This is a genomic window from Atlantibacter subterraneus (assembly GCF_007570865.1).
Classification (GTDB): domain Bacteria; phylum Pseudomonadota; class Gammaproteobacteria; order Enterobacterales; family Enterobacteriaceae; genus Atlantibacter; species Atlantibacter subterraneus.
Window position 1 is genome coordinate 115,344 of the sequence record NZ_VLPS01000005.1, and the last position, 115,343, is coordinate 230,686.

General features: G+C 55.4%; 103 protein-coding genes and 1 riboswitch (1 of these 104 only partly in view). Of the genes, 54 read left to right on the forward strand and 49 right to left on the reverse strand.

Annotated elements, in window-relative coordinates; all coding sequences use genetic code 11:
• Window positions 1-100: 100 nt before the first annotated feature.
• The 5 genes from FND52_RS10380 to FND52_RS10400 are packed head-to-tail and all read left to right on the forward strand — an operon-like array spanning window position 101 to window position 3,185.
• A complete protein-coding gene (locus FND52_RS10380; protein ID WP_144130726.1) occupies window positions 101-538 on the forward strand; it encodes a PPC domain-containing DNA-binding protein in 438 nt (145 codons plus the stop codon).
• Between the two features lie 19 nt (window positions 539-557).
• Entirely contained in the window at window positions 558-1,136 is a 579-nt protein-coding gene (locus FND52_RS10385) for an ECF transporter S component (RefSeq protein ID WP_125293241.1), read from the forward strand.
• Window positions 1,136-1,843, forward strand: coding sequence for an energy-coupling factor transporter transmembrane component T (locus FND52_RS10390; RefSeq protein ID WP_125293240.1), 708 nt, complete (start codon window positions 1,136-1,138; stop codon window positions 1,841-1,843). The genes FND52_RS10385 and FND52_RS10390 overlap by 1 nt, the downstream gene beginning before the upstream one ends.
• Entirely contained in the window at window positions 1,831-2,508 is a 678-nt protein-coding gene (locus FND52_RS10395; RefSeq protein ID WP_144130727.1) for an ABC transporter ATP-binding protein, read from the forward strand. The genes FND52_RS10390 and FND52_RS10395 overlap by 13 nt, the downstream gene beginning before the upstream one ends.
• Window positions 2,502-3,185 carry an energy-coupling factor ABC transporter ATP-binding protein gene (locus tag FND52_RS10400; protein ID WP_144130728.1) on the forward strand — a complete coding sequence of 228 codons (684 nt, stop codon included), beginning with the start codon at window positions 2,502-2,504 and terminating at the stop codon, window positions 3,183-3,185. Before FND52_RS10395 ends, FND52_RS10400 begins: the two co-directional genes overlap by 7 nt.
• A 43-nt stretch (window positions 3,186-3,228) precedes the next feature.
• On the opposite strand, the gene tkt is transcribed toward FND52_RS10400, so the two are convergent.
• Window positions 3,229-5,220: a transketolase gene (tkt, locus tag FND52_RS10405; protein ID WP_144130729.1), complete on the reverse strand. Its 1,992-nt coding sequence runs from the start codon at window positions 5,218-5,220 to the stop codon at window positions 3,229-3,231.
• A gap of 288 nt (window positions 5,221-5,508) precedes the next feature.
• Between tkt and loiP the strand changes: the two genes are divergently transcribed.
• Window positions 5,509-6,267: a metalloprotease LoiP gene (gene loiP, locus FND52_RS10410; protein ID WP_125293236.1), complete on the forward strand. Its 759-nt coding sequence runs from the start codon at window positions 5,509-5,511 to the stop codon at window positions 6,265-6,267.
• A 49-nt stretch (window positions 6,268-6,316) separates the two neighbouring features.
• Here the strand turns inward: loiP and speB are convergent, their stop codons facing one another.
• From speB to FND52_RS22095, 4 genes are all read right to left on the reverse strand, one after another.
• Window positions 6,317-7,237, reverse strand: a complete 921-nt coding sequence (gene speB, locus FND52_RS10415; protein WP_144130730.1) for an agmatinase — start codon at window positions 7,235-7,237, stop codon at window positions 6,317-6,319.
• Window positions 7,238-7,411: 174 nt separating this feature from the next.
• Window positions 7,412-9,388, reverse strand: a complete 1,977-nt coding sequence (gene speA / locus FND52_RS10420; RefSeq protein ID WP_144130731.1) for a biosynthetic arginine decarboxylase — start codon at window positions 9,386-9,388, stop codon at window positions 7,412-7,414.
• Window positions 9,381-9,695 carry an acid stress response protein YqgB gene (gene yqgB / locus FND52_RS22090; RefSeq protein WP_376739505.1) on the reverse strand — a complete coding sequence of 105 codons (315 nt, stop codon included), beginning with the start codon at window positions 9,693-9,695 and terminating at the stop codon, window positions 9,381-9,383. Before yqgB ends, speA begins: the two co-directional genes overlap by 8 nt.
• Complete coding sequence (locus FND52_RS22095) at window positions 9,650-9,784, reverse strand: hypothetical protein (protein WP_419901054.1); 135 nt, start codon at window positions 9,782-9,784, stop codon at window positions 9,650-9,652. The genes yqgB and FND52_RS22095 overlap by 46 nt, the downstream gene beginning before the upstream one ends.
• A gap of 495 nt (window positions 9,785-10,279) precedes the next feature.
• Here FND52_RS22095 and metK point away from each other — a divergent pair, with 495 nt between their 5' ends.
• From metK to ruvX, 8 genes are all read left to right on the forward strand, one after another.
• Window positions 10,280-11,434, forward strand: a complete 1,155-nt coding sequence (gene metK, locus FND52_RS10430; RefSeq protein ID WP_125293231.1) for a methionine adenosyltransferase — start codon at window positions 10,280-10,282, stop codon at window positions 11,432-11,434.
• Window positions 11,435-11,778: 344 nt separating this feature from the next.
• A complete protein-coding gene (locus tag FND52_RS10435; RefSeq protein WP_376739506.1) occupies window positions 11,779-13,164 on the forward strand; it encodes a sugar porter family MFS transporter in 1,386 nt (461 codons plus the stop codon).
• A 73-nt stretch (window positions 13,165-13,237) separates the two neighbouring features.
• Window positions 13,238-13,747: a SprT family zinc-dependent metalloprotease gene (locus FND52_RS10440; RefSeq protein WP_125293229.1), complete on the forward strand. Its 510-nt coding sequence runs from the start codon at window positions 13,238-13,240 to the stop codon at window positions 13,745-13,747.
• Between the two features lie 96 nt (window positions 13,748-13,843).
• A complete protein-coding gene (gene endA, locus FND52_RS10445; RefSeq protein WP_125293228.1) occupies window positions 13,844-14,551 on the forward strand; it encodes a deoxyribonuclease I in 708 nt (235 codons plus the stop codon).
• A 74-nt stretch (window positions 14,552-14,625) separates the two neighbouring features.
• On the forward strand, window positions 14,626-15,357 hold the full coding sequence (rsmE, locus tag FND52_RS10450) for a 16S rRNA (uracil(1498)-N(3))-methyltransferase (RefSeq protein WP_144130733.1): 732 nt from the start codon (window positions 14,626-14,628) through the stop codon (window positions 15,355-15,357).
• A gap of 55 nt (window positions 15,358-15,412) precedes the next feature.
• The gene (gene gshB / locus FND52_RS10455; RefSeq protein WP_144130734.1) at window positions 15,413-16,360 is read left to right on the forward strand and encodes a glutathione synthase; all 948 of its coding nucleotides are present in this window, start codon (window positions 15,413-15,415) and stop codon (window positions 16,358-16,360) included.
• A gap of 136 nt (window positions 16,361-16,496) precedes the next feature.
• Window positions 16,497-17,060: a YqgE/AlgH family protein gene (locus FND52_RS10460; RefSeq protein WP_125293225.1), complete on the forward strand. Its 564-nt coding sequence runs from the start codon at window positions 16,497-16,499 to the stop codon at window positions 17,058-17,060.
• On the forward strand, window positions 17,060-17,476 hold the full coding sequence (gene ruvX / locus FND52_RS10465; protein ID WP_125293224.1) for a Holliday junction resolvase RuvX: 417 nt from the start codon (window positions 17,060-17,062) through the stop codon (window positions 17,474-17,476). Before FND52_RS10460 ends, ruvX begins: the two co-directional genes overlap by 1 nt.
• Before the next feature lie 10 nt (window positions 17,477-17,486).
• Here the strand turns inward: ruvX and FND52_RS10470 are convergent, their stop codons facing one another.
• Window positions 17,487-18,464 carry a type IV pilus twitching motility protein PilT gene (locus FND52_RS10470; protein ID WP_144130735.1) on the reverse strand — a complete coding sequence of 326 codons (978 nt, stop codon included), beginning with the start codon at window positions 18,462-18,464 and terminating at the stop codon, window positions 17,487-17,489.
• A gap of 17 nt (window positions 18,465-18,481) precedes the next feature.
• Between FND52_RS10470 and FND52_RS10475 the strand changes: the two genes are divergently transcribed.
• The 5 genes from FND52_RS10475 to hemW are packed head-to-tail and all read left to right on the forward strand — an operon-like array spanning window position 18,482 to window position 21,799.
• A complete protein-coding gene (locus FND52_RS10475; protein WP_144130736.1) occupies window positions 18,482-19,195 on the forward strand; it encodes a YggS family pyridoxal phosphate-dependent enzyme in 714 nt (237 codons plus the stop codon).
• A gap of 15 nt (window positions 19,196-19,210) precedes the next feature.
• The gene (locus tag FND52_RS10480) at window positions 19,211-19,777 is read left to right on the forward strand and encodes a YggT family protein (RefSeq protein WP_125293221.1); all 567 of its coding nucleotides are present in this window, start codon (window positions 19,211-19,213) and stop codon (window positions 19,775-19,777) included.
• Window positions 19,774-20,061, forward strand: coding sequence for a DUF167 family protein YggU (gene yggU / locus FND52_RS10485; protein WP_125293220.1), 288 nt, complete (start codon window positions 19,774-19,776; stop codon window positions 20,059-20,061). Before FND52_RS10480 ends, yggU begins: the two co-directional genes overlap by 4 nt.
• A 15-nt stretch (window positions 20,062-20,076) precedes the next feature.
• Window positions 20,077-20,670 (forward strand): XTP/dITP diphosphatase, encoded by a 594-nt coding sequence (locus FND52_RS10490; protein WP_144130737.1) that lies wholly within the window; start codon window positions 20,077-20,079, stop codon window positions 20,668-20,670.
• Window positions 20,663-21,799 carry a radical SAM family heme chaperone HemW gene (gene hemW / locus FND52_RS10495; protein WP_144130738.1) on the forward strand — a complete coding sequence of 379 codons (1,137 nt, stop codon included), beginning with the start codon at window positions 20,663-20,665 and terminating at the stop codon, window positions 21,797-21,799. Before FND52_RS10490 ends, hemW begins: the two co-directional genes overlap by 8 nt.
• Window positions 21,800-21,870: 71 nt before the next feature.
• Here hemW and secA read toward each other — a convergent pair whose 3' ends face one another.
• The 22 genes from secA to leuO all read right to left on the reverse strand — a co-directional run bounded on the left by secA (window position 21,871) and on the right by leuO (window position 48,539).
• Window positions 21,871-24,576 (reverse strand): preprotein translocase subunit SecA, encoded by a 2,706-nt coding sequence (secA, locus tag FND52_RS10500; protein ID WP_125293217.1) that lies wholly within the window; start codon window positions 24,574-24,576, stop codon window positions 21,871-21,873.
• Window positions 24,577-24,635: 59 nt separating this feature from the next.
• Window positions 24,636-25,139, reverse strand: a complete 504-nt coding sequence (gene secM, locus FND52_RS10505; RefSeq protein WP_208737503.1) for a secA translation cis-regulator SecM — start codon at window positions 25,137-25,139, stop codon at window positions 24,636-24,638.
• A gap of 245 nt (window positions 25,140-25,384) precedes the next feature.
• Window positions 25,385-26,302, reverse strand: coding sequence for a UDP-3-O-acyl-N-acetylglucosamine deacetylase (lpxC, locus tag FND52_RS10510; protein ID WP_144130739.1), 918 nt, complete (start codon window positions 26,300-26,302; stop codon window positions 25,385-25,387).
• A 101-nt stretch (window positions 26,303-26,403) separates the two neighbouring features.
• Complete coding sequence (gene ftsZ / locus FND52_RS10515; protein WP_002434383.1) at window positions 26,404-27,555, reverse strand: cell division protein FtsZ; 1,152 nt, start codon at window positions 27,553-27,555, stop codon at window positions 26,404-26,406.
• A 60-nt stretch (window positions 27,556-27,615) separates the two neighbouring features.
• Window positions 27,616-28,872 (reverse strand): cell division protein FtsA, encoded by a 1,257-nt coding sequence (ftsA, locus tag FND52_RS10520; protein WP_002434382.1) that lies wholly within the window; start codon window positions 28,870-28,872, stop codon window positions 27,616-27,618.
• Entirely contained in the window at window positions 28,869-29,699 is an 831-nt protein-coding gene (gene ftsQ, locus FND52_RS10525; protein ID WP_125293214.1) for a cell division protein FtsQ, read from the reverse strand. Before ftsQ ends, ftsA begins: the two co-directional genes overlap by 4 nt.
• A gap of 1 nt (window position 29,700) precedes the next feature.
• Window positions 29,701-30,621, reverse strand: a complete 921-nt coding sequence (locus FND52_RS10530; protein ID WP_144130740.1) for a D-alanine--D-alanine ligase — start codon at window positions 30,619-30,621, stop codon at window positions 29,701-29,703.
• Window positions 30,614-32,089 carry a UDP-N-acetylmuramate--L-alanine ligase gene (gene murC / locus FND52_RS10535; RefSeq protein ID WP_144130741.1) on the reverse strand — a complete coding sequence of 492 codons (1,476 nt, stop codon included), beginning with the start codon at window positions 32,087-32,089 and terminating at the stop codon, window positions 30,614-30,616. Before murC ends, FND52_RS10530 begins: the two co-directional genes overlap by 8 nt.
• Before the next feature lie 71 nt (window positions 32,090-32,160).
• On the reverse strand, window positions 32,161-33,228 hold the full coding sequence (murG, locus tag FND52_RS10540) for an undecaprenyldiphospho-muramoylpentapeptide beta-N-acetylglucosaminyltransferase (protein WP_144130742.1): 1,068 nt from the start codon (window positions 33,226-33,228) through the stop codon (window positions 32,161-32,163).
• Window positions 33,225-34,469, reverse strand: a complete 1,245-nt coding sequence (gene ftsW / locus FND52_RS10545) for a cell division protein FtsW (RefSeq protein WP_144130743.1) — start codon at window positions 34,467-34,469, stop codon at window positions 33,225-33,227. Before ftsW ends, murG begins: the two co-directional genes overlap by 4 nt.
• The gene (murD, locus tag FND52_RS10550; protein ID WP_144130744.1) at window positions 34,469-35,785 is read right to left on the reverse strand and encodes a UDP-N-acetylmuramoyl-L-alanine--D-glutamate ligase; all 1,317 of its coding nucleotides are present in this window, start codon (window positions 35,783-35,785) and stop codon (window positions 34,469-34,471) included. Before murD ends, ftsW begins: the two co-directional genes overlap by 1 nt.
• Before the next feature lie 2 nt (window positions 35,786-35,787).
• Entirely contained in the window at window positions 35,788-36,870 is a 1,083-nt protein-coding gene (mraY, locus tag FND52_RS10555) for a phospho-N-acetylmuramoyl-pentapeptide-transferase (protein WP_125293208.1), read from the reverse strand.
• A complete protein-coding gene (gene murF, locus FND52_RS10560; protein WP_144130745.1) occupies window positions 36,864-38,222 on the reverse strand; it encodes a UDP-N-acetylmuramoyl-tripeptide--D-alanyl-D-alanine ligase in 1,359 nt (452 codons plus the stop codon). The genes mraY and murF overlap by 7 nt, the downstream gene beginning before the upstream one ends.
• Window positions 38,219-39,706 (reverse strand): UDP-N-acetylmuramoyl-L-alanyl-D-glutamate--2,6-diaminopimelate ligase, encoded by a 1,488-nt coding sequence (gene murE / locus FND52_RS10565; RefSeq protein WP_144130746.1) that lies wholly within the window; start codon window positions 39,704-39,706, stop codon window positions 38,219-38,221. The genes murF and murE overlap by 4 nt, the downstream gene beginning before the upstream one ends.
• Window positions 39,693-41,459, reverse strand: a complete 1,767-nt coding sequence (locus tag FND52_RS10570; protein ID WP_125293205.1) for a peptidoglycan glycosyltransferase FtsI — start codon at window positions 41,457-41,459, stop codon at window positions 39,693-39,695. Before FND52_RS10570 ends, murE begins: the two co-directional genes overlap by 14 nt.
• A gap of 15 nt (window positions 41,460-41,474) precedes the next feature.
• Entirely contained in the window at window positions 41,475-41,840 is a 366-nt protein-coding gene (gene ftsL, locus FND52_RS10575; RefSeq protein ID WP_125293204.1) for a cell division protein FtsL, read from the reverse strand.
• Entirely contained in the window at window positions 41,837-42,778 is a 942-nt protein-coding gene (gene rsmH / locus FND52_RS10580) for a 16S rRNA (cytosine(1402)-N(4))-methyltransferase RsmH (protein ID WP_125293203.1), read from the reverse strand. Before rsmH ends, ftsL begins: the two co-directional genes overlap by 4 nt.
• Before the next feature lie 3 nt (window positions 42,779-42,781).
• Entirely contained in the window at window positions 42,782-43,240 is a 459-nt protein-coding gene (gene mraZ, locus FND52_RS10585) for a division/cell wall cluster transcriptional repressor MraZ (protein WP_125293202.1), read from the reverse strand.
• Window positions 43,241-43,799: 559 nt separating this feature from the next.
• Window positions 43,800-44,804 carry a catabolite repressor/activator gene (cra, locus tag FND52_RS10590; protein ID WP_125293201.1) on the reverse strand — a complete coding sequence of 335 codons (1,005 nt, stop codon included), beginning with the start codon at window positions 44,802-44,804 and terminating at the stop codon, window positions 43,800-43,802.
• Between the two features lie 176 nt (window positions 44,805-44,980).
• Window positions 44,981-45,472, reverse strand: coding sequence for an acetolactate synthase small subunit (gene ilvN, locus FND52_RS10595; protein ID WP_125293200.1), 492 nt, complete (start codon window positions 45,470-45,472; stop codon window positions 44,981-44,983).
• Window positions 45,473-45,474: 2 nt separating this feature from the next.
• Window positions 45,475-47,199: an acetolactate synthase 3 large subunit gene (gene ilvI, locus FND52_RS10600; RefSeq protein WP_144131004.1), complete on the reverse strand. Its 1,725-nt coding sequence runs from the start codon at window positions 47,197-47,199 to the stop codon at window positions 45,475-45,477.
• Between the two features lie 395 nt (window positions 47,200-47,594).
• Window positions 47,595-48,539, reverse strand: a complete 945-nt coding sequence (leuO, locus tag FND52_RS10605; protein WP_125293198.1) for a transcriptional regulator LeuO — start codon at window positions 48,537-48,539, stop codon at window positions 47,595-47,597.
• 611 nt (window positions 48,540-49,150) lie between these two features.
• Here leuO and leuL point away from each other — a divergent pair.
• From leuL to leuD, 5 genes are all read left to right on the forward strand, one after another.
• Window positions 49,151-49,234 (forward strand): leu operon leader peptide, encoded by an 84-nt coding sequence (gene leuL, locus FND52_RS22100; RefSeq protein ID WP_121497546.1) that lies wholly within the window; start codon window positions 49,151-49,153, stop codon window positions 49,232-49,234.
• A gap of 95 nt (window positions 49,235-49,329) precedes the next feature.
• Window positions 49,330-50,901 (forward strand): 2-isopropylmalate synthase, encoded by a 1,572-nt coding sequence (gene leuA / locus FND52_RS10615; RefSeq protein ID WP_144130747.1) that lies wholly within the window; start codon window positions 49,330-49,332, stop codon window positions 50,899-50,901.
• On the forward strand, window positions 50,901-51,992 hold the full coding sequence (gene leuB / locus FND52_RS10620; protein ID WP_144130748.1) for a 3-isopropylmalate dehydrogenase: 1,092 nt from the start codon (window positions 50,901-50,903) through the stop codon (window positions 51,990-51,992). Before leuA ends, leuB begins: the two co-directional genes overlap by 1 nt.
• 2 nt (window positions 51,993-51,994) lie before the next feature.
• Window positions 51,995-53,395: a 3-isopropylmalate dehydratase large subunit gene (leuC, locus tag FND52_RS10625; protein ID WP_144130749.1), complete on the forward strand. Its 1,401-nt coding sequence runs from the start codon at window positions 51,995-51,997 to the stop codon at window positions 53,393-53,395.
• An 11-nt stretch (window positions 53,396-53,406) separates the two neighbouring features.
• Complete coding sequence (leuD, locus tag FND52_RS10630; RefSeq protein WP_125293194.1) at window positions 53,407-54,012, forward strand: 3-isopropylmalate dehydratase small subunit; 606 nt, start codon at window positions 53,407-53,409, stop codon at window positions 54,010-54,012.
• Window positions 54,013-54,045: 33 nt separating this feature from the next.
• Here leuD and FND52_RS10635 read toward each other — a convergent pair whose 3' ends face one another.
• Window positions 54,046-55,224, reverse strand: a complete 1,179-nt coding sequence (locus FND52_RS10635; protein WP_125293193.1) for a sugar efflux transporter — start codon at window positions 55,222-55,224, stop codon at window positions 54,046-54,048.
• 299 nt (window positions 55,225-55,523) lie between these two features.
• Here FND52_RS10635 and sgrR point away from each other — a divergent pair, with 299 nt between their 5' ends.
• From sgrR to thiQ, 4 genes are all read left to right on the forward strand, one after another.
• Complete coding sequence (gene sgrR / locus FND52_RS10640) at window positions 55,524-57,185, forward strand: HTH-type transcriptional regulator SgrR (protein WP_125293192.1); 1,662 nt, start codon at window positions 55,524-55,526, stop codon at window positions 57,183-57,185.
• A gap of 35 nt (window positions 57,186-57,220) precedes the next feature.
• A riboswitch (TPP riboswitch) is annotated at window positions 57,221-57,320 on the forward strand.
• A gap of 32 nt (window positions 57,321-57,352) precedes the next feature.
• Window positions 57,353-58,336: a thiamine ABC transporter substrate binding subunit gene (thiB, locus tag FND52_RS10645; protein ID WP_144130750.1), complete on the forward strand. Its 984-nt coding sequence runs from the start codon at window positions 57,353-57,355 to the stop codon at window positions 58,334-58,336.
• The gene (gene thiP, locus FND52_RS10650; protein WP_144130751.1) at window positions 58,312-59,922 is read left to right on the forward strand and encodes a thiamine/thiamine pyrophosphate ABC transporter permease ThiP; all 1,611 of its coding nucleotides are present in this window, start codon (window positions 58,312-58,314) and stop codon (window positions 59,920-59,922) included. The genes thiB and thiP overlap by 25 nt, the downstream gene beginning before the upstream one ends.
• The gene (thiQ, locus tag FND52_RS10655; protein ID WP_144130752.1) at window positions 59,906-60,604 is read left to right on the forward strand and encodes a thiamine ABC transporter ATP-binding protein ThiQ; all 699 of its coding nucleotides are present in this window, start codon (window positions 59,906-59,908) and stop codon (window positions 60,602-60,604) included. The genes thiP and thiQ overlap by 17 nt, the downstream gene beginning before the upstream one ends.
• On the opposite strand, the gene FND52_RS10660 is transcribed toward thiQ, so the two are convergent.
• A complete protein-coding gene (locus FND52_RS10660) occupies window positions 60,601-61,374 on the reverse strand; it encodes a DedA family protein (protein WP_125293188.1) in 774 nt (257 codons plus the stop codon). The two genes, thiQ and FND52_RS10660, sit on opposite strands and share 4 nt — an antisense overlap.
• 123 nt (window positions 61,375-61,497) lie before the next feature.
• Entirely contained in the window at window positions 61,498-62,349 is an 852-nt protein-coding gene (araC, locus tag FND52_RS10665; RefSeq protein WP_125293187.1) for an arabinose operon transcriptional regulator AraC, read from the reverse strand.
• Window positions 62,350-62,688: 339 nt separating this feature from the next.
• Here araC and araB point away from each other — a divergent pair, with 339 nt between their 5' ends.
• The 6 genes from araB (at window position 62,689) to rluA (ending at window position 72,806) form a co-directional block, all read left to right on the forward strand.
• Entirely contained in the window at window positions 62,689-64,395 is a 1,707-nt protein-coding gene (gene araB / locus FND52_RS10670; RefSeq protein ID WP_144130753.1) for a ribulokinase, read from the forward strand.
• Window positions 64,396-64,405: 10 nt separating this feature from the next.
• Window positions 64,406-65,908, forward strand: a complete 1,503-nt coding sequence (gene araA / locus FND52_RS10675) for an L-arabinose isomerase (protein ID WP_144130754.1) — start codon at window positions 64,406-64,408, stop codon at window positions 65,906-65,908.
• Between the two features lie 59 nt (window positions 65,909-65,967).
• Entirely contained in the window at window positions 65,968-66,663 is a 696-nt protein-coding gene (araD, locus tag FND52_RS10680) for an L-ribulose-5-phosphate 4-epimerase (protein WP_125293184.1), read from the forward strand.
• An 82-nt stretch (window positions 66,664-66,745) separates the two neighbouring features.
• On the forward strand, window positions 66,746-69,103 hold the full coding sequence (gene polB, locus FND52_RS10685; RefSeq protein WP_144130755.1) for a DNA polymerase II: 2,358 nt from the start codon (window positions 66,746-66,748) through the stop codon (window positions 69,101-69,103).
• 130 nt (window positions 69,104-69,233) lie between these two features.
• Window positions 69,234-72,140, forward strand: a complete 2,907-nt coding sequence (gene rapA / locus FND52_RS10690) for an RNA polymerase-associated protein RapA (RefSeq protein WP_125293270.1) — start codon at window positions 69,234-69,236, stop codon at window positions 72,138-72,140.
• A gap of 12 nt (window positions 72,141-72,152) precedes the next feature.
• Window positions 72,153-72,806: a bifunctional tRNA pseudouridine(32) synthase/23S rRNA pseudouridine(746) synthase RluA gene (rluA, locus tag FND52_RS10695; protein WP_125293182.1), complete on the forward strand. Its 654-nt coding sequence runs from the start codon at window positions 72,153-72,155 to the stop codon at window positions 72,804-72,806.
• A gap of 39 nt (window positions 72,807-72,845) precedes the next feature.
• On the opposite strand, the gene djlA is transcribed toward rluA, so the two are convergent.
• On the reverse strand, window positions 72,846-73,661 hold the full coding sequence (djlA, locus tag FND52_RS10700; RefSeq protein WP_125293181.1) for a co-chaperone DjlA: 816 nt from the start codon (window positions 73,659-73,661) through the stop codon (window positions 72,846-72,848).
• 362 nt (window positions 73,662-74,023) lie between these two features.
• On the opposite strand from djlA, the gene lptD reads away from it, so the two are divergent.
• The 6 genes from lptD to apaH are packed head-to-tail and all read left to right on the forward strand — an operon-like array spanning window position 74,024 to window position 80,805.
• Entirely contained in the window at window positions 74,024-76,417 is a 2,394-nt protein-coding gene (gene lptD / locus FND52_RS10705) for an LPS assembly protein LptD (protein ID WP_144130756.1), read from the forward strand.
• A gap of 48 nt (window positions 76,418-76,465) precedes the next feature.
• The gene (gene surA / locus FND52_RS10710; RefSeq protein ID WP_125293179.1) at window positions 76,466-77,752 is read left to right on the forward strand and encodes a peptidylprolyl isomerase SurA; all 1,287 of its coding nucleotides are present in this window, start codon (window positions 76,466-76,468) and stop codon (window positions 77,750-77,752) included.
• Window positions 77,752-78,747: a 4-hydroxythreonine-4-phosphate dehydrogenase PdxA gene (gene pdxA, locus FND52_RS10715; RefSeq protein ID WP_144130757.1), complete on the forward strand. Its 996-nt coding sequence runs from the start codon at window positions 77,752-77,754 to the stop codon at window positions 78,745-78,747. The genes surA and pdxA overlap by 1 nt, the downstream gene beginning before the upstream one ends.
• Window positions 78,744-79,565 (forward strand): 16S rRNA (adenine(1518)-N(6)/adenine(1519)-N(6))-dimethyltransferase RsmA, encoded by an 822-nt coding sequence (gene rsmA / locus FND52_RS10720; RefSeq protein WP_144130758.1) that lies wholly within the window; start codon window positions 78,744-78,746, stop codon window positions 79,563-79,565. Before pdxA ends, rsmA begins: the two co-directional genes overlap by 4 nt.
• Before the next feature lie 3 nt (window positions 79,566-79,568).
• Window positions 79,569-79,946 carry a Co2+/Mg2+ efflux protein ApaG gene (gene apaG / locus FND52_RS10725; RefSeq protein WP_125293176.1) on the forward strand — a complete coding sequence of 126 codons (378 nt, stop codon included), beginning with the start codon at window positions 79,569-79,571 and terminating at the stop codon, window positions 79,944-79,946.
• A 4-nt stretch (window positions 79,947-79,950) separates the two neighbouring features.
• Entirely contained in the window at window positions 79,951-80,805 is an 855-nt protein-coding gene (gene apaH, locus FND52_RS10730; RefSeq protein WP_144130759.1) for a bis(5'-nucleosyl)-tetraphosphatase (symmetrical) ApaH, read from the forward strand.
• Window positions 80,806-80,848: 43 nt separating this feature from the next.
• Here the strand turns inward: apaH and folA are convergent, their stop codons facing one another.
• On the reverse strand, window positions 80,849-81,328 hold the full coding sequence (folA, locus tag FND52_RS10735) for a type 3 dihydrofolate reductase (RefSeq protein ID WP_144130760.1): 480 nt from the start codon (window positions 81,326-81,328) through the stop codon (window positions 80,849-80,851).
• Between the two features lie 268 nt (window positions 81,329-81,596).
• Here folA and FND52_RS10740 point away from each other — a divergent pair, with 268 nt between their 5' ends.
• Window positions 81,597-82,211 (forward strand): LysE family transporter, encoded by a 615-nt coding sequence (locus tag FND52_RS10740; protein ID WP_144130761.1) that lies wholly within the window; start codon window positions 81,597-81,599, stop codon window positions 82,209-82,211.
• Between the two features lie 288 nt (window positions 82,212-82,499).
• Complete coding sequence (locus FND52_RS10745) at window positions 82,500-83,012, forward strand: hypothetical protein (RefSeq protein ID WP_144130762.1); 513 nt, start codon at window positions 82,500-82,502, stop codon at window positions 83,010-83,012.
• Window positions 83,013-83,276: 264 nt separating this feature from the next.
• On the opposite strand, the gene kefC is transcribed toward FND52_RS10745, so the two are convergent.
• The 7 genes from kefC to FND52_RS10780 form a co-directional block, all read right to left on the reverse strand.
• Window positions 83,277-85,139, reverse strand: a complete 1,863-nt coding sequence (kefC, locus tag FND52_RS10750) for a glutathione-regulated potassium-efflux system protein KefC (protein WP_144130763.1) — start codon at window positions 85,137-85,139, stop codon at window positions 83,277-83,279.
• Window positions 85,132-85,662, reverse strand: a complete 531-nt coding sequence (kefF, locus tag FND52_RS10755; protein ID WP_144130764.1) for a glutathione-regulated potassium-efflux system oxidoreductase KefF — start codon at window positions 85,660-85,662, stop codon at window positions 85,132-85,134. The genes kefC and kefF overlap by 8 nt, the downstream gene beginning before the upstream one ends.
• 82 nt (window positions 85,663-85,744) lie before the next feature.
• Complete coding sequence (locus tag FND52_RS10760; RefSeq protein WP_144130765.1) at window positions 85,745-87,073, reverse strand: MFS transporter; 1,329 nt, start codon at window positions 87,071-87,073, stop codon at window positions 85,745-85,747.
• Between the two features lie 42 nt (window positions 87,074-87,115).
• Window positions 87,116-87,403 carry a ferredoxin-like protein FixX gene (gene fixX, locus FND52_RS10765; protein ID WP_144130766.1) on the reverse strand — a complete coding sequence of 96 codons (288 nt, stop codon included), beginning with the start codon at window positions 87,401-87,403 and terminating at the stop codon, window positions 87,116-87,118.
• Window positions 87,400-88,686, reverse strand: coding sequence for an FAD-dependent oxidoreductase FixC (gene fixC / locus FND52_RS10770; protein WP_125293168.1), 1,287 nt, complete (start codon window positions 88,684-88,686; stop codon window positions 87,400-87,402). The genes fixX and fixC overlap by 4 nt, the downstream gene beginning before the upstream one ends.
• A gap of 56 nt (window positions 88,687-88,742) precedes the next feature.
• Window positions 88,743-89,684, reverse strand: a complete 942-nt coding sequence (locus tag FND52_RS10775; protein WP_144130767.1) for an FAD-binding protein — start codon at window positions 89,682-89,684, stop codon at window positions 88,743-88,745.
• A gap of 11 nt (window positions 89,685-89,695) precedes the next feature.
• Window positions 89,696-90,469 (reverse strand): electron transfer flavoprotein FixA, encoded by a 774-nt coding sequence (locus FND52_RS10780; protein ID WP_144131006.1) that lies wholly within the window; start codon window positions 90,467-90,469, stop codon window positions 89,696-89,698.
• A 441-nt stretch (window positions 90,470-90,910) separates the two neighbouring features.
• Here FND52_RS10780 and caiT point away from each other — a divergent pair, with 441 nt between their 5' ends.
• The 6 genes from caiT to caiE all read left to right on the forward strand — a co-directional run bounded on the left by caiT (window position 90,911) and on the right by caiE (window position 97,994).
• Entirely contained in the window at window positions 90,911-92,425 is a 1,515-nt protein-coding gene (caiT, locus tag FND52_RS10785) for an L-carnitine/gamma-butyrobetaine antiporter (protein ID WP_125293165.1), read from the forward strand.
• A gap of 40 nt (window positions 92,426-92,465) precedes the next feature.
• Entirely contained in the window at window positions 92,466-93,608 is a 1,143-nt protein-coding gene (gene caiA, locus FND52_RS10790; RefSeq protein WP_144130768.1) for a crotonobetainyl-CoA dehydrogenase, read from the forward strand.
• A gap of 72 nt (window positions 93,609-93,680) precedes the next feature.
• Window positions 93,681-94,901 (forward strand): L-carnitine CoA-transferase, encoded by a 1,221-nt coding sequence (gene caiB / locus FND52_RS10795; protein WP_416359012.1) that lies wholly within the window; start codon window positions 93,681-93,683, stop codon window positions 94,899-94,901.
• Between the two features lie 66 nt (window positions 94,902-94,967).
• Window positions 94,968-96,524 carry a crotonobetaine/carnitine-CoA ligase gene (gene caiC / locus FND52_RS10800; protein ID WP_144130769.1) on the forward strand — a complete coding sequence of 519 codons (1,557 nt, stop codon included), beginning with the start codon at window positions 94,968-94,970 and terminating at the stop codon, window positions 96,522-96,524.
• A 71-nt stretch (window positions 96,525-96,595) separates the two neighbouring features.
• Window positions 96,596-97,381 carry a crotonobetainyl-CoA hydratase gene (gene caiD / locus FND52_RS10805; RefSeq protein ID WP_144130770.1) on the forward strand — a complete coding sequence of 262 codons (786 nt, stop codon included), beginning with the start codon at window positions 96,596-96,598 and terminating at the stop codon, window positions 97,379-97,381.
• Window positions 97,382-97,403: 22 nt separating this feature from the next.
• The gene (gene caiE / locus FND52_RS10810) at window positions 97,404-97,994 is read left to right on the forward strand and encodes a carnitine operon protein CaiE (RefSeq protein ID WP_144130771.1); all 591 of its coding nucleotides are present in this window, start codon (window positions 97,404-97,406) and stop codon (window positions 97,992-97,994) included.
• 44 nt (window positions 97,995-98,038) lie between these two features.
• Here caiE and caiF read toward each other — a convergent pair whose 3' ends face one another.
• From caiF to ycgZ, 6 genes are all read right to left on the reverse strand, one after another.
• On the reverse strand, window positions 98,039-98,434 hold the full coding sequence (gene caiF, locus FND52_RS10815; RefSeq protein ID WP_144130772.1) for a carnitine metabolism transcriptional regulator CaiF: 396 nt from the start codon (window positions 98,432-98,434) through the stop codon (window positions 98,039-98,041).
• 236 nt (window positions 98,435-98,670) lie between these two features.
• A complete protein-coding gene (locus FND52_RS10820; protein WP_125293159.1) occupies window positions 98,671-98,904 on the reverse strand; it encodes a YgdI/YgdR family lipoprotein in 234 nt (77 codons plus the stop codon).
• Between the two features lie 112 nt (window positions 98,905-99,016).
• A complete protein-coding gene (locus FND52_RS10825; protein WP_125293158.1) occupies window positions 99,017-99,508 on the reverse strand; it encodes a toxin-antitoxin system YwqK family antitoxin in 492 nt (163 codons plus the stop codon).
• A gap of 189 nt (window positions 99,509-99,697) precedes the next feature.
• Window positions 99,698-99,964: a biofilm development regulator YmgB/AriR family protein gene (locus FND52_RS10830; RefSeq protein ID WP_125293157.1), complete on the reverse strand. Its 267-nt coding sequence runs from the start codon at window positions 99,962-99,964 to the stop codon at window positions 99,698-99,700.
• Window positions 99,965-100,012: 48 nt separating this feature from the next.
• Window positions 100,013-100,330 carry a hypothetical protein gene (locus tag FND52_RS10835; protein ID WP_125293156.1) on the reverse strand — a complete coding sequence of 106 codons (318 nt, stop codon included), beginning with the start codon at window positions 100,328-100,330 and terminating at the stop codon, window positions 100,013-100,015.
• A gap of 164 nt (window positions 100,331-100,494) precedes the next feature.
• The gene (gene ycgZ / locus FND52_RS10840) at window positions 100,495-100,740 is read right to left on the reverse strand and encodes a regulatory protein YcgZ (RefSeq protein ID WP_125293155.1); all 246 of its coding nucleotides are present in this window, start codon (window positions 100,738-100,740) and stop codon (window positions 100,495-100,497) included.
• Window positions 100,741-101,183: 443 nt separating this feature from the next.
• Between ycgZ and FND52_RS10845 the strand changes: the two genes are divergently transcribed.
• Both FND52_RS10845 and FND52_RS10850 read left to right on the forward strand, forming a co-directional pair.
• Window positions 101,184-102,395, forward strand: a complete 1,212-nt coding sequence (locus FND52_RS10845) for a diguanylate phosphodiesterase (RefSeq protein WP_144130773.1) — start codon at window positions 101,184-101,186, stop codon at window positions 102,393-102,395.
• Window positions 102,396-102,620: 225 nt separating this feature from the next.
• Window positions 102,621-103,352 carry a MerR family transcriptional regulator gene (locus tag FND52_RS10850; RefSeq protein WP_125293268.1) on the forward strand — a complete coding sequence of 244 codons (732 nt, stop codon included), beginning with the start codon at window positions 102,621-102,623 and terminating at the stop codon, window positions 103,350-103,352.
• Between the two features lie 53 nt (window positions 103,353-103,405).
• Here FND52_RS10850 and carB read toward each other — a convergent pair whose 3' ends face one another.
• From carB to dapB, 3 genes are all read right to left on the reverse strand, one after another.
• Complete coding sequence (carB, locus tag FND52_RS10855; protein ID WP_125293153.1) at window positions 103,406-106,630, reverse strand: carbamoyl-phosphate synthase large subunit; 3,225 nt, start codon at window positions 106,628-106,630, stop codon at window positions 103,406-103,408.
• Window positions 106,631-106,646: 16 nt separating this feature from the next.
• Window positions 106,647-107,795, reverse strand: coding sequence for a glutamine-hydrolyzing carbamoyl-phosphate synthase small subunit (gene carA / locus FND52_RS10860; protein ID WP_125293152.1), 1,149 nt, complete (start codon window positions 107,793-107,795; stop codon window positions 106,647-106,649).
• 467 nt (window positions 107,796-108,262) lie between these two features.
• Window positions 108,263-109,084, reverse strand: coding sequence for a 4-hydroxy-tetrahydrodipicolinate reductase (gene dapB / locus FND52_RS10865; protein WP_125293151.1), 822 nt, complete (start codon window positions 109,082-109,084; stop codon window positions 108,263-108,265).
• A 581-nt stretch (window positions 109,085-109,665) separates the two neighbouring features.
• Here dapB and bcsO point away from each other — a divergent pair.
• The 4 genes in view from bcsO to bcsB are tightly spaced (at most 18 nt apart) and all read left to right on the forward strand, a layout consistent with a single transcriptional unit that may run on beyond the window.
• Window positions 109,666-110,214, forward strand: a complete 549-nt coding sequence (gene bcsO, locus FND52_RS10870; protein ID WP_144130774.1) for a cellulose biosynthesis protein BcsO — start codon at window positions 109,666-109,668, stop codon at window positions 110,212-110,214.
• Window positions 110,205-111,008, forward strand: a complete 804-nt coding sequence (bcsQ, locus tag FND52_RS10875; RefSeq protein ID WP_125293149.1) for a cellulose biosynthesis protein BcsQ — start codon at window positions 110,205-110,207, stop codon at window positions 111,006-111,008. The genes bcsO and bcsQ overlap by 10 nt, the downstream gene beginning before the upstream one ends.
• A gap of 18 nt (window positions 111,009-111,026) precedes the next feature.
• Complete coding sequence (bcsA, locus tag FND52_RS10880; RefSeq protein WP_144130775.1) at window positions 111,027-113,141, forward strand: UDP-forming cellulose synthase catalytic subunit; 2,115 nt, start codon at window positions 111,027-111,029, stop codon at window positions 113,139-113,141.
• Window positions 113,138-115,343, forward strand: partial view of a cellulose biosynthesis cyclic di-GMP-binding regulatory protein BcsB gene (bcsB, locus tag FND52_RS10885; protein ID WP_280114069.1) — the 5' portion only. The gene runs 221 nt beyond the window's last position; the window shows 2,206 of its 2,427 coding nt (coding positions 1-2,206); it begins with the start codon at window positions 113,138-113,140; the stop codon falls past the right edge of the window. Before bcsA ends, bcsB begins: the two co-directional genes overlap by 4 nt.

Genomic DNA, 115,343 nt, shown 5'->3' on the forward strand with positions numbered 1-115,343 from the left:
TATTTGCACTGCATCCCGTTTCCTGATTTATATCAGCAATTCGTTTCTTGCGTCCCTATATTATCAGCCTCACGTCCGAGTCTCGGAGTAACCCTAACCCATGTCAAAAACAACTCTTTCATCTTTACCCGCCTCCGGGGCGCGTTTTTACGCGTTACGCCTGCTGCCCGGCGACGAGGTGCTAAGCCAGTTACGCACCTTTATCCAACAACACCAACTCTCCGCCGCCTGGATTGCTGGCTGCACCGGCAGCATGACCGATGTTGCGCTGCGCTATGCGGGCCGCGACGAAACCACGCTGCTGCGCGGCACCTGGGAGGTTATCTCGCTTAGCGGGACGCTGGAACTCACCGGCGAGCATTTACATCTCTCCATTTCCGATCCACAGGGTGCCATGCTCGGCGGCCATATGATGCCCGGCTGCACGGTTCGCACCACGCTGGAAATCATTATTGGCGAGCTAACGGCACTTACCTTTAGCCGCCAGCCCTGCGAAGTCTCCGGTTACGAAGAACTGGTCGTTAATCCCCGTTACTAATCTGACAAGAGGTCATTTTATGGCTCAGCGCCAATTTTCCAGCCAGACTCTGGCTCTTATCGTTATCGCTATCGCGATTAACATGATCGGCGGGCAATTAATCAGCATGCTGAAGCTGCCTATTTTCCTCGACTCCATCGGCACCCTGATCAGCGCCGTGCTGCTTGGGCCGTTAATCGGCATGCTGACCGGGCTTATCACAAACCTGATTTGGGGACTGCTCACCGACCCGATTGCCGCCGCCTTCGCGCCAGTCGCGATGGTGATTGGCCTGGTGGCCGGCTGGCTGGCGAAAGCAGGCTGGTTCCGCACCTTGCCAAAAGTGATCGTCAGCGGCGTGATCATTACCCTCGCCGTAACCGTGGTGGCGGTGCCGCTGCGTACCGCGCTGTTTGCAGGCGTGACCGGCAGCGGCGCTGACCTGTTCGTCGCCTGGATGCACTCTATGGGGCAGAATCTGGTCGAATCCGTTGCAGTCACGGTACTGGGCGCAAACCTGGTGGATAAAATCCTGACGGCGGTGATTGTCTGGATCCTGCTGCGCCAGCTTCCTCTGCGCACCACCCGCCACTTCCCCACCATGTCGGCTGTGCGGTAATGCACCCGTTTACTTCGTTAACGCTGTGGGCGTGGGCGGCTTGCGCCACGCTGCTGCTTCCCCCTGGCCTGATTCTGGCGATTTACAGCGCCACGGCGTTTCTGTTACTCCTGCTGTTCAGGGCGACCCGCCCCAGAGCGCGTTATGTCGCCTGGCTGATGTTTTCGCTGGGTGCGGGTTTGTGGCTGGTACATGGCGGCTGGCTTACCGAGTGGATCAGCGGCCAGCCGCGCGATCCGCAGCGCTGGGCGCACGCGATAACGCTGTGGCTGCGCATTCTGGCGATTGTCTCTACGTCGCAGCTGTGGATGGGTTTTGTTCCGGCGCGCCAGTTTACCCGCGCCCTGTTCGCCAGCCGTCTGCCGCCGGGTATTGCCTACGTGTTTGCCGGGCCGCTGCTGGTGGTGGAACAACTTAAGCGCCAGCTCACCAGCATTAACGAGGCGCAACGCGCGCGCGGCGTGCCGCTGGATGGCCGCTGGCACCAGCGCCTGCGCGCTATCCCCGCGCTGATCGTGCCGTTGACCCACAATGCATTAAACGATTTGGCGGTCCGCGGCGCGGCGCTGGACATGCGCGGTTTCCGTCTGCACTCGCGGCGCACCACGCTTTGGGCACCTGCGGATAGCGCCCTGCAACGCGTTGCGCGCTACGGACTGATTGCGTTGATGTTTGCGCAAACGGGGGCCTGGCTATGGTTACGCTAGACGATTTTTGCTATCGCCCGCGCCACGCCACGCAACGCTCGGGCAGGCTCAATTTCCATTATTCCCTGCCGGGAATGGTGGCGATATTCGGCGGCAACGGCAGCGGCAAAAGCACCCTTGCGCAGCTGCTGGCCGGGTGGTATCCCGATTTTCTGCCTGGAGAAATCAGCGGCAAAGGCCAGTTGCTCGGCCAGCCGATCGGTCTGAACTCGCTCGTCGAGCAGTCGCAGACCATTCAACTGGTGCAACAGGCTCCTGCCCTGCAACTTTCCGGCTGTACCTTTAGCGTGGAAGAGGAAGTGGCGTTCGGCCCGGAAAACCTTTGTCTGAGCGAACACGCGATCCTGCAACGCGTCGATGAGGCATTAACGCTTACCGATTGCCAGGGATTGCGCCATCGGCACCCGGCGACGCTGTCCGGGGGTGAATCCCAGCGGGTGGTGATCGCCAGCGCGCTGGCGATGCAGCCTCGCGTGTTACTGCTTGATGAAGCATTCAGCCGCTTAACGCCGCAGGCAACCCGGCGGCTGTTGACGGTGCTTGCAGCATGGGCGCAGCAACGCCAGGCGCTGATTGTGCTGTTTGAACGCAACCCCCAGCCGGTTATCGACTACTGCCAGGCGGCATGGCAACTGAAGGCAGGAGAGCTCACGCCGCTATGTTGAAGATAAACCAGATTGATTTTTCGTGGCCGAAAGCAGCGCAGCCCTGTCTTAACGCGCTGTCGCTAGCGGTTTCTCCCCAGGAAAGCGTGGCGCTGATTGGCGATAACGGCGCGGGGAAATCCACCCTGTTGCGACTGATGGCGGGATTACTGCAACCGACCCGGGGCGAGATCCAGATACAAAACCAACCGCTGGCGAAACTGAAAGCGCAGCAGCGCGCCAGGCTTATCGGCGTGCTGTTTCAGGAAGCGGAACATCAGATCCTGCACAGCGAAGTGTATGCCGAAGTGGCGTTCGGCTTGCGGTTGCAAAAACGGCCTGAAGCCGAGATCCGCCAGCGTACCGACGCGGCCCTGGCGCTGTGCGGGCTGGAAGAGGTGGCGCAGGCGCATCCGCTGGATCTGCACGTTGCGCAACGCCGGATGGTGGCGGTCGCCAGCCTGGAAGCGATGGCACCGCCGTTGATTCTGCTGGATGAACCGAGCCGGGATTTCGACGCGCACTGGCTGGCTTTGTTCGAGCGCTGGCTGGCAGGCTGCAAACAGCGCGGCGATACCATCATCGCCATCAGCCATGATTACGATTTTACCCGCCGCCACTTTCCGCGCGTAATACAGCTCAGCGAGGGGCGCATCAGCAAGGACGGCAGTCCGGAACAGCTGTTGGTTAACGCATAAAAAAAAGGGCCGCATCAGCGGCCCTCACTTTTACTGTGGCGAATTACAGAATCGCTTTCGCCTGTTTCACCACGTTTTCTACGGTGAAGCCGAACTCTTCAAACAGCTGCTCTGCCGGTGCAGACTCACCGAAGGTGGTCATACCGACAACCGCGCCGTTCAGGCCGACGTATTTGTACCAGTAGTCAGCGATACCCGCTTCTACCGCTACGCGTGCAGCAACCGCTTTCGGCAGCACGGATTCACGGTATGCCGCATCCTGCTTCTCAAACGCATCGGTAGACGGCATGGAAACCACGCGCGCTTTGATGCCTTCTGCTGACAGTTGATCCCACGCCGCCACAGCCAGTTCAACTTCGGAACCGGTGGCAATCAGGATCAGCTGCGGCTGGCCGTCGCAATCTTTCAGCACGTAACCGCCGCGAGCGATATCCGCCAGCTGCTGCTCGGTACGCTCTTGCTGTGCCAGGTTCTGACGGGAGAGGATCAGCGCGGTCGGGCCGTCCTGACGCTCAACGCCGTATTTCCACGCTACCGCGGATTCCACCTGGTCACACGGACGCCATGTGGACATGTTCGGGGTGACGCGCAGGGAAGCGGTCTGCTCTACCGGCTGGTGGGTCGGGCCGTCTTCGCCCAGACCGATGGAGTCGTGGGTGTAAACCATCACCTGACGCTGTTTCATCAGCGCAGCCATACGCACCGCGTTACGGGCGTATTCCACAAACATCAGGAAGGTGGAAGTGTACGGCAGGAAGCCGCCGTGCAGGGCGATACCGTTAGCGATAGCGGTCATACCGAATTCGCGCACGCCGTAGTGAATGTAGTTGCCTGCTGCGTCTTCGTTAATCGCTTTCGAGCCGGACCAGATCGTCAGGTTAGACGGGGCCAGGTCAGCGGAGCCGCCGAGGAATTCCGGCAACAGCGGGCCAAAGGCTTCGATGGCGTTCTGGGATGCTTTACGGCTGGCGATTTTCGCCGGGTTAGCCTGCAGCTTAGCGATGAATTCGTTGGCTTTCGCGTCGAAGTCAGCCGGCATTTCGCCTTTCATACGACGGGTAAACTCAGCAGCCTGCTCCGGGAAGGCTTTCGCGTAGGCAGCGAATTTCTCATTCCAGGCGGATTCTTTGGCTGCGCCTGCTTCTTTCGCATCCCACTGCGCATAGATCTCAGACGGGATTTCAAAGGCAGCGTGTTTCCAGCCCAACGCTTCGCGGGTCAGCGCCACTTCTGCGTCGCCCAGCGGCGCGCCGTGGGAGTCGTGCGTACCGGCTTTGTTCGGAGAACCGAAGCCGATAACGGTTTTGCACATCAGCAGGGACGGCTTGTCGGTCACGGCACGGGCTTCTTCCACGGCGCGCTTGATTGCGTCCGCGTCATGGCCGTCCACGCCGCGTACCACGTGCCAGCCGTAGGCTTCAAAGCGTTTGGCGGTATCGTCGGTAAACCAGCCTTCCACGTGACCGTCGATGGAGATACCGTTGTCGTCATAGAACGCTACCAGCTTGCCGAGCTTCAGGGTACCGGCCAGGGAGCACACCTCGTGGGAGATGCCTTCCATCATGCAGCCATCGCCCATAAACGCCCAGGTGAAGTGGTCGACAATGTCGTGACCCGGGCGGTTGAACTGCGCCGCCAGCGTTTTTTCGGCGATAGCCATGCCCACGGCGTTAGCGATGCCCTGGCCCAGCGGACCGGTGGTGGTTTCCACGCCAGCGGTGTAGCCCACTTCCGGGTGGCCCGGGGTTTTCGAGTGCAGCTGGCGGAAGTTTTTCAGCTCGTCAATCGGCAGGTCATAGCCGGTGAGGTGCAGCAGGCTGTAAATCAGCATTGAGCCGTGGCCGTTGGACAGCACAAAGCGGTCGCGGTCAGCCCAGGCCGGGTTGTTGGGGTTATGGTTCAGGAAATCACGCCACAGGACTTCGGCAATGTCAGCCATGCCCATCGGGGCGCCCGGGTGACCGGATTTGGCTTTCTGTACTGCGTCCATGCTTAGCGCACGAATAGCATTGGCAAGCTCTTTACGAGAGGACATTTTGACTCCAGATCGGATAGTTAAAGGACAAAGCGTGTTAACGACTTGACGATGGCTCGTTATGGGCTACGCCCGGAAAAATTGAACCACAATGTAACCCAAGCCGCTTTCCATGTACATGCTATGTACATGGAGCATCCTTTTGCCGCTTAAGAAATCTCTGGATCCTTCTCGCAGCTTGCGCAAGCTTCTCGCCCAGACCCTCAGCACTTCTTTATACTGAGTGTTACCGGCACGTTAATGTGCTAAACAAAAACTGATTACGACACTTTTAGCGGAAGCCTACACATGAAGATGCGCGCGATATTGCCAGGCCTGGTTGCCGTTGCTCTGCTGAGCGGTTGCCAGAATATGGACTCCAACGGCTTGCTCACCTCCGGCGCCGAGGCGTTTCAGGCGTATACCTTAAGCGATGCGCAGGTCAAAACGCTCAGCGATGAAGCCTGTAAAGAGATGGACAGCAAGGCGACGATTGCGCCAGCGGGAAGCCAGTACGCTCAGCGTCTGAATACCATTGCCTCCGCGCTGGGCGATAACATCAACGGCCAGCCGGTAAACTATAAGGTTTACATGGCGAAAGACGTCAACGCCTTCGCCATGGCGAACGGCTGTATCCGCGTTTACAGCGGATTGATGGACATGATGAACGACAACGAAGTCGAAGCGGTCATCGGCCATGAAATGGGCCACGTGGCGCTGGGGCACGTCAAAAAAGGGATGCAGGTGGCGCTGGGTACTAACGCCGCGCGCGTTGCCGCTGCTTCTGCGGGCGGCGTGATCGGCAGCCTGTCGCAGTCGCAGCTTGGCGATTTGGGCGAGAAACTGGTGAACGCACAGTTCTCCCAGCGCCAGGAATCGGAAGCGGATGACTATTCTTACGATCTGCTGCGCAAACGCGGGATCAACCCTATCGGGCTGGCAACCAGTTTCGAGAAGCTCCAGACGCTGGAAGCGGGCCGCCAAAGCTCGATGTTTGACGACCACCCGGCTTCCGCCGAACGCGCCCAGCATATTCGCGATCGCATGAAAGCGGATGGGATTAAGTAATAAAAAAGCGCCGAGAGGCGCTTTTTTTATCGCAGGCAAACCCGCCAGATTACTCGCCTTTCTTGGCAGCCTGAATATACAGCATCTCCAGCGCTAAGGTTGCCGCTGCCAGCGCGGTGATTTCAGACTGGTCGTAAGCCGGAGCCACTTCTACTACGTCCATACCCACGATGTTCAGATCCTTCAGGCCGCGCACCAGCTTGATGGCGCGATCGGAAGTCAGACCGCCGATCACCGGGGTGCCGGTGCCCGGTGCGAATGCCGGATCCAGGCAGTCGATGTCGAAGGTCAGGTAAACCGGCAGATCGCCAACGATCTGCTTAACCTGGGCGATGATATCGTCCACGCCGCGATCGTTCACCTGGCAGGCGTCCAGTACGGTGAAGCCGTTATCTTTATCGAATTCGGTGCGGATGCCGATTTGCACCGAATGGTTTGGATCGATCAGGCCTTCGTTTGGCGCGGTGTAGAACATGGTGCCGTGGTCGAACTCGCAGCCGTTAGCATAGGTATCGGTGTGCGCATCAAAGTGTACCAGCGCCATTTTGCCGAAGTGCTTCGCATGAGCGCGTAGCAGCGGCAGAGTCACGAAGTGGTCGCCACCGAAAGAGAGCATACGTTTACCGGCAGCCAGCAGTTTCTCCGCATGGGCCTGCAGTTTTTCGCTCATTTCACGGGCATCGCCGAAGGCGTAAACCAGATCGCCGCAGTCCACCACGTTCAGGCGCTCGCGCATGTCGAAGTTCCACGGAAAGCGGTTGTGTTCCCAGGCGAGGTTAGTGGAGACCTGGCGGATCGCCGCCGGACCGTGACGGCCACCGGCGCGGCCAGAGGTCGCCATATCGAAAGGTACGCCGGTGATCACCCAGTCAGCGTCGCTGTCGTAGGGCTGGAAATTCATTGGTAAACGCAAAAAACCAAAGGCGTTGGATACCAGAGAGTTATCGTATTGATGGCCTAAGGTGCTCATTGATATGACCTCTTTCGTAAAGTCGATGTAAAAAAAATCCCCTCCGCGTCGTTAAGCCCGACGAGGAAGGGATTGATTAGAGTCAGTTTGCTGGCGCGAATTATCGCCGTGTTTGATGCCGGGTTCAAGCGTCTGCATGCCCATCAGTATAGCCAGGCAGACGCAGCCGGGTAGTTACTCGTCTTCCAGGTAAGTGTACCCGTAAAGACCGGCTTCAAACTCTTCGAGGAACTGCTGTTGCAGCGCATCGTCCAGATCGGTGTTTTTCACCTGATCGCGGAACTGGGTCAGCAGCGTACCCGGATCGAGCTGCACGTATTGCAGCATATCCGCCACGGTATCCCCTTCGTCGGACAGCTCCACTTCGACGCTGCCATCAGGGAATACAAACACGTCAACCGCTTCGGTATCGCCGAACAGGTTGTGCATGTTGCCAAGAATTTCCTGATACGCGCCCACCATAAAGAAGCCCAGCATCGGCGGGTTCTCCGGGTCGTACTCCGGCATCGGCATGGTGGTGGCAATCCCGTCGCCGTCGATATAGTGATCGATGGCACCGTCAGAGTCACAGGTGATATCCAGCAGCACCGCGCGACGTTCCGGGATCTGGTTCAGCCCTTCCAGCGGCATCACCGGGAACAGCTGGTCGATACCCCAGGCATCCGGCATCGACTGGAACAGGGAGAAGTTGATGTACATCTTGTCCGCCATACGTTCCTGCAATTCGTCGATTATCGGACGATGGGCGCGGTTGCTCGGATCAAGCTGTTTCTGCACTTCATGACACATGCTCAGGTAGAGCTGCTCCGCCCACGCGCGCTCCTGCAGGCTAAACGCGCCAGAGGAATAGCCCACGTGAATGTCATGCAGGTCCATCTGGCTGTCGTGCAGCCATTCGCGCAGCGAGCGGCGGGTGCCCGGCTCGTGCATCTCCTGCCAGGTTTCCCACATGCTTTGCAGCGCGCGCGCCGCGTCTTCAGCAGGCGCGGTGGGCACGGTGTATTCGTTGCGCTCAACGCCGATGATATTGGATACCAGCACGGTATGGTGCGCGGTGACTGCGCGGCCAGACTCGGTGATCACCGTCGGGTGCGGCAGTCCGTTTTCTTCACAGGCATCGCCAATCGCCCAAATGATGTTGTTGGCGTATTCGTTCAGACCGTAGTTCACCGAGCAGTCAGACTGCGAACGGGTGCCTTCATAGTCCACGCCCAGACCACCGCCCACGTCGAAGCACTGGATATTCACGCCCAGCTTATGCAGTTCAACGTAGAAACGCGCCGATTCACGTACGCCGGTAGCGATGTCGCGAATATTGGCCATCTGCGAGCCGAGGTGGAAATGCAGCAGTTGCAGGCTGTCGAGGCGGCCCGCTTCGCGCAGCATCTCAACCAGTTGCAGCACCTGGGTCGCCGCCAGGCCGAATTTTGATTTTTCGCCGCCGGAGGACTGCCATTTGCCAGAGCCCTGGGACGCCAGACGGGCACGCACGCCCAGACGCGGCACCACGTTCAGCCGCTCGGCCTCTTCCAGCACGATGCGGATTTCCGACATTTTCTCGATAACCAGATAGACCTTGTGGCCCATCTTTTCACCAATTAATGCCAGACGAATGTACTCACGGTCTTTATAGCCGTTACAGACGATAACGGAACGCGTCATGCCCGCATGGGCCAGCACGGCCATCAGCTCCGCTTTAGAGCCTGCTTCCAGGCCCAGCGGTTCGCCAGAGTGGATCAGCGTTTCGATGACGCGACGATGCTGGTTAACCTTAATCGGGTACACCAGGAAATAGTCGCCGTTATAGCCATAGGATTCGCGCGCGCGTTTAAACGCGGCATTAATAGAACGCAGGCGGTGCTGCAAAATCTGCGGGAAGCAGAATAACGCAGGCAAGCGCTGACCTTGCGCTTCACGGGCTTTCACCAGTTTGGCGAGATCCACGCGGGCTTCCGGGACGTCGGGATCCGGGCAGACGCTGATATGGCCCAGTTCGTTGACGTCATAGTAATTATTGCCCCACCAGGCAATGTTGTAGGTGCGCAGCATTTTACTGGCTTCCTGAGAACTCATTGCAACCTCCTGCATGGAACGTAGTACACCCTGTTCGCCTGCTGACGAAGGCGAAAACGAATACATGTCGTCAGACATAGCGAACCTCAAACTCTGTTGGAAGTGTATACCCGATACCGTCGGGCATAGCGAAGTTGACTACTATCGCAGCGTTAAAATGCGATAACAACCCATAAACAGCCGGACCTGGCAGCATAGTACGCTGACCGCCCCGCTGTGCGACCGGTTTCATATTCATATCATTGTAAAACACGTATCCGAACGCTGTATGACAGGTTCGACGAAACCACGAGAAAACCCTTGCTGAGCAAGAGCGCCCTTGTTCAGTTATCGCAAGCCTTAACCGGCCCGGGAATCCTGAGAAGCGCCGAGATGGGTAGAACATCGGCAGGTTTGCAAAAAAGGGATGCAGGTTGAGAGGGACAACAGTACACCAGAACGGTGTGACAGATTCTGCAGATTACTCCGATTCATTATTTCGTATCACCTCCACGCCAGCCTTTAGGGGCAAGCGACAAGCAAAGCTAATGGTTAATGCTCAACCCGGCTGGAAGTGGCGACACGAACAATCGTCGTGCGCTTTTTTTCACCCTTCGCTGCAAAAGCGAAAATGGAGAAGCCGCGCGCGCCGTTTTATACCGACAACAGGGGGTAAATGCAAAATAAAAATCGCGTGATTGACGCCGATGTCAGGAAATATTGCCATTTCCACCGTTTCGCCTGTTTAACGCCGGGTAAAAATCGCTGGAAAAGGGATGAATAAATGACCTAGAATAGCCGTCCAGATGTTAATCCATCTATATACCCATTGTGCTTCAGGATACTTTGCACAAGGCGAAACCGCCCGGTAAGAGAAAAAGAGGATTAACACTCATCGCCTGTATTGCCTGCAAGCCGCTGCCAGAAGGCAGGTAAGTGCTTTTAATACAATACGTTGAGTCAACATATTAATACCGAGTTTAAACGAATATGGCTAAACACCTTTTTACATCCGAGTCTGTATCAGAAGGGCATCCCGATAAAATCGCTGACCAGATCTCCGATGCAGTCCTTGACGCAATCCTGGAACAAGATCCGAAAGCGCGCGTGGCCTGCGAAACTTATGTGAAAACCGGCATGGTTTTAGTGGGCGGTGAAATCACCACCAGCGCATGGGTTGATATCGAAGAGATCACCCGCAACACGGTCCGCGAAATCGGCTACGTGCATTCTGATATGGGCTTTGATGCCAACTCCTGCGCGGTGTTAAGTGCAATTGGCAAACAGTCTCCGGACATCAACCAGGGCGTTGACCGCACCGATCCGCTGGAACAAGGCGCGGGCGACCAGGGCCTGATGTTTGGTTATGCCACCAACGAAACCGACGTGCTGATGCCAGCGCCGGTCACCTATGCACACCGTCTGGTGCAGCGCCAGGCTGAAGTACGCAAAAACGGCGCCCTGCCGTGGTTGCGTCCGGATGCGAAAAGCCAGGTCACTTTCCAGTACGACAACAACAAAATCGTCGGTATCGATGCCGTTGTTCTGTCTACCCAGCACGCGGAAGACATCGACCAGAAATCGCTGCACGAAGCGGTGATGGAAGAGATCATCAAGCCGGTTCTGCCTGCGGAATGGCTGAGCGAAACCACCAAATACTTCATCAACCCAACCGGTCGTTTCGTGATCGGCGGCCCGATGGGCGACTGCGGTCTGACCGGGCGTAAAATCATCGTTGATACCTACGGCGGCATGGCTCGTCACGGCGGCGGCGCGTTCTCGGGTAAGGATCCGTCAAAAGTTGACCGTTCCGCAGCTTACGCGGCGCGTTATGTAGCGAAAAACATCGTTGCGGCCGGCCTGGCTGACCGTTGTGAAATTCAGGTTTCCTACGCGATTGGCGTGGCTGAACCGACCTCCATCATGGTGGAAACCTTTGGCACCGAGAAAATCGCCACCGAGCAGCTGACTCTGCTGGTTCGCGAGTTCTTCGACCTGCGTCCGTATGGTCTGATCCAGATGCTGGATCTGCTGCACCCGATCTACAAAGAGACCGCGGCATACGGTCACTTTGGTCGCGAGCATTTCCCGTGGGAAAAAACCGACAAAGCCGCGCTGCTGCGTGACGCTGCCGGTCTGAAATAAGTTACCCGCAATCTTTGAAGGCCAGCCTCGTGCTGGCCTTTTTTATTTCCGTTATTCACTTGTCCTGTGAGAACGATTACAGCGGCTTTCATACACACTATTTTAGGAATTTTCTTTTAGTGTCTGGTTAAAATGATAGTAGTTACATTAATTTCAGTTTTATCTTAAACATTATGTTTATAACTCTTTCCAATTAAATTAAACAATTGTTTTTAATGAGTTAATTTTCAATCCATCAATCTTATCAAGTGTAAGCGATTACATTGATGTGATTCTCATCACAATTGTCTGCGTGATTATCACCTACCCTTTCATTGATAAAATCAATAATTCAATGGGAGGGCATGATGCCTGACAAGAATAAAAATAGACGCATGACGTTTTTCGTCTGCTTTCTGGCTGCACTGGCAGGGTTACTTTTTGGTCTGGATATCGGGGTTATTGCAGGCGCACTGCCGTTTATCACTGACGATTTCCAGATCACCGCTCATCAGCAGGAATGGGTGGTGAGTTCAATGATGTTCGGTGCCGCCGTGGGTGCCGTAGGCAGTGGATGGCTCTCTTCCTCTCTCGGGCGTAGAAAAAGCCTGATGATCGGTTCGGTGCTGTTTGTGGCAGGTTCACTCTGTTCCGCTGCCGCGCCTAACGTTGAGATCTTAATCGTCTCCCGCGTGCTGCTCGGCCTGGCGGTGGGTATTGCCTCCTACACCGCGCCGCTGTACCTTTCTGAAATCGCGCCGGAAAAAATTCGCGGCAGCATGATTTCGATGTATCAGCTGATGATCACCATCGGTATTCTCGCCGCCTATCTTTCCGATACCGCGTTTAGCGATGCAGGTGCCTGGCGCTGGATGCTGGGGATCATCACTATTCCGGCTGTGCTGTTGCTGATTGGCGTATTCTTCCTTCCCGACAGCCCGCGCTGGTTCGCCGCTAAACGCCGCTTCCACGATGCGGAACGCGTGCTGATGCATCTGCGCGACTCCAGCGCCGAAGCGAGACGCGAACTGGATGAGATCCGTGAAAGCCTGAAGGTCAAACAGAGCGGCTGGGCGCTGTTCAAAGACAACAGTAACTTCCGCCGAGCGGTCTTCCTCGGCGTACTATTACAGGTAATGCAGCAGTTCACCGGGATGAACGTCATCATGTATTACGCCCCGAAAATCTTTGAGCTGGCGGGCTATGCCAATACCAAAGAGCAGATGTGGGGTACGGTGATTGTCGGTTTGACCAACGTGCTGGCGACCTTTATCGCCATCGGCCTGGTGGATCGCTGGGGCCGTAAACCGACGCTGGTGTTGGGCTTCCTGGTAATGGCGACAGGCATGGGCATTCTGGGTTATCAGATGCATGCCGGTATCGAAACCGCCACCGGTCAGTATTTCGCCGTCGCGATGCTGCTGATGTTTATCGTGGGCTTCGCTATGAGCGCCGGTCCGCTGATTTGGGTGCTGTGCTCGGAAATCCAGCCCTTGAAAGGACGTGATTTCGGCATCACCTGTTCTACCGCCACTAACTGGATCGCCAACATGATCGTCGGCGCAACCTTCCTGACGATGCTGAATACCCTGGGCAACGCCAATACCTTCTGGGTGTACGGCGGGTTGAACCTGTTGTTTATTGTGCTGACCCTGTGGCTGGTGCCAGAGACCAAGCATATCTCCCTGGAGCATATCGAACGCAACCTGATGAAAGGCCGTCGCCTGCGCGAAATCGGCTCGCACAACTAATTGTTACGCCCTCTCTGCGGGGAGGGCGTCTTTCGGTTGCAGCACTATCCCCTTCCCTCTATGCTTTGCCGTTATGAAAACCCTGCGTCTCCCTATCGCCACTCAACAAGCCGTGATGCGCAGCCTGCGCGACAATTTAGCGCGGGCCAACCAGCATCTTGGCCGCGACTACCCTGAGCCAAAACTGGTCTATCAACAGCGCGGCACCGCTGCGGGCACCGCCTGGCTTGAACGCTATGAAATCCGCCTTAATCCCACGCTTTTGCAGGAAAATCTTCAGGCTTTTGTGGAAGAAGTGGTGCCCCATGAACTGGCCCATCTACTGGTGTGGAAACAGTTTGGCCGCGTTGCGCCCCATGGCAAAGAGTGGAAGTGGATGATGGAGAGCGTGCTGGGCATTCCGGCGCGACGCACCCATCAGTTCGCGCTGGACTCGCTGGCACGCAACACCTTCCCCTACCGCTGTCGTTGCCAGCTCCATCAGCTCACGGTGCGGCGTCATAACCGGGTACTGCGCGGCGAAACCGAGTACCGCTGCGTGCACTGCGGCGAGAAACTGAAACCAGAATCGACAACAAGTTAGTTTTTAGCGCGTTATCTGGAAATTTTCTGATCTGACTGATTGCAACCGATGCCACCGTTGGTTACGGTGCGGGCTCGTTTTGACACGGAGTCCGGGATGTCTCGCAAATTTATTCTGGCGGTTGCAGGCGTTGCAGCCGCGTTTTCATGGAGCGCAAACAGCGCTGAAATTAATAACTTTTCACAGGCCAAAGCCGCAGGGGTGAAAGTCAACGCTAACGCCCCTGGCGATTTTTATTGCGGCTGCAAGATTACCTGGCAGGGGAAAAAAGGTATCCCCGATCTGGAATCTTGTGGTTATAAAGTGCGCAAAAATGAGAACCGCGCTTCGCGCATCGAATGGGAACACGTGGTGCCCGCCTGGCAGTTCGGCCATCAGCGCCAGTGCTGGCAGGACGGCGGACGGAAAAACTGCGCTAAAGACCCGGTTTATCGCACCATGGAAAGCGATATGCATAACCTGCAGCCTGCGGTGGGCGAGGTAAATGGCGATCGCGGCAACTTTATGTACAGCCAGTGGAACGGCGGGGAAGGCCAGTACGGCCAGTGCGCGATGAAAGTTGATTTCAAAGAAAAATTGGCCGAGCCGCCAGCGCGGGCGCGCGGGGCCATTGCCCGCACCTATTTCTATATGCGGGATAAATATTCACTGACGCTGTCCCGTCAGCAAACTCAGCTATTCAACGCCTGGAATAAGCTTTACCCGGTCACCGCGTGGGAGTGCGAACGCGACGAGCGGATTGCCCGCGTGCAGGGCAATCACAACCCCTATGTTCAGCAGGCTTGCCAGGCCCAAAAGAGCTAACCTACACTACCGGGCATTGAAAACTGCCGTTCCCCCCTCATGTCAGGGGGAACGCCTTTGACCGGATTATCGTTATGCGCATTCCCCGCATTTATCACCCTGAGCCTCTCAGCCCTAATCTTGAAATCGCATTAAGCGACGACGCCGCCAATCACGTTGGCCGCGTGCTGCGTATGGGCCCGGACCACCAGCTACAGCTGTTCGACGGGTCAAATCAGGTATTTGACGCCCGCATTACCCATGCCGATAAGAAAAGCGTGCGGGTTCAGGTGCTCAGCGCCGCCGAAGACAATCGTGAATCGCCGCTGCATTTGCATTTAGGCCAGGTGATGTCGCGCGGCGAAAAGATGGAATTTACCATCCAGAAATCCATTGAGCTGGGCGTGAACGTCATTACCCCGCTATTTTCCGAGCGCTGCGGCGTTAAGCTGGATGCCGAACGGTTACACAAGAAAATTCAGCAGTGGCAGAAAATCGCTATCGCCGCCTGCGAACAGTGCGGGCGCAACCGCATCCCGGAAATCCGTCCGGCGATGGATCTGGAAGACTGGTGCGCCGAGCCTGACGAGGGGCTAAAGCTCAACCTGCACCCCCGCGCCAGCCAGAGCATCAACACCCTACCCCTTCCGGTCCAGCGCGTGCGCTTACTGATCGGCCCTGAAGGCGGGCTGAGCGCCGATGAAATTGCCATGACCGCACAGCATCAATTTACTGATATTCTGTTGGGGCCACGCGTATTACGCACTGAAACCACCGCGCTCACCGCTATTACCGCGCTACAGGTGCGTTTTGGCGATCTGGGTTAACATCTGCCGTTGAGGCCTGCAAACACCCTCAACGCCAGCTTCACAGGAGAACATAATGATTAAGCTCGGCATTGTGATGGACCCCATCGCAACCATTAATATTAAGAAAGACAGCAGCTTCGCCATGCTTCTGGAAGCCCAACGTCGCGGCTATGAATTGCACTATATGGAAATGGCCGATCTCTATCTGATCAACGGCCAGGGCCGCGCCCGCACCCGCCTGCTGAGCGTCGAGCAGAATTACGACAAATGGTACGACTTCACCGGCGAGCAGGACATCGCGCTGGCAGACCTCGACGTGGTGCTGATGCGTAAAGATCCGCCGTTCGATACCGAGTTTATTTACGCCACCTATATTCTGGAGCGCGCCGAAGAACAGGGCACGCTGATCGTCAACAAGCCGCAGAGCCTGCGCGACTGCAACGAAAAGCTGTTCACCGCCTGGTTCCCGGACCTGACACCGCAAACTCTGGTAACGCGCAATAAGGCGCAGCTGAAAGCCTTCTGGCAGGAGCATGGCGACATCATTCTGAAGCCGCTGGACGGCATGGGCGGCACCTCGATTTTCCGCGTTAAAGAAGGCGACCCAAACCTGTCGGTGATTGCCGAAACGCTGACTCAACTGGGCACCCGCTACTGCATGGCGCAGAACTATCTGCCCGCGATTGTCGATGGTGATAAGCGCGTGCTGGTTGTCGACGGCGAACCGGTTCCGTACTGCCTGGCGCGTATTCCGCAGGGCGGCGAAACGCGTGGCAACCTGGCGGCCGGTGGTCGTGGCGAACCGCGTCCGTTAACCGAAAGCGACTGGGAAATCGCCCGCCGCGTCGGGCCGACGCTGAAAGCTAAGGGGCTGATTTTCGTTGGTTTAGATATCATCGGCGATCGCTTAACTGAGATTAACGTGACCAGCCCAACCTGCATCCGCGAAATCGAAGCGCAGTTCCCCATTTCTATTACCGGCATGCTGATGGACGCCATCGAAAAACGCCTGGCGAAGTAATTTCCCGTGCGGGAGGGACCCCGCACCTACCTTTATTATCTATTCTGTAATGCTCTCCTCCGAGGAGTGACAGACCACTACTTTCCCCGCATACTGGGCGAAGATGTTTTTTTAACCAGGGAAACAGACCGCTGATATGAATTTACAGCATCACTTTCTTATTGCCATGCCAGGCCTGCAGGACCCGCTGTTCCGCCGCGCCGTCGTTTATATTTGCGAATATAACGAGGACGGCGCTATGGGGCTCATCATCAATAAGCCGCTGGAAAACTTGAAGGTGGACGGCGTTCTGCAGAAACTTAAAATCATTCCTGAACCGCGCGATCCGGCGATCCGCCTGGATAAACCGGTATTCGTCGGCGGTCCGCTGGCTGAAGATCGCGGTTTTATCCTCCATACGCCGCCGGATAAATTTAATTCCAGTATCCGGATTTCTGATAACACCATTATCACCACCTCCCGTGACGTACTGGAAACGCTGGGCACGGATTCCCAGCCTGAAGAAGTGATCGTCGCGCTGGGCTACTCCTCCTGGGAAAAGGGCCAACTGGAGCGCGAAATCCTTGAGAACTCCTGGCTGACCGCCCCGGCAGACATGAACATCCTGTTCCGCACGCCGATTGCCGATCGCTGGCGCGAGGCCGCTAAACTTATCGGCATTGATATCCACACCATGCCGGGTACGGCGGGGCACGCCTGATGAGCGGAACCTTACTGGCCTTTGACTTCGGCACTAAAAGCATCGGCGTGGCTATCGGGCAGCGCATCACCGGCACCGCGCGCCCGCTCACGGCAATAAAAGCCAACGACGGCACCCCTGACTGGACGCAGTTCGAAAAGCTGCTCAAAGAGTGGCAACCTGAACTGGTGGTGGTCGGGTTGCCGCTGAATATGGACGGCACCAACCAGCCGCTTACCGACCGGGCGCGTAAATTCGCCAATCGCCTGCATGGCCGTTTCGGCGTTAAGGTCGAATTACAGGACGAGCGCCTGAGCACCGTGGAAGCGCGTGCGGGCCTGTTCGAGCGCGGCGGCTTTCGGGCGCTAAACAAGGGCAGCATCGATTCCGCCTCCGCCGTGATTATCCTGGAAAGTTACTTCGAGAATCACGGTTAACGCCGTTCCTTTAAGCCTGCATCATCGTCAGCTTTTGCAGGCTCTGTTCAAAACTTTGCATCCCATACTGCTGCCCGGTCTGCAATAGGCCGGGCAGTTGATGGGTTTTGCCTTCCCGGATCAGATTCGCCACGGCAGACGTGTTGATCAGCAGTTCAAACAGCGCTGCCCGCGTGCCCTGCGCCGTCAGGATCAGCTTTTGCGCCAGCACCGCTTTCAGGCTGCCCGCCAGCTGGCTGCGGATTGTGTTTTTCTCCTCGGCGCTGAACACATCCACCAGCCGTTCAACCGCCTGGGACGCGCCGCGGGTATGCAGCGTCGCCAGCACCAGATGGCCAGTTTCCGCAGCGGTTAATGCCAGCCGGATCGTTTCGCTGTCGCGCAGTTCGCCCAGCAGGATCACATCAGGGTCTTCACGCAACGCCCCGCGCAGCCCGTCGCTAAAGCTGTCGCAGTGGGTACCCACCTCGCGCTGTTGGATCAGGCACTTGTCGCTGGTGTAGAGATATTCAATGGGATCTTCCAGCGTCAGAATATGGCCGCTTAACGTTCGGTTAAGTTCATTGACCATGGCAGCCAGGGTGGTGGATTTCCCGCTGCCGGTCGCGCCGGTCACCAGAATCAGCCCGTCCTGAGCGCCAAGCAGTTCCCGCAGCCGCGCTGGCGCGCCCAGCGTATCGAGCTGTGGCGCGGTCTGGGGCAAAATACGCAGCGCCAGCGAAATCCCCTGAGATTGTTGGAACGCATTAGCGCGCAGACGCGCGCCATTCGCCAGAGTGACCGCAAAATCAAGCTGGCCCTGGCGGGAAAACATCTGCAGCTGCTCAGCCGATAACCACTGCTCAAGCAGCGTATGCGGCGGTGGTGCGCCCTCTGGCGCGCATTCCAGCGCGCCTTTACGCCGCCATCGCGCCGGTAAGTCGCTGCACAGGTGTAGATCCGAAACATTATGCTTTACACTAAGGGCCACCATTTCTTCCATTTCCATACAGCTTCCCGACGATCATGAGTGATATAGCGCGCAACTTAGCGCAGATAAAAGCAAAGATCTCAGCGGCTGCGTTACGCTGCGGCAGATCTTCACAAGAAGTTACGTTGCTTGCAGTCAGCAAAACAAAACCTGCGAGTGATATCGAAGAAGCCATTGCCGCCGGTCAGCGAGCATTCGGTGAGAACTATGTGCAGGAAGGGGTGGAAAAAATCCGCCACTTCGCCGACGCGGGCGTGTTCGGGTTGCAGTGGCACTTTATCGGGCCGTTACAGTCCAACAAAAGCCGTCTGGTGGCCGAGCACTTCGACTGGTGCCATACCATCGACCGGCTGCGCATCGCCACCCGGCTCAGTGACCAGCGTCCGAAAGCGATGCCGCCGCTTAACGTGCTGATTCAAATCAATATTAGCGATGAAAACAGTAAATCCGGTATTACTCTTAGCGAGTTGGATGAGCTGGCAAGCCAGGTGGCGGAACTGCCGGGCCTGACGCTACGCGGCCTGATGGCAATCCCCGCGCCTGAGTCAAGTTATGAAAGGCAGTTTGCCGTGGCACAGCAAATGGCTGTAGCATTTAGCGCGCTTAAAAATCGTTACCCTGCCGTCGATACCCTTTCTCTGGGAATGAGTGACGATATGGATGCGGCGATTGCTGCCGGGAGCACCATGGTGCGCATCGGCACTGCCATTTTCGGCGCGCGCAATTACCAGGCACATCAAGGACAATAACCACAGAGGAATGCCATGAAGACGTTGACTTTCCTGATTTCCACCGCGCTTGAGCTGTATACCATGGTGATGCTGTTACGCATCTGGATGCAGTGGGCGCGTTGCGATTTCTACAATCCCCTCGCTCAGTTCGTTGTAAAAGCAACGCAACCGATCGTCGGGCCGCTGCGCCGTATCCTACCGTCAATGGGCCCGATTGATACGGCGTCATTAGTGATGGCATTCGTGCTTAGCCTGATCAAGTCGATGGTGCTGTTTATGGTCATCACTTTCCAGCCGATTATCTGGATTGCCGCGCTGCTTATCCTGCTCAAAACCATCGGCCTGCTGGTGTTCTGGGTGCTGCTGGTGATGGCGTTAATGAGCTGGATTAGCCGTGGCCGTAGCCCGGTCGAGTATGTGTTGATGCAGCTGACCGAACCGCTGCTGTCGCCGATCCGCCGTATGCTGCCCGCGATGGGTGGGATTGATTTCTCGCCGATGGTGCTGGTCCTGCTGCTGTATGTACTGAACATGGGCATGATGGAACTGCTGCAAAGCACCGGAAATATGCTGCTGCCGGGGCTGTGGATGGCGCTATGAGTGCCGTGGAGCAAACTGCGGACCGGCTGACGCTTCGGCTGTATATTCAGCCGAAGGCCAGCCGCGACGCGATTATTGGACTGCATGGCGATGAATTAAAAATCGCCATCACCGCCCCGCCGGTTGACGGCCAGGCCAATGCGCATCTGGTAAAATTCCTCGCTAAGCAGTTTCGCGTCCCAAAAAGCCAGGTGACGATCGAAAAAGGCGAAACTGGCCGTCACAAACACATCATAATTATTGAACCGCAACAGATCCCGCCCGCCATAGCGGCACTGCTTTAATCACAGGATTTCACTATGCAAAAAGTTGTCCTCGCTACCGGAAATGCCGGTAAAGTGCGTGAACTCGCGTCGCTGCTGCGCGATTTTGGCCTGGATATCGTCGCGCAGACCGATTTAGACGTTGAGTCGGCGGAAGAAACCGGCCTGACCTTTATTGAGAACGCAATACTCAAAGCCCGTCATGCGGCGGTCATTACCGGCTTGCCAGCTATCGCTGATGATTCCGGACTGGCGGTAGACGCGCTGGGCGGCGCGCCGGGCATTTACTCTGCGCGTTACGCCGGGGTAGACGCCAGCGATCGCCAGAATCTGGAAAAGCTGCTGGTCGCGTTAAATGACGTGCCGGACGGGCAGCGTCAGGCGCAGTTCCACTGCGTGTTGGTTTATCTGCGTCACGCCGATGATCCGACCCCGCTGGTGTTCCACGGCGTCTGGCCGGGCGAAATCACCCGCGCGCCCGCCGGTGAAGGCGGCTTTGGCTACGACCCAATTTTTTATGTCCCCTCTGAAGGCAAAACCGCCGCAGAATTGACCCGCGAAGAAAAAAGCGCCATTTCCCACCGTGGGCAGGCGTTGAAACAGTTACTGGAAGCAATGCGACATGGCTAATTTGCCACCTCTGAGCCTGTATATTCATATCCCCTGGTGCGTGCAGAAATGCCCTTACTGCGATTTCAATTCCCACGCGCTCAAGGGCGAAGTGCCTCATGATGATTATGTACAGCATCTGTTAGCCGATCTGGATAACGATGCGGCGATGGCTCAGGGACGGGCAGTCAGCACTATTTTTATTGGCGGCGGTACGCCCAGCCTGCTTTCCGGCCCGGCAATGCAAACGCTGTTGGACGGGGTGCGGGCGCGCTTAAATCTACGCGCCGATGCAGAAATCACCATGGAAGCTAACCCCGGCACCGTAGAGGCCGACCGCTTCGTTGACTATCAGCGCGCCGGGGTGAACCGTATTTCCATCGGCGTGCAGAGTTTTGAACAGACCAAGCTCACGCGTCTGGGGCGTATTCACGGCCCGGAAGAAGCAAAACGCGCCGCGCATCTGGCGAGTTCTCTGGGGCTGCGCAGCTTTAATCTGGATTTAATGCACGGGCTGCCGGACCAGTCGCTGGACGAGGCGTTAGACGATCTGCGCCAGGCGATTGCGCTCAATCCGCCGCACCTCTCCTGGTATCAATTGACCATTGAGCCGAACACCATGTTTGGTTCGCGTCCGCCGGTGTTACCTGACGACGATGCGCTGTGGGATATCTTCGAGCAGGGGCATCAGCTGCTGAGCGCGGCAGGCTATCAGCAGTATGAAACCTCGGCCTATGCTAAACCGGGCTATCAGTGCCAGCACAACCTCAACTACTGGCGCTTCGGCGATTACTTAGGGATTGGCTGCGGGGCGCACGGGAAAATCACCTTCCCGGACGGCAGGATTTTACGCACCGCGAAAACCCGTCATCCGCGCGGCTATATGCAGGGCAACTATCTCGACCGGCAGCATGATGTTGAGGACGCAGATAAGCCGTTCGAGTTCTTTATGAACCGCTTCCGGCTGCTGGAAGCCGCGCCACGCGCCGAGTTTACGCGTTATACCGGCCTGAGAGAAACAACGATTCGTCCACAAATCGACCAGGCGCTGAGCCTCGGTTATTTAGTAGAAACGCCGGAATACTGGCAGATCACCGAGCACGGAAAACTGTTCCTTAACTCTCTGCTGGAGCTGTTTCTCGCTGACTGATGGTGGTTAACGGCCCATAAAAAAAGCCCCCGCTACATAGCGGGGGCTTTTGTTTTTAGTGCAGTTGCCGATTAGCTCAGGCGGCCATGGCACTGTTTGTATTTTTTACCGGAGCCGCACGGGCACGGATCGTTACGGCCCACTTTACGCTCGCCGCTCTGCTCCGCCAGCGCCGCGGCTGCCGCGCTGTCATCGTCCTGATGGCTGAGCTGCTGCATCTGTGCCAGACGCTCAGCTTCTTCACGACGCTGCTGCTCCATGGCTTCCACTTCTTCCGGCATCCGCACCTGGACTTTGCTCAGGGTGCTGATGACTTCATATTTCAGGGATTCCAGCATGGTCGCGAACATAGCAAACGACTCGCGCTTGTACTCCTGCTTCGGATCTTTCTGCGCGTAACCACGCAGATGGATGCCCTGACGCAGGTAGTCCATCGCCGCCAGGTGCTCTTTCCACAGGGAGTCGAGGGTTTGCAGCATCACGCCTTTTTCGAAGTGACGCATCATCTCAGCGCCAACCACTTCTTCTTTACGCTGATATACCTCAATGGCGTTCTGCAGAATACGCTCGCGCAGGGTCTCTTCATGCAGTTCCGGCTCTTTATCCAGCCACTCGGCAATCGGCAGATCCAGATCGAAGTCGTTTTTCAGGCGCTCCTGAAGCCCCGGGATATCCCACATCTCTTCCAGAGACTGCGGCGGAATATGGGCATCGATGGTCGCTTTGAACACATCTTCACGAATGCTGTTTACGGTTTCGCTGATATCAGACACGTCCAGCAGTTCGTTACGCTGGGTGTAGATCGCACGACGCTGGTCGTTGGCGACGTCATCATATTCCAGCAGCTGCTTACGAATATCAAAGTTACGGCTTTCTACTTTGCGCTGGGCGTTAGCGATGGCTTTGGTCACCCACGGGTGTTCAATCGCTTCGCCCGGTTTCATACCCAGCTTGCGCATCATCCCGGAAACGCGATCCGAGGCGAAAATACGCATCAGGGCATCTTCCATGGAGAGGTAGAAGCGAGAAGAACCGGCATCGCCCTGACGACCGGAACGGCCACGCAGCTGGTTATCAATACGGCGCGATTCGTGACGCTCGGTACCGATGATATGCAGACCGCCGGACGCCAGCACGGCTTCGTGACGCACCTGCCAGTCGGCTTTAATCTGGGCAATTTGCTCCGGCGTTGGGTCTTCCAGCTCAGCGACTTCCGCCTGCCAGCTACCGCCCAGCACGATATCGGTACCACGGCCCGCCATGTTGGTGGCGATGGTCACCGCTGCCGGATAACCCGCCTGTGCGACGATAGCCGCTTCGTTGGCGTGGAATTTGGCGTTCAGAACGTTATGCGCAATGCCCGCTTTGGTCAGTTCATTGGAAACCACTTCAGATTTTTCAATCGAAATAGTCCCCACCAGCACCGGCTGGCCGTTGGCGGTACGCTCTTTAATGTCTTCGATAATCGCGGCGATTTTGTCCATCTCAGTCATGTAGACCAGGTCAGGCATATCCTTACGGATCATCGGACGGTTGGTCGGTACCACGATGGTGTCGAGTTTGTAGATGGAGCGGAATTCAAAGGCTTCGGTATCCGCAGTACCGGTCATACCTGCCAGCTTCTCATACAGACGGAAGTAGTTCTGGAAGGTGATAGACGCCAGCGTCTGGTTTTCGTTCTGGATGTCTACGCCTTCTTTGGCTTCTACAGCCTGGTGCAGGCCATCAGACCAGCGACGGCCTTGCATGGTACGGCCAGTATGTTCATCGACGATGATGACTTCACCGTCTTTGACGATGTAATCCACGTCGCGGGTGAACAAGGCGTGAGCGCGCAGCGCCGCCGTCACGTGGTGCATCAGCATGATATTGGTCGGCGAGTAAAGCGACTCGCCCTCTTCCATAATGCCCTGATTCACCAGCAGTTCTTCAATCAGCACCAGACCGCGTTCGGTCAGGTTGACCTGACGCGCTTTCTCATCAACGGAGAAGTGGCCTTCGCCCTGGAAGGTGTCGGAGTCTTCTTTCTCCTGACGCACCAGATGCGGGATGATTTTGTTTACTTTTTTGTACAGCTCGGAGCTGTCTTCCGCCGGACCGGAGATGATCAGCGGGGTACGCGCTTCATCGATCAGGATGGAGTCCACCTCATCCACCAGCGCATAGTGCAGTTTACGCTGTACGCGTTCTTCAGGGCTGAACGCCATGTTGTCGCGCAGATAGTCGAAGCCGTATTCGTTGTTGGTGCCGTAGGTGATATCCGCAGCGTACGCTTCGCGTTTCGCCGGAGCTGGCATACCCGGCAGGTTGATGCCAACGGTCATGCCGAGGAATTCAAACAGCGGACGGTTGTTTTCCGCATCGCGCTGGGCCAGGTAGTCGTTCACCGTCACCACGTGAACCCCTTTGCCGCTTAACGCGTTCAGGTAAGCGGGCAGCGTTGCGGTCAGGGTTTTACCTTCACCGGTGCGCATTTCCGCGATGCAGCGATCGTTCAGCACCATACCGCCCATCAGCTGAACATCAAAGTGGCGCATGCCAAATACGCGCTTACTGGCTTCACGCACCACCGCAAACGCTTCAGGAAGCAGGCTTTCCACGGTTTCGCCTTTTTCCAGACGCGCACGGAATTCTGTGGTTTTCGCTTTTAGCTCGTCATCAGACAGCTTTTCCAGCGCGGGTTCCATTGCATTAATGGCTGATACGGCTTTGCGCATACGGCGCAGGGAACGGTCATTACGGCTACCGAAAACTTTAGTTAATAATTTGATTAGCATAATAAAATCTCAAACGCCTCGCCTGTGCGAAGAAATAAAAAAGGATAAGTATAAAGGACTTAACTCAGGCGTTGAGGACCGGCGCGGATACCTTTAACCTGGCTTATCCAGTGGCTGATGGCGAAATGCCGATCGGCATGCGTTGCCACAGGTAGCAGGCTGAGTACCCGCGAAGGCTGGGTTTCATGAGTGAGAAGTGTACTTAAGGTATCAAGCAGAGCCAGTTGCTGTGCCTGAAGGGGAATTTTGACCTCTTCCGCCACCGGCAGCGTTTGCGGTGCCATGGCGAAAGTCAGGTGGCGGATTACGGTACGAATGGCATGTTGATGCCAGTAATCCACGGAAAAGGAAGGGCGACGAACCGTCTGCTGCAGCGCCAGCGTATCAAAATTAAATAGCTGCGGATTATCAATATTGCGGGTCGACGCTTTAGCGGGTAAATCCGGTTCGGCGCTGTTGTTTAACGCGGGCAGCCCAAGGCTCGCCGCGACCATCCCCAACAAGAGATGCGGCCAAAAAAAACGTCTGCCTATTTGTCGCCAACAGGTCAAAAGTCCGGACACGTTACCCACCAGAACAGACGAAATGTTTCCGTCGTTCATTAATCATTTAAATTTGCGCACAAATATTATCATCATTCACGCAGTCAGACAGCAGGAATCAGGCGCTAAGGCTGGAGAACTGAACAAGAAACCAGCGGTTAAACAGTTTCAGGCGTAAAAGATTTCTGAAAGGAGCAATAAAAAACGGCCAGTTTTTCTGATCGGAGAGAGTACCAGAAATAACCAGCCGTATTATGAAGTGCGTATTACGCCAGGACGATGGAAGGCGCTTTGAAAGCGAGCGGCATTTCTGCTTCGTCTTCGAAAGTCACAAATTCCCACGCTTCCTGTTTTGCCAGCACAGCCTGCAACAGTTTGTTGTTCAGCGCATGGCCTGATTTATAGGCGGTAAACGCGCCAATAATGTTGTGGCCACACATGAACAAGTCACCAATGGCATCCAACATTTTGTGACGAACGAATTCATCTTCAAAACGCAGGCCGTCTTCGTTCAATACGCGATAATCGTCAACAACGATGGCACAATCGAAGCTACCGCCCAGGCACAAACCACGGGATTGCAGATATTCGATATCACGCATGAAACCAAAGGTACGCGCGCGGCTGATTTGACGCATAAAGGCATCAGCGGAGAAGTTCATCTGGTAACGCTGGGTGCTGGCATCAATCGCCGGATGGTTAAAATCGATGGTAAAGTCCAACGAAAAACCATTGTACGGCTTGAATTCAGCCCATTTGTCACCGTCTTGCACGCGAACGGTTTCTTTAATACGAACAAATTTCTTGGCCACTTTCAGCTCGTCGATACCTGCATCAAGCAACAGGTAAACAAACGGCGCTGCGCTACCGTCCATAATCGGGATTTCCGGGGCGTCAACTTCGATAACGATGTTGTCGATTCCCAGACCCGCTAAAGCTGCGTTCAGGTGCTCTACGGTAGAAATCCGCACGTCATGCTCGTTGACCAGGCAAGTACAGAGCATGGTATCACGCACAGATTTGGCATCAGCCGGAAAATCTACCGGAGGATTCAAGTCGGTGCGACGATAGATGACCCCGGTATTTGCCGGCGCAGGGCGTAGCGTCAGCGTGACTTTCTTGCCGGTATGTAAACCGACGCCAGTCGCCTGAACGATACGTTTAAGAGTCCTTTGTTTGATCATCGTATAATCTCGCCAAATAACCTATACAACCGAGAGTGTATATCACAATCGGCAGCGCAGTTTAGCACAAAGAGCGCTGAACCCCAACTTCCGGTTTATTCTTAATCAGCTTGTTTACGCAAAAATGCCGGAATATCTAAGTAATCCGGTTCTTTAGCCACTTGCGGCGTTGTATCGTTCACCGCTTTTGCTGCCGGTTTTTGTTCCTGCTGCAGCGGCGCCATGCCGTGCTGCTGGTAACGATCCATCACTGGCTGCTGAGTCTGCTTGTTGGTCACCAGGGTGATTTCCGGGCGTTTATCCATGCCGATACCGGTCGCAACAACGGTCACGCGCAGTTCGTCATTCATATCCGGGTCAAGCGAGGTACCGATTACCACGGTGGCGTTATCAGACGCAAACGCACGGATGGTGTTACCCACGGTTTCAAACTCATCCAGACGCAGGTCGAAGCCCGCAGTGATGTTAACCAGTACGCCACGCGCGCCGGACAGATCGATATCTTCCAGCAGCGGAGAAGAGATGGCCATTTCTGCCGCTTCTTCCGCACGGTCTTCACCGCTCGCCACGCCGGAGCCCATCATGGCGTAACCCATTTCAGACATCACGGTACGCACGTCCGCGAAGTCAACGTTCATCAGGCCAGGACGGGTAATCAGTTCCGCGATGCCCTGTACTGCGCCTTTCAACACGTCGTTGGCTGCGCCGAACGCATCCAGCAGAGAGATGCCGCGGCCCAGCACTTTCAGTAGTTTGTCGTTAGGGATAGTGATCAGCGAGTCCACGTGCTTGGACAGCTCGGTGATCCCCTGCTCTGCGAAGGCCATACGCTTCTTGCCTTCGAAGTTAAACGGTTTAGTTACCACCGCAACGGTCAGGATGCCCAGGTCTTTGGCCACTTCAGCCACCACTGGCGCAGCGCCCGTACCTGTACCACCGCCCATACCGGCCGCGATGAACACCATGTCTGCACCATCCAGCGCAGCGCGTAACGCTTCGCGGTCTTCATCCGCAGCATTACGGCCAACTTCAGGATTCGCACCAGCGCCAAGGCCTTTGGTGATCCCGCTACCAATCTGGATAGTCTGTCCTACTGCGGTCTTACGCAATGCCTGGGCATCGGTGTTTACCGCGAAGAATTCCACACCTTCGATGCGCTCGCGCACCATGTGTTCGACGGCATTACCACCGCCACCGCCGACGCCGATGACTTTAATCACCGCGTCATTGGTCAGTTCCATAGGTTCAAACATAGTTTCTCTCCGTTTTGTGCCTGTCGCCTGAGACCGCAAACTCAGCGGTCTCTTTTAAAATTAAAACTCTTTTCGTAGCCAACCGTTGAGTCGTTTAATCCACGAGCCGACTGAAGTCCGTTTTTCCGTTTCCGTTTCACCACTGAGATGGGTTTCTTTCCCGTAGTGCAACAGGCCTACCGCCGTCGAATAGTAAGGCTCCTGAGCATAATCAGTAAGACCGGTAATATTCAATGGCTGCCCGATACGCACCTGCGTATGGAATACGCGTTGCGCACAGGCGGCGAGGCCTTCAATTTGTGCTGCGCCGCCGGTTAAGACGATGCCAGCCGCAAGATGGTGTTTCACCCCTTGCTGACGCAACTGCTCCTGCAATTGCAAAATTTCTTCATTCACGAGGTTGAGCAACTCGGTATAACGCGGCTCAATTACCTCGGCAAGCGTCTGACGCTGTAAACTACGCGGCGGACGACCGCCCACGCTCGGCACTTCGACGCTTTCGTCTTTGCCGACAATCGATCCCAGCGCGCAGCCGTGGCGCACTTTAATCGCCTCGGCATCGCTCGGCGGGGTACCGAAGGCGTAAGCGATATCACTGGTCACCACGTTCCCGGCATACGGGATCACTTTGGTATGACGCAGCGCACCGCCGGTATACACGGCGATATCCATTGTACCACCGCCAATATCCACGACACAGACGCCCAGTTCACGTTCATCTTCGGTCAGCACCGAATAGCTCGCCGCAAGACCGGCGAAAATGAGTTGGTCAACTTTCAGGCCACATCGTTCAACCGCTTTGACAATGTTTTTTGCCATATCGTTGTGGCAGGTGATCAAATGTACCTTGGCCTGCATACGTACACCGGATAACCCGACCGGATTTTTAATGCCTTCCTGATAATCGATGGCATATTCCTGAGGAATGACATGCAGAACGCGGTGTTCGTCGCGCACACGCACCGATTTGGCGGTATGGACCACGTTCTCTACATCTTCCTGCGTCACTTCCTCTTCGGAAATCGGCACCATACCGATTTCGTTCTGGCAACTGATGTGCTTACCCGAAAGCGCCAGATACACCGAAGAGATCTGGCAATCCGCCATCAGTTCCGCCTGGTCGATGGCGCGCTGTACGCACTTCACCACCGACTCCAGATCGTTCACCCCGCCTTTGTCCATACCACGGGAGGGGCAACTCCCGACGCCAATAATATTGACCATACCGTCGGGCAGAACTTCCCCTACTAAAGCGGCGACCTTTGCGGTCCCGATCTCTAGTCCAACTACCAGTTTTCTGTCCGTCGCCTTGATCATTGTTGTTCTGCCTGTGCCTGATTCTGTTGCTGATTAGGTTCTTCAACTGGCGCGGGTATCCAACCCACCGCCGCGCCTGAGTCGTAGCGCAAATCGACGTAACTGATTCGTTTTGCGTCAGCCTGCGACTGCTGTTGCAGAACCGGGTAAAGTTCTACAAACCGCGCCAGACGTTTCATCGTATCGCCTCTGCCCAGATTGAGCTTGATATCATTCGTCAGCGTCAACTGCCAGGAGCGACGAGCGGTCATAGCCGCTTCCTTAACCGTGAACCTGTCCTTCGCCAGCACTTGTCCCATATCGCGATAGCCCTGAAGCACTTCGTTCTCACTGCCTTCCGGGCCGTACAGCATTGGTAAAATCTGTTTGCTGGTTCGCGAAGCCGGCACGCTGAACGCATTTCCCTGCGCGTCAATCATGTGCTGGTCATTCCAACGTGCTATGGGCACATATTCAACCAGATGAATCTTCAATTCGTCCGGCCACTGCTTTCTAACGCTCGCCTGCTTGATCCAGGGCAAGCGTTCGATTTGCTGCTGGATGATATTTACGTCCTGGGTCATAAACGTCCCTGGCGAACCTAAGGCCAGAATCGACTGACGAATATCATCATTTCGCGTGTAGTGACGGTCCCCGGTCACGACCAGCTTTGATAAAGGAAGACGCTGCGCATCTTCCATCCAGCCCAATACCACCCAACCGCCAAAAAACACGGTACATAACACAGCCAACAGAAACAATATGCCTGCAAGTCGCGTTCCATTATTGCGGTTCGAGGTTGTGACCTCCTCGGACCGGTTTCGGGTGTTTAGCGCCGCCTGCGACATATCACTCCGCCAATGCCAGGATACGGACAACTAACTGCGAGAAGCTCAGGCCCGACTGACGCGCCGCCATCGGCACCAGGCTGTGGCTGGTCATCCCCGGCGCGGTATTCACTTCCAGTAAATAAAACGCGCCATCGCTATCCAGCATCACATCAACCCGTCCCCAGCCCCGGCAACCGAGAGTGTTCCAGGCCTCAAGCACCAGCGCGTTCAGTGCGCTTTCACGATCGGCTTCCAGGCCTGACGGGCAGAAATATTGAGTATCATCAGAGAGATACTTGGCCTCATAATCATAGAAGGTTCCAGCGGGTTGAATACGAATCGACGGTAAAATTTCTTCACCGAGGATCGCCACCGTGAATTCCGGGCCGCTCAGCCACTTCTCAACCAGCACTTCTTCGTCATGTTCAAATGCTAAAGCCAGCGCCGCATCAAGGTTTTCAGAGGCGTCGACTTTCGACATGCCCACGCTGGAGCCTTCGCGGCTGGGTTTCACGATTAACGGTAAACCTAATTCCGCAATCGCCTGGCGGGTAGCGTCATCAAGCCCGGCGCTGAATGCTTTGCGGGTCAATCCGACCCAGGGAGCAACCGGCAGGCCCGCACCTTTCCAGAGCAATTTGGTGCGCTGCTTGTCCATGGTGATCGCCGAGGCCATCACGCCGCTGCCGGTATAGGGCAGATCCATAAACTCCAGCAGCCCCTGTAATGTGCCATCTTCACCGCCCCGGCCATGCAAGGCGATAAAGACTTTATCGAAGCCTTCTTCTTTAAGGGTGGTAACCGGCGTGTCGCGCGGGTCGACCGCATACGCGTCAACGCCGCCTTCGCGCAGGCCTTTCAGCACCGCAGCGCCGGACTGTAAAGAGACGTCACGCTCGGCGGAAAAGCCGCCCAGCAGTACTGCAATTTTCTCAGCCATGTTGCTCATCCTCACGCGTTTGCGGCTGCAACTTCACCTCAGCCAGGTGGCGAGCAATCTTGCCGATGTTCCCGGCACCCTGCACCAGAATTAAATCATTGCCGGTTAATACCGGAGCCAGCATTTCGGCAACCTGTTTCGGCTCGGAAATCAGAATCGGGTCGATTTTGCCGCGCCCGCGAATGGTGCGGCACAGCGATCGGCTATCCGCGCCGGGAATGGCCGCTTCGCCTGCGGAATAAACGTCCAGCATTAATAGCGCGTCGACCTGCGACAGCACGTTGGCAAAATCATCGTATAAGTCACGGGTACGGGTATAACGGTGCGGCTGGAATATCATCACCAGATTTTTATCCGGCCAGCCCGCGCGCGCCGCTTTAATGGTGGCGTCCACTTCCGTCGGATGATGACCATAGTCGTCGACCAGCATCGCGGTGCCCGGCTTCTCGTTCACGGCTGCCAGCGGGAATTCGCCCAGGAAATCAAAACGTCGGCCTGTGCCCTGGAAGTTTTCCAGCGCGCGCAGAATGGCATCGTCTTCGATGCCCTCTTCAGTCGCCACCGCTACCGCCGCTGCGGCGTTAAGCGCGTTATGGCGTCCCGGCGCATTCAGCGTGACGTGCAGCTCCGGCTTATCCTGCCGCACGATAATAAAGTGGCCCTGCGCACCCTTCTGTACGTACTGCTCGACGCGCACGTCGGCATCGTCGCTAAAGCCGTAGGTGGTGGTCTGACGCCCGACGCGCGGCAGCAGCTCGCGGATCACCGGATCGTCAACACACATTACCGCACGACCATAAAACGGCAGATTATGCAGAAAGTTAATGAAGGTCTGCTTTAAGTTCTCAAAGTCGCCCTGGTAGGTGTCCATATGGTCGGCTTCGATATTGGTCACGATGGAGACCATCGGCTGCAAATGCAGGAATGATGCGTCGCTCTCATCCGCTTCAGCAATAAGGTAACGGCTGTGGCCCAGGCGCGCGTGCACACCCGCCGCTTTCACCAGACCGCCGTTGACAAACGTCGGGTCCAGACCGGCTTCCGCGTAAATGCTGGACACCATCGCCGTCGTCGTTGTTTTACCGTGCGTCCCGGCAATCGCGATGCCGTGACGAAAACGCATTAATTCCGCCAACATTTCCGCGCGGCGGATCACCGGGATACGCGCTTCATGAGCGGCCACGATCTCCGGGTTATCCGCAGAAATCGCGCTGGAAACCACCACCACGCTGGCGTCGCTGACGTTTTCCGGACGATGGTTGAAATAAATGGTGGCACCTAAAGCCGCCAGTTGCTGGGTCACCGGGTTGGGCGCCAGGTCGGAGCCGCTAATTTGATAACCCTCGTTCGCCAGCACTTCGGCAATACCGCCCATGCCAGCACCGCCGATGCCGACAAAATGAATGTGCCGGACGCGACGCATCTCGGGCACGATAGAACGCAGTTTCGCCAGTTGTTGTGTATTCATTATTCTAAAGCCTTTGGCATCAACGCCTTAACATCTCAACATCACGCGGATCAAAAAGTTGTCCGCAAGAATTACGCCTGTGTAACGGCGCGTACTTCATTGGCTACCCGTTCGGTAGCATCCACAATGGCCGCACCGCGCGCCCGCTTTGCCATCGCCAGCAGAGTGGGACGATCCCATCCCGCCAGCGTTTCGCTCACCGCGTCGACGGTGAATTGTGGCTGTTCGAAAATCTTCGCCGCCCCGGCTTTCTCCAGAGGAAGCGCATTCCAGTACTGCTGGCGATCTTTGTGCTGAAAAGGCACAAACAACGCGGGCAGCCCGGCTGCAGCAAGCTCGCTCACGGTTAACGCCCCGGAGCGGCATACCACCACGTCGGCCCAGCGATAGGCCGCCGCCATATCATCAATAAATTCTGTCACTTTATGCTGCGGTTGACCGGCTGCGGCGTAAGCCTGCTGTACCTCGTTCAACGCGCCTTTACCGCACTGGTGCCAGAGCGTGATGCTCTCGCCCAGTCGCCCTGCCACCTGCGGCATGGTTTGGTTAAGGATACGCGCGCCCTGAGATCCGCCTACCACTAACACCCTTACCGGGCCTTCACGACCAGCAAGGCGCAGCTCCGGCTCCGGCAGCGCCAGCACGTCGGTGCGTACCGGGTTGCCGACCACATCCGCATTCGGGAATGCGCCGGGAAAAGCCTGCATCACTTTGCTGGCGATTTTCGCCAGCCACTTATTGGTCAATCCGGCAATCCCGTTTTGCTCGTGCAGCACCACCGGAATGCCCAGCGACCAGGCAGCCAGACCGCCAGGCCCGGATACGTAGCCGCCCATGCCCAATACCACGTCCGGCTGATAACGCTTCATAATGGCGCGCGCCTGCCGCCAGGCGTTAAAAATACGCATCGGTGCCAGCAGCAGCGCTTTCACGCCTTTACCGCGCAGCCCGGAGATGCGGATAAAATCGATGTCGATGCCATGACGCGGCACCAGATCCGCTTCCATCCGATCGGCCGTCCCCAACCAACGTACCTGCCAGCCCTGAGCCATTAAATGGTGCGCTACCGCCAGCCCCGGGAACACATGGCCCCCAGTCCCGCCTGCCATCACCATTAACCGTTTCGTCTGGCCGCTCATCGGGCACTCCTTGTAAACGCCTGCGCCTTTTCCAGACGCGTTTCGTAGTCAATCCGTAACAACAGCATGATCGCGGTCGACATAATAATTAAGCTGGAACCGCCGTAACTGATCAGCGGTAGCGTCAGACCTTTGGTCGGCAGCATACCCGCCGCCGCCCCGACGTTAACCAGCGCCTGGAAGCTAAACCAGATGCCGATGGAACACGCCAGGAATCCGGAAAATCGCTGATCGATCTCCAGCGCGCGGCGGCCAATCGACATGGCGCGAAAAGCGACGAAGAATACCATTAATAGGGCCAGTACTACACCGATATACCCCAGTTCTTCCCCGATGATCGAGAAGATGAAGTCGGTATGCGCTTCCGGCAGATACTCCAGTTTTTGTACCGAATTGCCTAACCCCTGCCCCCACAGCTCGCCACGGCCAAACGCCATCAGCGATTGCGTCAGCTGGTAGCCGCTACCGAACGGATCTTCCCACGGGTTCCAGAATGAGGTTACACGCCGGATACGATAAGGCTCCGCGAGGATCAGCAGCACCACCGCCGAGATCCCCATGCCGATAATGGCGATAAACTGCCACAGCTTAGCCCCCGCCAGGAACAGCATGGCCAGGGTAGTAACAAACAGCACCACCACCGTACCGAGGTCAGGCTGGGCCAGCAGCAGCACCGCCATCACCAGGATCACGCCCATCGGTTTTAAGAATCCGCGCAGGTTGTTTCGGACTTCATCAACCTTACGCACCAGGTAGTTGGACAGATAACAAAACAGCGACAGCTTGGAAAACTCTGCTGGCTGGATACGCAGCGGGCCGAGGGCGATCCAGCGCGACGCACCGTTAACCGAGCTACCCACCACCAGTACAATCAGCAGCATCACAATAGACGCGATAAGCAGCGCGGCGCTGTAGCGCTGCCAGACTTCCATCGGCATCCGCAGTGTGACCATCGCCAGCATAAATGCCAGGAAGATATAGATCGCGTCACGCTTGGCGAACAGGAACGGATCGTCCGCCAGCCTTTGCCCCACGGGCATTGACGCCGAGGTCACCATAATAAAGCCCACCGCCGCCAGGCCCAGCGTCAGCCACAGCAGCGTGCGGTCATACATCACGAGGCTATTGGCGTCTTTATCTCTGGACCCCATTACCCAGCCTTTCAGCGCCACAAACAGCCAGGCCAGGATACCGAATCCCGGGAAGCGTGGAACGCGCAGGCGAGGAAGAGACAACCGCATCAGCCTAGCTCCTTCGCGAGGCGGGTAAACACATCGCCGCGTTGCTCAAAGTTTTTAAACTGGTCGAGGCTGGCGCAGGCAGGCGACAGCAGCACCATATCCCCCGGCTGAACTTTGCTGGCGATAATACGCATGGCGTCTTCCATAGTGTTGGTTTGCTCGGCCACTTCCGGACGCAGCGCCGCCAGTTCCGCGCCGTCACGGCCAAAGCAGTAAAGACGAATACGATCGCCCTGCAGATAGCGGTTGAGCGGAGAAAAGTCAGCGGATTTACCGTCGCCGCCCAGCAGCAGATGCAGGGTGCCGTCGATATGCAAACCATTGAGCGCCGCTTCGGTGCTGCCGACGTTGGTGGCTTTGGAGTCATTGATCCAACGCACGCCGTTATGGTCGTAAGCCAGTTGAAAACGGTGCGCCAGGCCGGTAAAGGTGGTTAACGCTTTCAGGCTGCTGGAGCGCGGTAGGCCAACGGCATCCGCCAGCGCCAGCGCCGCCAGGGCGTTGGTATAGTTGTGGCGACCAACGATTTTCATCTCTTTGGCGTTAAGGATCTTCTCGCCTTTCACCCGCAACCAGGTGTCGCCCTGCTGGTGGTTGAGATGGTAATCCCCCACGTCGATGCCGAAGCTCACGCAGCGCGCGTCCGCCCCGCGCACCGGCATGGTCAGCGCATCGTCGGCGTTCACCACGCAGACGTCGGCATTTTCATAAATCTTGAGTTTTGCAGCACGATATTGCTGAAGGCCAAAGGGATAGCGATCCATATGATCTTCGGTCACGTTCAGCACCGTGGCGGCTTTGGCACGCAGGCTGTACGTCGTTTCCAGCTGGAAACTGGAGAGCTCGAGCACATACAGCTCTTTTTCCGCATCCAGCAGCATTAGCGCTGGCAGGCCGATATTGCCGCCTACCCCGACGCTAACGCCCGCCGCTTTTGCCATTTCGCCCACCAGGGTGGTGACGGTACTTTTGCCATTTGAACCGGTGATGGCAACAATGGGAGCCTGCGCTTCACGGCAGAACAGTTCGATATCGCCAATGATCTCTACGCCTGCGTCCGCGGCGGCACTGAGTGACGGATGCGCCAGCGCCATACCTGGGCTGGCGATAATCAGATCCGCATTCAGCAGCCACTCGTCGTTCAGCGAGCCCAGATGACGCTCAACGGTTTCAGGAAGATTATCAAGGCCCGGCGGCGCCTGGCGGGTATCCATCACGCGCGGCGTCACGCCGCGCGCCAGGAAAAAGTCCACGCAGGAAAGCCCGGTTAATCCGAGACCAATGATGACGACTTTCTTACCCTGATAATCTGCCATGATTAACGTACCTTCAGCGTCGCCAGGCCAATCAGCACCAGCATCAGCGAAATAATCCAGAAGCGCACAATTACGCGCGGCTCCGGCCAGCCTTTCAGTTCATAGTGATGGTGAATCGGGGCCATGCGGAAAATACGTTGTCCGCGCAGCTTGAACGATCCGACCTGCAGGATCACTGACAGGGTCTCCACGACAAACACACCGCCCATGATCACCAGCAAGAACTCCTGGCGCAGCAGTACCGCGATAATGCCCAGCGCGCCGCCCAGCGCCAGAGAACCGACGTCGCCCATAAAGACCTGCGCCGGATAGGTGTTGAACCACAGGAAGCCGAGCCCCGCGCCGACAATCGCCGTACAGACAATCACCAGTTCACCAGCATGCCGTAAATAAGGAATGTGCAGATAGCTGGCGAAGTTCATGTTGCCGGTCGCCCAGGCCACCAGCGCAAAACCCGCTGCCACAAACACGGTGGGCATAATCGCCAGGCCATCCAGGCCATCGGTCAGGTTGACCGCGTTGCCGGTGCCGACAATCACGAAATAGGCCAGAATCACGTAGAAGATGCCCAACTGCGGCATTACGTCTTTAAAGAACGGCACCACCAGTTCGGTCGCTGGCGTGTCTTTGCCCGCCATATACAGGGCAAACGCCACGGTCAGGGCGATCACTGACATCCAGAAATATTTCCAGCGGGCGATCAGGCCCTTGGTATCTTTACGCACCACTTTGCGGTAATCATCCACAAAGCCGACCGCACCATAGCCCACCAGCACAAACAGCACGCACCAGACGTAAGGGTTGGAAGGATAAGCCCACAGCAGCACCGAAACCACGATGGAGGTCAGGATCATAATCCCGCCCATGGTCGGGGTGCCGCGCTTGCTGAAGTGCGACTCCGGGCCGTCGTTACGCACGACCTGGCCGAAGGACAATTTTTGCAGGTGCGCAATCATGCGCGGCCCCATCCATAAAGAGATAAACAGAGCGGTCAGCAGGCTGACAATGGCGCGAAACGTCAGATAGGAAAAGACGTTAAAGCCGGAATAATATTTGACCAAATGCTCGGCCAGCCAAACTAACATGTCGCGTTCTCCTGTAATGCGCGAACCACCTCTTCCATGGCAGAGCTGCGTGAACCCTTCACTAAAATCGTCATAATGGTATGTTCCGCGCGTAGCGCCCTGAGGCGTTCGATCACGGCTTTTTTATCCTGGTAATGTTCGCCTACACCGCTGGCCTGGCTCAGAATTTCGCTGGCTTTGCCGACGCTTAACACTTTGTCGATATTCGCGGCTTTCGCCGCTTCGCCCACTTCGCGATGGCAGGCATCGGACTCTGCGCCCAACTCCGCCATATCGCCCACCACCATCACCCGGTAGCCCGGCATTTCGCTCAGCACCTGCGCAGCGGCGGTCATTGAGCCAACGTTGGCGTTATAGCTGTCATCCAGCAGCAGCTGATTTTCTGCCAGCTGGACCGGGAACAGGCGGCCCGGCACGGCTTTTAATTTCGCCAGTCCGGCTTTGATAGCGTCATGGCTTGCGCCCACCGCCGTCGCCAGCGCGCTCGCCGCAAGGGCATTAGCGATATTGTGGCGTCCCGGCAGGGGCAGCAGTACATCCACATCACCGGTCGAGGTGACGATGGTCAACTCGGTGCCGTGGCTGGTGATATGAATATTGGTGGCGCTGAAATCGCTTCCGGCGGCGTTCGGTGAAAAACGCCATACTTTGCGATCGCCGATAACCGCCTGCCAGTTAAGCCAGTCATTGTTATCGGCGTTCAGGATTGCGATGCCATCGCTGGTCAGGCCGGAGAAAATCTCCCCTTTCGCTTTGGCTACGCCCGCCAGCGAACCAAATCCTTCCAGATGCGCGGCGGCGAGGTTATTCACCAGCGCGGCTTCCGGACGAGTCAGCCCAACGGTCCAGGCGATCTCGCCCTGGTGGTTAGCGCCCAGTTCAATCACCGCGTACTGATGCTCCGGCGTCAGACGCAGCAATGTCATCGGCACGCCAATGTCATTATTTAGATTGCCTGCGGTAAAAAGCGTGTTGCCGCATTCGCTGAGGATCGCCGCCGTCATCTCTTTGACGGAGGTTTTGCCGGAGGAGCCAGTTAACGCCACAATGCGCGCCGGAACCTGCGAACGCACCCACGCCGCCAGTTCGCCGAAAGCAAGGCGCGTGTCGTTAACGATAATCTGCGGCAGCGCCGCATCGACCGGTCGGCTGACCAGCAACGCGCCTGCCCCGCCCTGCTGGGCGGTTTGCGCGAAGTCATGGGCGTCGAAGCGCTCGCCTTTGAGCGCCACAAACAGGCAGCCCGGCGTCAGTTTGCGGGTATCGGTGGTGACCGCGTCGATAACGCGATCGTCACCGCGCAACTCGCCGCCCAGCAGCGTGGCGAGTTGTTTTAGAGAAACCGGGATCATGCCACCACTCCCAACAGACGCGCGGCGGTCACACGATCCGAATAGTCCAGACGACGAGCGCCGACGATTTGATAATCTTCATGGCCTTTACCGGCAATCAGCACCACGTCGTTTTCTTTAGCCTGCATAATCGCATTGGTCACCGCTTCGGCGCGTCCTTCAACAGCGCGCGCGCGGCCCGCATCCAGCATGCCCGCCAGAATATCGGTGATGATCGCTTTGGGATCTTCGGTACGCGGGTTGTCATCGGTGACCACAACCACATCGGCGAACTGCTCGGCGATAGCACCCATCAGCGGGCGTTTGCCTTTATCGCGATCGCCGCCGCAGCCGAAGACGCACCACAGTTTACCGGCGCAGTGCAAGCGCGCGGCCTGCAACGCTTTTTCCAGCGCATCAGGAGTATGGGCGTAATCCACGACCACGGTAGGCTTGTTCGGCGCGCTGAATACTTCCATTCGGCCACACACCGGTTGCAGACGGGACGCGGTTTCCAGCAGTGCCGGAAGCGGATAATCCAGCGCCAGCAGCGTGCCCAGCGCCAGCAACAGGTTGCTGACGTTGAATGCGCCCATCAGGCGGCTTTCGATTTCGCCGTTGCCCCAGGAGGAGTCAAAGCGGATCGTCGCGCCGCTGTCGTGATAACGCACCTCGCTGGCTTTCAGCCAGCGGCCACGGCAGGCCGGGTTGATATTGTCTTCCATCGAGACCGCAACGGCGTCCGGCAATTTTGCCAGCCAGCGGCGGCCCACGTCATCATCGGCATTGATGATCGACTGGCCGTAGTGATGCGAAGAGAACAGCAGCCATTTTGCGGCTTCGTAACTCTCCATATCGCCGTGATAATCCAGATGGTCGCGGCTTAAATTGGTAAACACCGAGGCCGCGAATTTCAGCGCGGCGACGCGGTGCTGCACCAGACCGTGGGAGGAGACTTCCATGGCGGCGAAGGTCGCGCCCTGGTCCGCCAGGCCGCCCAACACTTGTTGCACATCCACCGCAGAACCGGTGGTGTTTTCCGTCGGGCTGACTTTACCCAACAGGCCATTGCCCACGGTGCCCATCACGGCGCTGGTTTCGCCCAGCAGTTGGCTCCACTGCGCCAGTAATTGCGTAGTGGTGGTTTTACCGTTGGTGCCCGTCACGCCGACCAGCCGCAGTTGCTGGCTCGGCTCATGATAAAAACGCCCCGCCAGCGCGGATAACCGTTCATTTAACTGTTCGAGAAAGATAACCGGAACGCCGTGAATTTCACGGACTTCACCGTCAGTGGCTTCGCCTTTCGCTTCCGCCACAATGGCAGCTACACCTTGCGCTATCGCCTGCGGGATAAACCGACGCCCGTCCGCCTGATGACCGACCACGGCTACAAAAAGATCGCCTGCGGCAGCCACACGGCTGTCGAGCGTCATTTCTCGTAGCGCGCGCGCGGGTAAACCCGTTACCCACGGCGCAAGTAGGTCGCGCAAATTACGATCTGCCACCTGTTCCCTCTGCTTGATTGATTACAAATTCACTTTTTTCGCCCGTCGCCAGGGCATCTGGTTCGATATTCATGGTGCGTAATACGCCGCCCATAATGGCTCCGAACACCGGTGCAGATACGGCACCACCGTAATATTTACCTGCCTGCGGGTCGTTGATGACCACCACCAGCGCAAAGCGCGGATGGCTCGCCGGTGCAACGCCCGCGGTGTAAGCAATGTATTTATTGATATAGCGCCCGTCCGGGCCAACCTTTTTCGCCGTACCGGTCTTGATGGCGATGCGGTAACCCTTGATCGCCGCTTTCACGCCGCCGCCGCCGGGCAGCGCCACGCTTTCCATCATATGCACCACGGTACGCACTACGGATTCATTGAAGATGCGCTCGCCGGGAACCGGCGGGTCGACTTTGGTGATCGATAGCGGGCGGTAAATGCCGTAGCTGCCAATCGTTGCGTAGACTCGCGCTAACTGTAACGGCGTTACCATTAGCCCGTAGCCGAAAGAGAAGGTGGCCCTCTCTATGTCAGACCACCGTTGTTTTTGAGGATATAAGCCACTGCGTTCTCCGACCAACCCCAAATTGGTCGCTTTACCCAGTCCAAAACGTGAGTAAGTATCTACTAACGCTGAGGACGGCATCGCTAACGCCAGCTTTGAAACACCGACGTTACTCGACTTCTGTAACACCCCAGTCAGGGTTAATTCGCTATAGCGCGCCACGTCTTTGATCTCATGACCATTAATGCGGTACGGCACAGTATTCAGTACGGTATTTTCATTGACCACGCCGCGCTGCAAGGCCGTCATCACCACCATTGGCTTCACCGTTGAACCCGGTTCGAAGACGTCAGTGATGGTGCGGTTACGCATAATGTCTTTCGGCGTGCCCGAGATGTTATTCGGGTTATAGGAGGGGCTGTTGGCCATGGCCAGCACTTCGCCGGTGTTCACATCCACCAGCACGGCGCTGCCGGATTCGGCTTTGTTAAACGCCACGGCGTTGTTCAGTTCGCGGTAGACCAGCGCCTGTAAGCGCTCATCAATACTTAATGCCAGGTTGTGCGCCGCCTGGCTGTCGGTAGAAGAGATGTCTTCAATCACGCGGCCATAGCGGTCTTTACGCACAATACGCTCGCCAGGCTGGCCGGTTAGCCATTTATCGAAGCTTTTTTCGACGCCTTCAATCCCCTGGCTATCCACGTTTGTAAAGCCAATGAGGTGAGCGGTCACTTCGCCCGACGGGTAATAACGACGAGATTCATCGCGCAGATGAATGCCCGGCAGTTTGAGCTTTTTGATGTAATCGCCGATGTCCGGGTTAACCTGGCGGGCAAGATAAATAAAGCGCCCTTTCGGGTTGGCGTTAATTCGCGATGCCAGTTGATCCAGCGGCAGCTTCAGAGCATCGGAGAGGGCTTTCCAGCGGTTATCGAGCGTAATGCCGCCCGCGTCGTGCAGCTCTTTGGGATCGGCCCATACCGCCCTGACCGGCACGCTGACCGCCAGCGGTCGGCCGGACCGGTCGGTAATCAGGCCGCGCGACGTCGCCACTTCCTGAACGCGCAGTGAGCGCATGTCGCCCTGGCGCACCAGCATATCGGGCGCAATAATTTGCAGCCAGGCCACGCGCGCCAGCAGGAAAGAGAGCGCCAGCAAGATACACCCGCAGAGCAACGCAAAACGCCAACCTATAAAGTTGGCCTGTTCTTCCTGGCGTTTCGGTTTAAGCGTTTTTGCCGCTGCTCTCATGCCTGTTGTAAATCCTTATTTCTGAACCACGATATTTTCCTGGGATGGATCGACATGCTGCAATTGCAGCTTTTCAGTGGCGATCCGCTCAACCCGGCTGTGGTCGCCGAGCGCGTTTTCTTCAAGGATCAGGTTGCGCCATTCGATATCCAGCGCGTCCCGCTCCAGCACCAGTTGCTCACGTTGCGCCGTCAGAAGACGGGTATGGTGAGCGGTGGTCACCACAAAAATCGCAGTGACGATAATCATAATGAACAGGCAGAGTGGCAGTTTCCCGTGTCGCAACAGATCGCTGCCGATCACGCCAGGCAAGGCATGGCGCTCGTTGCTTCCTAACGATCCGGTAACTTTGCTGAGGGTTTCCGTCACTCTGCCGATCATGCGTTCGTCCTTTCTGCTATACGCAGCACTGAACTACGGGCACGTGGATTTTCCGCCACTTCTTCTTCGCCCGGCATCAACTTGCCTAATGCTCGTAAATAACGACCGCCCAGTTTACTGAGTTGCGCTTCCGTCATCGGGATCCCTGCGGGTACCTGGGGGCCACGGCTCTGCTCGCGCATAAAGCGTTTAACCAGCCGGTCCTCCAGCGAGTGGAAACTGATAACAGAAAGGCGCCCTCCCGGAGCCAGTACGTCAAGCGAGCCTTTTAGCGCCAGCTCGATCTCCTCGAGTTCACTGTTCACCCAAATACGTACCGCCTGAAACGTGCGGGTCGCCGGGTGCTTAAATTTGTCTTTTACCGGGGTCGCTGCGGCCACCACCTCGGCTAATTCTTTGGTGCGAGTCATCGGCTGTTCGCGGTTGCGCTCAACGATGGCGCGTGCGATGCGTTTCGCAAAACGCTCTTCGCCGTAGGCTTTCAGCACCCAGGTGATGTCGCTCTCTTCTGCCGAAAGTAGCCACTCGGCGGCGGATTGCCCGCGAGTCGGGTCCATCCGCATGTCCAGCGGCCCGTCGCGCATAAAGGAGAAACCGCGCTCTGCGTCGTCAAGCTGCGGTGAAGAAACGCCAAGATCGAGAAGGATACCGTCGATCTTCCCCTGAAGATCGCGTTCACGCGCGTAGTCCGCCAACGCAGAAAACGGACCATGCACAATAGAAAAGCGCGGATCGTCGATCGCGCTTGCAGCTTCAATAGCCTGAGGATCGCGATCGATCGCGATCAGCCTGCCTTCCGGCCCAAGCTGAGACAAAATCAAACGCGAGTGACCACCACGACCAAATGTGCCATCGATGTAGATGCCATCAGGACGAATATTCAGGCCATTAACGGCCTCGTCGAGCAGCACCGTTTTATGTTTATAATTTTCCATCATTTTTTATAAGGACAAATCCTGCAATCGCTCTGACATCACTTCAGAGGAGGACTGCTCTGCGTCTATGTCTTCCTTGACACGTTGATACCAGGTCGTTTCGTCCCACAGCTCAAATTTATTGAACTGCCCGACCAGCATCACTTGTTTGGTAAGTCCGGCATGCTGCCTTAACACGGGGGTTAACAGCAGTCGACCAGCACTGTCCATCTGACATTCACTGGCATGCCCTAACAACAGCCGTTGCACACGGCGTTCATTGGGATTCATGCTCGACAGACGCGATAGCTTTTGTTCAATCACTTCCCATTCAGGAAGCGTATAAAGCAGCAGGCAGGGGTGATGGATGTCGATGGTGCAAACCATCTGACCGGCAGCGATCTCGATCAGTTTTTCCCGGTAACGGGTAGGCACGGATAACCGCCCTTTACTGTCGAGGTTTACTAACGAAGCGCCACGGAACATGCCAGCCTCACCCTGATAAGCCCCTTTTCACCACTATATCCCACAAATTCCCACATTAGGGAGTTTACGGAGCGGAGGAAAAGCTTGTCAAGCCAGCACCGAGGCTGGAATTAACAAATTATCCGTTCCTGAGGAGGAGAGGAGCTAATTTAAAAAGCTGCGTTTAAAGCGAGGCAAAATTAACGTTATGAATATTTGTAAGAAAAATGTCGAATAAACCGAAAGGGGTAAGATCGCCTATTTACGTACAAAAAAAATACAAAGTGCCCAGTTTGCGACGCGGGCGGCATTTTAAGGCAAATCGTGCGGTCTGAACAGCAGCACATGGCCTGCATAAAGGAGGTTCAGGGGTGGCAGGCCGTAAGAATAAAGTTATTTATCGGCAGGTTATTGTAGGATACATGTTACAAAATGATTCAAAAGAAATATTAATTTACTGCTTCACGGATATTAATCCTCCGTTTGAAGCTGATTATTAATAATTTAAGAAATACGTACGATCTGTACGGAATAGTCTGAATATTTAAAAAAGGCAGCCTGCGCTGCCTTTATCTGAAAATTAACGGCGGCTAAGACTGCCGCGTTTATACAAATTACGTCTTATACGCGTTAGCCCCGGTTTCGGTTTACGCGGCTCGTCAAGGCTGGCGAGCACCAGTTCCAGTACGCGCTCCGCCACATCACGATGACGCTGCGCTACTGCCAGTACCGGGCATTGCAGGAAATCGAGCAGCTCATTATCCCCGAAGGTCGCGATGGCCAAATCGGTCGGCAAACGTCCTTCGCGCTTCAACGTCACATCCATCACCCCTTGCAGTAAAGCAAAGGAGGTGGTGAACAGCGCTTGGGGCATCGGGTGCGTTTCCAGCCATTTTTCGAAAAGCTGCGCCGCGGCTTCTCTTTCATAGCTGTTGGCATACAGATAATGCACTTCCCGGGGATCGTCTTTCCACGCGGCGCGAAAACCCTGCTCGCGTAAAAAACTGACCGACAGTTCCGGCAGCGCGCCCATATACAGTACGGTTTGCGCCGGGAATTGACGCAATTCGTCAGCCAGCATTTCCGCATCGTCCTGATCGGCACCCACCACGCTGGTGAAGTGTTCGCGATCTAACGCGCGATCCAGCGCGACGATGGGGAACGAATTATTAGCCCAGCGTTGGTAGAACGGATGCTCAGGCGGCAGAGAGGTGGAAACGATAATAGCGTCAACCTGACGCTGTAACAGATGCTCAATACAGCGCATCTCGTTATCAGGCTGATCTTCCGAGCAGGCAATCAACAGTTGATAGCCGCGCTGACGAGCCTGGCGCTCAAGATAATTGGCAATACGCGTGTAGCTGGTGTTTTCCAGATCGGGGATCACTAAACCGATTGAGCGCGTTCTGCCTGCGCGCAATCCCGCCGCCACCGCGTTTGGGTGGTAGTTATGCTCACGCACGACCGCCATCACTTTTTCGACAGTTTTATCGCTTACGCGATACTGTCGGGCTTTTCCATTAATGACGTAGCTCGCCGTTGTGCGCGATACCCCTGCCAGTCGCGCGATTTCATCCAGTTTCACAATTGCCCCTTAGTGAATGACATACTCCATAGCCTTATTAGGGTTATAGCAAAATCCATAACATCTAAACGCAGAATAATACCCTGAGCAACTGCTTTTGCGCGCTCTTGCTGGCGTCCAGGCAAAAAAAAGCCCGGTGAGACATGCCGGGCTGGTTTAAATATTTAACTTTTACACTAACGCATAATCTTATCGCCGCGCGACAGCCCAACCACACCGGAGCGGGCAACTTCGACGATTTTCGCCACATCGCGGATGGTAGCGAGGAATGCGTCCAGCTTATCGCTGGTGCCTGCCAGCTGCACGGTATACATCGAAGGCGTTACATCAATAATAGAACCGCGGAAGATCTCGGTGTTGCGTTTGACCTCATCACGGCCATAGCCGCTGGCCTGAATCTTCACCAGCATGATTTCACGCTCGACGTGCGCGCCCTGCCCCAGTTCGTTCACGCGCAGCACGTCCACCAGCTTGTGCAGCTGCTTTTCGATCTGCTCAAGCACTTTGGCATCGCCCACCGTCTGGATGGTCATGCGCGACAGGGTAGGATCTTCCGTCGGCGCAACGGTGAGGCTTTCAATGTTATAGCCGCGTTGGGAGAACAACCCAATCACCCGTGACAGCGCGCCTGATTCGTTTTCCAGTAACACAGATAGTATCCGGCGCATGCTTATGTCCTCTCCGTTTTGCTTAACCACATTTCATCCATTCCGCCACCACGAATATGCATCGGATAAACGTGCTCGGTGCCATCGACGGTCACATCGACAAACACAAGGCGGTTATTGCGCACCTGTTCCAGGGCTTCGCTTAATTTGCTTTCCAGCTCATCGGGGCGGGTAATATTGATACCCACATGCCCGTAGGCCTGCGCAAGGCGGGCAAAGTCCGGCAGCGACTCCATATAGGATTGTGAATGGCGGCCAGAATAGATCATGTCCTGCCACTGCTTCACCATACCGAGATAGCGGTTATTCAGATTCAATACCAGCACCGGTAATTCATATTGCAACGCGGTAGACAGCTCCTGAATGTTCATCTGGATGCTGCCATCCCCGGTCACGCAAATCACCATCTCATTCGGCAGGGCGAGCTTAACGCCCAGCGCCGCAGGTAAACCAAATCCCATGGTGCCGAGACCGCCGGAGTTAATCCAACGGCGCGGTTTATCGAACGTATAATAAAGTGCCGCAAACATCTGATGCTGGCCAACGTCAGACGTGACGTAGGCATCGCCTTGGGTTAAACGGTGGATCGTCTCGATGACTGCCTGAGGCTTAATACTTTCACCGGAAGTGTTGTAACTCAGACACTTGCGCGCACGCCAGCCCTCAATTTGCTGCCACCAGTCGCGGATATCATCCAGCGCCTGAGCGTTTTCTTCCTGTTCCAGCAATTCCAGCATTTGTTCCAGCACCAGCCCCGCATCACCCACGATAGGAATATCTGCTGATACCGTTTTAGAGATTGATGCCGGGTCGATATCAATATGCAGCACCGTGGCATTCGGGCAGTACTTCGCCAGATTGTTGGTGGTGCGATCGTCAAAACGCACCCCGACGGCAAAAATCACATCAGAATGGTGCATCGTCATATTGGCTTCGTAGGTGCCATGCATACCCAACATGCCTAAAGACTGACGATGCGACCCAGGAAACGCACCCAGGCCCATTAATGAAGAGGTGACCGGCAAATTAAGCTTTTCTACCAGACGGCGCAGCGGCGCGTCGCAAGCGGAGTTGATCGCCCCGCCGCCAACGTACAGAACCGGTTTTTTCGCGGCCAGCAATGTTTGTAGCGCGCGTTTGATTTGGCCTTTATGTCCCTGAGTGGTGGGATTATAAGAGCGCATACTGACGGAGTCGGGCCAGACATACGGCATCTTCTTCGCCGGGTTGAGAATATCTTTTGGTAAATCGACGACAACCGGGCCGGGACGACCGCTGGCGGCCAGCCAAAAAGCTTTCTTCAGTACGGTCGGGATATCTTCGGTTTGCTTAACAAGGAAGCTATGCTTCACCACCGGGCGGGAAATCCCCACCATGTCGCATTCCTGGAAAGAGTCATAACCGATAAGCGATGTCGCCACCTGTCCGGAGAGCACAACTAAAGGAATTGAATCCATATAGGCAGTCGCGATACCCGTAATAGCATTGGTCGCCCCAGGACCCGATGTCACCAGTACGACACCCACCTCGCCAGTAGCTCGCGCCAGGCCATCCGCCATGTGTACAGCAGCTTGTTCATGCCGCACCAGTATATGGTCAATCCCGCCAATCGTATGCAGCGCGTCATAGATATCCAGCACGGCCCCGCCGGGGTAGCCGAATACCTGTTTCACGCCCTGATCGATCAGCGATTGCACCACCATCTCGGCTCCAGACAACATCTCCATCATTTGCCTCCAGGCTTTTATTTTCTGTCAACGGTGGAAATCATGTTCTCGCCGTTGTGAATGCAGGCGCGAAACGCCTGACGTCGCAATGAGCTTTTTTCTTTCGCATAACATAACCGCTCGGGATCGGGCAGGCAATTGACCCTCGTTGCTGCTCGTATAACGCCTTTTTTCCACCATGAACGGTCAAAACAGGTGTAATAGCGTGATAGCTCTGGAAGAAGCGGTTGTCATAGCGGGATATTTTATAAGGGGTGGAGATTACAGTGAGAGATCAAGGAAAGCGGTAAGGGATAGCTGATGCCAAAGCCTGGAAATCAAAACAGAACAAATCACTATTATTGATGTGAAAATTAGTAAAACCGAACGGTTGCCCATCCGGTTTATCGACAATTTTATTTCTTACAAATTTTGATCAGCAACTCTTCCATCCACTGATGGCCTTTGTCGCGCCCCGCCGCTTCGTGCCAGGAGAGATAGCAGGTGCGGCGATCGATCTCTAATGGCAGCGGCAGAACATCCAGGCTCAATGTTGAAACAAATTCTTCTGCCAACCAGCGAGGCGCGATGGCAACCAGATTGGTTTGAGAAACAACATTCAGAACGCTGGTCATTGCCATTCCCTGATAGGCAATAATGCTCTGTTTTTCGGTCGTATCATACCAGGGAGCGCTAAATGAACCGAAACGTTCTAATGCCACCACGGCATGCTGTTCGCGATAAACGCCTTGCTCATTAGTCAAATCTTTCTTACGGGGATGTGATTTACTGCACACCAACACCATTTCATCTTCAAATAAAGGTACGCAGGAGAATTCAGGCCGACGAAAAACATCGTAGCTGATCACAAATTCCGTTTCCTGATAGCGTAACTGGTGCTCAATATTTTGATTTAATGATGACTTAAATGCCAGGTGTATATTTGGGGCAATGTTCGTCACGCTATTATAAATAATTGACGTTAAGAGATTATCTAACGGGCTACAGACGCAGAGATTAAATAAGCGTTCGCTGCTGAGAGGTTCGAATCCGGACCCCGGCAGTTCATTTTGTACTAACTGCAACGCCTGACGGATGGAACCAAAAAGCTGACATGCCCGCATGGTAGGCTGAATACCCCGGCCATAACGAACAAAAAGTTCATCATTAAACATAAGCTTAAGCCGCGAAACCGCATTACTGACCGCGGGTTGAGACATACCCAACAAGTGCGCTGCGCGAGTAATATTCTGCTCCTGCATTACCGCATCAAAGACAGTCAATAAATTAAGGTCCACCGAACGCAATTGCGGCTTTAACCCATCACCCGTGGGCAAATGGTTAAGATGATTATCAGGCATAAACCACTCCATTGGTACATTATCGTCTTACCCTGGCAACATCATTGAACCACTTTTCGTTGCAAGCTCAGGAAAAAGGACGTCATTATTCACTTTCATTAATTAACGCTGGGATAGTTTACGATTGCACCACCGCTATCATATAGCGATCAACGTTAACACATTGGGTTTTGCTACAGACGACAATCAAAACATAAACTTTGAAAATTCTCAATAATTCACCCGGTGAATTATGATTTTAGGATTATTAAAATATTCTGTCATTAACATCCAGAGTACTTCAACACGTCTTTAACATCTTTATTTGCTGGCACGTTTTTTTCAGCTTAACTGGGGTTGATTTTTAATAATTGTTATTAAATTAAATATAAGAAAATTCATCTTATTGACCATCTGAATTGTTAGACAAGCCGCAGACAAGATGAAGAAAATCTGATCTCATGAATAGATACAATAATTTTTTAATTGGCGCGGTTTTTAGCACATTACGCTAAATATAAATTTAAACATAGCTGCGCCCTATCGATGGAGGGTCCATGAAAGAAAGGTTGACACTCCTCCATGAATCAAGTACCACTAAAAGCATCTTAACGCATTCAGGGGCTTGATAAATGATTCGCACTGTTCGCCTACTCGGTCTACTACTACTCAACGCATCTCTGCGCGGTAGACTGTTGGGCGGCATTCAGCGATAGGTTGAATCAGGCCACAAGAGAAAACGAACCCGCGCACTGCGCGGGTTTTTTTATGCTCGTCGCAGGCGCAGAAAACTGACATAAGGACCGTATTCATGAGCCAGCAAGTCATTATTTTCGATACAACATTACGTGATGGTGAACAAGCGTTGCAGGCCAGCCTGAGCGTGAAAGAGAAGCTGCAAGTTGCCCTGGCCCTGGAACGTATGGGTATTGATGTAATGGAAGTTGGCTTTCCGGTCTCTTCACCGGGTGATTTCGAATCCGTCCAGACCATCGCCCGGAATGTGAAAAACAGCCGCGTCTGCGCCCTGGCGCGCTGTGTGGAAAAAGACATCGACGTGGCGGCAGAGTCCCTGCGCGTTGCCGAAGCATTCCGTATTCATACCTTTATCGCGACGTCACCCATGCATATCGCGACTAAGCTGCGCAGCACGCTGGATGAAGTGATTGAACGCGCAGTTTATATGGTGAAGCGCGCACGTAATTATACCGATGACGTCGAGTTTTCCTGTGAAGATGCAGGCCGCACCCCCATTGAAGACCTGGCTCGCGTGGTTGAAGCTGCCATTAACGCCGGCGCAAAAACCATTAATATTCCTGACACCGTGGGCTACACCCTGCCCTTCGAATTCAGCAACATTATTACCGGCCTGTACCAGCGCGTACCGAACATCGATAAAGCAATCATTTCCGTCCATACCCATGACGATTTAGGCATGGCGGTCGGCAACGCGCTGGCAGCGGTGAACGCGGGCGCGCGCCAGGTTGAAGGCACCCTGAACGGCATCGGCGAGCGCGCCGGCAACTGCGCGCTGGAAGAGGTCATCATGGGGATAAAATTGCGCCAGAACCTGTTGAACGTCCATACCAACATCCATCACCAGGAAATCTGGCGCACCAGCCAGACCGTCAGCCAGATTTGCAACATGCCAATCCCGGCCAACAAAGCGGTGGTCGGCAGCGGTGCCTTCGCCCACTCCTCCGGTATCCATCAGGATGGCGTACTGAAAAATCGCGAAAACTACGAAATCATGACGCCGGAATCCATCGGCCTGAACCAGATTCAGTTGAACCTGACTTCCCGCTCTGGCCGTGCCGCCGTGAAGCACCGTATGGAAGAGATGGGTTATCACGAAGGGGATTACAACCTGGACAACCTGTACGACGCCTTCCTGAAGCTGGCGGACAAAAAAGGCCAGGTATTTGATTACGATTTAGAAGCGCTGGCGTTCATTAATAAGCAGCAGGAAGAGCCGGAGCATTACCGTCTGGACTACTTCAGCGTGCAGTCCGGTTCGAACGCTATGGCGACCGCATCCGTGAAGCTGATTTGCGGCGATGAAGAGAAAGCCGAAGCCGCCAACGGCAACGGCCCGGTAGATGCAGTATACCAGGCGATCAACCGCATCACCGAATACGACATCGAACTGGTGAACTACCAGTTGGGTGCCAAAGGCCAGGGCAAAAACGCGCTGGGCCAGGTGGATATCGTAGTGAACTATAACGGTCGCCGCTTCCACGGCGTGGGCCTGGCAACGGACATCGTCGAGTCCTCCGCCAAAGCCATGGTACACGTTCTGAACAATATCTGGCGCGCCGCTGAAGTCGAAAAAGAATTACAACGCAAAGCTCATAACAAAGAACACAATCAGGAAACCGTGTGATGTCGAAAAATTATCATATTGCAGTTTTGCCGGGCGACGGTATTGGCCCGGAAGTGATGGCGCAAGCCCTGAAAGTACTGGATGCCGTGCGTAGCCGTTTCGATATGCGTATTTCCACCAGCCACTACGATGTGGGCGGCGTGGCAATTGACCGTCACGGCAACCCGCTGCCGCAGGCCACGGTGGAAGGCTGTGAGCAGGCCGATGCGATTTTATTCGGCTCGGTGGGCGGCCCGAAATGGGAGCATCTGCCGCCTGCTCAGCAGCCGGAGCGCGGCGCGCTGCTGCCGCTGCGTAAACACTTCAAGCTGTTCAGCAATCTGCGTCCGGCAAAACTGTACCAGGGGCTGGAAGAATTTTGCCCGCTGCGCGCCGATATCGCCGCCAACGGCTTCGACATCCTGTGCGTACGCGAGCTGACCGGCGGCATTTATTTTGGCCAGCCGAAAGGCCGCGAAGGCCAGGGCATGCACGAGAAAGCCTTTGATACCGAGGTGTATCACCGTTTCGAGATCGAACGCATCGCGCGCATCGCCTTTGAATCGGCCCGCAAGCGCCGTAAAAAAGTGACCTCGATTGATAAAGCCAACGTGTTGCAAACCTCGCTGCTGTGGCGCGAAATCGTCAATGAAATCGCTAATGATTACCCGGACGTGTCGCTGTCGCACATGTATATCGACAACGCCACCATGCAGCTGATTAAAGACCCGTCCCAGTTCGACGTGCTGCTGTGCTCCAACCTGTTCGGCGACATTCTGTCTGACGAATGCGCGATGATCACCGGCTCGATGGGCATGCTGCCCTCCGCCAGCCTGAACGAACAGGGTTTCGGCCTGTATGAACCGGCGGGCGGCTCTGCGCCGGACATCGCCGGGAAAAACATCGCCAACCCGATTGCCCAGATCCTGTCGCTGGCGCTGTTGCTGCGTTACAGCCTGGACGCAGGCGACGCCGCCGATGCCATTGAACGCGCCATCAACCGCGCGCTGGAAGAAGGTGTACGCACCAGCGACCTGGCGCGCGGCGACCAGGCAACCAGTACTGATGAAATGGGCGATATCATTGCCCGCTATGTCGCCGAAGGGGTGTAATCATGGCCAGCACGCTGTACCAAAAATTATTCGATGCCCACGTGGTGTATGAAGCAAAAGACGAAACGCCGCTGCTGTACATCGACCGCCATCTGGTGCATGAAGTAACGTCCCCGCAGGCGTTCGACGGTTTGCGCGCTCATGGTCGCCCGGTGCGCCAGCCGCGCAAAACCTTTGCTACCATGGATCACAACGTCTCGACGCAGACCAAAGACATCAACGCCTCGGGCGAAATGGCGCGCATCCAGATGCAGGAGTTGATTAAGAACTGCAATGAATTCGGCGTCGAGTTATATGACCTGAACCACCCTTACCAGGGTATCGTGCACGTGATGGGCCCGGAGCAAGGCATCACCCTGCCCGGCATGACCATCGTATGCGGCGACTCCCACACCGCCACCCACGGCGCATTCGGCGCGCTGGCGTTCGGTATCGGCACCTCGGAAGTAGAACACGTTCTGGCGACCCAGACCCTGAAACAGGGCCGCGCCAAAACCATGAAGATTGAAGTCAAAGGCAGCGCCGCGCCGGGCATTACCGCCAAAGACATCGTGCTGGCGATTATCGGTAAAACCGGTAGCGCAGGCGGCACCGGGCATGTGGTGGAATTCTGCGGTGACGCGATTGCGGCGTTGAGCATGGAAGGCCGAATGACCCTGTGCAACATGGCGATTGAGATGGGCGCTAAAGCGGGCCTGGTCGCGCCGGATGAAACCACGTTCAACTATGTGAAAGGCCGTCTGCACGCGCCGAAAGGCAAAGATTTTGACGATGCCGTCGAGTACTGGAAAACCTTCAAAACCGATCCTGACGCGGTGTTCGATACGGTGGTCACCCTGGATGCCGCCGACATCGCGCCGCAAGTGACCTGGGGCACCAACCCCGGTCAGGTGATTTCGGTGACCGATCGCGTACCGGAACCGGCCTCCTTTGCCGATCCGGTTGAGCGCGCCTCGGCGGAAAAAGCGCTGGCCTATATGGGCCTGCAGCCTGGCGTACCGTTGACCGAAGTGGCGATTGATAAAGTGTTTATCGGCTCCTGCACCAACTCGCGGATTGAAGATCTGCGCGCCGCGGCGGAAATCGCCAAAGGGCGTAAAGTCGCGCCGGGCGTTCAGGCGCTGGTCGTGCCGGGCTCCGGTCCGGTGAAAGCGCAGGCGGAAGCCGAAGGTCTGGATAAGATCTTTATCGAAGCTGGTTTTGAATGGCGCTTGCCGGGCTGCTCAATGTGCCTGGCAATGAACAACGACCGTCTGAATCCGGGCGAGCGCTGCGCCTCTACCAGCAACCGTAACTTTGAAGGCCGTCAGGGCCGAGGTGGCCGCACTCACCTGGTCAGCCCGGCGATGGCGGCAGCAGCAGCGGTAACCGGTCATTTCGCCGATATCCGCACACTGAAATAAGGAGCATCACCATGGCAGAAAAATTTACTCAACATACCGGCCTGGTGGTTCCACTGGATGCGGCCAACGTCGATACCGACGCGATTATCCCGAAGCAGTTTCTGCAAAAGGTCACCCGTACCGGCTTTGGCGCGCACCTGTTTAACGACTGGCGTTTTCTCGACGACAAAGGCGAAGTGCCGAACCCGGAATTTGTGCTGAATTTCCCGGAATACCAGGGCGCATCGATTCTGCTGGCGCGAGAAAACTTCGGCTGCGGTTCGTCCCGTGAACACGCGCCGTGGGCGCTGACCGATTACGGCTTTAAAGTGGTGATCGCCCCGAGCTTCGCGGATATTTTCTATGGCAACAGCTTCAACAACCAGCTGCTGCCGGTGAAGCTGAGCGATGAAGAAGTCGATGAGCTGTTTGCACTTGTGCAGGCTAATCCCGGCATCCGCTTTGAAGTGGATCTGGAAGCGCAGGAAGTCAAAGCGGGCGACAAGCGGTATGCCTTCACGTTGGACGCGTTCCGCCGTCACTGCATGCTGAACGGTCTGGACAGCATCGGCCTGACCTTGCAGCACGAAGACGCGATTTCCGCCTACGAGCAGCGCCAGCCGACGTTTATGAACTAAATAAAGATGCCGGGCGCAATGCCCGGCATCTTTTTAGACGTCTTTTACCCGCGATGTAATCAGCAGAGTAAAAATCCCCATTCCCGCTACCGCCCAGTACACCGCGTAATGCCCAAAACTTTCCACCAGCGCGCCCTGAATCACCCCCGCCAGGATCACCCCGGTTGAGATACTGTTGGTAAACAGCGTAGTGGCCGAACCCGCCCGCCCCGGCATCAGGTCCTGAAACCAGATCATGCCGATCGCCGCGATAATCCCGATAAACACCGCATTAAAAATTTGCAGCATCAGCAGCGCCCGCTGGCTCTGGAACAGCAGCAGGCCGATATAGAACAGAATGGCGGAGACCACCGCCAGCAGCATAATCCGCCGCTTGCCGACGCGCTTCACATAGTAGCCCGCCAGCAGCATCACCGGGATCTCCAGCCCGGCGGCGGTGCCCATCAGCACGCCTGCCAGCTTATCCGGAAGGCCCAGCTCGCTGCTGATCCACAGCGGCATATCAATAAAATACATGGTGTTGCAGGTCCACATCAGCACCGAGGCGATAAACAGCAGCCGCACGTTTTTATCCTGCCAGCCGCTCACCTGGGTTAGCGCCATGTCGGTTTGCAGCGTTTCGCGCGGCACCGACGGCAGCGCCAGCGCGATCACCCCCAGGCTCAGTAAGAAGATAAACCCGGCAAACAGGAACATGGCGGTGAAGCCGTAATTGAGCGCCAGCAAAAACGCCAGTGGCGGCCCGATTACCCATGCCAGCGACAGCTGCGCACGCATCACCGAGCTGAACATCACCGCTTCACGCGCCGAGCTGTCGGCATATTCCCGCGCCAGCGCAAACAGCTGCGGCATGGTGGTATTGGCCAATGCCGACAGCAGCACCCCGGCGGTGATCAGCGTCAGGTAATGGCGGGTAAAAGCAAACAATACGCAGTTGGCAATCGCCATCAGGCAGCAGAACATTATCAGCTTGCGCCGGTCGCCCTGGGCATCAGAACGCTTCGCCAGCCACAGGCTCACCACAATCCCGGCCAGGGCGTTTACGGTATAAAACAGCCCCACCCAGAACGGACGCACGTCCACTTCCCGGCTTAAAAACAGGCTCAGCGTCGGGGCCTGCAATGCGCTGGCGACGCCCACCATAAAGGCGACGCCCATAAACGCCATATAGACCCAGTTCAACCGGCGACTGCGTGTTAAAAACCACTGCATAAGGTGCATCCTTTCGTTAGGGGGATGGAAAGCATAAACGAAAAAAGCCAGCAGTTAAAAAACCGCTGGCGGGTGAAAAACACCAATACTCAGTCACACTTGATGTCTGCAATGCGCCGGGAACAACCGAACGCGCTTCAGGACCTTGTCGCACTGCCACGGGCCAGCGGCAACACCACAACGCTTCTCCCCTAAAACCGCGCTCATCACGGCGGAATCATCACTTTCATCAGGGCAAATTATTGGCTTAATATAGGGAAAGAAAAATTGATGCGTTTCGCTACAGGAGTTCCCCTTTTATGTCTTCTGCCCGGCTCCAACAACAATTTATCCGTTTGTGGCAATGCTGTGATGGAAAGCCGCAGGAGACCACGCTGAATGAACTGGCCGAGCTGTTGAACTGCTCGCGTCGCCATATGCGCACGCTGCTAAATGCGATGCAGCAAAAGGGCTGGCTGACGTGGGACGCCGAGGCGGGCCGGGGCAAACGCTCGAAGCTGGCGTTCCTGTATACCGGGCTTGCGCTTCAGCAGCAGCGCGCCGAAGACCTACTGGAGCAGGATCGCATCGATCAACTGGTGCAGATTGTCGGCGATAAAGCCGCCGTGCGCCAGATGCTGATTTCCCACCTTGGTCGCAGCTTCCGCCAGGGGCGCCATATCCTGCGTATCCTCTATTATCGGCCTTTAAAAAACCTGCTGCCGGGCAGCGCGTTACGCCGTTCAGAGACCCATATCGTCCGGCAGATCTTTAGCGGCCTGACGCGTATAAATGAGGAAAACGGGGAAATCGAAGCCGACATCGCCCATCACTGGCAGCAGATTGGTCCACTGCACTGGCGCTTCTTTTTGCGGCCCGGCATCCATTTTCATCATGGTCGCGAGCTGGATATGCTGGATGTGATTAGCTCGCTCCAGCGCATCAACACCCTGCCGCTCTATTCGCACATTACCCGCATCGAATCCCCTACTGCCTGGACGCTGGATCTTCATCTTGCCCAGCCGGATCGCTGGCTACCGTGGCTAATGGGCAGCGTCGCGGCGATGATCCTGCCGCGCGAATGGCCGTCGATGAATAACTTCTCCAGCCGTCCGGTGGGCACTGGCCCCTACGCCGTGGTGCGCAACAATAATAACCAGCTTAAGATCCACGCCTTTGATGATTACTTCGGCTATCGGGCGCTGATCGACGAAGTCAATTTCTGGGTGCTTCCGGATCTTGGCGATGAGTTAAGTAGCGGCGTACATCTGGAATCCTCAGCCGAAGGCGAGGAAAAAGCGGTAGAGAGCCGTCTCGAAGAGGGCTGCTATTATCTGCTGTACGATCAGCGATCCCCGCGCGGCGCGCTGCCGCAGGTGAAAAGCTGGCTCAGCCACGTGCTGTCGCCGGTGAATCTGCTGTGGCGGGCCAGTGAACAGCATCAGCGCTACTGGTTCCCGGCATACGGTCTGCTGCCGCGCTGGCACCATACCCACCCTTCCACCGCCAGCGAAAAGCCCGCCGGGCTGGAAACGCTGACGCTAACTTTTTATCGCGAACACATCGAACATCGGGTGATCGCCGAGATCATGGCGTCGATCCTGGCGGAGCATCACGTGAAGCTGGATATTCAGGAAGTGGACTATGATGAGTGGCATCGCGGGGAAATCGTCAGCGATATCTGGCTAAACAGCGCCAACTTCACCCTGCCGCTGGAGTTCTCACTGTTTGCGCACCTGTTTGAAACGCCGCTGATGCAGCACTGCGTGCCCATCGACTGGCAGGCAGACGCGCAACGCTGGCAGGCAGGGGAACTGAATCATGCGCTGTGGTGCCAGCAACTGCTTGAACAGCAGGCGATTTTGCCGCTGATCCACCACTGGCTGATGATCCAGGGCCAGCGCAGTATGCGCGGTGTGCGGATGAACACCCTCGGCTGGTTTGATTTTAAATCCGCCTGGTTTGCGCCGCCGGAGCCATAATTCTTTTAAATATTCACCAAATCATTACAATACGACCGTTCTCAACGGGGTGCCGCAGCAAACTGCGCGCTGAGATAATACCCGTCGAACCTGATCCGGATAACGCCGGCGAAGGGATTTGAGGCTGCCTGCTCAAAATCCTTTGCCACTTCCTTTTGAGGTGCAAAGTGTTCAAAAAATTTCTGCCGTTACTGGTCCTCGCGACCGCCCCGGTTTTTGCTAAGCCAGCGCTTACCGTCTACACCTACGACTCCTTCTCCGCCGACTGGGGTCCTGGCCCGAAAGTCAAAGCCGCGTTTGAAAAAGAGTGCGACTGCGAACTCAAATTCGTGGCGCTGGAAGACGGCGTCTCGCTGCTGAACCGTCTGCGGATGGAAGGCAAAAACAGTAAAGCCGATGTGATCCTCGGGCTGGATAACAACCTGCTGGAAGCGGCGACGCAAACCGGCCTGTTCGCCAAAAGCGGCGTTAAAAACGATAGCGTAAAGGTGCCGGGCGGCTGGCAAAACGGCACCTTCGTGCCGTTTGATTACGGCTATTTCGCCTTTGTCTATGACAAAACCAAACTGGCGAATCCGCCAAAAAGCCTGAAGGAGCTGGTGGAAAGCGATCAAAAATGGCGGGTGATTTACCAGGATCCGCGCACCAGTACGCCGGGTCTTGGCCTGCTGCTGTGGATGCAAAAAGTGTATGGCGATAACGCGCCGGAGGCCTGGAAAAAGCTGGCGGCGAAAACCGTTACGGTTACTAAAGGCTGGAGCGAAGCCTACGGCCTGTTCCAGAAAGGCGAAAGCGATCTGGTGCTGAGCTACACCACCTCTCCGGCGTACCACATCATCGAAGAGAAAAAGGATCAATACGCCGCCGCAAACTTCAGCGAAGGCCACTATTTGCAGGTGGAAGTCGCCGGGCGGCTGGCCAGCAGCAAACAGCCGGAGCTGGCGCAAAAATTCCTGACCTTTATGGTTTCTCCGGCGTTCCAGAACACCATCGCCACTGGCAACTGGATGTATCCGGTGACCGACGTCGCGCTGCCGCAGGGCTTTGACCAGCTCACCAAACCGCAAACCACCTTGCAGTTCACTCCGCAGGAAGTCGCGTCCCAGCGCGCAAACTGGATTAATACATGGCTGCGCGCCGTCAGCCGCTAATTCCGGGCTGGCTGTGGCCGGGCGTTATCGCCGCGCTGATCATGGTGGCGGTGGCGCTGGCGGCCTTTAGCGCGCTGTGGTTCAGTGCGCCGCCCTCCAGCGGCGCAGGCTTCTGGCAGGACAGCTATCTCTGGCACGTGGTGCGCTTCTCGTTCTGGCAGGCACTGCTCTCCGCGCTGCTGTCGGTTATCCCCGCGATTCCCCTCGCCCGCGCCCTGTACCGGCGGCGTTTCCCTGGCCGTCAGGCGCTGCTACGCCTGTGCGCGATGACGTTGATTCTACCCGTGCTGGTCGCGGTGTTCGGCCTGCTCAGCGTTTACGGGCGCACCGGCTGGCTGGCGGCGCTGTGGGCGCACTTGGGGCTGGAATGGACTTTCTCCCCTTACGGCTTGCAGGGCATTTTGCTGGCCCACGTCTTTTTTAATATGCCGATGGCGACCCGTCTGCTACTGCAAACCCTTGAGCAAATCCCCGGCGAGCAGCGCCAGATTGCCGCCCAGTTGGGAATGCGCGGCTGGCACTTTTTCCGGCTGGTGGAGTGGCCCTGGATCCGCCGCCAGCTCCCGTCGGTCGCGGCGCTGATCTTTATGCTTTGCTTCGCCAGCTTCGCCACGGTGCTGTCGCTGGGTGGCGGGCCGCAGGCGACCACCATCGAACTGGCCATCTACCAGGCGCTGAGTTTTGATTACGATCCGGCGCGCGCCGCGCTGCTGGCGCTGATCCAGATGACCTGCTGTCTGGGGCTGGTACTGCTGAGCCAGCGCCTAGGCAAAGCCATCGCGCCGGGTGTTAATCAGATCCAGGGCTGGCGCGATCCGCAGGACAGCTGGCGCAGCAGGTTAACCGATGGGCTGCTGATCGGCCTGGCGCTACTGCTGATGCTGCCGCCGCTGATGGCGGTGGTCGTTGATGGCCTGCAGGGCGATATCCTGCGGGTGCTGTCGCAATCTATTCTGTGGGATGCACTCTGGACCTCGCTGCGCATCGCGCTGGGTGCCGGGCTGCTGTGCGTCACCCTGACTATGATGCTGCTGTGGAGCGGGCGCGAGCTGCATCTGCGCCAGCGGCGGCTGGCGGCGCAGAGTCTGGAGCTTAGCGGCATGCTGATTCTGGCCATGCCGGGCATTGTGCTGGCGACGGGTTTCTTCCTGCTGCTCAATAACACGATCGGATTGCCGGAATCGGCGGATGCCATTGTGATTTTCACTAACGCGCTGATGGCGGTACCTTACGCCCAAAAAGTACTGGATAACCCGATGCGCGACATCGCGTTACGTTACGGCCCGCTGTGTCAGTCGCTGGATATTTGTGGAATTAACCGCCTGAAAATCATCGAGCTAAAGGCGCTGAAGAAGCCGATTGCCCAGGCGATGGCCTTTGCCAGCGTGCTGTCGATAGGCGATTTCGGCGTCGTGGCGCTGTTCGGCAACGATAACTTCCGCACGCTGCCCTATTACCTGTATCAGCAGATTGGTGCGTATCGCAGCGACGACGGGGCGGTGACCGCGCTGTTGCTGCTGTTGCTCTGTTTTGCGCTTTTTACGGTCATTGAAAAACTGGCGGGACGACATGCTAACGCTCACTGATGTAACCTGGCTTTACCACCATCTGCCGATGCGTTTCTCCTTTCACGCCGACGCGGGCGAACGGATCGCCATCCTTGGGCCAAGCGGTGCCGGGAAAAGCACCCTGCTGAATTTGATTGCCGGATTCCTGAGCCCGGCAAGCGGGCGGATTGAACTTAACGGCGGTGAGCACACCCGCACACCGCCCGCGCAGCGCCCGGTGTCGATGCTGTTTCAGGAAAACAATCTGTTTAACCACCTCACGGTGCGCCAGAATATCGGGCTGGGATTGCATCCGGGGCTGAAGCTCAACGACGCGCAGCGTGAAGAGATCAATTCGCTGGCCGGGAAAATGGGGCTGACCGAGCTGCTGGATCGCCTGCCGGGAGAGCTGTCCGGCGGGCAGCGGCAGCGGGCGGCGCTGGCGCGCTGTCTGATCCGTCAGCAGCCGATTTTGCTGCTGGACGAGCCTTTCTCGGCGCTTGATCCGGCGCTGCGCCAGGAGATGCTCCAGCTTCTGAGCACCCTGTGCCGCGAGCGCAATATGACGTTGCTGATGGTGTCGCACAGCCTGGAGGATGCGCTCAGCATTGCGCCGCGCAGCCTGGTGGTGCGCGATGGCCGCATCATCTGGGATGGAGCCACCGCCACGTTACTGGAAGGCAACAGCGACGCCTCGGCGCTGCTGGGCATCCAGCGTTAAAAACCGGAAATCACTTTCCAGAGGATGGACCGGTACACCGGCATCAGCGGATGGTTGAGGATGGCGATTAACGCCCCCACTGCCACCACGCTGACCAGCGGCGCGACCCACATCAATCTGCCGCGCGGCAGCCACTGCACCAGTTTATCGCTGGGATTGGCTTTGGCGCTGCGCCAGAGCCGCCAGCACAGCCATACCGCCAGCCACAGCAGCAGCGCCACGCCGAGCAGCATCCACTTAAACGCGCCGCTTTGCTGATCCGCCGGGATATCAATGGCAGCACCGGCGAGAATACCGGGCAGGAAATAGCACGGCGGCCAGAACAGGCAGCCAATCAGGTTCGGTGGCAGGAATTTGAGCGCCGGGAGATCGAGCATCCCGGCAACCATCGGCACCAGCGGTCGCGTCGGCCCGACAAAGCGCCCCACCAGGATGGTGAACATACTGTGTTGATGCAGCGCGTGTTCGGTTTTATCCAACAGCGCTTTGTTTTTCTTGAGGAAGGACCAGCGGTGCAGCGGTTTTTTAAAGCGCCAGCCCAGCCAGAACGAGATCCAGTCGCCCAGCATACAGCCGACAATTCCCGCTGCCCAGGCCTCATAGAAATTGACTTCGCCGCTGCCGATCAGCGCGCCAAGACCGGCCATCATCACCGTGCCAGGCAGCAGCAACCCAACCAGCGCCAGCGATTCCAGAAACGCCACCAGCGCAACCGCAATCAGAGAATAAGTGACTGATTGGGTAATAAAATGATCCAGGAATGCTTCCATAAAGGTTCCGGTAAAATAACGAGGGAGCGATTCTCCCTGGCACCCTGACTATCGTCAAGACATCATTACTCTATATAGCCTACCGGTTATGACATTCACAGAATCATTAAGTTTTGGTTTAAGTTAGCTCGACTCGCATCCGGCGCGAAACTCGCTCGGGCTGGCCCCGGTGCATTTCTTGAATACCCGGGAAAAATAGAGCTGATCCTCAAAACCGACATTGCGGCCCACGGTGGCGATAGGCATCCGCGTGGTGCTCAGCAACAGCTTCGCCTGGCTGATGCGCTGATCCTCGCGCCAGCTCAGAACGCTGACGCCAAGCTGCTGGCGGAACAGGTGCGACAGGCGCGACTGCGACAGACAGACATGCTGCGCGACGCCTGCGATATCAAAATGGCTGTCGGCTAAATGATCGCTGATGTACTGGCAGGCATCCCGGACGCGGCTATCGAGCGGCGCTTTCATCGACTCGCTGATCGCCTCGACGCGCCGTAAAAATAGCTGCTCCAGCAGGTTAATCGCCAGCAGCTCCGAGTAGCGCCCCTCTCGCTGGGAAGCATCGATAATTTGCTGAAACAGCGTGGAGAAGGCCGCTTGCTCGCCCTCGGCGGGACGGTAATAGCCGGTCTGGGCGAAGATTGACGGCCAACTGAGCCACTCCTGCCAGTAGGCGCGCGGACGGAAGTATACCCACTGGTGATACCACTCTTTGGCCTGCGGGCTGCGCCCATAGTGATGAATTTCACCCGGCGGGAACAGCAGCATATCCCCTGGCTTGCAGATGAACTCCTTACCGTTGTTCTTGACGACCCCTTCCCCGCGAATGGTGAGGTTGAGGATGTAGCCTTTCATGCCAAGTGGACGATCGACAAAAAAATCGAGGTGGCCCTCGGCGTCAATGGGCGTCAATCCCGCCACCAGGTGCGCATTAAATGAATACCCCGGCAACAGGGGATCGTTTTGCGTTTCAGCCATAGTAAATCGTGCTCCACCATCGGTGGGAAGAGACCATTTGTCCATATCTTACGACACTCCTGAAAATTGGGAATTTCCGAAGCCATGAACCACAATAACCCACTTCACCACCGGATTTGAACCTAAAAACTCATCAAGATAACCGCTCACATCAGGCTTTTCGCTTGATAACCAAAGTGTCTATAACCGCAACAGAATTGTCCACATCTATTATTTGCGTGAGGTCACAAATCAGCAAGGCATAGCACTTTAATCCATAAGATAAGCCAAATACACCTGACGCTTTTTTCTCCGGAAATCTAATGTCACTGCATGTTTATTTATCCATGGAGTGAAAAAATGGCCATTGCGCTGGGACTCGACTTTGGCAGCGACTCGGTTCGCGCCTTAGCGGTTGATTGCACCTCGGGCGCTGAACTCGCCACCAGTGTGGAATGGTATCCGCGCTGGCAGGCCGGGCAGTTCTGTAACGCCGCACGTAACCAATTCCGCCACCATCCCCTTGATTACATTGAATCCATGGAAGCCGCGCTTAAAAGCGTGCTTGACCAGTTAGGCGCAGATAAACGCCAACAGGTGGTGGGTATCGGCGTTGATACCACGGGCTCCACGCCCGCGCCGATTGATGCCGAGGGCAATGTGCTGGCGCTGAATCCTGGCTTCGCCGATAACCCGAATGCCATGTTCGTGCTGTGGAAAGATCACACGGCGGTCGAAGAAGCCGAAGCCATCACCCGCCTGTGCCACCAGCCGGATAAAATCGATTACTCCCGCTACATCGGCGGGGTGTATTCCAGCGAATGGTTCTGGGCAAAAATCCTGCACGTGACCCGTCAGGACGCCGCCGTTGCCAAAGCCGCCAGCTCGTGGATTGAACTGTGTGACTGGATCCCGGCGCTGCTTTCCGGCACCACCGCCCCGGCGGCTATTCGCCGTGGACGCTGTAGCGCAGGCCATAAATCCCTGTGGCATGAGAGCTGGGGCGGTTTGCCGCCGGCCAGCTTCTTCGACGAACTCGATCCAATCATCAGCCAGAATCTTGAACTGCCGCTGTTTACCGATACCTGGACCGCCGACGTGCCGGTGGGCACCCTGACGGCAGACTGGGCCGCGCGCCTTGGCCTGCCGGAAAGCGTCACCATCAGCGGCGGCGCGTTTGACTGCCATATGGGCGCGGTCGGTGCCAATGCTCAGCCAAACGCGCTGGTGAAAGTGATCGGCACCTCCACCTGCGACATCCTGATTGCCGACAAAGACGCCGTTGGCGACCGCGCCGTTAAAGGGATATGCGGACAGGTAGACGGCAGCGTGGTACCCGATTTTGTCGGTATGGAAGCGGGTCAGTCGGCATTCGGCGATATGTACGCCTGGTTTGGCCGCGTGCTGAGCTGGCCGCTGGATCGCCTTGCCGAGCAGCATCCGGAACTGAAAACCCAAATCAGCGAAAGCAAAAAAGCACTGCTGCCTGCCCTCACCGCTGACTGGGCGAAACAGCCGTCGCTCGATCATCTACCGGTGATCCTCGACTGGTTCAACGGTCGCCGCACGCCGTTCGCCAACCAGCGCCTGAAAGGCGTGATCACCGACGTGAATCTCGCCACCGACGCACCGCTGCTGTTTGGCGGGCTGATCGCCTCTACCGCCTTTGGCGCACGCGCGATTATGGAGTGCTTCACTGAGCAGGGCATTCCGGTTAATGAGGTCGTGGCGCTGGGCGGCATCGCCCGTAAAAACCCGGTGATCATGCAAGTGTGCTGCGATGTGCTGAACCGTCCGCTGCAAATTGTCGGCTCCGATCAATGCTGTGCGTTGGGCGCGGCCATTTTCGCCGCCGTCGCCGCAGGCGTGTATGACGATATCCCGCAGGCGCAGCAGGCTATGGCAAGCGAGATGGAAAAAACCCTCCAGCCGGACCCGGCCACCGCCGCGCGCTTTGAGGAGCTGTATCGCCGCTATCAACGCTGGTGCGAGAGCGCCGAGCTTCACTATTCCCCCTCTGACACGGCCCAGCCTTCTGATGCAGACCGTGCAGCCCTGACGCTTTAAGGACAAGACAATGACAGCCTTTAGTAAATACGAAGTATGGTTTGTAATCGGCAGCCAGCATCTTTATGGCCCGGAAACGCTGCGCCAGGTGACGCAACACGCCCAGCAGGTGGTGGATTCACTGAACAGCGAAGCCAAACTGCCGTGCAAACTGGTGCTGAAACCGCTCGGTACCTCCCCGGACGAAATCACCGCTATCTGCCGCGACGCTAACTATCACGATAACTGCGCCGGGATGATGGTATGGCTGCACACCTTCTCGCCAGCCAAAATGTGGATTAACGGCCTGAGCATCCTGAACAAGCCGCTGCTGCAATTCCATACCCAGTTCAATGCCCAGATCCCGTGGGACAGCATTGATATGGACTTTATGAACCTGAACCAGACCGCGCACGGCGGCCGCGAGTTCGGCTTTATCGGCGCGCGTATGCGTCAGCAGCACAGCGTCGTGACCGGCTACTGGAAAGATCCGCAAGCCCACCAGCGCATCGGCTCCTGGATGCGCCAGGCGGTCTCTAAACAGGAAACTCGCCATCTGAAAGTGGTGCGTTTCGGCGATAACATGCGCGAAGTAGCGGTGACCGACGGCGATAAAGTCGCGGCGCAGATCAAATTCGGCTTCTCGGTGAATACCTGGGGCGTGGGCGATCTGGTGGCGGTAGTTAACGAAATCAGCAACGGCGACGTGAGCGCGCTGGTCGACGAATATGAAAGCACCTACCGCCTGACCCCAGCGGCGCAGGTCAACGGCGACAAACGCCAGAATGTGATTGATGCGGCGCGTATCGAACTCGGCATGAAACGCTTCCTTGAGCAGGGCGGTTTCCACGCGTTCACCACGACCTTTGAAGACCTACATGGCCTGAAACAACTGCCGGGCCTGGCGGTACAGCGCCTGATGCAGCAGGGTTACGGCTTTGCGGGCGAAGGCGACTGGAAAACCGCGGCGCTGCTGCGCATCATGAAAGTGATGTCCGGCGGGCTGAACGGCGGCACCTCATTTATGGAGGATTACACCTACAACTTCGAGTTCGGCAACGACATGGTGCTGGGTTCCCATATGCTCGAAGTATGCCCGTCCATCGCCACCGATGAAAAACCGATCCTCGACGTGCAATACCTGGGCATCGGCGGCAAAGACGATCCGGCGCGCCTGATTTTCTCCAGCAAAACCGGTCCGGGCCTGAATGCCAGCCTGATCGATCTGGGCGATCGTTTCCGCCTGCTGGTCAACTGCGTGGATACCGTTGAAGCGCCGCACGCGCTGCCGAAACTGCCTGTGGCCAACGCGCTGTGGAAAGCACAGCCGGATCTGACCACCGCCTCTGAAGCCTGGATCCTGGCGGGCGGCGCGCACCATACCGTATTCAGCCACGCGTTGACTCTCGACGATATGCGCCTGTTCGCAGAACTGAACGACATCGAACTGGCCGTTATCGACAACGACACCCGCCTGCCTGCGTTCAAAGATGCGCTGCGCTGGAATGAGGTTTACTACGGCTTTAAACGCTAATCACAGGGGAACCTTTGGCCAGCCCATGCGGCTGGCCCCTTTTTTAGCGGAGGATAACGATGTTAGAAGATCTGAAACGTCAGGTGCTGGAAGCCAACCTTGCGCTCCCGGCCCACAATCTGGTTACCCTGACCTGGGGCAACGTCAGCGCCGTCTGCCGCGAGCAGGGCGTGTTTATCATTAAGCCGTCCGGGGTAGATTATTCCGTGATGACCGCCGAGGATATGGTGGTGGTCAGTATCGAAACCGGTGAAGTCGTCGAGGGTAACAAGAAACCCTCTTCCGATACGCCGACCCACCGCCTGCTGTACCAACAGTTCCCTGATATTGGCGGCATTGTGCATACCCACTCCCGCCACGCCACCATCTGGGCGCAGGCCGGGAAAAGCATTCCGGCGACGGGCACCACCCATGCCGACTATTTCTACGGCGCAATCCCCTGCACCCGCAAAATGACCGATGACGAAATCAACGGCGAATATGAGTGGGATACCGGAACGGTGATCGTCGAAACCTTCCGCGAACTGGGCATTGAAGCCAAACAGATGCCCGGCGTGCTGGTGCATTCCCATGGTCCGTTTGCCTGGGGTAAAGACGCCATGGATGCCGTGCATAACGCCATCGTGATGGAAGAAGTGGCCTATATGGGCATTTTCTGCCGCCAGCTCACCCCTGACCTGCCGCCAATGCAGCAAACGCTGCTGGATAAACACTATCTGCGTAAGCATGGCGCGAAAGCGTATTACGGGCAGTAAACCGGTTAACACTGTATAAAACCCCAGCATCTATGCGTAAACCAGGCTATAATCAGGCCTGGTTTTTTAGCGAGAGAATAGCGTGGCAGAGACGCGGCAGGGGTTTGTTCTGACCCGACACTGGCGGGATACGCCGCAGGGCACCGAAGTGACATTCTGGCTGGCGACCGACAATGGGCCGCTGTGCGTGACGCTGCCTGCGCAGGAATCCGTCGCTTTCATCCCACAAGCCCAACGCTCCCGCGTAGAAAGCGCGCTGGCGGGCGAAACCTATCGACTGGAACCTCTCTCCCTGCGTGATTTTCATCAGCAGCCGGTATGCGGCCTCTATTTTCGCCAGCATCGTCAGCTCATGCGCTGCGAGAAACTGTTACGTGAAGCAGGCGTTACGGTCTATGAAGCCGATGTGCGCCCGCCCGAACGCTATCTGATGGAGCGTTTTATTACCGCCCCGGTCTGGGTGACCGGTGAGATGCGCGGCGGCGGATTGCGTGACGCGAAAATGAAACCCAATCCAACTTATCGCCCGGCGCTGAAATGGGTGTCGCTGGATATCGAAACTAACCGCCACGGTGAACTCTACTGCATCGGCCTGGAAGGCTGCGGCGAGCGCACGGTGTATATGCTCGGGCCGGAAAACGGCGATGCCAGTGGGCTGGATTTTAAACTCGAATACGTCGCCAGCCGTCCGCAACTGCTGGAAAAGCTCAATGCCTGGTTTGCCGAATTTGATCCCGATGTGTTGATCGGCTGGAACGTGATCCAGTTCGATCTAAAAATGCTGCAAAAACATGCTGAACGCTACGGTATTCCGCTGCGTCTCGGACGCAATAATCAGGAAATTGAGTGGCGCGAGCATGGTTTCAAAGCCGGTGTGTTTTTTGCTCAGGCACCAGGCCGACTAATGATTGACGGCATTGACGCGCTGAAATCGGCGTTCTGGAGCTTTTCTTCTTTCTCGCTGGAATCGGTCTCTCAGGAACTGCTGGGCGAAGGGAAAGCCATCGACAACCCCTGGGATCGGATGGCAGAAATCGACCGGCGCTTCGCCGAAGATAAACCGGCGCTGGCGACCTACAACCTGAAAGACTGCGAGCTGGTGACGCGCATCTTTCATAAAACTGAGATTATGCCGTTTTTACTGGAACGCTCCACGGTCAACGGGCTGCCGGTGGATCGTCACGGCGGGTCGGTGGCGTCATTCAGCCATCTTTATTTTCCCCGCATGCATCGCGCCGGTTTTGTTGCGCCGAATCTGGGCGATGTGCCACCCCAGGCGAGCCCCGGCGGTTATGTGATGGATTCGCGCCCCGGGCTGTACGATTCGGTGCTGGTGCTCGACTACAAAAGCCTGTATCCGTCGATTATCCGCACCTTTTTAATCGACCCGGTGGGTCTGACAGAAGGCCTGGCGCAGCCTGATGACGCGCACAGCGTGGAAGGTTATCTCAACGCCCGCTTCTCGCGCACTAACCACTGTTTGCCCGGTATTGTGTCGCAAATCTGGTTGGGGCGCGAAGAGGCTAAAAAGCACGGCAACAAACCGCTTTCCCAGGCGCTAAAAATCATTATGAACGCCTTTTACGGCGTGCTTGGCACCAGCGCCTGCCGGTTCTTCGATCCTCGTCTGGCATCGTCGATTACGCTGCGCGGCCACGACATCATGCGTCAGACCAAAGCGCTAATCGAAGAGGAAGGTTACGACGTGATTTACGGCGATACCGACTCCACGTTTGTCTGGCTTAAAAAGCCTTACGATAACGCTCAGGCCAGTGAAATTGGCAACGCCCTGGTCGCCAAAGTTAACCAGTGGTGGCGCGAGCACCTGAAACAAACCCTGAACGTGGAGAGCGCGCTGGAGCTGGAGTTCGAAACCCATTTCAACCGCTTCCTGATGCCTACAATTCGCGGCGCGGAAATGGGCAGCAAGAAACGCTACGCCGGGCTGATTGAGCAAGACGGCGAACAGCGCATGGTATTCAAAGGGCTGGAAACCGTGCGCACTGACTGGACGCCGCTGGCGCAGAACTTCCAGCAGGCGCTGTATTTAAAAATTTTCCGCCGCGAGCCGTACCAGGATTATGTGCGCGAGACCATTGCGCAACTGCTGAACGGCGAGCTGGACGACCAGCTGGTTTACCGCAAGCGCCTGCGCCGCCCGTTAAAAGAGTACCAGCGCAACGTGCCGCCCCACGTGCGCGCCGCACGGCTGGCGGATGAAGAAAACGCCCGGCTGGGCAGGCCTGCCCAGTACCAGAATCGTGGTACGATCAAGTACGTCTGGACCACTAACGGACCGGAGCCGCGCGACTATCAGCGCTCGCCGCTGGATTACGATCACTACCTGACGCGCCAGCTTCAACCCGTGGCGGACGGGATTTTACCTTTCATGAAGGATGATTTTGCTACACTGATGACAGGGCAACTGGGGTTATTTTGACAGGTGACGAACGCGTTACCATCCAGTACCATAGCGCCCTTTCCTATTCTGATTCCCAATTTACTGCACCGCGAGCTGTTCGCGGTGGTCATACTATTGCCTGCAAATTATTAACCAGAGCCGAACAGATATGCCTTTTACACTTGGTCAACGTTGGATTAGCGACACGGAAAGCGAACTTGGACTAGGAACCGTGGTAGCGCTGGATGCGCGTATGGTGACTTTGCTTTTCCCTGCTACCGGCGAAAACCGTCTGTATGCCCGTAATGATTCCCCCATCACCCGCGTGATGTTCAACCCCGGCGACACCATTACCAGCCACGACGGCTGGCAGTTAAAAGTGGACGATGTCGCCGAAGAAAACGGGCTGCTCGCCTATACCGGAACCCGCCTTGATACCCAGGAGGAAAACGTCACCCTGCGTGAAGTGTTCCTCGACAGTAAGCTGGTGTTCAGTAAACCGCAGGACCGCCTGTTCGCCGGGCAAATCGACCGCATGGATCGCTTCGCCCTACGCTTTCGCGCGCGCCGCTACCAGAGCGAGCAGTACCGCATGCCGTGGAGCGGGCTGCGCGGCCAGCGCACCAACCTGATCCCGCACCAGCTGCACATCGCCAATGACGTGGGCCGCCGCCATGCGCCGCGCGTGCTGCTGGCTGATGAAGTGGGTCTGGGTAAAACCATCGAAGCGGGCATGATTATTCATCAGCAGCTGCTGGCAGGCGCGGCGGAACGCGTGCTGATTGTGGTGCCGGAAACCCTGCAACACCAGTGGCTGGTCGAGATGCTGCGCCGCTTTAATTTACGTTTCGCGCTGTTTGATGACGATCGCTACGCCGAAGCCCAACACGACGCCGATAACCCGTTCGAAACCGAACAGCTGGTGATCTGTTCACTGGATTTTGTGCGCCGCAATAAGCAGCGTCTTGAGCACCTGTGCGAAGCCGAATGGGATTTGATGGTGGTGGATGAAGCCCACCATCTGGTATGGAGCGAAGACGCGCCGAGCCGCGAATATCTGGCGATTGAACAGCTGGCAGCCCAGGTTCCCGGCGTGCTGCTGTTGACCGCGACGCCGGAACAGCTGGGTCTGGAAAGCCACTTCGCCCGTTTGCGCCTGCTGGATCCGAACCGCTTCCACGATTTTGAACAGTTTGTCGAAGAGCAGCAAAACTACCGCCCGGTGGCGGACGCCGTTGCCATGCTGCTGGCAGGCAACCCGCTCTCCAATGACGAGCTGAATATCCTGAGCGATTTGATTGGCGAGCAGGATATCGAGCCGCTGCTGCAAACCGCTAACAGTAACCGCGACGGCGCGCAAGCCGCGCGCCAGGAGCTGATTTCGATGCTGCTGGATCGCCACGGCACCAGCCGCGTGCTGTTCCGCAACACCCGTAACGGCGTCAAAGGCTTCCCGAAGCGCGAGCTCCATACCGTTAAACTGCCGCTGCCGACCCAGTACCAGACGGCGATTAAAGTCTCCGGGATTATGGGCGCACGCAAATCTGCCGAAGAGCGCGCCCGCGACATGCTCTATCCGGAGCAGATTTATCAGGAATTTGAAGGCGATACCGGCACCTGGTGGAACTTTGATCCGCGCGTTGACTGGCTGATGGGCTACCTCACCAGCCATCGTTCGCAGAAAGTGCTGGTGATCTGCGCCAAAGCCACCACGGCGTTACAGCTGGAGCAGGTGCTGCGCGAGCGTGAAGGCATTCGCGCAGCGGTGTTCCATGAAGGTATGTCTATCGTTGAGCGCGACCGCGCGGCGGCGTGGTTCTCGGAAGAAGATACCGGCGCGCAGGTGCTACTGTGTTCTGAAATCGGCTCCGAAGGCCGTAACTTCCAGTTCGCCAGCCATCTGGTGATGTTCGATTTGCCGTTCAACCCGGATCTGCTGGAACAGCGTATTGGCCGTCTGGATCGTATCGGCCAGGCACACGATATCCAGATCCTGGTACCGTGGCTGGAAAAAACCGCCCAGTCGGTGCTGGTGCGCTGGTATCACGAAGGGCTGGACGCATTCGAACATACCTGCCCGACGGGCCGCACCATTTACGACAGCGTGTATAACGAGCTGATCAACTATCTGGCCGCGCCGGAAGAAACCGACGGCTTCGACGATCTGATCAAGTCGTGCCGCGAACAGCATGATGCGTTAAAAGCCCAGCTGGAACAGGGCCGCGACCGCCTGCTGGAAATCAACTCCAACGGCGGGGAGCAGGCGCAGGCGTTAGCGGAATCCATCGCCGAACAGGATAACGATACCGGTCTGGTGAACTTTGCCATGAACCTGTTTGATATCATCGGCATCAATCAGGACGATCGCGGCGAGCATATGATCGTGCTAACGCCGTCCGACCATATGCTGGTGCCAGACTTCCCGGGTCTGCCGGAGGACGGTTGTACCATCACTTTTAACCGCGATGTGGCGCTGTCCCGTGAAGACGCCCAGTTCATTACCTGGGAACACCCGCTGATCCGCAACGGCCTGGATTTAATCCTCTCCGGCGATACCGGCAGCTGCGCGCTGTCGCTGCTGAAAAACAAAGCGCTGCCGGTGGGCACGCTGCTGCTTGAGCTGATCTACGTCGTGGAGGCCAAAGCGCCCAAGCAGTTGCAGCTAAACCGCTTCCTGCCGCCGACGCCGATCCGCATGCTGGTGGATAAAAATGGCACTAACCTGGCGGCCCAGGTAGAGTTTGAAGGCTTCAACCGTCAACTCAGCGCGGTAAACCGCCATACCAGCAGCAAGCTGGTGAATGCGGTGCAGCAGGACGTACATGCCATTCTGCAACTGGCGGAAAGCAAGGTCGAAAGCGCGGCGCAGGCGTTAATCAAGACGGCGCGCGAAGAGGCGGATGAGAAGCTGTCTGCCGAACTGTCGCGTCTGGAAGCGCTGAAAGCGGTCAACCCCAATATCCGCGACGATGAACTCGCGGCGATTGAGAGCAACCGTGAACAGGTGCTGGCAAGCCTCAACGAAGCAAGCTGGCGGCTGGACGCGCTGCGCCTGATCGTCGTCACGCATCAGTAACCGGGAAACACTATGCTGGAAGCCTATCATCCTGCAACCGATCCCTGGCTGGTCGTCCTGTACCAGGACGACCATATCATGGTGGTTAATAAGCCGAGCGGGCTGCTCTCTGTACCCGGCCGGCTCGAAGAGCACAAAGACAGCGTGATGACGCGCATTCAGCGCGATTATCCGCAGGCGGAATCGGTGCATCGTCTGGATATGGCGACCAGCGGCGTGATCGTGGTGGCGCTGACCAAAGCCGCCGAGCGCGAACTGAAACGCCAGTTTCGCGAGCGTGAGCCCAGCAAGCAGTATGTGGCCCGGGTATGGGGCCATCCGCCGGAAAAAGGGCTGGTAGATTTACCGCTGATTTGCGACTGGCCGAACCGGCCTAAGCAGAAGGTGTGTTATGAAACCGGCAAGGCGGCGCAAACCGAGTATGAAGTGCTGGAGTATGGCGAAGATAACACCGCGCGCGTGCTGCTGAAGCCGATTACCGGGCGCTCCCACCAGCTGCGGGTGCATATGCTGGCGCTGGGCCACCCGATTTTAGGGGATCGCTTCTACGCTACGCCGGAAGCCTTAGCGCTGGCACCGCGTCTGCTGCTGCATGCCCAGACGCTGACCATCACCCATCCCAAATTCGGCAGTGCGATGACCTTCCGCGCACCTGTCGATTTCTGAAAACAGCCGTTGCCTTCGGCCTGAAGGCAACGGTGATCCCTATTTAAACCCTTTGGTGGTTTTAATCAGATCGTAAGCCTTTTGAATTTCCTGCGCTTTTTGCTTGGCCATCTGCATCATTTCCGGCGGTAACCCTTTGGCGACCAGTTTGTCCGGGTGATGCTCGCTCATCAGCTTGCGATAGGCGCGCTTGATGGTGGTCGGCTCATCGTTTGGTTTCACCCCCAGCACATTACAGGCATCTTCCAGCGTCGGGCCCTGAGGCGCTTGCTGCCACGGCCCCTGCTGATGTCCCTGCTGGCCGCCGCTGCTAAACTGCGCCCCGCCCTGCATCATGCGCAAATACTGGTCGAACTGATTGCGGGAAATCCCCAACTCTTCGGCAATGACGTAAAGCACTTCGCGCTCGTTGGGATGTAATGACCCGTCGGCAAACGCCGTCTGGATCTGTATTTCCAGAAACATCCGAATTAAATCGAAGCGGCCAAAACAGATACCGCGTAGCTGGCGCATTTTTTCACGCAGCGGATAACCCGGCTCCTTGCCTACGCGAAACGCGTTCTGCGCAGCGATGCGCGAATTGCCATGCAAATCCATGCGATCCATAAACAGGGAAGCCATATGGATATCGGCCTGCGTCACGCGCCCTTTTGATTTAGTGAGATGGCCCATCACTTCAAATGTGGTAGTGAAAAACAGCGATTGCCGCTGCTGTTGCGTGCTAAAAAACGCCATCCGCCGACTGCGCGCTTTGTCAAAAAAGTGACCAATCAGCAAACCTAACACCACGCCCCAGAAGCCACCACCCATCATCAGGGCCATCGCCACGCCAACTATTTTTCCCCAATACTGCATAGACTCCCCAAATCGTCAGGCTGCTGGACAGGCGATATTCCCTTATTTACGCATGTTTTACGCGCTAGCAGGGTCTTTTAGCCCGGCGTTGACGCGACGGTCAACTGCGGGACATAGCCTATAATTTGCTTTATCATACCCGTCATTCAAAGCCGTGCCTAACAAACAGGCTCGAAAGCGGGCAGGATTAACACTAGCGCTGTGGTGATGAGTCAGTTAGTCTCTGACCGTTTGCCAGCGTTATACCCTTTTGATTCTTTCAGGTTGCATCTACGCTCACGTGCGACCAGGCGCGCGATGCATTCTTGATCCTGAACGATGACGGGGACAGGCCACTGATGACGGAACAACGAATAACACGTATGAAAAAACGTATTCCCACCTTGCTGGCCACCATGATTGGCGCAGCCCTCTATAGCCAACACGGTATGGCTGCAGACCTCGCTTCACAATGTATGCTTGGCGTGCCCAGCTACAATCGTCCCCTGGTGGAAGGGGAACCGAACAGCCAGCCAGTCACGATTAATGCCGATAGCGCGAAAGGCGATTATCCGGACAACGCCGTGTTTGGCGGTAACGTGGATATCCAACAGGGCAACAGCCGCCTGCAGGCGGATGAAGTCCAACTGCATCAAAAACAGGTCGACGGCCAGCCGGATCCGGTACGCACCGTTGACGCCCTGGGCAACGTCCACTACGACGATAATCAGGTGATCCTCAAAGGGCCAAAAGCCTGGACGAACCTGAACACCAAAGACACCAACGTCTGGGAAGGCGATTACCAGATGGTGGGCCGTCAGGGCCGCGGAACGGCGGACGTGATGAAGCAGCGCGGTGAAAACCGCTATACCATTCTGGAAAACGGCACCTTTACCTCCTGCCTGCCAGGTTCAAATACCTGGAGCGTGGTGGGCAGCGAAGTGATCCACGACCGTGAAGAACAGGTCGCAGAGATCTGGAACGCCCGGTTTAAGCTGGGCCCGGTGCCAGTTTTCTATAGCCCCTATTTGCAGCTCCCGGTGGGCGATAAGCGCCGCTCCGGCTTTTTGATCCCAAATGCCAAATACAGTACCAACAACGGCCTACAGTTCTCGCTGCCTTATTACTGGAACATTGCGCCTAACTTTGACGCTACCATTACGCCGAATTATATGGAGAAGCGTGGTACCCAGTGGCAGAACGAATTCCGCTATCTGACTCAGGCGGGCGTCGGGATCATGGAGTTTGATTATCTGGGTTCCGATGACCAATTTCAGGACGAGCATCCTGCCGAAAAAGACGAGCATCGCTGGCTCTATTACTGGAACCACAGCGGGGTAATGAACCAGGTTTGGCGTTTCAACGTTGACTTCACCAAAGTCAGCGATCCGTATTATTTCAATGACTTCAGCTCTACCTACGGTTCCAGTACCGATGGCTACGCCACGCAAAAATTCAGCGTCGGTTACGCTATCCAGAACTTTGACGCTACGGTTTCCACCAAAAAATTCCAGGTTTTCGACACCGCATCGGGCAATACCTATGGCGCGGAACCTCAACTGGATGTGAACTGGTATCAGAATGACGTTGGCCCGTTCGATACTCGCGTTTACGCTCAGGCGGTGAAGTTTGTTAACGTTAACGAAAACTATCCGGAAGCCACGCGTCTGCATATCGAGCCGGTCATCAGTCTGCCTCTGTCGAATGACTGGATCAGCATCAATACCGAAGCCAAGTTTATGGCGACGCATTACCAGCAGGATAATATCGAACGCTACCAGAACTACGCGAATAATGCGGCGCTTTACTATCCTTCTAAGCAGAACCTGCAGGCTTCCAATAGTGCCCAGAAGCTGAAATCCTCCGAAACGCGTACCCTGCCGCAGTTTAAAATTGACGGTAAGATGATTTTTGAGCGCGATCTGGACTGGTCTGAAGGCTATACCCAGACCCTGGAACCGCGTGCGCAATACTTGTATGTGCCCTATCGTGACCAAAGCGGTATCAACAATTACGATTCTGCATTGCTCCAGTCAGATTACTCAGGTCTGTTCCGCGATCGCTCATACGGCGGTCTGGACCGCATCGCCTCAGCGAACCAGATAACCACTGGCGTTACGTCGCGTATTTATGATCAAGAAGCGATTGAACGTTTTAACGTTTCCGTTGGTCAAATCTACTATTTCACCGAGTCCCGTACCGGTGATGAAGATATCAACTGGGAAAAAGATAAGAAAACCGGCTCTATCCTGTGGGCGGCGGATACCTACTGGCGCATCTCGGATCGTTGGGGCTTGCGCGGTGGCGTCCAGTACGACACCCGTCTGGATAATGTCGCTACCGGCAGTAGCGCCATTGAATACCGCCGCGACGAAGACCGCTTATTGCAGCTGAACTATCGCTATGCCAGCCCGGAGTATATTCAGGCGACATTGCCATCGTTCTCTGAAGCGACCCAGTATAAAGACGGCATCTCTCAGGTTGGCGCCACGGCAAGTTGGCCGATTGTCGATCGCTGGTCCGTAGTGGGCGCGTACTACTACGACACCAATGCGAAGAAACCGGCTGACCAGATGCTCGGCGTGCAGTATAGCTCCTGCTGTTATGCCATCCGCGTCGGTTATGAGCGGAAAATTAACGGTTGGGAAAAAGACCAGAGCAAGTACGACAATGTGTTTGGTTTCAACGTTGAACTGCGTGGCCTGAGCTCGAACTACGGTCTCGGCACTCAGCAGATGTTGCGTTCGAATATTCTGCCGTATCAAAGCTCGCTGTAAGCCTTGATGTGTATACTCCGCTTTGCGATTAATCATAATGGAAAAGGTATGAAGAACTGGAAAACGCTGCTTCTTGGACTCACCCTGGTGGTGAATACCAGTTTCGCTGCGCCGCAGGTTGTCGATAAAGTCGCCGCCGTCGTGAATAACGGCGTGGTGCTGGAAAGTGACGTTGATGGTCTGATGCAGTCCGTGAAGCTCAATGCTGGCCAGGCTGGCCAACAGCTTCCTGATGATACAACCCTGCGTCATCAAATTCTTGAACGTCTGATCATGGACCAAATTATCCTGCAGATGGGCCAGAAAATGGGCGTAAAAATTAGCGATGAGCAGCTCGATCAGGCTATCGCCAATATCGCCAAACAGAACAATATGACGATGGACCAGATGCGTAGTCGTCTGGCCTATGATGGTCTCAACTACAACACTTACCGGAATCAGATTCGTAAAGAGATGACGATCTCCGAAGTGCGTAACAACGAAGTGCGCCGTCGCGTCACTATACTGCCGCAGGAAGTCGAATCCCTTGCTCAGCAGGTGGGCAGCCAGAACGACGCCAGCACGGAATTGAATCTGAGCCACATCCTGATCCCGTTACCGGAAAACCCGACGGCAGACCAGGTTGGTGAAGCGGAAAGCCAGGCACGCTCAATTGTCGACCAGGCCAAAAACGGCGGCGACTTCGGTAAATTAGCGATTGCTTACTCCGCAGACCAACAGGCGCTGAAAGGCGGCCAGATGGGCTGGGGCCGTATTCAGGAACTGCCGTCTATCTTTGGTCAGGCGCTGAGCACCGCGAAAAAAGGCGATGTCGTTGGCCCTATCCGTTCAGGCGTGGGTTTCCACATTTTGAAAGTGAACGATCTGCGCGGCCAGTCGCAAAGCATTTCGGTGACCGAAGTGCATGCACGCCACATCCTGCTGCGTCCATCACCGATCATGACTGACGATCAGGCGCGCGTGAAGCTGGAACAGATTGCTGCCGATATTAAGAGCGGGAAAACCAGTTTTGCTGCCGCAGCGCGTGAATTCTCCCAGGATCCCGGCTCGGCTAACCAGGGCGGCGATATGGGCTGGTCATCTCCTGACGTTTACGATCCGGCGTTCCGCGATGCGCTGATGAAGCTGCAAAAAGGCCAGCTCAGCGCGCCGGTGCACTCCTCCTTCGGCTGGCACCTGATTGAACTGATGGACACCCGCAACGTCGATAAGACCGATGCGGCGCAAAAAGATCGTGCTTACCGGATGCTGTTCAACCGTAAGTTCTCGGAAGAAGCAGCAACCTGGATGCAGGAACAGCGCGCCAGCGCTTACGTCAAAGTTCTGAGCAACTAATGACCACCACCTGGCGTGTGGTAATCACTCCCGGCGAACCCGCCGGGATTGGTCCGGAACTGGTCGCGATGCTTGCGCAACGCGACTGGCCGGTCGAACTGGTGGTCTGCGCCGACCCGCAACTTCTCCAGGCTCGTGCCAGCCTGCTTAATCTTCCCCTTACGCTCCTCCCCTTCCAGCCCAATACGCCGTCGCGCCCTCAGCAAAAAGGGTCTTTGACCGTGCTGCCGGTTTCACTGCGCGCGCCGTCCGTCGCCGGGCAACTGGAGGTGGAGAACAGCCATTACGTGGTGGAGACCTTAGCTCGCGCCTGCGACGGCTGCATCAACGGCGAATTCGCCGCACTGATCACCGGCCCGGTGCACAAGGGCATTATTAACGATGCCGGCATCCCGTTTACCGGTCATACCGAATTTTTCGAAGAGCGCGCCCACAGCCATAAAGTGGTAATGATGTTAGCCACCGATACGCTGCGCGTGGCGCTGGCCACCACGCATTTGCCGCTGCGCGCGATTGCTGACGCCATCACCCCTGAACTGCTGCGTGAAATCATCACGATTTTGCACAGCGACTTGCAGAGCAAATTCGGCATCCCGCAGCCGCATATTCTGGTGTGCGGCCTGAACCCTCATGCAGGCGAAGGCGGGCATATGGGCACTGAAGAGATCGACACGCTGATCCCGGTACTGACCGAAATGCGCGCCAAAGGGATGAATCTGACCGGGCCGCTGCCAGCGGATACGCTTTTCCAGCCCAAATATCTCGATCATGCCGACGCGGTGCTTGCGATGTACCACGATCAGGGCCTGCCCGTGCTAAAATACCAGGGCTTTGGCCGCGCGGTGAATATCACGCTCGGTTTACCTTTTATTCGTACCTCGGTCGACCACGGCACCGCACTTGAACTGGCCGGCCAGGGGACTGCCGACGTGGGCAGTTTTATCACGGCGCTTAATCTCGCCACCAGCATGGTTTTTAACAGTAATAATCAATGAATAATCGAGTTCACCAGGGTCATTTAGCCCGCAAACGCTTTGGGCAAAACTTTCTAAACGATCAATTTGTTATTGAGAGCATCGTCTCGGCCATCCATCCGCAAAAAGGCCAGGCGATGGTCGAAATCGGCCCGGGTCTTGGGGCATTAACCGAGCCGGTAGGCGAACGTCTGGATAAGATGACGGTCATCGAACTGGACCGCGATCTGGCCGCCCGCCTGCAAACCCATCCGTTCCTGGCACCCAAGCTGACCATTTATCAGCAGGATGCCATGACCATGGATTTCGGCGAATTGTCCCGTACCCTGGGCCAGCCGCTGCGCGTGTTCGGTAACCTGCCGTACAACATCTCCACCCCGCTGATGTTCCATCTCTTTAGCTATACTGATGCGATTGCCGATATGCACTTTATGTTGCAGAAAGAGGTGGTCAATCGTCTGGTTGCAGGGCCGAACAGTAAGGCGTATGGTCGGTTAAGCGTGATGGCGCAGTACTACTGCCAGATTATCCCGGTGCTGGAAGTGCCGCCGACAGCGTTTACTCCGCCGCCCAAAGTGGATTCCGCCGTGGTGCGCCTGGTGCCTTACACCACGTTGCCGCATCCGGTAAAAGAGATCCGCCTGCTGAGCCGTATTACCACTGAAGCGTTTAACCAGCGCCGTAAAACCATCCGCAACAGCCTTGGCAATGTATTCAGCCTGGAAGCGCTGGAGAGCCTGGGCATTGACCCGGCGCTGCGCGCGGAAAACATTACGGTCGCGCAATATTGCCAGTTGGCCAATTATTTAGCTGATAATCCGCCCTCGAAGGAGAGCTAAGCTATGTTAGATTCGCCCCGTGTTTGTGTGCAGGTTCAGAGCGTTTACATCGAATCGCAATCGTCTCCTGATGAAGAACGTTTCGTGTTTGCCTATACCGTGACCATCCGCAATCTGGGGCGATCGCCTGTCCAGTTGTTAGGTCGTTACTGGTTAATCACCAACGGCAACGGACGGGAGACCGAAGTACAGGGCGAAGGGGTGGTCGGCGAACAGCCACATATCGCGCCAGGCAGCGAGTTTCAGTACACCAGCGGCGCGGTAATCGAAACGCCGCTGGGCACTATGGAAGGCCATTATCATATGGTGGATGAGCAAGGTAATACGTTCAGCGTCGCCATTCCCGTTTTCCGTCTATGCGTTCCAACACTCATTCATTGATAACATGTCAACTTACCTGATTGGCGACGTTCATGGTTGCTACGATGAACTGCAAGCGCTGTTAAAGCATATTGAATTCAATCCGGCTAACGACACGCTGTGGCTGACCGGCGACCTGGTCGCCCGTGGCCCTGGCTCGCTGGACGTGCTGCGTCTGGTGCGCTCCCTCGGCGAGAGCGTGCGCATGGTGTTAGGCAACCACGATCTCCATCTGCTGGCGGTTTACGCGGGCATCAGCCGCAATAAGCCTAAAGATCGTCTGAACCCGCTGCTGGAGGCGCCTGACGCTGACGAGCTGATTAACTGGCTGCGTCGCCAACCGCTGTTGCAGGTGGATGAAGAGAAAAGGCTGGTGATGGCCCATGCCGGTATCACGCCGCAGTGGGATTTGGCTACTGCCAAAAGCTGCGCCCGCGACGTCGAGGCGGTGCTTTCCAGCGACAGCTACCCGCTGTTTCTGGACGCGATGTATGGTGATATGCCGAACAACTGGTCAACGGAACTGTCTGGCCTGGCGCGGCTGCGCTTTATCACCAACGCGTTTACCCGGATGCGCTACTGCTTCCCGAACGGGCAGCTTGATATGTTCAGCAAAGACAACCCGGAAAGCGCGCCCGCGCCGTTAAAACCCTGGTTCGCCATTCCTGGCCCGGTTTCACGCGAGTACAGCATTGCTTTTGGGCACTGGGCGTCGCTGGAAGGGAAAGGTACGCCGGAAGGGATTTACGCGCTGGACACCGGTTGCTGCTGGGGCGGCACGCTAACCTGTTTACGCTGGGAAGATAAAGCCTGGTTTGTACAACCGTCTAACCGCCAACTGGATCTGGGTGAAGGCGAAGCCACCGCTGTCGCCTCCTGACCCATCGCGTCCGCCCTTATCTCAACGATAGGGGCGAATGCGATTAACGACGCTCGAGAATTTCGAAACAGTAGCTGTGAGAGTTGTTCTCATCCGCGTCGTGGAACTCACTGAACACCGACTGCCATTCGTCCGGCTCGTAGTCCGGGAAATGGGTATCCCCTTCCACTTCGGCATCGATATGGGTGAGGTACAGTTTCTGTGCCTTCGGCAGCAGTTGCTCGTAAATACGACCGCCACCAATCACCATGATCTCTTCCGCATCGCCGCAGGCGCTGAGCGCTGCATCAATAGAAGTGACCCACTCAACGCGATCGTCGGTGCCCGGCTTGCTGCTGACGACGATATTTTTACGTCCCGGCAGCGGACGGCCAATAGATTCCCACGTTAAACGGCCCATAATGACCGGCTTATTCAGGGTGTTACGTTTAAACCAGGCGAGATCGGCGGGGAGCGTCCATGGCATGGCATTTTCCATACCGATAACGCGATCCACCGCGAGCGCCGCAATCAGACTGATCATTGAAATTTTCCCGGGTAAAAAAAATTGCCGCCACTATACGGAAAGCGCATTCTTTAGTCGACTGGCGTCAGGCAGCGAGTGATGAATTATTTACGATCTGTTGCCTGCGCCACGTCGTCAACTGGACAGAGGTGTTACCAACGTATTTTAAAACAAGCGCTTATCTAAAATTTCCTCAAAGCCTGTTTTTGACGCCTTATATCTTCGATGTGCTCGACGTATTGGTTTAAGTTATAGTTCACAAATTATTGGTACACGAGATTTATCCATGCTTGAAACTACGCTGTTTGTCGCCACTATCGCTGCCCTCGGGATGCTTTCGCCGGGGCCGGATTTCTTCCTGGTTATCAAAAACGCTGCTATCTATCAGCGTAGCGCGGCGCTAATGACGGCGCTTGGGGTGATTCTGGGCGTGGTGACCCATATGGCCTACTGCGTGGCCGGTATTGCGGTGGTGATCACTACCACGCCCTGGCTGTTCCAGATGCTGAAATACGTTGGCGCAGCGTATCTGGTCTGGCTCGGCCTGAATGCGTTGCTGTCACGCGGCACCAGCAAGATGGACGTCGCCAGCGCCGAACCGCAGCGGGCGTCGCTGAAGAAGGCGTTTATTCAGGGCTATATGTGTAATCTGCTGAACCCGAAAGCCACCCTGTTCTTCCTGGCGATGTTTACCCAGGTACTTAACGTGAATTCCGGCATGATGGAAAAGCTGTGGTACGCGGGGATTATCGTCGGGTTATCGGTGCTTTACTGGCCTGCGCTGGTGATGCTGATCCAGAGCGCGCCGGTCCGTCGCGGGCTGGCGAAAGCGCAAAAGATTATCGATAAACTGCTCGGCGGAATGCTGCTGGCGCTGGGCATCAAAGTCGCCCTGAGCTAATTCGGCAAAACAGTGCTAATAAAGCACTCCCTGGTTCGGTTTGCTTTTGGTCAGATGATTAAAACAGCACCAGTGCTGTTTGCTACAACATTGTCGGAGAATGCCGCGAGACATTCTCCGATAATGTCTCTTATGACCTAACCCGCCATGAATCAATGTTGTGGCCCGCTATCTCAGATGTAAACCTCCTCTTGTTTGACGTTATCAAAGAATGCGAAATGTTCGTCGTGTGGCGCAGAGTTCTGCCTCACGATCGGCGTGTGCTGGCATCTTTTAGAGGGGAGTATCGTGCGTGGAAGCCGCTGGCATGATGTGAGCTATAACGGGAAAACATACGATTTAAAGCATCTGCATCCGTTTAGCTTCCAGACGACGCTCAACGGCGTGGCTGTAAACATTTCCGTCGTTTTTTCCAACCATTGTTTTACGGACAAGAAGGGGGATGGTCAGCCTCTTTTTGGCGACCGTTATTTTTGTGAAGCCCGCTATCAATGCAGTCTGAACCTTCCACGTCTTTTGCAGGAGCATTTAGTAAACGGCCACGTTGTGCCGCACTTCGATAAGGGCAGTAATGAGGTGTATTACTACGCGGCGATCCATGATTACGCTGTCTTTTTTGATCTGCGCCCGGACAGGGGTAGTCCTGGCGGGTTAACGCTGTTTGTAACCTCTACCTATGAAGTAGATCAGTGGGGCAAAGACACGATGCCGAGAGGCAAGGCGGTTAAGTTTAACTACATTGGCTATCTTCGCTTAAATGGCCTGACGTACTTGCCCCTCAGAAAGCAAAAAAGGCGCTGATCATCAGCGCCTTATTGCGAAAGTAATATCGCTTATTACTCTCAATGGTTCCGGCCTGCACCTTTGGTTATCCCACTCTCAGGCTGGGTGAGAATGAGTATTCATTCTCCGGTATCAATACCCCAATTTCTCGGTTCCGGTCTGTATCGACGCCTCAATAATAGTTCTCTGATGGGTAATTTACAACCCATACAGCTCATGGGCGTCCGGGCGTGCTGCATACTGTGCTTCACTGATGTAGTGAAGATCTCAGAGCGTTTTTGTTTATGGCGCGGCCTGGCTCTCCGGCGCTTCATCCGGGTTCCCGGTGTGCTTGCCCTCTTTTGTGCCCTGCCAGCCGTGGCGCTGGATCAGCGACAGATGCGCACGGTCCTCGCTGATAATCTCCGTCAGCATCGCGCTGGTGCGTTTATACACGTCCGCTCGTGCCGCCGTATCGTGCGCGCCCTGCGCCATCTCTTCCACCATCTGGGTGTTATAGCGGCGAAACAGATCGGCCCGCTCGCGCGCTTCGTAAGATCCCACGCCAAGCTGTTCCAGCGCCAGGCGGCCTACCTTCAGTGCGCCTTCGAACGTTTCACGTTCCGGCAACATCACGCCCGCCTCGCGCAGGCGGATGTAGTGATCCACATCGCGCGCCCTGGCGATGATTTGCAGCTTTGGAAAATGCTCTTTTACCAGCTCGGTTAGTTGCAGGCTGGCCTGCGGATCGTCGATGGCATTAATAATCACTTCCGCATTCGCCGCGCCGGCAGATTCCAGCAAATCCACCCGCGTGGCGTCGCCATAAAATACCTTCATACCGAATTTGCGCAGCGTTTCGATATGGTCCGGGTCGTGATCCAGTACCACCATTTTTACGCCGCTGGATAACAGCAAACGGCCTGAGATTTGCCCGAAGCGCCCGAAACCGGCAATAATCACCCGCGGCTGCTCTTCGTCGATCTCGTCGGCATCCCGCGCCTGCGCCGCGTCGTTTTTCTCCAGCCGCGTCAGCAGCACCAGCAGTATCGGCGTCGCAGCCATGGAAAGCGCCACCGCCAGCGTCAGGGATTTCGCCCAGGTCACATCCAGCACCTGCGCGGTTTGCGCCGCCCCGAAAATCACAAAGGCGAATTCACTTCCCTGCCCCAGCAGCACGGCAAACCAGCGGTACTGTTTGCGCGGTACGCCCAGCGGGCGAGCGATAAGCCACAGCATCACGCTCTTAATGGCCAGAAAGCCGACTAACAGCAGCAGGATGCGCAACGGGTTATCGATCAGCGTACCGAAGTCGATAGACATGCCGACGCCAATAAAGAACAGCCCCAGCAGCAGCCCCTTAAACGGCTCGATGTCGCTTTCCAGCGCGTGACGGTACTCTGAGCTCGCCAGCAACACGCCCGCTAAAAATGCCCCCATCGCCATCGACAGCCCGGCTTCTTCCAGCAGCAGGCCGAAGCCGAATACCAGAAACAACGCCACGGCACTGAACACTTCGCGTAAACCTGAGCGCGCCACAAAGCGCAGCGCCGGACGCGCCACATAGCGCCCTAACAGCACCACCAGCGCCAGCGCGCCCACCACCTTTAACGCCGACAGGGTAAACGCGCCGAGCGTGGTGGCGGCCCCGCTGCTGGCTAATAAAGGGATCATCGCCACCAGCGGAATGGCGGCGATATCCTGGAACAGCAGCACGGCAAAGGTGCTGCGCCCGAGCTGCGAGACAGTCAGGTTACGTTCGTTCATCGCCTGCATGGCAATGGCGGTAGAGGACAGCGCCAGCGTCAGGCCAATCAGGATGGCGATTTTCCAGGAAAGCCCCAGCGCCACGCAAAAGCCGCCGAGCGCCAGCCCGCACGCCGCCATTTGCAGCGCACCGCCGCCGAATACCGAGGCGCGTAGTTTCCACAGGCGCTGCGGATCGAGCTCCAGGCCGATCACAAACAGCATCAGCACCACGCCGATTTCCGCGAAGTGCAAAATTGACTCGGCATCGGTCACCAGCCGCAATCCCCACGGGCCAATCAAACAGCCGGCAATCAGATAGCCCAGCACCGAACCGAGGCCCAGCCGCACGGCAATCGGTACAATCAGCGCGGCGGAACCGAGGTAGATCAGCGCCTGAATCAGGGTATGGCTATCCATGATGCGTCTCCTGCCAGTCGATTAACCGCTGTTTATAGTGCCGCGCCTGGCCTGCGATGGTCTCGTCATCGCAGATAAAGGTACAGTGCATGGAGAATGGCGGCAGCCAGCGCATCCCGCAGTACAGTGCCGTGGCCTGTAGCGGCTGCGCCAGCACGTCAAAACCGGGATGATCGCCAATATCGAAATGATTTTCTCCACCGCCGGTCGTCACCGCCCACAGCATCGTCTTGCCTTTCAGCGCACAGGCGTCGTGCCCATAGGCCCAGCCGTGGGACAGCACTTTATCGATCCACAGTTTGAGTAAAGGCGGGATGCTGTACCACTGCATCGGATGCTGTAACACGATCAGATCGGCGCGCTCCAGCGCCTGCTGTTCAGCGGCGATATCAATATTGAAGTCGGGATAAAGTTGATACAGCGAGCGGATTTCGACGCCGTCCAGCGCCGCCACCTGCTCAATCATCCGCTTATTCGCATGGGAATGCTGCGGATAAGGATGGGCGTAGATAATTAAAATCATGTCATTCTCGTTTCGCTAATGCATTCCATAACGATAAGCGATTTTTTAAGAAAACGACATGAGCGCTAAAACCCCATTTCATTTAGGGTTTATTTTTTAATATCGTCATATTCGCGGTTTTCATTAATGACAACCCACGGGTTTCGGGTGCCAGAACCACAGAAACGACCAGACCAATCAGGGAGATCAACGCGCCCATCAACATCGTGCGGCTTACGCCATACTGCGCGATAAATAACGGCAGAAGCCAGGTAGAAATAATGGTACCGATCCGGCTAAGCGACATAATGACGCCTACCGCCGAGGCGCGAATATCGGTAGGAAATAATTCATTCGGGTACAGCCACTGTAAAATCCCCGGTCCGCCAGAAAAAAAGGCGTATATTGCAAAAGCCAGCACCACCAGCCACATCGTTAAATCAGGAATTAGGCCCAGCAACGTTAACGCCAGTGTCATCATGGCGAAACTACCAATTAATAACGGGCGTCGCCCAATACTGTTCAACCAGTACATGGCCGGTAAACAGCCCAACATAAAAAACAGGCTAATGACAACGTTACCTAACGCCGCGCTCTTACCCTGATCCCAGCCTAATAATCCGACGATTTGCGGCCCAAAGGTGTAAATGGCGAACATGGGGATCACCTGACAGGTCCAAATAATGGCGATAAAAAGCACAAAGGGAAAATGACGTTTATTGAATAACTGAAGAAATCGTGTTTGCTGCGCGGGCTCTTCATCAAAAATCACCGGCTCGCCGAAAATTTTCTCCATCATCTGCTGACAATCCGCGATCCGCCCTTTACGAATCAGCCAGCGTGGGGATTCCGGTAAATCAAAACGTCCAATCAGGATAATGACGCAAGGAATAAATGCGCTACCCAGCATCCAACGCCAGCCACCCTCAATATCATAAAGGCACCAGCCAACCAGATTGGCGCAAGTGGCCCCGACATACCACATGGCCGCAATAAATCCGACGGCGAAGGCGCGTTGGCGGGTGCTGGAAAATTCGGTAATCATTGAGGTGGCTATCGGATAATCGGCACCGATAACGATGCCAATTAAAACCCGCATAACCAACAACTCCACAGGCGATGAAATAAACATGGTGGCAACAGAAATCAGGCCGATAGCGATAATATCGGCCAGAAACATTTTCCTCCGCCCAACCCGATCGGAGATATAGCCAAATAAAGACGTGCCGATAAACAGCCCGGCTAACGTGGCGGCACCCAGCATGCCGGTCCATGTCGCGTCCAGATGGAGTATCGGCGTCAGTTGCTCAAGCGCCACGCCAATCATTACCAGTACATAGCCATCCAGAAAGGGGCCGCCACTGCCCCACAGCATGATACGGCGGTGGATGGCTGAAAAATGCATATCATCAAAGTTTCTGGGCTGTTGCATCGCATTGTCCTGTGGTTATCAGCCAGTGGTGCGCTGTTGGGCTTAACCGTACCGGTACTCAATACCAAACGTACCGCGCGGGTATTCCCAGCTTTCCAGGGCACTATCCAGTCCCAGGATCCGGCAGGTCCCACACTCCAGGCAACCAGCGTAGTCAAAGCGTACCGAACCATCCTCCTGCTTTTTATATAGCCCGGCCGGACAGGCGCGGGTCAGGAGCTCCAGCACAGCGCTATCCGGTTGCCCTTTGATAACGATATGAGGATGCGCTTCATCGACATTGTATTTATTGACGCCAAGTTTGACGTCCACATTAACGGGGGCGCTCATAGTGCCTTCACTCCTTGAATGCCATCCTTAACCAGATTGATAAGTCCGATATGTTTTGCGTGCCCCCAGAGGGTTTTACGTAGCGGCACTGGCGTTTTGCCATCAACGGTAAACAGAGAATGCATCATGCCGGCAGCCATGGCAGGGTAAGCGGTAAACATCCGCGGATTATCAAGAAACGCCGGTAAACGCTGATAAGCACGCATATCGCGCAGCACGCTGTTATCAAGATGGCGTTGATAATCAGCCAGCCCCTGCTGGCTGAAATCGCCACTGCGTAGTGCGCTTAGCACCGCCTGGGCCGCCGCTTCGCCAGAGCCCATCGCCAAATCCATTCCCCGGATGGTAAAGCCCAGATTCATACACATGCCTGCCGCATCACCCGCAATCAATACGCCATTACCGGTTAACGTCGGCAGCATATTAATGCCAGCTTCCGGCACGACATGGGCGGCATACTCAATCATCTTGCCGTCGGCAATTAACGGGGCGATAGCGGGATGTCGCTTAAAATCCTCCAGCATCTGTGGGATAGATTTTGCTGAGGCGCTGATATGATGCAGACCGCAGACGAGGCCAAGGGATAACGTCGTTCGATTGGTATATAAAAAGCCGCCGCCCATCAGGCCATCCGTTGGCGAACCGGCAAAAAGGCAGGCAACCCCTTCATCACCCTGCAGATTAAAGCGCTCACGGATGGTGGCTTCGGGAAGTTCGATTAACTCTTTCACACCAACGGCAACGTTGCGGGATGATACCCGCTGTGCCATGCCCAGCTGTTCCGCAAGCAGGGAATTCACCCCGTCCGCCAAAATCACCACGCTGGCTTCCAGTACATCGCCATCCGCTTCGACGCCAACGACGTTGCCGTCGCGCTGGATAAGATTGTCAACGCGGATACCGCTAATGAATTGCGCGCCCGCAGCTTCCGCTTGCGCCATAAGCCAGGGATCGAATTTGGCGCGCAATACCGACCAGGAAGCCTGTGCCGGATCGATGGACTCACCGTTCAGATAATCCATACTGACGGCAGCGGTATCCGTCAAAAAAGCCAGCTTTTCCCGTGTAATAAGCCGCTCCAGGGGAGCGTGATCGGCAAAGTCAGGAATAATGCGGGCCAGCGTGTGAGCATAAAGGCGTCCGCCAGTGACATTTTTCGCGCCTGGGTAATTACCCCGCTCAATGACCAACACCTGCGCCCCTTCACGGGCCAGCACCAGCGCAGCAACCATCCCTGCCAGCCCAGCGCCGACAATGATGGCATCGAAGTTATCTTCGGACATACGTTCTCCGGAACTTAATAGTAAACAGGGACCGTCCGGGCTCCCTTTTTTGGCGATCAACGTGATAATGCTGCCGTTAACGCTGGCAAGACTTTGAACAAGTCGCCGACAATGCCGTAATCGGCATACTGGAAAATCGGCGCGTTTTTATCTTTATTAATCGCAACAATTGTCTGTGCGCCATTGGCACCCACCATATGCTGGATTTGTCCGGAGATCCCCACGGCTAAATACAGATCGGGTTTGATCATCAGATTAGAAATGCCGACGTAGCGTTCGTGCTCCATCCACTTTTCGTTTTCTGCCACGGGTCGCGAGCAGGCCAGTTCCGCACCAATCGCCTGGCAAAGCGCTGAGACAAGCGCGATATTTTCTTTGTTGCCGATGCCCCGGCCCACACTCACCACGCGCTTCGCCTTATCCAGATCGACGGTGTTACTTTGTTTCGCCTGCGACGCAGTACGAATCACCGCCGCCTTCGGCGATCTCCACAGCACTGTTTTCGCCGTTCCGCTGACGTCGCCGTTGAACGATGCAGGCTCAAACGCACCGGTGCTTAACGTTACGACCGACCAGGGGGAGAGCAGTCTTTCTTCACCCATCGCCAGGCCACCAAACACCATATGCTTCGCCACCGCACAGGCGTTTTCGATGGTTAACGTGCTGATATCGTTTGCTACCGCTGCCGCAAGCCGGGCTCCCAGGCGCGCGGCCATGAGCTTGCCGCGCCGTGTCGCAGGAAGTAACACCAGCCCAGAGTCGCTGTGCGCGCGTAGCGTCTCTGTCATGGCATCGGCGTAATCTTCAATCATTCGGTCCTGAGGTTTCCCGGATAATATCCACACCCCGCTCGCCCCGAGTGCAAAAGCGCTTTCAGCCTCAGCCTGCGTCAATACAAATACATGAACGTGATCCGCCAGTTGCTGCGCACCGCCAATAAATTCCGCCAGGCGAGCCGCAGCATCTGTAAATACCCAACAGCTTGAAAACTTGCTCATTTTGCTCCCTCTTAATGAATAATTTTGCGCACATATTCGGCAAAGGCTGCTATCTGGTCATCGCCATCGCCTTCGATAATCAGGTGCTGACGCTGGCGCTGAGTGGGCGCGCTAACGCGCTGCGTCGAACGCGCCTCAGGCGTACCGAGACTGAGGTCGGCCAGTGTCCAGGCGTGTATCGGTTTTTTCGCTGCGCCAAGGATGGCCTTCATTGATGGGATTTGCGGGGCGTTTATATCGGTTGAGACGGCAATAACGGCAGGTAACGGGATGGTCAGCGTTTCGATTTCATCTTCCAGCTCCCGTTCGACGGTGATGGTGTCATTCGTCAGTGAGAGAATATGGCTGATGCCATTAACCGCGACAATATTGAGCGCTTCACCCAGTAGCAAGCCCACCTGCTGGGCATAAAGATCGGCGGAGCCATCGCCGCAAACGATCAAATCAAAGCCTACTTTTTGGACTGCGGCCATTAACACAGCGGCGGTTTGATGCGGAAGTGCCTTTTCAAGCGCATCATCAATCACCACCACTAATTCATCCGGACCGCGAGAAAGCACATCTTTACGGCCTTTCGCATTATTCAGCGCATTACCGCCAACGCTCAACGCAACGATCTGCGCATCGGGGATCTGTTGACGCAGTTGGCAGGCAGCCTCAATAGCATTCAAATCATACTGGCTTATTTTCGTTTCAGCTTTACTCACATCCAGTGAGCCATCTGCGTGGTTAACGACAATATCCTGCTCATCCGGCACGCACTTGTAGCATGTAATTATCTTCATTACCTCTCCAGAATAGTCATTAAGTATCGGGCACATCGGCAATACAATAAAGAAATAACATGCAAAGTAAGCTAAAAATAAAATCCACATCACCAATACTGAAGGCTATTTTGCGTTTATAAAAAGAATGTTCAATATTGTCTGGCGCTTCACCAATATTGAAACTCCTTATCCATCGCTCGCACCAGAATATCAAATAAGCCATTGATTTTATGTTTGTAATTTAAAATCACCCCTTCTCACCCGACTCCCCATCCCGCCACTCTGTGATCCATTTAACAGAATAACCCACGTTCTGTATTCATTATTTTTCGGCAATATCATAAAGCTCAGGCCATGCCATTTTCGCTAACGTTTTATTTATTGTCTCAGTCGCGCAAAATGAAAGGGAAACACGCGACAAATAATATTGCCAATATGTAATAAAATTGGAATTTAAATATGAATAATCAAAACAAAAAACCAGGAATTGAACCTAAGGTTTTTTTCCCGCCTTTAATTATCGTCGGCATATTATGCTGGCTGACGGTTCGCGATTTAGATGCCGCCAATAACGTCATCAATGCCGTATTCAGTTACGTGACATCAGTTTGGGGTTGGGCGTTTGAATGGTATATGGTCGTGATGTTCGCTGGTTGGTTCTGGCTGGTGTTCGGTCCCTATGCGAAAAAACGTCTGGGCGACGAGCCGCCGGAGTTCAGCACCGCCAGCTGGATTTTTATGATGTTTGCCTCATGCACCTCCGCAGCGGTTCTGTTCTGGGGCTCCATTGAAATTTACTATTACATCTCCAGCCCACCATTTGGCCTGACGCCCAACTCCACTGCCGCGAAAGAATTTGGTCTGGCTTATAGTTTATTGCACTGGGGTCCGCTGCCCTGGGCGACCTACAGCTTCCTGTCCGTGGCATTCGCCTATTTTTTCTTTGTCCGCAAAATGGATGTGATTCGTCCAAGCTCTACGTTGACGCCGCTAGTGGGTGAAAAACACGCCAGCGGATTATTTGGCGTTGTCATCGACAACTTTTATCTGGTGGCGCTGATCTTTGCGATGGGGACCAGCCTTGGGCTGGCCACGCCGCTGGTGACGGAGTGTATCCAGTACCTGTTCGGCGTTCCGCACACGCTGGAGCTGGATGCAATAATTATTTCCTGCTGGATCGTGCTCAATGCCATTTGCGTCGCCTGCGGGTTGCAAAAAGGGATCAAGATTGCCAGCGATGTACGGAGTTACCTGAGTTTGTTGATGCTTGGCTGGGTGTGCATCGTTGGCGGTGCCAGCTTTATGATCAACTACTTCACCGATTCTATCGGGACGCTGCTGATGTACCTGCCCCGCATGCTGTTTTATACCGACCCGATCGGCAAAAGTGGCTTCCCGCAGGGCTGGACCGTCTTCTACTGGGCATGGTGGGTCATTTACGCCATCCAGATGAGCATTTTCCTGGCGCGCATTTCGAAAGGCCGCACGGTTCGCGAACTGTGCCTGGGCATGGTCGCTGGCCTGACCGCCGCCACCTGGCTGCTGTGGACCATACTGGGCAGTAACACTCTGCTGTTGATGGATCAAAACCTCATCAACATTCCCCATCTGATTGAACAGTACGGCGTACCGCGCGCCATTATCGAGACCTGGGCGGCGTTACCGATGCGTACTGCGACCATGTGGGGTTTCTTTATCCTGTGCTTTATCGCCACCGTTACGCTGATCAATGCCTGCTCTTATACGCTGGCAATGTCCACCTGCCGTGCCGTAAGAGAAGGCGAAGAACCGCCGTTGCTCATTCGTATCGGCTGGTCAATCCTGGTAGGCATTATCGGCATCATTCTGCTGGCGCTGGGCGGGCTTAAACCCATTCAGACCGCCATTATTGCCGGCGGATGTCCGCTATTTTTCGTCAATATTCTTGTCACGCTTTCGTTTATCAAAGACGCCAAAGTGCACTGGAAAGAGTGATTTTTACTGACCCATGACTCCACACTGAAGAGGTTTAAAGATGGATTTTTCGTTGAATGATGAACAGGAACTGTTTGTCGCCGGTATTCGTGAACTGATGGCCAGTGAAAACTGGGAAGCCTATTTCGCGCAGTGCGATCGCGACAGTCAGTATCCAGAGCGCTTTGTCAAAGCGCTGGCGGAAATGGGCATCGACAGCTTATTAATTCCCGAAGAACACGGCGGATTAGACGCCGGTTTTGTGACCCTGGCGGCGGTATGGATGGAACTGGGCCGCCTTGGCGCGCCAACTTACGTGTTGTACCAACTGCCCGGCGGATTCAACACCTTCTTGCGCGAGGGTTCTCAGGAGCAGATTGCTAACATCATGGCGTTCCGTGGCACCGGCAAACAAATGTGGAATTCCGCGATCACCGAACCGGGTGCGGGTTCCGATGTAGGGAGCCTGCAAACCACCTACACCCGTAAAAACGGCAAGGTCTACCTGACCGGCAGTAAATGCTTTATCACCAGCAGCGCTTATACCCCTTATCTGGTGGTCATGGCACGCGATGGTGCCTCGCCTGAAAAAGCCATCTTTACGGAATGGTGCGTTGATATGACCAAACCAGGCATCAAAGTGAACAAGCTTGAAAAGCTAGGTTTGCGTATGGATAGCTGCTGTGAAGTGGTGTTCGAAGGGGTGGAACTGGAAGAAAAAGACCGCTTTGGACGTGAAGGCAACGGTTTTAATCGTGTTAAAGAAGAATTCGATCATGAGCGTTTTCTGGTTGCGTTGACCAACTACGGCACGGCGATGTGCGCCTTCGAAGACGCCGCGCGCTATGCCAACCAGCGAGTTCAGTTTGGCGAGACGATCGGTCGCTTTCAGTTAATTCAGGAAAAATTTGCCCATATGGCAATCAAACTCAGCTCCATGAAAAACATGCTGCTTGAGACCGCATGGAAATGCGATAACGGCTTAATCACCTCGGGCGACGCGGCAATGTGTAAATTTTTCTGCGCCAATGCCGCTTTTGAAGTGGTGGATTCCGCCATGCAAGTTTTAGGCGGCGTAGGTATTGCAGGCAATCATCGCATCACTCGTTTCTGGCGCGATTTGCGCGTCGACCGCGTCTCCGGCGGTTCTGATGAGATGCAGATCCTGACGCTGGGCCGCGCGGTATTGAAAAAATATCGCTAACCATCTGCCTTGCTAACGGCTTTGGGTATCTCTAAACCCAGGCCGTTAAGAGTGAATGTCAAAGGAAATAGTATGACTTCTCAATTAGCTATGCCTGAGTTCGGCCCCCTTTCTGGTGTACGGGTGGTTTTTTCCGGGATTGAAATCGCCGGTCCTTTTGCCGGGCAGATGTTTGCCGAATGGGGTGCAGAAGTGATCTGGATAGAAAACGTCGCCTGGGCGGACACTATCCGCGTTCAGCCGCACTACCCGCAATTGTCACGCAGAAACTTACATGCCCTGTCGCTCAATATTTTTAAAGACGAGGGCCGTGAAGCCTTCCTGAAGCTGATGGAAACCACGGACATTTTCATTGAAGCCAGCAAAGGTCCGGCCTTCGCCCGCCGGGGAATTACCGATGAGGTGCTATGGCAACACAACAAAAAGTTAGTCATTACCCATTTATCGGGTTTCGGCCAATACGGCACCGAGGAGTACACGCATCTACCCGCGTATAACACCATCGCCCAGGCCTTTAGCGGCTACCTGATCCAGAACGGCGATAAAGACCAACCGATGCCCGCATTCCCGTATACAGCGGATTATTTTTCCGGCATGACTGCGACCACGGCCTCCCTTGCCGCACTCTACAAGGCACGGGAAACAGGCGTTGGCGAAAGCATTGACGTGGCGATGTATGAAGTAATGCTGCGGATGGGGCAGTATTTCATGATGGATTACTTTAATGGCGGCGAGGTCTGCCCCCGGATGACGAAAGGAAAAGATCCCTACTACGCCGGTTGCGGTCTGTACCGTTGCCAGGACGGCTACATCGTGATGGAAATTGTTGGCATTACGCAAATCGAAGAAATATTTAAAGACATTGGCCTCGCGCATCTTCTGGGCACACCGGAAGTCCCACAGGGCACGCAGTTAATTCACCGCATTGAGTGCCCCTTCGGCGAATTAATTGAAGAAAAACTCGATAGCTGGCTTGCCGCCCACACCATTAAAAAGGTGCTGGGACGTCTTGCTGAACTGAATATTGCCAGTGCAAAAGTATTAACTATCCCGGAGCTGGAGCATAACCCGCAATATATAGCCCGGGAGTCGATCACCCAATGGCAAACCCTGGAGGGCAAAACCTGCCGCGGCCCGAACGTCATGCCTAAGTTTAAAAATAATCCCGGTCAGATTTGGCGCGGTATGCCATCACATGGCATGGACACCGCCACCATTCTTAAAAATATCGGTTATAGCGAGAGCGAGATCGTAGCGCTTGCTGAAAAAGGGCTGGCAAAAATAAACGCTTAACTTTCGTCAAATGACGGGCCGCCAGAGGCCCGCGTTGTATGGCATAGAAACAGGGACCGGGACGCAATGGATATTATCGGCGAGCAAAACTTACGTCAGATGTGGGAAGATCTGGCGATAACGTTTGGAGAAAAAACTGCGCTGGTGGTTGAATCCTGCCAGGGCAAGATCACGCAACTGAGCTACGCCGCCCTTAATAATGAAATTAACCGCACGGCCAATTTGTTTACCACACTGGGTATCGTTAAAGGTAATAAAGTGGCACTGCATCTGGATAATTGTGCGGAATTTATTTTTTGCTGGTTTGGGCTGGCAAAGATTGGCGCGATTATGGTTCCCATCAACGCCCGGTTGTTAACCGATGAGTGCAGTTGGTTATTGAATAATTGTCAGGCAAGACTGGTCGTCACTTCCCTCTCTTTTTATCGAATGTATCAGCAGATTAAAACTTCCCGGCAAACCATGCTGGAACGTATTTGCCTGATCGCTGAGGAAGTATACGACTCAGATGAAGATACGATTGATTTTCATCGTCTGCGCGGCAGCCAACCCACAACATTAATTGATACAACGCCACTTATCCCACTGGATACGGCAGAAATATTATTTACGTCGGGCACAACTTCCCGGCCTAAAGGCGTCGTGATCACCCATTACAATTTACGTTATGCAGGTTATTACTCTTCCTGGCAATGTGCTTTGCGTGAAGATGATGTTTACCTGACTTCGATGCCTGCCTTCCATATTGATTGCCAGTGCACCGCCGCAATGGCGGCCTTCTCCGTGGGCGCGACCCTGGTGTTACTTGAAAAATACAGCGCACGCGCATTCTGGAAACAGATTCGCCGCTACAGGGCTACGGTGACCGAATGTATCCCCATGATGATCAGAACGCTGATGCTGCAACCCCCGGAGCCGCAAGAACGTCAACATTGTCTGCGGGAGATACTTTTTTATCTTCATCTTTCCGTCGCTGAGAAAGACGCCTTTATCGAACGGTTTAATGTCAGGCTATTGACCTCGTACGGCATGACCGAAACCATCGTTGGCGTGATTGGCGATCGGCCTGGCGATAAGCGATGCTGGCCGTCTATTGGACGCGTTGGTTTCGGTTATCAGATTGAAATCCGCAATAGCCAGAACCAGCAAGTCCCCTACGGCGAGACAGGTGAAATCTGCGTTAAGGGCGAGCCCGGTAAAACGCTGTTCAAAGAGTATTACAATCACCCCGACGCCACGGCCCGTATTTACGATAGTCATGGTTGGCTACATACCGGCGATTTTGGTTATGTCACTGAGGACGGATTTTTTTATTTTATCGACCGCAGTTGCAACATGATTAAACGCGGCGGTGAAAATATCTCCTGCACAGAGATCGAAAATATTATCGCCAGGCATCCAAAAATTCAGGATGTGGCGGTCATTGGCGTAAATGATCCGTTGCGCGATTGGGCGCTAAAAGCATTTGTTGTAGTCAATGAAGGCGAGCAGCTCAGTGAAAATGAATTTTTCCTGTTCTGCGAAAACACGATGGCAAAATTTAAAGTGCCTGCTTTCGTCGAGTTTTGCGGCGATTTACCGCGTAATTGTACGGGGAAAATTATCAGAAAATATTTGCAATAACCCTGGCTCGCCGGGCCGGTCGGTCTGGCGACTTACCTCAGGATCCAACGGCTATAAGGATATCAAACGCTATGAACTCATCACTTCACGTAACCCGTAACGGCTCTATTCTGGAAATTATTCTCGACAGGCCAAAAGCCAATGCGATCGATGCGAAAACAAGCTTCGCCATGGGCGAATTATTTATCCATTTTCGAGACGATCCGACATTACGCGTTGCAATTATTACCGGTGCAGGAGAACGTTTTTTTTCTGCGGGCTGGGATTTGAAAGCGGCGGCAGAAGGCGAAGCGCCGGACGCTGATTTTGGTCCGGGCGGTTTTGCCGGTCTTACCGAGTTATTCGATCTGGATAAACCGGTCATTGCTGCCGTAAATGGCTACGCTTTTGGCGGGGGGTTTGAACTGGCGCTGGCGGCGGATTTGATTGTCTGCACCCATGATGCCCGTTTTGCTTTACCCGAGTCGCGTCTTGGCATTGTGCCCGATAGCGGCGGCATACTTCGTCTGCCCAAGATTCTCCCTCCCGCAATCGTCAATGACATGGTCATGACAGGACGCCATATGGATGCAGAAGAAGCGCTACGTTGGGGCATTGTAAATCGTGTGGTTGATGCTGGAGAGTTAATGACGTGCGCAAGAGACATAGCCAATAGCATTGTAGCAAGCGCACCGCTTGCCGTTGCTGCAATAAAAGAGATGTATCGCGAAACTCGCGAATTATCGGTAAAGCAAGGTTATCAACATATTCGCAGTGGCGCATTACGCCATTACCCGGCCGTTCTGCATTCCGAGGACGCAAGCGAAGGCCCTGTTGCGTTTGCTGAAAAACGCTCGCCCATCTGGAAGGGGCGCTAAGCGTTGTGCGAAGGAATGCATTATGAGTATTTATTCGTTTGAAGGGGTAATCCCGGTTATTCACCCGAGTGCATATGTTCATCCCAGCGCTGTTATTATTGGTGACGTTATTATAGGCGAAAATGTATATATCGGCCCTCAGGCGTCATTACGTGGTGATTATGGAAGGCTTATTATTAACGCCGGCTCGAATATCCAGGATTGCTGTATTATGCATGGTTACTGCGGTATAGACACAATTATCCATGAAGGTGGACATATTGGGCATGGCGCGATTCTGCACGGTTGTATTATTGGACGTGACGTACTGGTTGGCATGAACAGCGTTATTATGGATGGTGCGGTTATTGGTGAGGAAAGTATTGTAGCGGCGATGAGTTTTGTAAAAGCGGGCTTTATCGGAGAACCTCGCCAAATGCTTATAGGCAGCCCGGCGAGTTATCGACGGGACGTAACCGGGCAAGAACTTCACTGGAAGCGGCTAAATACTAAAGAATACCAGGATCTGGCGCAACGTTGTGTTGCCGGATTGCAGGAGGCCATCCCCCTGACAGAGCTGGAGCTCCAACGGCCGCGTTTAAAGGGCACAACCGACGTAAAACCCACTGCATAACCTGATAAGAGCCTGCGATTCAGGCTCTTTTCCACAAAGCCAGACTAACGGCGCTGCGCCTTAGAAAGCATCATTTGCCATTTTTGCTCCCGGTTCATTTCTTTGGCAACATCAGGTGACTGCCGGCGTATTGTAGCCGCCAACTCATCTTTATTTTGTGGACTATTTTGAAACCGTGAATCTATAAGCGAATCGATATGCTTAATTTTTACTAAGCGCTGGCACTGACATCCCCGGCCCTCAAGTTGATTAGGGATCGTCTTGGTTTCACAAACAATTTCTCCTACCTGTGAAAGAATATAAGAAATCGTGTTAATCGCCTTACAGTGTGGAATATCAAATTCACCTGCAATTTCTTTTGCACTGACCCAACGATTCTGCGCCATGACCCAATTTGCGATTAACAAATAAAGCGGTTTTGCTACAGTTTCTTCACTCATATTCATACCATCATTCAATACGCATTGTCACAATATGAAATTATCAGGCAATAAAACTAACCCGTTCTTTCAGCCACAATAACACTTGACCAATAGTACGATAATAAACCTATAAATACCCCTTTAGAGTTATTCAGGTCATATTTATAAGAATAACCATGAGGATGCCGGCACGGTGTAAGGACAAGGAGAATGAGGAAGGCGTATAGACAGCGTGAGGCTATACGCCTTTTAGGTTAGTTATCCAGTTCACTCATGGATTTAACCTGGTCGCGGTTAATCTGCTCGGTTTTACCTGTTTCGGCGTTCTCATAAGAGACCAGACCGGTATCGCTATCCACTTCAGGCTTGCCATCGGTCACGATAGTGCTGCCATCGGTGGTTTTTACCGACTGGTTAGAGGAGCAACCGCTAATAAACAACAGCGCGCTGGCGGCTAAAATAGGGGTAATGAGATATTTCGCTCGCATGGTTTTCTCCCGTGCATTGCAGTGTATTTATCGTAGTTACCCTCTAACTATAGTTGCTCAAGCGAAACGGTGGCGCGGATACAGAACACTCTTAGAGCGCCACGCTGCGTTATCAGGATTTATCCGCCGGATAGCCGTCTTTATAAATGACGGTTTTGGTTATTTTCCCGTTGGCGTCATAGGCCGAGACTTCACCATTAGCGAGACCATTTTTATAATTAATTACCGTGCGTAATTTACCGTCCTGAGTATATCCCTGGGATTTGCCTTCCGCTTTGCAATTCACCAGCGGCGTATGGGTGCGTAATTGGCCATTGGGATAATAGAGATCGATGTATTCGTTAAAGCAGCGGTTTTTTACGACGGTTTCAAATTTTTTATTGCCGTTATCGTAACGCTCGACCAGTTTCCCTTCCGGCACATTATCAGTAACCGAAATGGCGGGCGTTTCTAGCTTATGATTTTGCAGCTCTTGCTGCGTCGTTCCCTTCGCATAGTCCGGGGTCATTCCCATGGCGTCAATAGTATTAGTGACGGAAGAAGAGAATTCGGCGCAGCCTGACAGCAGCAGTGAAAACGACATGATTACCAGTGCACGTTGCAAAATGATCTCCTTAAAAATGCATTCCTGCGGGCACGCTAATTTTAGCGGATGCACCAGCGCCTGGCTGAAATCCATTATATTTGGTAGGGGAAGGAAATTATAAAGCGGGGCAGATATGACGCCTCACCGCTACAGCATTCATCAGGATGAATGTTTCACGGTGAAGGTTACACATGACACAAGCGGGGATCAGATATCGTCGATGGTATGATTTACCACGATTTCCAGCGTCTTACGGATAATGTCGCCTTTCACCGCGTCCTCGGTGGTTTTCAGCGCCGCCATTAAACGCAGGATAATCGCCTTATTCGTCAGCAGCTCTTGCGAAACTATAATGCTATTGACGACTGAACCCAGTAGCATAGATTCTTCTGCCAACATATCCCCGGCGTTACGGAAATAGCTGGTCAGCGCATTATCAGGCATGTTGATGTAGGCATTTGATTCTTGAATCATTACCTGGCTCATTTCCTTACTTCCTTATTCATGTGTGATGAGATGCAGTCAGTGTTTCTTACTGTTTTCTGGCTGCTGGCTATCTTCGAACAACTGATAAACGTTATCCCTGCTTTTCCTGGTATCCCTGTCTAACGCTTTTTGATCAGGGATTGGCTTGCGTCGCGTTGCAACCACGGTATTGCTGACTTCAGCGATAACTTCACTAATCATTTTGCGTCGCTGGGCGTCAGGCTCCTCGTCCTTCATTACCCGCAGCTTCCTGATGAGGGCTTGAATATTGATCGGCAGACTCTCCTTCAGCAGAAAGAGGACCGCTTCGCCAATGATTTCGTCTGTCAGTTGCTCGATTTCACTTCTGTTCATAACTGCGTCTCTGATTGCCGCTTTCTCCCGGAACGGATACGCGACATTGAGTCAGTTATCCGGGGAAGAAGGCCCGCCGCAGGTTGGCAGACCTTTGTGTAACCTGAAAATGACTCCCGCCAGAATTGACTTAATAACCAGGTAATCTGTTGCTGTTGCGTGATTTAGTCGTGGCGCTCAAAAAGCAGACTAATCAACGTATGATAATGACTTTCCTCTTCCGGGCCGGAAGCGTGCTCAAGCCGGCGCAACAGTTTGGTGCAAATCGCCTTCCGGCTCAGATTCCGGCCATCGCTCAGGATTTCTACGGCAATCTGACCGAGCGTTTCTTGCTGGGTCGGTAACGCCGCTTTATTGAAATAACGGGCAATGGCATTAGCGCGTTCCGGAAGGTAACCGTTCTGTTGCATATGTCACTCCAGTAATATTCAGATTCAGTAAAGTTTAAAGGAAGTATACAAGATGTTTAAAGTTGTACATCGAAATTGTACAACCGCACAAGGCTTTTTTTGCGAAATTATTAAAACCAACCAAATTTCAATAACATAAATTTAAAATTATTTTTGAGCATGCAGCTTGTACAACCCTGAAACACAACCAAATCGATACATGAAACAACGGACGCTAAGAATATATCGTGTATCTTGTGTAGGGTTACTTAATAATTAGCCCGACAATCAATCCAAATGTAAAAAAAATGTTTATAAACAACGTGCTCTACGCGCTCGTTCTCTGAGAAACGTCGTGCTGTTGTCTACTGGCTCCTGTTCTTTACGCTAAGCCTTAATCAAGACGAGACCTCATGTCAGTCATCTGATACTGTGGCTCTTCATACACCTACCCTGGGATTGTCATGCTCACCACCATCATCTATCGCAGCCATATCTGCGACAACGTTCCGGTCAAAACGCTGGAAGAAATGGTCGACGCAGCAAATAACAAAAACGGATATGCCGACGTCACTGGCATCCTGCTGTTTAACGGCACGCATTTCTTTCAACTGCTTGAAGGGCCTGAAGAAAGTGTGCTGACTATTTATCGTCATATTTGTGAGGATGTGCGCCACTATAACGTGGTGGAACTGCTGCGGGATTACGCGCCAGCGCGACGCTTTGGCAAGGCGGGAATGGAGCTGTTTGATTTAAGAGAGCATGACAGTAATCAGGTGCTTCAGACGGTACTGGACAAAGGTACCTCCAAATACCAGTTAACCTATGACGACCGTGCACTCCAGTTCTTCCGGACCTTTGTTGAGGCCAGGGAAAAAGAAAACTATTTTGAAATACCCGAGGCTGATTCATGGGATTTCGTTGCTGATGATAGCGCAGTCGCGCCAGTGTCCACGCCGTCCGGGCATTGCAGCTTTGCTTTCCAGCCGATTATCGATCCGCTTGCTCAGGAAGTGGTCTCGCTGGAAGCCCTGCTGCGCACGCCAGACGGCGATTCGCCCCAGGCATGGTTTGCCGGGCTGGCAGGCGAGGATGTGTATGACGCCGATCTGAAAAGCAAATCCGTTGCTTTTGCCATGGCGGCGGCTTTAGATCTCGGTAAGCAAAGTCTGTCGGTTAACCTGCTGCCAATGACGTTAGTTAAGATCCCCGGCGCGGTCGCGTTTCTGGTCGAGGAGATTCATAAAAACGGCCTGGTGCCGGATCAGATCATCGTTGAGTTCACTGAACAAGAGATTATCTCACGCCTTGAAGAGTTTACCGGCGCTATCCGCCAGTTGAAGGCCGCCGGTATCCGCGTGGCGATTGACCATTTCGGTGCCGGGTTTGCCGGTCTTTCCCTGCTGGCGCGTTTCCAGCCGGAGCGCATTAAGATCAACCGTGAACTGATCGAGGACGTTCACAAAAGTGGTCCGCGTCAGGCGATTATTTTAGGTATCATCAAAAGTTGTACATCGTTAGAAATTTCGGTGTGCGCCGTTGGGGTTGAGAAGCCCGAAGAGTGGATGTGGCTGGAATCGGCAGGCATTTCTCTGTTTCAGGGCCATCTGTTCGCCCGCCCGGCGTTCGCAGGCATACCTGCCGTCGCCTGGCCAGAAAAAAGATCTGGTTTTTGAATAACTAACCTCGCGGTCTTGTCTGAAAAGCAACAATTATTGACAGAATAGTCAGCAAGACGCGAGGAAGCTTATTACACTATTTAGTGAAAATTCCTACTGCACTTGAGGCGGTTCGTGATAGCGAATAGAGTTCAAGGTTATACAACAGAAAATGATTTGTACAAGATGTACAAATTAGTTAGTTTGGAACACGGACGTACCGATTTGAGTATGAGTGAGTCAATGGCCTTTTACAGTATTGGCGAAGTAGCTGAACGATGCGGAATAAACCCTGTCACACTGCGCGCCTGGCAGAGACGGTATGGGTTATTCAAACCTCAGCGCAGCGAAGGCGGGCATCGACAGTTCGATGAAACCGATATTCAGCGTATCGAAGAGATAAAGCGCTGGATCCAGAGCGGTGTGCCGGTCGGTAAGGTAAAAGCGCTGCTGGAAGAGAGTCATCACGCTGAGCATGACGACTGGGCATCATACCAGGAAGAGATGATGACCGTGCTACGCCATGCCCGTCCCGCCAAACTGCGTGCCGCAATTACTGCTGCGGGCCGTCAGCACTCTGCCGACGCGCTTATCGATCATATTATTATTCCCGTGCGTCATCGGCTTCGGCTCGATCAAAACACTGCCCGCGCCATTTGCAGCATGCTGGATGGGGTGCTGATTGACTATGCCGTATCGGCGCTGACGGAAGTACGCAAGAAATCGGGTAAAGAAGCGCTACTGATTGGCTGGGATTGCGACGATCGCACCCGGCTCTGGCTGGAAGCCTGGCGGCTGGCGCAACAGGGATGGAATATCGATGTGCTGGCGGAACCGCTGGAATCGCCGCGCCCGGAGCTGTTCCCCGGTCAACATATCTTTGTCTGGACAGGCAAAGCCCTGTCGCTGCGTCAGCAGGAACAGTTAACCCACTGGCAGGAACAGGGCTTTGATATTGCATTTCACGGCGTGTAATACGCACCCCGTCGATTAATTCATCTCCGGGGTGCCGCTTAGCGCCCTTTCACTTACTTCGTGATTTGCGCGTGCATCTCCTGCACGGAAGTCACTTTTTCTTTCGCATCCGCATTCAACGCCATCGCCGTCGCGAAACCGCCGTTCAGCGTGGTGTCGTAGTGCACCTTGTACTGCAGCGCGCTGCGGCGGATCAGTTTGGAATCCTCAATCGCCTGGCGTCCTGCGGTGGTGTTGATGATGTAGGTGTACTCGCCATTCTTAATACGGTCCTGAATGTGCGGACGGCCTTCATGCACTTTGTTCACCAGACGCGGATTAATGCCCGCTTCGCCCAGCACAATCGCGGTGCCGTGGGTGGCATCCAGCTCAAAGCCCTGCTTCAACAGTTTCGCCGCCAGATCCACCACGCGCTCTTTGTCGCCTTCACGTACCGACAGCAGCGCGCGACCCGATTTCTTCATGGTCGAGTTACTGCCCAGTTGCGCTTTGGCGAACGCTTCCGCGAAGGTACGGCCCACGCCCATCACTTCACCGGTTGAGCGCATTTCTGGCCCTAACAGCGGGTCAACGCCCGGGAATTTATTGAACGGCAGCACCACTTCTTTCACCGAATAGTACGGCGGGATGATCTCTTTGGTGACGCCCTGTTCAGTCAGCGTTTTACCCGCCATCACGCGCGCCGCCACTTTCGCTAATGCCACGCCGGTGGCTTTGGAAACGAACGGCACGGTACGCGCGGCGCGTGGGTTCACTTCAATCAGATACACTTCGTTGTCTTTCACCGCGAACTGCACGTTCATCAGGCCGCGTACCTGCAATTCCATCGCCAGTTTCTGCACCTGCTGGCGCATCACATTCTGGATATCCTGGCTCAGGGTGTAGGCCGGCAGTGAACAGGCGGAGTCGCCGGAGTGGACGCCCGCCTGTTCGATATGCTCCATGATGCCGCCAATCAGCACCATTTCGCCGTCGCAGATGGCGTCAACGTCCACTTCCACCGCGTCGTCGAGGAAGCGGTCCAGCAGTACCGGCGCATCGTTAGACACGCTGACCGCGGTCAGGAAGTAGCGGCGCAGGTCGGATTCGTCATAGACGATTTCCATCGCACGGCCACCCAGTACGTAGGACGGACGCACCACCAGCGGGTAACCGATTTGCGCAGCCTTCTCAACCGCCTGCTCAATGGCGGTCACGGTGGCGTTAGCCGGTTGTTTCAGCTTCAGGCGATCCACCGCCTGTTGGAAGCGCTCGCGGTCTTCCGCGCGGTCGATGGCGTCCGGGCTGGTGCCGATAATCGGCACGCCTGCGGCTTCCAGTTCACGCGCCAGTTTCAGCGGCGTCTGGCCGCCGTACTGGACGATCACGCCTTTCGGCTTCTCGATGCGTACGATTTCCAGCACGTCTTCCAGGGTCACCGGTTCAAAGTACAGACGGTCAGAGGTGTCGTAATCGGTGGAGACGGTTTCCGGGTTGCAGTTGACCATTATGGTTTCGTAACCATCTTCACGCAGCGCCAGCGAGGCGTGTACGCAGCAGTAGTCGAACTCGATACCCTGTCCGATGCGGTTCGGTCCGCCGCCCAGCACCATGATTTTTTCGCGGTCCGGGTTCGGGCGCGATTCGCACTCGTCTTCATAGGTGGAATACATGTAGGCGGTATCGGTAGCAAATTCCGCCGCGCAGGTATCCACGCGTTTGTAGACCGGGTGCAGATTGTACTGTTCGCGCAGTTTGCGGATTTCCGATTCGCGTACGCCAACCAGTTTCGCCAGGCGCGCGTCGGCAAAGCCTTTGCGCTTCAGGGTCCACAGGAAATCTGCCGTCAGGCCGGTGATGCCCACGTCCGCCACCTGCTCTTCCAGGCGAACCAGCTCCTCGATTTGCACCAGGAACCAGCGGTCGATATTGGTCAGGTTGAACACGCCGTCAACCGACAGGCCCGCGCGGAAAGCGTCAGCGATGTACCAGATACGCTCGGCACCGGCATCTTTCAGTTCACGGCGGATTTTGGTCAGCGCATCCGGCTCATCCAGATTCACTTTCGGGTCAAAGCCGGTCGCGCCCACTTCCAGGCCGCGCAGCGCTTTCTGCATCGATTCCTGCTGGGTGCGGCCAATCGCCATCACTTCGCCGACCGATTTCATCTGGGTGGTCAGACGGTCATTCGCGCCCGCGAATTTCTCGAAGTTAAAGCGTGGGATTTTGGTGACCACATAGTCGATAGACGGTTCAAACGATGCCGGGGTACGGCCACCGGTGATGTCGTTCATCAGCTCATCGAGGGTGTAGCCTACAGCCAGTTTCGCCGCCACTTTAGCAATCGGGAAGCCGGTGGCTTTCGAGGCCAGCGCGGAAGAACGCGACACGCGCGGGTTCATTTCGATAACGATCAGGCGACCGTTTTTCGGGTTGACCGCGAACTGGACGTTAGAGCCGCCGGTTTCCACGCCGATTTCACGCAGTACCGCCATCGAGGCGTTACGCATGATTTGGTACTCTTTATCGGTCAGGGTCTGCGCCGGAGCGACCGTGATGGAGTCGCCGGTATGAATGCCCATGGCGTCGAAGTTTTCGATGGAGCAGACGATGATGCAGTTGTCGTTTTTATCACGCACCACTTCCATCTCGTACTCTTTCCAGCCGATCAGCGATTCATCAATCAGCAGTTCGTTGGTCGGAGAGAGATCCAGACCGCGCTCGCAAATCTCTTCAAACTCTTCGCGGTTGTAAGCGATACCGCCGCCGGTGCCGCCCATGGTGAAGGACGGACGAATGATACACGGATAACCGACGTCCGCCGCCACCGCCAGCGCTTCTTCCATGGTGTGCGCGATACCGGAACGCGCGGTGTCGAGGCCGATTTTCTTCATTGCGACGTCAAAACGACGGCGGTCTTCCGCTTTGTCGATGGCGTCGGCGGTCGCGCCAATCATGGTGACGCCGAACTCTTCCAGTACGCCCTGGCGTTCCAGCTCCAGCGCGCAGTTCAGCGCCGTCTGGCCGCCCATGGTCGGCAGCACCGCATCCGGGCGCTCTTTCTCGATAATCTTGCGCACCACTTCCCAGTGAATCGGCTCGATGTAAGTAGCATCGGCCATTTCCGGGTCAGTCATGATGGTCGCCGGGTTCGAGTTTACCAGGATAACGCGGTAACCCTCTTCGCGCAGCGCTTTACACGCCTGGGCGCCCGAGTAGTCGAATTCGCAGGCCTGGCCGATCACAATCGGGCCAGCGCCAAGAATCAGGATGCTTTTTATGTCTGTACGTTTTGGCATGGCTCTTTTCTCCTGATTATTTGGCGTTCTTACGGTACTGCTCAATTAACGCAATAAAATGGTCAAACAGCGGCGCGGCGTCGTGCGGGCCGGGGCTGGCTTCCGGGTGGCCCTGGAAGCTGAATGCCGCTTTATCCGTGCGATGGATGCCCTGAAGCGTGCCATCGAACAGAGATTTATGGGTCACGCGCAGGTTGGCAGGCAGCGTGGCTTCATCTACCGCAAAGCCGTGGTTCTGCGCAGTAATCAGCACGGTATTGTTTTCTACGTTTTTCACCGGGTGGTTGCCGCCGTGGTGGCCGAACTTCATCTTCACGGTTTTGGCACCGCTGGCCAGCGCCAGCAACTGGTGGCCGAGACAGATGCCGAATACCGGAATGTCGGTGTCCAGGAAGGTCTTAATCGCGTCGATGGCGTAGTCGCACGGTGCCGGGTCGCCAGGGCCGTTGGAGAGGAAAATCCCATCCGGATTCATCTTCAGTACTTCAGCAGCTGGCGTCTGCGCCGGAACCACCGTCAGGCGGCAGCCGCGATCCACCAGCATACGCAGGATGTTGCGCTTGACGCCGTAATCGTAAGCCACCACGTGGAACGGCAGTTCCTCGTCGGTTTTCGCTTCCGGCAAACCGTTTTTCAGTTCCCAGCTTCCCTGGGTCCAGCGGTAAGGTTCGCTGGTCGTGACTTCTTTCGCCAGGTCCATCCCGTTCAGGCCCGGGAAGTTTTTAGCCTTCTCCAGCGCCAGGGCGGCATCAAGATTGTCACCGGCAATAATGCAGCCGTTCTGCGCGCCTTTCTCGCTCAGCAGGCGAGTCAGTTTGCGGGTATCCACATCAGCGATGGCCACGATGTTATGGCGCTTGAGGTAAGAAGAGAGGTCTTCGGTATTGCGGAAGTTGCTGGCAATCAGCGGCAGGTCACGAATGACGAGGCCTTGCGCATGTACCTGGGAGGATTCTTCGTCTGCCGGGTTAGTACCGACATTACCAATATGGGGATAAGTGAGAGTGACAATCTGGCGGGAGTAGGAAGGATCAGTGAGGATTTCTTGATAACCGGTCATTGAAGTATTGAAAACGACTTCCCCTACTGCCGTACCTGATGCCCCTATGGCCCGACCGTAGAATTGGGTTCCGTCTTCCAGAACCAACAGCGCTGACTTAATCAAAACGTCCTCCAGGGAATAAACAGTCAATTTATCTGCATATTAATTCATTTGGTGTGAATGAATCAACGCAAATACGCTTGCCCGGTGAATTTTTGGCAAACGGCGGCATTCTAAGGAGAGGATGGGCAAAAGTCTACCCTGAAAACGGGATTTTTCAGTTAATTTTGTCAACCACAGAGGTAAAAAGGGAGATAAGCGCTAAAAAACCGATCAAACCTGACGACGAAACCGATTAACAGGCTTATTAAATGTTAAATCTGTCTCTGACGCTATTAAAAAGTGGACCAGATGGTCAAAATTTACAATAAAATAACATCAAAACCCTGGATAACGTATAATTACAGGTGTTATATAAGCTAAAAATCTCAAACACCTTAAAAAAACATAAAAATTAAGGGTGATAAAATATCACCCTTTCAATCAATGCACTAAGATTGCAATAACCACATCACGATGGGTAAAAATAGTTATAAATTATTTAAATCCAGCACGTCTCGCATGTCGAAGAGACCGTTTTTCTCGGCATTAACCCAAATTGCAGAGCGAATCGCGCCATTAGCAAATGTCATCCGGCTGGAAGCCTTGTGGGTAATCTCCACGCGCTCACCGATATCGGCAAACATCGCCGTATGCTCACCGATAATGTCGCCAGCGCGCACGGTGGCAAAACCGATCGTGCCAGGCTGACGTTCGCCGGTATGGCCTTCCCGCGTGTACACCGCGCAGTCCTTGAGATCCTTATTTAACGCATCTGCAATGGCTTCACCCATTGCCAGTGCGGTACCGGAGGGCGCGTCCACTTTATGACGGTGATGCGCTTCGATAATCTCGATGTCGGTATAGTTGCCCATCACTTTGGCCGCTTTTTCCAGCAGCTTCAGCATCACGTTCACGCCCACGCTGAAGTTAGCTGCAAAGACAATGCCGATATCCGCACTAGCGTCGCGAATCGCCTGCTTGCCCGCATCATCAAAGCCGGTAGTGCCAATCACCATGCCTTTATGATGGGTGCGGCAAAATGCCAGATGCTGCAACGTCCCTTCCGGACGGGTGAAATCGATAAATACATCGAAATCATTCACTACTGCTTCAAGGCTGGTCTGGATCCGCACGCCGGTGGTGCCTACGCCTGCCAGCTCTCCGGCATCGCTACCCACCAGCGAAGAACCTTCACGCTCCAGCGCTGCGCCAAGCGCCACTCCTTCCATTTGCAGCGCCGCCTGAATCAGCTGCCGTCCCATACGGCCACCCGCTCCTGCGATGGCTACGCGAACCTGTGCATCATGCATATCGATACTCTTCATGTTTAAAAATTGCATATTACTGAGTTTCAGGTTAACGACTCTGCTCAGACGCTGCCAACCTAAAACGCCGATGATTAGAAATTTACGTCAAAAGCACATTGATATCAGTAAATGGCATCAAAGCCTTACTATTATTAAGCCATTCGATCTGTCTGTTCATAGACGCTAATGTGAATTGCCTCTTTTAACGTAATAAACCCTGTCTGGTTACCTCATGATCTTGCTGAGATCGACTAAACTCATTTTCAAAATCATCCTTTTCAATTATTGCGGAATCAACATTTCCACTTTTTGACACACTATCCAGTCAGACAAATCACTGCCGTCGCGTTAAAATCGTCGAGGAATACACGTAAAAACCGATATATTATGTCGTGTCGATGGGTAATAGATGTGAAGGAAAATAATAACCTATGCGACTATTAAAAATCGGAAATATCAAATAATCGTCAGCGAAGCCGGGATATTTGATGAATTACGACCTTTGGCTTATTGTCTGAATGAACCGTTATGCTTCCAACGTGCGTGGAAGAAGAAATAATTACTTGTAAATCATGAGTCTCGTTATGAAAAATTATGATGATTTGCAGCGTTTCAAGGATAAGACACGCACTGGCGCTATTGATTTCAAGGATATGTCGGCGCAAAGCCAGCAGCACAGCAGCGGTAACTGGGCCATCATTAAACAGTTGGCGTCTGAAGGCGATGAGCAAACGATGCTCGCGCAAGGCGGCAGCGTCTCTGCCCCGGTTCCTCAGGCCGTCGATGCCCATACCTTTGAGGCCAGTCTGACTAAACCTGCGCAAACGGAGCCTAAACCCGCCGCAGCGGCTTCCTCCATTTTTGGCAGCCTTGCGCCCCAGCAGGCTGATGTTCGTCAAACGCCTGCGCAGCCGCCGCTGCTTTCTCAGGTGCCGCCGCCGTCATCCGCCGCCGCGCCTGTTCAATCTGTTTTATCATCCCCTGCCGCACCGGTTGATGCCCCTGCGTCCGGGCAGACTCAACCCGTGCGATTTGACCAGTTGTTTGCCACTAAAGGCACCACACCGACCGGGCAAAACGCGAAAGATATCCCCTTACAAACGTTGCTGGAGACGATCGCGTCATGCCGTTAGTTTGTGTTTGTTCGCCTAAAGGCGGTGTAGGAAAAACAACCGTGACGGCCAACCTGGCGTATGCACTGGCTCGCTCGGGCAGTAAAGTCCTGGCGATTGATTTCGACGTGCAAAACGCCCTGCGCTTGCATTTTGGCGTGCCGCTCTCCGACGGGCGCGGCTACGTGGCGAAGGCGGGTGAATCCGCCGACTGGAGCCAGTTTGTGCTGACCGCAGGCGGCAACGTGTTTCTGCTGCCCTATGGTGATGTGACCGAAGATCAACGCATGACCTTTGAACAGCACCTCACCAGCGATCCGCATTTTTTGATGCGCGGCTTAAGCACGTTGCTGAATTATCCCGGTCTGGTGATTATTGCCGATTTCCCGCCAGGCCCCAGCCCGGCGCTGAAGGCGATGTCACGCCTCGCGGATCTGCACCTGGTGACATTGCTGGCGGATACCGCCTCCCTGTCGCTGCTGCCGCATATTGAAAATCATCGTCTGATCGGCGAGCCGCTGAACCACAAACAGGGCTATTACTTCGTACTGAATCAGAGCGATAACCGCCGCAATATCAGTCGCGACGTCACCGCGTTTTTACAGCAGCGTCTGGGCGAACAGCTTATTGGCATTATTAATCGTGATGAGAGCGTTTCGGAAGCCAACGCTTCGCAGCAATCCATCTTTGATTTCAGCCCGGCTTCCGCCGCGGCATTCGATATCGAATTAATCAGTAAAAGAGTGGCAGGCCTGCTCGGCATAAATATTGGCGACGGTGCGGTTCACGCCACTCTAAAAACATCACATTTCTGACGATTACCAGGAAGGCCTATGAAGAAGGTCCTGTTTTATTTACTGCTGTTGGTGCTTGCGCCAGTAGCGGTGCTGATCATCATTACGCCGATGGATAGCCAGAAACAATATATTTTCGGTCTGGTCAGCATTGGTATTCTTTTTTTATTAGGGTTCAGCAAAAAACACAGCATTTCCGTGGTGATGATGGTGGTTTCCGCGCTGATGTCGACGCGATATATTTATTTCCGCGCTACTCAAACCCTGCACTTTAATTCCGAGATTGAAGCCATACTCGGCATCGGGTTATTTCTGGCGGAACTGTATATCTGGGTCATCTTATTACTCACCTATCTGCAAACCGTATTCCCGCTAAAAAGGGGAATTGTTCCACTGCCGGATGACGTTTCGACATGGCCAACGGTAGATATTTATATCCCGTCCTATAACGAAAGTCTGGAAGTGGTGCGCGATACGGTGCTGGCGGCGCAGTGCATTGATTATCCAAGCGATAAGCTCAACATTTACCTGCTGGACGATGGCAAGCGCCGGGAGTTTGCGGTGTTCGCCGCCGACGTCGGTGTGGGTTATATCACCCGTAACGATAACTCCCATGCCAAAGCGGGCAACCTTAACCACGCCCTGAAGCTCACCAAAGGCGAACTGATTTGCGTATTCGACTGCGACCACGTCGCCACGCGCATCTTTTTGCAGGCTACGGTGGGCAGCTTCCTTCAGGATCCGAAGCTGGCGCTGCTGCAAACGCCACACTACTTCTACTCTCCCGATCCGTTCGAACGTAACCTGTCGCTGGGCAAAAATATCCCTAACGAAGGCTCGCTGTTTTACGGCCCAATCCAGCAGGGCAACGATAACTGGAACGCCACCTTCTTCTGCGGCTCGTGCGCGGTGATCCGCCGCTCGGCGCTGGAAGAGATCGGCGGCTTTGCGGTAGAAACCGTGACCGAAGACGCCCACACCGCGCTGAAAATGCAGCGTCTTGGCTGGAAATCGGCGTTCCTGGCGATCCCGCTGGCGGCGGGCCTGGCGACAGAGCGTCTGGTGCTGCACGTGATCCAGCGTACCCGCTGGGCGCGCGGTATGACGCAGATATTCCGTATGGATAACCCGCTGTTTGGCCGCGGGCTGACCTGGCAGCAGCGCTGCTGCTATCTGAGCGCCATGCTCTATTTCCAGTTCGCCCTGCCCCGCGTGGCGTTCTTAACCGCGCCGCTGGCCTACTTGCTGTTTAACCTGAATATCATCCACTCATCAGCGGGGCTGATTTTCGCCTATGCCTTGCCGCACCTGCTGTTGACCATCTACCTCAACTCGCGGATGAACGGGCGCTATCGCTACAGTTTCTGGGGCGAGATCTACGATATCGTGCTGGCGTTCCACCTGATCCTGCCGACGGCGATCACCATGATTTTCCCGAAACGCGGCAAATTCAACGTTACCGACAAAGGCGGCCTGCTTAATATCGGCTATTTCGATTTCAGCGTGGTGCGTCCGCATCTGATTGTCGCCATTCTGCTGGCCATCGGGATTATCGCGGGCCTGGTCAGGGCGTTTGCCCACGACTATTTTGCCGTGGACCCGAAGGTTATCGCCCTGAACGTGGGATGGGGTATTTACAGCCTGGTGTTCCTGCTGGCGGCGATTGCCGTGGCGCGGGAAACCCGCCAGACCCGTAAAACCATCCGTATCGACGTCGACGTACCGGTTATTATTCACTATGCCAGCGGGATTTCGTCGCGCACCCACACCCAGGACTTGTCGATGGGCGGCTGTCGCATCGTGGTGCCGGATAACCGCCATCTCAGCGATGAGATTGAAGAGATCGAGCTCCAGCTTCAGTCCGGCTCCATCAGCATTCCGGTTAGCGTGATCGGCTCCGATGACGAGTTTATCCGCCTGATGTTCGAAGATATTCCGCTGTCCCGCCGCCGCGAACTGGTGCGCGTGGTGCTGGCGCGCGCCGACGCGTGGATCCGCCCGCCGAAGCCGCAGGATAACCCGTTCCGCTCGCTGTTAATCATTATCCGCAGCGTGTTCGATCTGTTCTGGCTGACCTGGACATCACGCCGTGAAAACCGCCGCCTGCGTGAGGAAGAGGCGCGCCGTCTCAAAGCCGAGGACACCGCTGCATGAAAAGGATGACCTTCAAAGCCTGCCAGGTTTTGCTGGCGTTATGCGTAATGACAAGGACCGTACCGGCGCAGGAGCCGCAGCCGGGCGCGCCTGAGTTCACCGCACCCGCCACTGACGCCTCTACGCCGTCAGACATGCCCGCGACGCTCTCTCCGGAAGGGGCCGCGCCGCAAACCGATACGTCAGAATCAGCGCCAGTTCCGGCGATCCCGCTGGATTTGCCGCCGCCAACTCAGGCTACCGATAGCGCGCCCGCCGCGCCGCAGCTGATCCCCGGCAACGCGGTCAGCGTAACGGTGGCGCAGATGGGCCAGCCGCAGGGCGTGATCCTCAGCGGCGGCCAGCTACAGGCGGGCATCAACTTTACCCTGCCCTCCGACCAGGTGATTACCAGCACACAGTTAAACCTGAACCTGAAAGTCTCCCCGGATATGGCGGCGCGTAACGCCACTCTGCAACTGATGATGAACGGCCAGCCGTTAGGCACCGTGCCGCTCGGCACCTCGGACAGCAACGTCTCGAACTATCAACTGGAGATCCCGGCGGCGCTGGTGGTATCCAGCAACAACATCAGCTTTAAGATCAACGACGGCGACGCCCTGCTGTGCCTGCGCGATCTCTCTGATAAATATCAGGTGACGATCATGCCGGACACCCGGCTGGATCTGGAAGGCCAGCAGCTGAATATCGGCGCGGATCTCAGCCATTTCCCGCGTCCGTTTTTTGATTCGATGCAAATGACGCCGACCACCCTCGCCTTCGCGTTCCCGGCGAAATTGCTGCCGGAACAGGTGAGCGCGGCGGCGATTGTCGCCTCGTGGCTGGGCATCCAGGCCGACTATCGCGGTATTAATTTCGACGCGATGCGCGACAAGCTGCCGGAGAAAAACGGCATCCTGTTCGGCAAACCCGGCGACACCATCGGCGGCCTGACCCTGCCGGAAACCAATACGCCGATCCTGCAAATCGTCGATAACCCCGGCAACCCGGTGTACAAGCTGCTGCTGGTTATCGGTAATAACGACCAGCAACTGCGTGCGGCGGCATCGCGCTTAACCCGTGGTGATTTTAAAGTGCAGTCGCCGTTTATGCCGGTAGACATCCAGACTATCCCTCGCAGTAAACCCTACGACGCGCCGCGCTGGATCCCCACCGATCGTCCGGTGCGCCTGGTGGAGCTGATGCGACAGGATCAAAGCCTGACGGTCTCCGGGATCTGGCATGAGCCGTTGCGCGTGGCGTTCCGCGCCGCGCCGGATCTGTTCCTGTGGGACGGCGAAACCATTCCGATGAAAATCGGCTACCGCTTCCCGTCGGAAAGCTGGATTGACGATCAGCGCTCCTACCTCTCTATGACCTTTAACGGCACCTTCTTACGCAATCTGCCGGTGAACAAACAGGGGCTGCTGGAGATGCTGTGGCACAAGCTGGGCGGCGACGCGCGCCAGGAGAGCGCCCGGGTGCCGCTGGAGCCGTACCTGATTTACGGTGATAACCAGCTGTCGCTCTATTTCAATATCGAAACCAAAGAGGCCGCGCCCTGTAGCGTGCTGCTGAACAACAATATCAAGAGCCGTATCGATGAAGATTCCTGGATTGATTTGAGCAAAACGCGCCACTTCTCGCTGCTGCCGAATCTCTCCTACTTTGTGGGCGCGTCCTTCCCGTTTACCCGGCTGGCGGATTTCTCGCAAACCGTGCTGCTGCTACCAGAAACCCCGGCGGACAGCGAAGTCGGTACCTTGCTGGATCTGGCTGCCCGCTCCGGTATCGCCACCGGCACCGCGCTGTACCATAACCGCGTGATGTTCGGCCTGCCCTCCGGCGGTGCCAACCTGGCGTTCCTGAACCAAAGCGACGTGCTGGCGGTTTCTACTCTCGACCAGAACGCGTTCAACCGCGCCCTGCTGGCCCAGTCGCCGTTTACCGCCAATGAACATACCTTTGGGGTGCGCGAACCGACGATGTGGCAAACCGCCCAACGCTATCTTGAAGGCGACTGGACCGCATCGGGCGTTGATGCCGACCGCTACTTCTCGTCTAACGAAGCCTGGCGTGGGTTCGTGAGCTTCCGCTCCCAGTGGAACCCGTCGCGGCTGGTGGTGATGGCAATCGGCAGCAATGGCGATCAGCTGTCCCGTCTGTACACCGACCTGAACTCGGCGCGCATCAACGCCGGTATTCGCGGCGACGTGTCCATCA

What these genes read in the sequence shown, in the direction of transcription:
- FND52_RS10475 (WP_144130736.1), top strand. Translation starts at nt 18,482, where the DNA reads ATGAGTGATATAGCGCGCAACTTAGCGCAGATAAAAGCAAAGATCTCA.
- dapB (WP_125293151.1), bottom strand. Translation starts at nt 109,084, where the DNA reads ATGCATGATGCACAGGTTCGCGTAGCCATCGCAGGAGCGGGTGGCCGT.
- bcsO (WP_144130774.1), top strand. Translation starts at nt 109,666, where the DNA reads ATGAAAAATTATGATGATTTGCAGCGTTTCAAGGATAAGACACGCACT.
- araB (WP_144130753.1), top strand. Translation starts at nt 62,689, where the DNA reads ATGGCCATTGCGCTGGGACTCGACTTTGGCAGCGACTCGGTTCGCGCC.
- murD (WP_144130744.1), bottom strand. Translation starts at nt 35,785, where the DNA reads ATGGCAGATTATCAGGGTAAGAAAGTCGTCATCATTGGTCTCGGATTA.
- FND52_RS10480 (WP_125293221.1), top strand. Translation starts at nt 19,211, where the DNA reads ATGAAGACGTTGACTTTCCTGATTTCCACCGCGCTTGAGCTGTATACC.
- apaG (WP_125293176.1), top strand. Translation starts at nt 79,569, where the DNA reads ATGTTAGATTCGCCCCGTGTTTGTGTGCAGGTTCAGAGCGTTTACATC.
- FND52_RS10830 (WP_125293157.1), bottom strand. Translation starts at nt 99,964, where the DNA reads ATGATTCAAGAATCAAATGCCTACATCAACATGCCTGATAATGCGCTG.
- caiB (WP_416359012.1), top strand. Translation starts at nt 93,681, where the DNA reads ATGACTTCTCAATTAGCTATGCCTGAGTTCGGCCCCCTTTCTGGTGTA.
- leuD (WP_125293194.1), top strand. Translation starts at nt 53,407, where the DNA reads ATGGCAGAAAAATTTACTCAACATACCGGCCTGGTGGTTCCACTGGAT.
- mraY (WP_125293208.1), bottom strand. Translation starts at nt 36,870, where the DNA reads ATGTTAGTTTGGCTGGCCGAGCATTTGGTCAAATATTATTCCGGCTTT.
- ftsQ (WP_125293214.1), bottom strand. Translation starts at nt 29,699, where the DNA reads ATGTCGCAGGCGGCGCTAAACACCCGAAACCGGTCCGAGGAGGTCACA.
- lptD (WP_144130756.1), top strand. Translation starts at nt 74,024, where the DNA reads ATGAAAAAACGTATTCCCACCTTGCTGGCCACCATGATTGGCGCAGCC.
- FND52_RS10490 (WP_144130737.1), top strand. Translation starts at nt 20,077, where the DNA reads ATGCAAAAAGTTGTCCTCGCTACCGGAAATGCCGGTAAAGTGCGTGAA.
- leuA (WP_144130747.1), top strand. Translation starts at nt 49,330, where the DNA reads ATGAGCCAGCAAGTCATTATTTTCGATACAACATTACGTGATGGTGAA.
- ilvN (WP_125293200.1), bottom strand. Translation starts at nt 45,472, where the DNA reads ATGCGCCGGATACTATCTGTGTTACTGGAAAACGAATCAGGCGCGCTG.
- rsmH (WP_125293203.1), bottom strand. Translation starts at nt 42,778, where the DNA reads ATGATGGAAAATTATAAACATAAAACGGTGCTGCTCGACGAGGCCGTT.
- secA (WP_125293217.1), bottom strand. Translation starts at nt 24,576, where the DNA reads ATGCTAATCAAATTATTAACTAAAGTTTTCGGTAGCCGTAATGACCGT.
- yggU (WP_125293220.1), top strand. Translation starts at nt 19,774, where the DNA reads ATGAGTGCCGTGGAGCAAACTGCGGACCGGCTGACGCTTCGGCTGTAT.
- speA (WP_144130731.1), bottom strand. Translation starts at nt 9,388, where the DNA reads ATGTCTGACGACATGTATTCGTTTTCGCCTTCGTCAGCAGGCGAACAG.
- FND52_RS10845 (WP_144130773.1), top strand. Translation starts at nt 101,184, where the DNA reads ATGCTCACCACCATCATCTATCGCAGCCATATCTGCGACAACGTTCCG.
- ftsL (WP_125293204.1), bottom strand. Translation starts at nt 41,840, where the DNA reads ATGATCGGCAGAGTGACGGAAACCCTCAGCAAAGTTACCGGATCGTTA.
- FND52_RS10850 (WP_125293268.1), top strand. Translation starts at nt 102,621, where the DNA reads ATGGCCTTTTACAGTATTGGCGAAGTAGCTGAACGATGCGGAATAAAC.
- murC (WP_144130741.1), bottom strand. Translation starts at nt 32,089, where the DNA reads ATGAATACACAACAACTGGCGAAACTGCGTTCTATCGTGCCCGAGATG.
- FND52_RS10395 (WP_144130727.1), top strand. Translation starts at nt 1,831, where the DNA reads ATGGTTACGCTAGACGATTTTTGCTATCGCCCGCGCCACGCCACGCAA.
- caiF (WP_144130772.1), bottom strand. Translation starts at nt 98,434, where the DNA reads ATGAGTGAAGAAACTGTAGCAAAACCGCTTTATTTGTTAATCGCAAAT.
- FND52_RS10385 (WP_125293241.1), top strand. Translation starts at nt 558, where the DNA reads ATGGCTCAGCGCCAATTTTCCAGCCAGACTCTGGCTCTTATCGTTATC.
- FND52_RS10400 (WP_144130728.1), top strand. Translation starts at nt 2,502, where the DNA reads ATGTTGAAGATAAACCAGATTGATTTTTCGTGGCCGAAAGCAGCGCAG.
- fixX (WP_144130766.1), bottom strand. Translation starts at nt 87,403, where the DNA reads ATGAGCGCCCCCGTTAATGTGGACGTCAAACTTGGCGTCAATAAATAC.
- FND52_RS10380 (WP_144130726.1), top strand. Translation starts at nt 101, where the DNA reads ATGTCAAAAACAACTCTTTCATCTTTACCCGCCTCCGGGGCGCGTTTT.
- FND52_RS10740 (WP_144130761.1), top strand. Translation starts at nt 81,597, where the DNA reads ATGCTTGAAACTACGCTGTTTGTCGCCACTATCGCTGCCCTCGGGATG.
- caiC (WP_144130769.1), top strand. Translation starts at nt 94,968, where the DNA reads ATGGATATTATCGGCGAGCAAAACTTACGTCAGATGTGGGAAGATCTG.
- ftsW (WP_144130743.1), bottom strand. Translation starts at nt 34,469, where the DNA reads ATGCGGTTGTCTCTTCCTCGCCTGCGCGTTCCACGCTTCCCGGGATTC.
- thiQ (WP_144130752.1), top strand. Translation starts at nt 59,906, where the DNA reads ATGCTAACGCTCACTGATGTAACCTGGCTTTACCACCATCTGCCGATG.
- FND52_RS10835 (WP_125293156.1), bottom strand. Translation starts at nt 100,330, where the DNA reads ATGAACAGAAGTGAAATCGAGCAACTGACAGACGAAATCATTGGCGAA.
- ftsZ (WP_002434383.1), bottom strand. Translation starts at nt 27,555, where the DNA reads ATGTTTGAACCTATGGAACTGACCAATGACGCGGTGATTAAAGTCATC.
- hemW (WP_144130738.1), top strand. Translation starts at nt 20,663, where the DNA reads ATGGCTAATTTGCCACCTCTGAGCCTGTATATTCATATCCCCTGGTGC.
- FND52_RS10460 (WP_125293225.1), top strand. Translation starts at nt 16,497, where the DNA reads ATGAATTTACAGCATCACTTTCTTATTGCCATGCCAGGCCTGCAGGAC.
- loiP (WP_125293236.1), top strand. Translation starts at nt 5,509, where the DNA reads ATGAAGATGCGCGCGATATTGCCAGGCCTGGTTGCCGTTGCTCTGCTG.
- pdxA (WP_144130757.1), top strand. Translation starts at nt 77,752, where the DNA reads ATGACCACCACCTGGCGTGTGGTAATCACTCCCGGCGAACCCGCCGGG.
- ilvI (WP_144131004.1), bottom strand. Translation starts at nt 47,199, where the DNA reads ATGGAGATGTTGTCTGGAGCCGAGATGGTGGTGCAATCGCTGATCGAT.
- folA (WP_144130760.1), bottom strand. Translation starts at nt 81,328, where the DNA reads ATGATCAGTCTGATTGCGGCGCTCGCGGTGGATCGCGTTATCGGTATG.
- ruvX (WP_125293224.1), top strand. Translation starts at nt 17,060, where the DNA reads ATGAGCGGAACCTTACTGGCCTTTGACTTCGGCACTAAAAGCATCGGC.
- caiE (WP_144130771.1), top strand. Translation starts at nt 97,404, where the DNA reads ATGAGTATTTATTCGTTTGAAGGGGTAATCCCGGTTATTCACCCGAGT.
- caiA (WP_144130768.1), top strand. Translation starts at nt 92,466, where the DNA reads ATGGATTTTTCGTTGAATGATGAACAGGAACTGTTTGTCGCCGGTATT.
- rapA (WP_125293270.1), top strand. Translation starts at nt 69,234, where the DNA reads ATGCCTTTTACACTTGGTCAACGTTGGATTAGCGACACGGAAAGCGAA.
- caiT (WP_125293165.1), top strand. Translation starts at nt 90,911, where the DNA reads ATGAATAATCAAAACAAAAAACCAGGAATTGAACCTAAGGTTTTTTTC.
- djlA (WP_125293181.1), bottom strand. Translation starts at nt 73,661, where the DNA reads ATGCAGTATTGGGGAAAAATAGTTGGCGTGGCGATGGCCCTGATGATG.
- ycgZ (WP_125293155.1), bottom strand. Translation starts at nt 100,740, where the DNA reads ATGCAACAGAACGGTTACCTTCCGGAACGCGCTAATGCCATTGCCCGT.
- lpxC (WP_144130739.1), bottom strand. Translation starts at nt 26,302, where the DNA reads ATGATCAAACAAAGGACTCTTAAACGTATCGTTCAGGCGACTGGCGTC.
- rluA (WP_125293182.1), top strand. Translation starts at nt 72,153, where the DNA reads ATGCTGGAAGCCTATCATCCTGCAACCGATCCCTGGCTGGTCGTCCTG.
- yqgB (WP_376739505.1), bottom strand. Translation starts at nt 9,695, where the DNA reads ATGTTCTACCCATCTCGGCGCTTCTCAGGATTCCCGGGCCGGTTAAGG.
- FND52_RS10635 (WP_125293193.1), bottom strand. Translation starts at nt 55,224, where the DNA reads ATGCAGTGGTTTTTAACACGCAGTCGCCGGTTGAACTGGGTCTATATG.
- FND52_RS22095 (WP_419901054.1), bottom strand. Translation starts at nt 9,784, where the DNA reads ATGAATCGGAGTAATCTGCAGAATCTGTCACACCGTTCTGGTGTACTG.
- leuL (WP_121497546.1), top strand. Translation starts at nt 49,151, where the DNA reads ATGATTCGCACTGTTCGCCTACTCGGTCTACTACTACTCAACGCATCT.
- bcsA (WP_144130775.1), top strand. Translation starts at nt 111,027, where the DNA reads ATGAAGAAGGTCCTGTTTTATTTACTGCTGTTGGTGCTTGCGCCAGTA.
- tkt (WP_144130729.1), bottom strand. Translation starts at nt 5,220, where the DNA reads ATGTCCTCTCGTAAAGAGCTTGCCAATGCTATTCGTGCGCTAAGCATG.
- araD (WP_125293184.1), top strand. Translation starts at nt 65,968, where the DNA reads ATGTTAGAAGATCTGAAACGTCAGGTGCTGGAAGCCAACCTTGCGCTC.
- araA (WP_144130754.1), top strand. Translation starts at nt 64,406, where the DNA reads ATGACAGCCTTTAGTAAATACGAAGTATGGTTTGTAATCGGCAGCCAG.
- FND52_RS10775 (WP_144130767.1), bottom strand. Translation starts at nt 89,684, where the DNA reads ATGAGCAAGTTTTCAAGCTGTTGGGTATTTACAGATGCTGCGGCTCGC.
- FND52_RS10530 (WP_144130740.1), bottom strand. Translation starts at nt 30,621, where the DNA reads ATGGCTGAGAAAATTGCAGTACTGCTGGGCGGCTTTTCCGCCGAGCGT.
- rsmA (WP_144130758.1), top strand. Translation starts at nt 78,744, where the DNA reads ATGAATAATCGAGTTCACCAGGGTCATTTAGCCCGCAAACGCTTTGGG.
- FND52_RS10570 (WP_125293205.1), bottom strand. Translation starts at nt 41,459, where the DNA reads ATGAGAGCAGCGGCAAAAACGCTTAAACCGAAACGCCAGGAAGAACAG.
- sgrR (WP_125293192.1), top strand. Translation starts at nt 55,524, where the DNA reads ATGTCTTCTGCCCGGCTCCAACAACAATTTATCCGTTTGTGGCAATGC.
- murG (WP_144130742.1), bottom strand. Translation starts at nt 33,228, where the DNA reads ATGAGCGGCCAGACGAAACGGTTAATGGTGATGGCAGGCGGGACTGGG.
- FND52_RS10820 (WP_125293159.1), bottom strand. Translation starts at nt 98,904, where the DNA reads ATGCGAGCGAAATATCTCATTACCCCTATTTTAGCCGCCAGCGCGCTG.
- murF (WP_144130745.1), bottom strand. Translation starts at nt 38,222, where the DNA reads ATGATCCCGGTTTCTCTAAAACAACTCGCCACGCTGCTGGGCGGCGAG.
- araC (WP_125293187.1), bottom strand. Translation starts at nt 62,349, where the DNA reads ATGGCTGAAACGCAAAACGATCCCCTGTTGCCGGGGTATTCATTTAAT.
- FND52_RS10390 (WP_125293240.1), top strand. Translation starts at nt 1,136, where the DNA reads ATGCACCCGTTTACTTCGTTAACGCTGTGGGCGTGGGCGGCTTGCGCC.
- leuB (WP_144130748.1), top strand. Translation starts at nt 50,901, where the DNA reads ATGTCGAAAAATTATCATATTGCAGTTTTGCCGGGCGACGGTATTGGC.
- FND52_RS10435 (WP_376739506.1), top strand. Translation starts at nt 11,779, where the DNA reads ATGATGCCTGACAAGAATAAAAATAGACGCATGACGTTTTTCGTCTGC.
- apaH (WP_144130759.1), top strand. Translation starts at nt 79,951, where the DNA reads ATGTCAACTTACCTGATTGGCGACGTTCATGGTTGCTACGATGAACTG.
- leuC (WP_144130749.1), top strand. Translation starts at nt 51,995, where the DNA reads ATGGCCAGCACGCTGTACCAAAAATTATTCGATGCCCACGTGGTGTAT.
- mraZ (WP_125293202.1), bottom strand. Translation starts at nt 43,240, where the DNA reads ATGTTCCGTGGCGCTTCGTTAGTAAACCTCGACAGTAAAGGGCGGTTA.
- bcsQ (WP_125293149.1), top strand. Translation starts at nt 110,205, where the DNA reads ATGCCGTTAGTTTGTGTTTGTTCGCCTAAAGGCGGTGTAGGAAAAACA.
- caiD (WP_144130770.1), top strand. Translation starts at nt 96,596, where the DNA reads ATGAACTCATCACTTCACGTAACCCGTAACGGCTCTATTCTGGAAATT.
- FND52_RS10780 (WP_144131006.1), bottom strand. Translation starts at nt 90,469, where the DNA reads ATGAAGATAATTACATGCTACAAGTGCGTGCCGGATGAGCAGGATATT.
- thiP (WP_144130751.1), top strand. Translation starts at nt 58,312, where the DNA reads ATGGCTGCGCGCCGTCAGCCGCTAATTCCGGGCTGGCTGTGGCCGGGC.
- FND52_RS10760 (WP_144130765.1), bottom strand. Translation starts at nt 87,073, where the DNA reads ATGCAACAGCCCAGAAACTTTGATGATATGCATTTTTCAGCCATCCAC.
- FND52_RS10660 (WP_125293188.1), bottom strand. Translation starts at nt 61,374, where the DNA reads ATGGAAGCATTCCTGGATCATTTTATTACCCAATCAGTCACTTATTCT.
- fixC (WP_125293168.1), bottom strand. Translation starts at nt 88,686, where the DNA reads ATGTCCGAAGATAACTTCGATGCCATCATTGTCGGCGCTGGGCTGGCA.
- gshB (WP_144130734.1), top strand. Translation starts at nt 15,413, where the DNA reads ATGATTAAGCTCGGCATTGTGATGGACCCCATCGCAACCATTAATATT.
- kefF (WP_144130764.1), bottom strand. Translation starts at nt 85,662, where the DNA reads ATGATTTTAATTATCTACGCCCATCCTTATCCGCAGCATTCCCATGCG.
- surA (WP_125293179.1), top strand. Translation starts at nt 76,466, where the DNA reads ATGAAGAACTGGAAAACGCTGCTTCTTGGACTCACCCTGGTGGTGAAT.
- metK (WP_125293231.1), top strand. Translation starts at nt 10,280, where the DNA reads ATGGCTAAACACCTTTTTACATCCGAGTCTGTATCAGAAGGGCATCCC.
- leuO (WP_125293198.1), bottom strand. Translation starts at nt 48,539, where the DNA reads ATGCCTGATAATCATCTTAACCATTTGCCCACGGGTGATGGGTTAAAG.
- FND52_RS10440 (WP_125293229.1), top strand. Translation starts at nt 13,238, where the DNA reads ATGAAAACCCTGCGTCTCCCTATCGCCACTCAACAAGCCGTGATGCGC.
- kefC (WP_144130763.1), bottom strand. Translation starts at nt 85,139, where the DNA reads ATGGATAGCCATACCCTGATTCAGGCGCTGATCTACCTCGGTTCCGCC.
- rsmE (WP_144130733.1), top strand. Translation starts at nt 14,626, where the DNA reads ATGCGCATTCCCCGCATTTATCACCCTGAGCCTCTCAGCCCTAATCTT.
- carB (WP_125293153.1), bottom strand. Translation starts at nt 106,630, where the DNA reads ATGCCAAAACGTACAGACATAAAAAGCATCCTGATTCTTGGCGCTGGC.
- FND52_RS10470 (WP_144130735.1), bottom strand. Translation starts at nt 18,464, where the DNA reads ATGGAAATGGAAGAAATGGTGGCCCTTAGTGTAAAGCATAATGTTTCG.
- speB (WP_144130730.1), bottom strand. Translation starts at nt 7,237, where the DNA reads ATGAGCACCTTAGGCCATCAATACGATAACTCTCTGGTATCCAACGCC.
- ftsA (WP_002434382.1), bottom strand. Translation starts at nt 28,872, where the DNA reads ATGATCAAGGCGACGGACAGAAAACTGGTAGTTGGACTAGAGATCGGG.
- endA (WP_125293228.1), top strand. Translation starts at nt 13,844, where the DNA reads ATGTCTCGCAAATTTATTCTGGCGGTTGCAGGCGTTGCAGCCGCGTTT.